Annotated in this window: 129 protein-coding genes and 2 tRNA genes (2 of these 131 running past the window's edge); 69 read left to right on the top strand and 62 right to left on the bottom strand. The window is 64.1% G+C overall.

Annotation, left to right across the window (positions count from 1 at the left end; translation table 11 throughout):
• Nucleotides 1-283: the start of a matrixin family metalloprotease gene (locus NKJ34_RS09150; protein WP_253737987.1), read on the bottom strand. It extends 752 nt beyond the left edge of the window; 283 of the gene's 1035 nt are visible here — the first part of the coding sequence; the start codon lies at nucleotides 281-283; its stop codon lies off the left edge, out of view.
• A gap of 204 nt (nucleotides 284-487) precedes the next feature.
• Here NKJ34_RS09150 and NKJ34_RS09155 point away from each other — a divergent pair, with 204 nt between their 5' ends.
• A complete protein-coding gene (locus NKJ34_RS09155) occupies nucleotides 488-1105 on the top strand; it encodes a tyrosine-type recombinase/integrase (RefSeq protein ID WP_256488676.1) in 618 nt (205 codons plus the stop codon).
• Nucleotides 1106-1297: 192 nt separating this feature from the next.
• Here NKJ34_RS09155 and NKJ34_RS09160 read toward each other — a convergent pair whose 3' ends face one another.
• Nucleotides 1298-1573 carry a hypothetical protein gene (locus NKJ34_RS09160; RefSeq protein ID WP_253737989.1) on the bottom strand — a complete coding sequence of 92 codons (276 nt, stop codon included), beginning with the start codon at nucleotides 1571-1573 and terminating at the stop codon, nucleotides 1298-1300.
• A 322-nt stretch (nucleotides 1574-1895) separates the two neighbouring features.
• Between NKJ34_RS09160 and NKJ34_RS09165 the strand changes: the two genes are divergently transcribed.
• The 7 genes from NKJ34_RS09165 (at nucleotide 1896) to NKJ34_RS09195 (ending at nucleotide 5751) form a co-directional block, all read left to right on the top strand.
• On the top strand, nucleotides 1896-3383 hold the full coding sequence (locus tag NKJ34_RS09165) for a hypothetical protein (RefSeq protein WP_253737990.1): 1488 nt from the start codon (nucleotides 1896-1898) through the stop codon (nucleotides 3381-3383).
• Entirely contained in the window at nucleotides 3383-3826 is a 444-nt protein-coding gene (locus NKJ34_RS09170; protein WP_253737991.1) for a hypothetical protein, read from the top strand. The genes NKJ34_RS09165 and NKJ34_RS09170 overlap by 1 nt, the downstream gene beginning before the upstream one ends.
• A gap of 43 nt (nucleotides 3827-3869) precedes the next feature.
• Nucleotides 3870-4220 (top strand): hypothetical protein, encoded by a 351-nt coding sequence (locus NKJ34_RS09175; RefSeq protein ID WP_253737992.1) that lies wholly within the window; start codon nucleotides 3870-3872, stop codon nucleotides 4218-4220.
• On the top strand, nucleotides 4213-4719 hold the full coding sequence (locus tag NKJ34_RS09180; RefSeq protein ID WP_253737993.1) for a hypothetical protein: 507 nt from the start codon (nucleotides 4213-4215) through the stop codon (nucleotides 4717-4719). The genes NKJ34_RS09175 and NKJ34_RS09180 overlap by 8 nt, the downstream gene beginning before the upstream one ends.
• Nucleotides 4716-5003, top strand: a complete 288-nt coding sequence (locus NKJ34_RS09185) for a hypothetical protein (protein ID WP_253737994.1) — start codon at nucleotides 4716-4718, stop codon at nucleotides 5001-5003. The genes NKJ34_RS09180 and NKJ34_RS09185 overlap by 4 nt, the downstream gene beginning before the upstream one ends.
• Before the next feature lie 100 nt (nucleotides 5004-5103).
• Nucleotides 5104-5490: a hypothetical protein gene (locus NKJ34_RS09190; RefSeq protein ID WP_253737995.1), complete on the top strand. Its 387-nt coding sequence runs from the start codon at nucleotides 5104-5106 to the stop codon at nucleotides 5488-5490.
• Entirely contained in the window at nucleotides 5491-5751 is a 261-nt protein-coding gene (locus NKJ34_RS09195; RefSeq protein ID WP_253737996.1) for a hypothetical protein, read from the top strand.
• A gap of 334 nt (nucleotides 5752-6085) precedes the next feature.
• On the opposite strand, the gene NKJ34_RS09200 is transcribed toward NKJ34_RS09195, so the two are convergent.
• Nucleotides 6086-6400: a hypothetical protein gene (locus NKJ34_RS09200; RefSeq protein WP_253737997.1), complete on the bottom strand. Its 315-nt coding sequence runs from the start codon at nucleotides 6398-6400 to the stop codon at nucleotides 6086-6088.
• A 655-nt stretch (nucleotides 6401-7055) separates the two neighbouring features.
• Between NKJ34_RS09200 and NKJ34_RS09205 the strand changes: the two genes are divergently transcribed.
• From NKJ34_RS09205 to NKJ34_RS09230, 6 genes are all read left to right on the top strand, one after another.
• Nucleotides 7056-8240, top strand: coding sequence for a hypothetical protein (locus NKJ34_RS09205; RefSeq protein ID WP_253737998.1), 1185 nt, complete (start codon nucleotides 7056-7058; stop codon nucleotides 8238-8240).
• A complete protein-coding gene (locus NKJ34_RS09210; RefSeq protein ID WP_253737999.1) occupies nucleotides 8240-8446 on the top strand; it encodes a hypothetical protein in 207 nt (68 codons plus the stop codon). Before NKJ34_RS09205 ends, NKJ34_RS09210 begins: the two co-directional genes overlap by 1 nt.
• Entirely contained in the window at nucleotides 8443-10176 is a 1734-nt protein-coding gene (locus tag NKJ34_RS09215; protein WP_253738000.1) for a hypothetical protein, read from the top strand. The genes NKJ34_RS09210 and NKJ34_RS09215 overlap by 4 nt, the downstream gene beginning before the upstream one ends.
• A complete protein-coding gene (locus NKJ34_RS09220) occupies nucleotides 10169-10957 on the top strand; it encodes a hypothetical protein (RefSeq protein ID WP_253738001.1) in 789 nt (262 codons plus the stop codon). The genes NKJ34_RS09215 and NKJ34_RS09220 overlap by 8 nt, the downstream gene beginning before the upstream one ends.
• Entirely contained in the window at nucleotides 10954-12111 is a 1158-nt protein-coding gene (locus NKJ34_RS09225; RefSeq protein WP_253738002.1) for an ATP-binding protein, read from the top strand. Before NKJ34_RS09220 ends, NKJ34_RS09225 begins: the two co-directional genes overlap by 4 nt.
• A gap of 148 nt (nucleotides 12112-12259) precedes the next feature.
• Complete coding sequence (locus tag NKJ34_RS09230; RefSeq protein ID WP_253738003.1) at nucleotides 12260-12538, top strand: hypothetical protein; 279 nt, start codon at nucleotides 12260-12262, stop codon at nucleotides 12536-12538.
• A 173-nt stretch (nucleotides 12539-12711) separates the two neighbouring features.
• Here NKJ34_RS09230 and NKJ34_RS09235 read toward each other — a convergent pair whose 3' ends face one another.
• The 5 genes from NKJ34_RS09235 to NKJ34_RS09255 form a co-directional block, all read right to left on the bottom strand.
• Nucleotides 12712-13275, bottom strand: a complete 564-nt coding sequence (locus NKJ34_RS09235) for a hypothetical protein (RefSeq protein WP_253738004.1) — start codon at nucleotides 13273-13275, stop codon at nucleotides 12712-12714.
• 183 nt (nucleotides 13276-13458) lie between these two features.
• The gene (locus NKJ34_RS09240) at nucleotides 13459-14532 is read right to left on the bottom strand and encodes a DNA methyltransferase (protein ID WP_253738005.1); all 1074 of its coding nucleotides are present in this window, start codon (nucleotides 14530-14532) and stop codon (nucleotides 13459-13461) included.
• Nucleotides 14533-14583: 51 nt separating this feature from the next.
• Complete coding sequence (locus tag NKJ34_RS09245; protein ID WP_253738006.1) at nucleotides 14584-16848, bottom strand: hypothetical protein; 2265 nt, start codon at nucleotides 16846-16848, stop codon at nucleotides 14584-14586.
• Nucleotides 16849-17063: 215 nt separating this feature from the next.
• Nucleotides 17064-17252: a hypothetical protein gene (locus NKJ34_RS09250; RefSeq protein WP_253738007.1), complete on the bottom strand. Its 189-nt coding sequence runs from the start codon at nucleotides 17250-17252 to the stop codon at nucleotides 17064-17066.
• A 90-nt stretch (nucleotides 17253-17342) separates the two neighbouring features.
• Nucleotides 17343-17654, bottom strand: a complete 312-nt coding sequence (locus NKJ34_RS09255; protein ID WP_253738008.1) for a phage repressor protein — start codon at nucleotides 17652-17654, stop codon at nucleotides 17343-17345.
• Between the two features lie 361 nt (nucleotides 17655-18015).
• On the opposite strand from NKJ34_RS09255, the gene NKJ34_RS09260 reads away from it, so the two are divergent.
• The 6 genes from NKJ34_RS09260 (at nucleotide 18016) to NKJ34_RS09285 (ending at nucleotide 20550) form a co-directional block, all read left to right on the top strand.
• The gene (locus tag NKJ34_RS09260; RefSeq protein WP_425491809.1) at nucleotides 18016-18351 is read left to right on the top strand and encodes a helix-turn-helix transcriptional regulator; all 336 of its coding nucleotides are present in this window, start codon (nucleotides 18016-18018) and stop codon (nucleotides 18349-18351) included.
• Complete coding sequence (locus tag NKJ34_RS09265) at nucleotides 18344-18562, top strand: hypothetical protein (RefSeq protein WP_253738010.1); 219 nt, start codon at nucleotides 18344-18346, stop codon at nucleotides 18560-18562. Before NKJ34_RS09260 ends, NKJ34_RS09265 begins: the two co-directional genes overlap by 8 nt.
• Complete coding sequence (locus NKJ34_RS09270; protein WP_253738011.1) at nucleotides 18559-18798, top strand: DUF7389 domain-containing protein; 240 nt, start codon at nucleotides 18559-18561, stop codon at nucleotides 18796-18798. The genes NKJ34_RS09265 and NKJ34_RS09270 overlap by 4 nt, the downstream gene beginning before the upstream one ends.
• Before the next feature lie 209 nt (nucleotides 18799-19007).
• Nucleotides 19008-19238, top strand: a complete 231-nt coding sequence (locus tag NKJ34_RS09275) for a hypothetical protein (RefSeq protein WP_253738012.1) — start codon at nucleotides 19008-19010, stop codon at nucleotides 19236-19238.
• Nucleotides 19235-19501, top strand: coding sequence for a hypothetical protein (locus NKJ34_RS09280; protein ID WP_253738013.1), 267 nt, complete (start codon nucleotides 19235-19237; stop codon nucleotides 19499-19501). Before NKJ34_RS09275 ends, NKJ34_RS09280 begins: the two co-directional genes overlap by 4 nt.
• Nucleotides 19498-20550: a tyrosine-type recombinase/integrase gene (locus NKJ34_RS09285; protein WP_253738014.1), complete on the top strand. Its 1053-nt coding sequence runs from the start codon at nucleotides 19498-19500 to the stop codon at nucleotides 20548-20550. The genes NKJ34_RS09280 and NKJ34_RS09285 overlap by 4 nt, the downstream gene beginning before the upstream one ends.
• A 454-nt stretch (nucleotides 20551-21004) precedes the next feature.
• Here the strand turns inward: NKJ34_RS09285 and NKJ34_RS09290 are convergent, their stop codons facing one another.
• A complete protein-coding gene (locus NKJ34_RS09290) occupies nucleotides 21005-22483 on the bottom strand; it encodes a DUF7289 family protein (protein WP_253738015.1) in 1479 nt (492 codons plus the stop codon).
• Nucleotides 22484-22733: 250 nt separating this feature from the next.
• Between NKJ34_RS09290 and NKJ34_RS09295 the strand changes: the two genes are divergently transcribed.
• Entirely contained in the window at nucleotides 22734-23003 is a 270-nt protein-coding gene (locus tag NKJ34_RS09295) for an amphi-Trp domain-containing protein (RefSeq protein WP_253738016.1), read from the top strand.
• Nucleotides 23000-23371, top strand: coding sequence for a hypothetical protein (locus NKJ34_RS09300; RefSeq protein ID WP_253738017.1), 372 nt, complete (start codon nucleotides 23000-23002; stop codon nucleotides 23369-23371). The genes NKJ34_RS09295 and NKJ34_RS09300 overlap by 4 nt, the downstream gene beginning before the upstream one ends.
• An 18-nt stretch (nucleotides 23372-23389) precedes the next feature.
• On the opposite strand, the gene NKJ34_RS09305 is transcribed toward NKJ34_RS09300, so the two are convergent.
• Complete coding sequence (locus NKJ34_RS09305; protein ID WP_253738018.1) at nucleotides 23390-25213, bottom strand: S9 family peptidase; 1824 nt, start codon at nucleotides 25211-25213, stop codon at nucleotides 23390-23392.
• An 82-nt stretch (nucleotides 25214-25295) separates the two neighbouring features.
• On the opposite strand from NKJ34_RS09305, the gene NKJ34_RS09310 reads away from it, so the two are divergent.
• Entirely contained in the window at nucleotides 25296-26369 is a 1074-nt protein-coding gene (locus tag NKJ34_RS09310) for a glycosyltransferase family 4 protein (protein WP_253738019.1), read from the top strand.
• A gap of 99 nt (nucleotides 26370-26468) precedes the next feature.
• Here the strand turns inward: NKJ34_RS09310 and tmcA are convergent, their stop codons facing one another.
• Nucleotides 26469-28745, bottom strand: a complete 2277-nt coding sequence (tmcA, locus tag NKJ34_RS09315; RefSeq protein ID WP_253738020.1) for a tRNA(Met) cytidine acetyltransferase TmcA — start codon at nucleotides 28743-28745, stop codon at nucleotides 26469-26471.
• 273 nt (nucleotides 28746-29018) lie between these two features.
• On the opposite strand from tmcA, the gene NKJ34_RS09320 reads away from it, so the two are divergent.
• From NKJ34_RS09320 to NKJ34_RS09335, 4 genes are read left to right on the top strand one after another with little or no spacing between them, the layout of a single operon-like run.
• Nucleotides 29019-29930 (top strand): hypothetical protein, encoded by a 912-nt coding sequence (locus tag NKJ34_RS09320; protein WP_253738021.1) that lies wholly within the window; start codon nucleotides 29019-29021, stop codon nucleotides 29928-29930.
• On the top strand, nucleotides 29927-30274 hold the full coding sequence (locus NKJ34_RS09325) for a hypothetical protein (protein WP_253738022.1): 348 nt from the start codon (nucleotides 29927-29929) through the stop codon (nucleotides 30272-30274). Before NKJ34_RS09320 ends, NKJ34_RS09325 begins: the two co-directional genes overlap by 4 nt.
• Nucleotides 30271-30885, top strand: a complete 615-nt coding sequence (locus NKJ34_RS09330; RefSeq protein ID WP_253738023.1) for a hypothetical protein — start codon at nucleotides 30271-30273, stop codon at nucleotides 30883-30885. Before NKJ34_RS09325 ends, NKJ34_RS09330 begins: the two co-directional genes overlap by 4 nt.
• A gap of 1 nt (nucleotide 30886) precedes the next feature.
• Entirely contained in the window at nucleotides 30887-31666 is a 780-nt protein-coding gene (locus tag NKJ34_RS09335) for a hypothetical protein (protein WP_253738024.1), read from the top strand.
• A gap of 5 nt (nucleotides 31667-31671) precedes the next feature.
• Here NKJ34_RS09335 and NKJ34_RS09340 read toward each other — a convergent pair whose 3' ends face one another.
• Both NKJ34_RS09340 and gvpA read right to left on the bottom strand, forming a co-directional pair.
• Nucleotides 31672-32334 (bottom strand): gas vesicle protein GvpO, encoded by a 663-nt coding sequence (locus NKJ34_RS09340; RefSeq protein WP_253738025.1) that lies wholly within the window; start codon nucleotides 32332-32334, stop codon nucleotides 31672-31674.
• 79 nt (nucleotides 32335-32413) lie between these two features.
• Complete coding sequence (gene gvpA / locus NKJ34_RS09345; RefSeq protein WP_253738026.1) at nucleotides 32414-32698, bottom strand: gas vesicle protein GvpA; 285 nt, start codon at nucleotides 32696-32698, stop codon at nucleotides 32414-32416.
• Between the two features lie 258 nt (nucleotides 32699-32956).
• Here gvpA and NKJ34_RS09350 point away from each other — a divergent pair, with 258 nt between their 5' ends.
• From NKJ34_RS09350 to gvpM, 8 genes are read left to right on the top strand one after another with little or no spacing between them, the layout of a single operon-like run.
• Nucleotides 32957-33586 carry a GvpL/GvpF family gas vesicle protein gene (locus tag NKJ34_RS09350; RefSeq protein ID WP_253738027.1) on the top strand — a complete coding sequence of 210 codons (630 nt, stop codon included), beginning with the start codon at nucleotides 32957-32959 and terminating at the stop codon, nucleotides 33584-33586.
• The gene (gene gvpG / locus NKJ34_RS09355) at nucleotides 33586-33837 is read left to right on the top strand and encodes a gas vesicle protein GvpG (RefSeq protein WP_253738028.1); all 252 of its coding nucleotides are present in this window, start codon (nucleotides 33586-33588) and stop codon (nucleotides 33835-33837) included. The genes NKJ34_RS09350 and gvpG overlap by 1 nt, the downstream gene beginning before the upstream one ends.
• Nucleotides 33834-34334: a gas vesicle protein GvpH gene (gene gvpH / locus NKJ34_RS09360; RefSeq protein WP_253738029.1), complete on the top strand. Its 501-nt coding sequence runs from the start codon at nucleotides 33834-33836 to the stop codon at nucleotides 34332-34334. Before gvpG ends, gvpH begins: the two co-directional genes overlap by 4 nt.
• Complete coding sequence (locus NKJ34_RS09365) at nucleotides 34327-35301, top strand: hypothetical protein (protein ID WP_253738030.1); 975 nt, start codon at nucleotides 34327-34329, stop codon at nucleotides 35299-35301. The genes gvpH and NKJ34_RS09365 overlap by 8 nt, the downstream gene beginning before the upstream one ends.
• Entirely contained in the window at nucleotides 35298-35768 is a 471-nt protein-coding gene (gene gvpJ, locus NKJ34_RS15965; RefSeq protein ID WP_425491801.1) for a gas vesicle protein GvpJ, read from the top strand. Before NKJ34_RS09365 ends, gvpJ begins: the two co-directional genes overlap by 4 nt.
• Nucleotides 35755-36162 carry a gas vesicle protein K gene (locus tag NKJ34_RS09375; RefSeq protein ID WP_253738031.1) on the top strand — a complete coding sequence of 136 codons (408 nt, stop codon included), beginning with the start codon at nucleotides 35755-35757 and terminating at the stop codon, nucleotides 36160-36162. Before gvpJ ends, NKJ34_RS09375 begins: the two co-directional genes overlap by 14 nt.
• On the top strand, nucleotides 36159-36995 hold the full coding sequence (gvpL, locus tag NKJ34_RS09380) for a gas vesicle protein GvpL (RefSeq protein WP_253738032.1): 837 nt from the start codon (nucleotides 36159-36161) through the stop codon (nucleotides 36993-36995). Before NKJ34_RS09375 ends, gvpL begins: the two co-directional genes overlap by 4 nt.
• Nucleotides 36979-37437 carry a gas vesicle protein GvpM gene (gvpM, locus tag NKJ34_RS15970; protein ID WP_425491802.1) on the top strand — a complete coding sequence of 153 codons (459 nt, stop codon included), beginning with the start codon at nucleotides 36979-36981 and terminating at the stop codon, nucleotides 37435-37437. The genes gvpL and gvpM overlap by 17 nt, the downstream gene beginning before the upstream one ends.
• A gap of 78 nt (nucleotides 37438-37515) precedes the next feature.
• Here the strand turns inward: gvpM and NKJ34_RS09390 are convergent.
• The 7 genes from NKJ34_RS09390 to NKJ34_RS09420 all read right to left on the bottom strand — a co-directional run bounded on the left by NKJ34_RS09390 (nucleotide 37516) and on the right by NKJ34_RS09420 (nucleotide 41656).
• A tRNA-Pro gene (locus tag NKJ34_RS09390) sits at nucleotides 37516-37586 on the bottom strand.
• A gap of 86 nt (nucleotides 37587-37672) precedes the next feature.
• On the bottom strand, nucleotides 37673-37975 hold the full coding sequence (locus NKJ34_RS09395) for a lycopene cyclase domain-containing protein (RefSeq protein WP_253738033.1): 303 nt from the start codon (nucleotides 37973-37975) through the stop codon (nucleotides 37673-37675).
• Between the two features lie 224 nt (nucleotides 37976-38199).
• Nucleotides 38200-39051 (bottom strand): UbiA family prenyltransferase, encoded by an 852-nt coding sequence (locus tag NKJ34_RS09400; protein ID WP_253738034.1) that lies wholly within the window; start codon nucleotides 39049-39051, stop codon nucleotides 38200-38202.
• 58 nt (nucleotides 39052-39109) lie between these two features.
• A complete protein-coding gene (locus NKJ34_RS09405) occupies nucleotides 39110-40021 on the bottom strand; it encodes an RNA-guided pseudouridylation complex pseudouridine synthase subunit Cbf5 (protein ID WP_253738035.1) in 912 nt (303 codons plus the stop codon).
• Between the two features lie 12 nt (nucleotides 40022-40033).
• On the bottom strand, nucleotides 40034-40612 hold the full coding sequence (gene cmk / locus NKJ34_RS09410) for a (d)CMP kinase (RefSeq protein ID WP_253738036.1): 579 nt from the start codon (nucleotides 40610-40612) through the stop codon (nucleotides 40034-40036).
• Nucleotides 40613-40707: 95 nt separating this feature from the next.
• Nucleotides 40708-41247, bottom strand: coding sequence for a CBS domain-containing protein (locus NKJ34_RS09415; protein WP_253738037.1), 540 nt, complete (start codon nucleotides 41245-41247; stop codon nucleotides 40708-40710).
• A 49-nt stretch (nucleotides 41248-41296) separates the two neighbouring features.
• Nucleotides 41297-41656: a DUF555 domain-containing protein gene (locus NKJ34_RS09420; protein ID WP_253738038.1), complete on the bottom strand. Its 360-nt coding sequence runs from the start codon at nucleotides 41654-41656 to the stop codon at nucleotides 41297-41299.
• Nucleotides 41657-41942: 286 nt separating this feature from the next.
• On the opposite strand from NKJ34_RS09420, the gene NKJ34_RS09425 reads away from it, so the two are divergent.
• Entirely contained in the window at nucleotides 41943-42113 is a 171-nt protein-coding gene (locus NKJ34_RS09425) for a hypothetical protein (protein ID WP_253738039.1), read from the top strand.
• A gap of 42 nt (nucleotides 42114-42155) precedes the next feature.
• Nucleotides 42156-43118, top strand: coding sequence for an alpha/beta fold hydrolase (locus tag NKJ34_RS09430; protein WP_253738040.1), 963 nt, complete (start codon nucleotides 42156-42158; stop codon nucleotides 43116-43118).
• Here NKJ34_RS09430 and NKJ34_RS09435 read toward each other — a convergent pair whose 3' ends face one another.
• From NKJ34_RS09435 to NKJ34_RS09465, 7 genes are all read right to left on the bottom strand, one after another.
• The gene (locus NKJ34_RS09435; RefSeq protein ID WP_253738041.1) at nucleotides 43119-43511 is read right to left on the bottom strand and encodes a Zn-ribbon domain-containing OB-fold protein; all 393 of its coding nucleotides are present in this window, start codon (nucleotides 43509-43511) and stop codon (nucleotides 43119-43121) included.
• The gene (locus NKJ34_RS09440; protein WP_253738042.1) at nucleotides 43508-44674 is read right to left on the bottom strand and encodes a thiolase domain-containing protein; all 1167 of its coding nucleotides are present in this window, start codon (nucleotides 44672-44674) and stop codon (nucleotides 43508-43510) included. The genes NKJ34_RS09435 and NKJ34_RS09440 overlap by 4 nt, the downstream gene beginning before the upstream one ends.
• 219 nt (nucleotides 44675-44893) lie before the next feature.
• Nucleotides 44894-45661, bottom strand: a complete 768-nt coding sequence (locus NKJ34_RS09445) for a proteasome assembly chaperone family protein (protein ID WP_253738043.1) — start codon at nucleotides 45659-45661, stop codon at nucleotides 44894-44896.
• A gap of 4 nt (nucleotides 45662-45665) precedes the next feature.
• Nucleotides 45666-45848 (bottom strand): RNA-protein complex protein Nop10, encoded by a 183-nt coding sequence (locus NKJ34_RS09450; RefSeq protein WP_253738044.1) that lies wholly within the window; start codon nucleotides 45846-45848, stop codon nucleotides 45666-45668.
• Nucleotides 45849-46649 carry a translation initiation factor IF-2 subunit alpha gene (locus NKJ34_RS09455; RefSeq protein WP_253738045.1) on the bottom strand — a complete coding sequence of 267 codons (801 nt, stop codon included), beginning with the start codon at nucleotides 46647-46649 and terminating at the stop codon, nucleotides 45849-45851.
• Nucleotides 46650-46664: 15 nt separating this feature from the next.
• On the bottom strand, nucleotides 46665-46838 hold the full coding sequence (locus NKJ34_RS09460; protein ID WP_253738046.1) for a 30S ribosomal protein S27e: 174 nt from the start codon (nucleotides 46836-46838) through the stop codon (nucleotides 46665-46667).
• 2 nt (nucleotides 46839-46840) lie between these two features.
• Nucleotides 46841-47125 carry a 50S ribosomal protein L44e gene (locus NKJ34_RS09465; RefSeq protein ID WP_253738047.1) on the bottom strand — a complete coding sequence of 95 codons (285 nt, stop codon included), beginning with the start codon at nucleotides 47123-47125 and terminating at the stop codon, nucleotides 46841-46843.
• A 209-nt stretch (nucleotides 47126-47334) separates the two neighbouring features.
• Here NKJ34_RS09465 and NKJ34_RS09470 point away from each other — a divergent pair, with 209 nt between their 5' ends.
• Nucleotides 47335-47601 carry an HAH_0734 family protein gene (locus NKJ34_RS09470; protein WP_253738048.1) on the top strand — a complete coding sequence of 89 codons (267 nt, stop codon included), beginning with the start codon at nucleotides 47335-47337 and terminating at the stop codon, nucleotides 47599-47601.
• Between the two features lie 49 nt (nucleotides 47602-47650).
• On the opposite strand, the gene NKJ34_RS09475 is transcribed toward NKJ34_RS09470, so the two are convergent.
• Nucleotides 47651-48634 (bottom strand): YeiH family protein, encoded by a 984-nt coding sequence (locus tag NKJ34_RS09475; protein ID WP_253738049.1) that lies wholly within the window; start codon nucleotides 48632-48634, stop codon nucleotides 47651-47653.
• Nucleotides 48635-48909: 275 nt separating this feature from the next.
• Here NKJ34_RS09475 and NKJ34_RS09480 point away from each other — a divergent pair.
• Nucleotides 48910-48984 (top strand) — tRNA-Met (locus NKJ34_RS09480).
• 105 nt (nucleotides 48985-49089) lie between these two features.
• Here NKJ34_RS09480 and NKJ34_RS09485 read toward each other — a convergent pair.
• The 7 genes from NKJ34_RS09485 to NKJ34_RS09515 all read right to left on the bottom strand — a co-directional run bounded on the left by NKJ34_RS09485 (nucleotide 49090) and on the right by NKJ34_RS09515 (nucleotide 55536).
• A complete protein-coding gene (locus NKJ34_RS09485; RefSeq protein WP_253738050.1) occupies nucleotides 49090-49509 on the bottom strand; it encodes a Rieske (2Fe-2S) protein in 420 nt (139 codons plus the stop codon).
• Nucleotides 49510-49581: 72 nt separating this feature from the next.
• On the bottom strand, nucleotides 49582-50748 hold the full coding sequence (locus NKJ34_RS09490; RefSeq protein ID WP_253738125.1) for an inorganic phosphate transporter: 1167 nt from the start codon (nucleotides 50746-50748) through the stop codon (nucleotides 49582-49584).
• 62 nt (nucleotides 50749-50810) lie between these two features.
• Nucleotides 50811-51719, bottom strand: coding sequence for an aminotransferase class IV (locus tag NKJ34_RS09495; protein WP_253738051.1), 909 nt, complete (start codon nucleotides 51717-51719; stop codon nucleotides 50811-50813).
• Nucleotides 51712-52359 (bottom strand): anthranilate synthase component II, encoded by a 648-nt coding sequence (locus NKJ34_RS09500; RefSeq protein WP_303647406.1) that lies wholly within the window; start codon nucleotides 52357-52359, stop codon nucleotides 51712-51714. Before NKJ34_RS09500 ends, NKJ34_RS09495 begins: the two co-directional genes overlap by 8 nt.
• A complete protein-coding gene (locus tag NKJ34_RS09505) occupies nucleotides 52356-53918 on the bottom strand; it encodes an anthranilate synthase component I family protein (RefSeq protein WP_253738052.1) in 1563 nt (520 codons plus the stop codon). The genes NKJ34_RS09500 and NKJ34_RS09505 overlap by 4 nt, the downstream gene beginning before the upstream one ends.
• A gap of 41 nt (nucleotides 53919-53959) precedes the next feature.
• The gene (locus tag NKJ34_RS09510; RefSeq protein ID WP_253738053.1) at nucleotides 53960-54649 is read right to left on the bottom strand and encodes a helix-hairpin-helix domain-containing protein; all 690 of its coding nucleotides are present in this window, start codon (nucleotides 54647-54649) and stop codon (nucleotides 53960-53962) included.
• A gap of 74 nt (nucleotides 54650-54723) precedes the next feature.
• A complete protein-coding gene (locus NKJ34_RS09515) occupies nucleotides 54724-55536 on the bottom strand; it encodes a shikimate dehydrogenase (RefSeq protein WP_253738054.1) in 813 nt (270 codons plus the stop codon).
• 93 nt (nucleotides 55537-55629) lie between these two features.
• Between NKJ34_RS09515 and NKJ34_RS09520 the strand changes: the two genes are divergently transcribed.
• The 4 genes from NKJ34_RS09520 to NKJ34_RS09535 all read left to right on the top strand — a co-directional run bounded on the left by NKJ34_RS09520 (nucleotide 55630) and on the right by NKJ34_RS09535 (nucleotide 58900).
• Nucleotides 55630-57009, top strand: a complete 1380-nt coding sequence (locus NKJ34_RS09520; RefSeq protein ID WP_253738055.1) for a D-aminoacyl-tRNA deacylase — start codon at nucleotides 55630-55632, stop codon at nucleotides 57007-57009.
• A gap of 67 nt (nucleotides 57010-57076) precedes the next feature.
• Complete coding sequence (gene ftsZ / locus NKJ34_RS09525) at nucleotides 57077-58240, top strand: cell division protein FtsZ (protein WP_253738056.1); 1164 nt, start codon at nucleotides 57077-57079, stop codon at nucleotides 58238-58240.
• Nucleotides 58241-58289: 49 nt separating this feature from the next.
• Nucleotides 58290-58463, top strand: coding sequence for a protein translocase SEC61 complex subunit gamma (locus NKJ34_RS09530; RefSeq protein WP_253738057.1), 174 nt, complete (start codon nucleotides 58290-58292; stop codon nucleotides 58461-58463).
• The gene (locus NKJ34_RS09535; RefSeq protein ID WP_253738058.1) at nucleotides 58463-58900 is read left to right on the top strand and encodes a transcription elongation factor Spt5; all 438 of its coding nucleotides are present in this window, start codon (nucleotides 58463-58465) and stop codon (nucleotides 58898-58900) included. The genes NKJ34_RS09530 and NKJ34_RS09535 overlap by 1 nt, the downstream gene beginning before the upstream one ends.
• Nucleotides 58901-59042: 142 nt before the next feature.
• On the opposite strand, the gene NKJ34_RS09540 is transcribed toward NKJ34_RS09535, so the two are convergent.
• Nucleotides 59043-59351 carry a DUF7565 family protein gene (locus NKJ34_RS09540; RefSeq protein WP_253738059.1) on the bottom strand — a complete coding sequence of 103 codons (309 nt, stop codon included), beginning with the start codon at nucleotides 59349-59351 and terminating at the stop codon, nucleotides 59043-59045.
• A 107-nt stretch (nucleotides 59352-59458) separates the two neighbouring features.
• Between NKJ34_RS09540 and NKJ34_RS09545 the strand changes: the two genes are divergently transcribed.
• The gene (locus NKJ34_RS09545; RefSeq protein ID WP_253738060.1) at nucleotides 59459-60244 is read left to right on the top strand and encodes a PHP-associated domain-containing protein; all 786 of its coding nucleotides are present in this window, start codon (nucleotides 59459-59461) and stop codon (nucleotides 60242-60244) included.
• Nucleotides 60245-60288: 44 nt separating this feature from the next.
• Here the strand turns inward: NKJ34_RS09545 and NKJ34_RS09550 are convergent, their stop codons facing one another.
• Nucleotides 60289-61074 carry a DUF7839 domain-containing protein gene (locus NKJ34_RS09550; protein ID WP_253738061.1) on the bottom strand — a complete coding sequence of 262 codons (786 nt, stop codon included), beginning with the start codon at nucleotides 61072-61074 and terminating at the stop codon, nucleotides 60289-60291.
• Between the two features lie 85 nt (nucleotides 61075-61159).
• On the opposite strand from NKJ34_RS09550, the gene NKJ34_RS09555 reads away from it, so the two are divergent.
• Nucleotides 61160-61852 carry a metallophosphoesterase gene (locus tag NKJ34_RS09555; protein ID WP_253738062.1) on the top strand — a complete coding sequence of 231 codons (693 nt, stop codon included), beginning with the start codon at nucleotides 61160-61162 and terminating at the stop codon, nucleotides 61850-61852.
• Nucleotides 61853-61961: 109 nt separating this feature from the next.
• Nucleotides 61962-63002, top strand: coding sequence for an NAD(P)-dependent alcohol dehydrogenase (locus NKJ34_RS09560; RefSeq protein WP_253738063.1), 1041 nt, complete (start codon nucleotides 61962-61964; stop codon nucleotides 63000-63002).
• A gap of 6 nt (nucleotides 63003-63008) precedes the next feature.
• Here NKJ34_RS09560 and NKJ34_RS09565 read toward each other — a convergent pair whose 3' ends face one another.
• Both NKJ34_RS09565 and NKJ34_RS09570 read right to left on the bottom strand, forming a co-directional pair.
• Nucleotides 63009-64280: an FAD-dependent oxidoreductase gene (locus tag NKJ34_RS09565; protein WP_253738064.1), complete on the bottom strand. Its 1272-nt coding sequence runs from the start codon at nucleotides 64278-64280 to the stop codon at nucleotides 63009-63011.
• Between the two features lie 34 nt (nucleotides 64281-64314).
• Nucleotides 64315-65292 (bottom strand): alpha/beta fold hydrolase, encoded by a 978-nt coding sequence (locus tag NKJ34_RS09570; protein ID WP_253738065.1) that lies wholly within the window; start codon nucleotides 65290-65292, stop codon nucleotides 64315-64317.
• 113 nt (nucleotides 65293-65405) lie between these two features.
• Here NKJ34_RS09570 and NKJ34_RS09575 point away from each other — a divergent pair, with 113 nt between their 5' ends.
• The 6 genes from NKJ34_RS09575 to NKJ34_RS09600 all read left to right on the top strand — a co-directional run bounded on the left by NKJ34_RS09575 (nucleotide 65406) and on the right by NKJ34_RS09600 (nucleotide 70371).
• Nucleotides 65406-66599, top strand: a complete 1194-nt coding sequence (locus NKJ34_RS09575) for a threonine synthase (RefSeq protein WP_253738066.1) — start codon at nucleotides 65406-65408, stop codon at nucleotides 66597-66599.
• Between the two features lie 46 nt (nucleotides 66600-66645).
• Nucleotides 66646-67320, top strand: coding sequence for a metal-dependent transcriptional regulator (locus NKJ34_RS09580; protein ID WP_253738067.1), 675 nt, complete (start codon nucleotides 66646-66648; stop codon nucleotides 67318-67320).
• A 91-nt stretch (nucleotides 67321-67411) separates the two neighbouring features.
• Nucleotides 67412-68467, top strand: coding sequence for an NAD(P)-dependent glycerol-1-phosphate dehydrogenase (locus tag NKJ34_RS09585; protein ID WP_253738068.1), 1056 nt, complete (start codon nucleotides 67412-67414; stop codon nucleotides 68465-68467).
• Nucleotides 68468-68521: 54 nt separating this feature from the next.
• Nucleotides 68522-69145, top strand: a complete 624-nt coding sequence (locus tag NKJ34_RS09590) for a DUF420 domain-containing protein (protein WP_253738069.1) — start codon at nucleotides 68522-68524, stop codon at nucleotides 69143-69145.
• A 75-nt stretch (nucleotides 69146-69220) separates the two neighbouring features.
• Entirely contained in the window at nucleotides 69221-69931 is a 711-nt protein-coding gene (locus NKJ34_RS09595) for an NAD(+)/NADH kinase (RefSeq protein WP_253738070.1), read from the top strand.
• A 2-nt stretch (nucleotides 69932-69933) separates the two neighbouring features.
• Nucleotides 69934-70371 carry a DUF7313 family protein gene (locus NKJ34_RS09600; RefSeq protein ID WP_253738071.1) on the top strand — a complete coding sequence of 146 codons (438 nt, stop codon included), beginning with the start codon at nucleotides 69934-69936 and terminating at the stop codon, nucleotides 70369-70371.
• A 1-nt stretch (nucleotide 70372) separates the two neighbouring features.
• Here the strand turns inward: NKJ34_RS09600 and NKJ34_RS09605 are convergent, their stop codons facing one another.
• The 8 genes from NKJ34_RS09605 to NKJ34_RS09640 form a co-directional block, all read right to left on the bottom strand.
• Nucleotides 70373-70870, bottom strand: coding sequence for a hypothetical protein (locus tag NKJ34_RS09605; RefSeq protein WP_253738072.1), 498 nt, complete (start codon nucleotides 70868-70870; stop codon nucleotides 70373-70375).
• A gap of 87 nt (nucleotides 70871-70957) precedes the next feature.
• A complete protein-coding gene (locus NKJ34_RS09610; protein ID WP_253738073.1) occupies nucleotides 70958-71233 on the bottom strand; it encodes a DUF7314 family protein in 276 nt (91 codons plus the stop codon).
• Nucleotides 71234-71237: 4 nt separating this feature from the next.
• Nucleotides 71238-71600 (bottom strand): DUF7315 family membrane protein, encoded by a 363-nt coding sequence (locus tag NKJ34_RS09615; protein WP_253738074.1) that lies wholly within the window; start codon nucleotides 71598-71600, stop codon nucleotides 71238-71240.
• A gap of 44 nt (nucleotides 71601-71644) precedes the next feature.
• Nucleotides 71645-72412 (bottom strand): cytochrome b family protein, encoded by a 768-nt coding sequence (locus NKJ34_RS09620; RefSeq protein WP_253738075.1) that lies wholly within the window; start codon nucleotides 72410-72412, stop codon nucleotides 71645-71647.
• 4 nt (nucleotides 72413-72416) lie between these two features.
• Entirely contained in the window at nucleotides 72417-73211 is a 795-nt protein-coding gene (locus NKJ34_RS09625; RefSeq protein ID WP_253738076.1) for a cytochrome b, read from the bottom strand.
• A gap of 3 nt (nucleotides 73212-73214) precedes the next feature.
• Entirely contained in the window at nucleotides 73215-73604 is a 390-nt protein-coding gene (locus NKJ34_RS09630) for a DUF7318 family protein (protein ID WP_253738077.1), read from the bottom strand.
• Nucleotides 73604-74242: a halocyanin domain-containing protein gene (locus tag NKJ34_RS09635; RefSeq protein ID WP_253738078.1), complete on the bottom strand. Its 639-nt coding sequence runs from the start codon at nucleotides 74240-74242 to the stop codon at nucleotides 73604-73606. Before NKJ34_RS09635 ends, NKJ34_RS09630 begins: the two co-directional genes overlap by 1 nt.
• 64 nt (nucleotides 74243-74306) lie before the next feature.
• Nucleotides 74307-75188 carry a DUF7319 domain-containing protein gene (locus tag NKJ34_RS09640; protein ID WP_253738079.1) on the bottom strand — a complete coding sequence of 294 codons (882 nt, stop codon included), beginning with the start codon at nucleotides 75186-75188 and terminating at the stop codon, nucleotides 74307-74309.
• Nucleotides 75189-75362: 174 nt separating this feature from the next.
• Here NKJ34_RS09640 and dph2 point away from each other — a divergent pair, with 174 nt between their 5' ends.
• A complete protein-coding gene (gene dph2 / locus NKJ34_RS09645; protein WP_253738080.1) occupies nucleotides 75363-76421 on the top strand; it encodes a diphthamide biosynthesis enzyme Dph2 in 1059 nt (352 codons plus the stop codon).
• 72 nt (nucleotides 76422-76493) lie between these two features.
• Nucleotides 76494-76973, top strand: a complete 480-nt coding sequence (locus NKJ34_RS09650; RefSeq protein WP_253738081.1) for a DUF7321 family protein — start codon at nucleotides 76494-76496, stop codon at nucleotides 76971-76973.
• Between the two features lie 50 nt (nucleotides 76974-77023).
• Here the strand turns inward: NKJ34_RS09650 and nth are convergent, their stop codons facing one another.
• On the bottom strand, nucleotides 77024-77710 hold the full coding sequence (nth, locus tag NKJ34_RS09655) for an endonuclease III (protein ID WP_253738082.1): 687 nt from the start codon (nucleotides 77708-77710) through the stop codon (nucleotides 77024-77026).
• A gap of 94 nt (nucleotides 77711-77804) precedes the next feature.
• Between nth and NKJ34_RS09660 the strand changes: the two genes are divergently transcribed.
• Entirely contained in the window at nucleotides 77805-78038 is a 234-nt protein-coding gene (locus NKJ34_RS09660; protein WP_253738083.1) for a DUF2061 domain-containing protein, read from the top strand.
• A 30-nt stretch (nucleotides 78039-78068) separates the two neighbouring features.
• Here the strand turns inward: NKJ34_RS09660 and pan1 are convergent, their stop codons facing one another.
• Nucleotides 78069-79283 carry a proteasome-activating nucleotidase Pan1 gene (gene pan1 / locus NKJ34_RS09665; protein ID WP_253738084.1) on the bottom strand — a complete coding sequence of 405 codons (1215 nt, stop codon included), beginning with the start codon at nucleotides 79281-79283 and terminating at the stop codon, nucleotides 78069-78071.
• A gap of 141 nt (nucleotides 79284-79424) precedes the next feature.
• Between pan1 and NKJ34_RS09670 the strand changes: the two genes are divergently transcribed.
• From NKJ34_RS09670 to rad50, 3 genes are all read left to right on the top strand, one after another.
• The gene (locus NKJ34_RS09670) at nucleotides 79425-79685 is read left to right on the top strand and encodes a helix-turn-helix domain-containing protein (protein ID WP_253738085.1); all 261 of its coding nucleotides are present in this window, start codon (nucleotides 79425-79427) and stop codon (nucleotides 79683-79685) included.
• Nucleotides 79686-79812: 127 nt separating this feature from the next.
• Nucleotides 79813-81066, top strand: a complete 1254-nt coding sequence (mre11, locus tag NKJ34_RS09675; RefSeq protein WP_253738086.1) for a DNA double-strand break repair protein Mre11 — start codon at nucleotides 79813-79815, stop codon at nucleotides 81064-81066.
• A complete protein-coding gene (gene rad50, locus NKJ34_RS09680; RefSeq protein WP_253738087.1) occupies nucleotides 81063-83762 on the top strand; it encodes a DNA double-strand break repair ATPase Rad50 in 2700 nt (899 codons plus the stop codon). Before mre11 ends, rad50 begins: the two co-directional genes overlap by 4 nt.
• Here the strand turns inward: rad50 and NKJ34_RS09685 are convergent.
• Genes NKJ34_RS09685 through NKJ34_RS09695 form a run of 3 tightly spaced genes read right to left on the bottom strand, consistent with a single transcriptional unit; the run spans nucleotide 83759 to nucleotide 84858 of the window.
• Nucleotides 83759-84187, bottom strand: a complete 429-nt coding sequence (locus NKJ34_RS09685; protein WP_253738088.1) for a DUF7346 family protein — start codon at nucleotides 84185-84187, stop codon at nucleotides 83759-83761. The two genes, rad50 and NKJ34_RS09685, sit on opposite strands and share 4 nt — an antisense overlap.
• A 26-nt stretch (nucleotides 84188-84213) precedes the next feature.
• On the bottom strand, nucleotides 84214-84633 hold the full coding sequence (locus NKJ34_RS09690) for a DUF7322 domain-containing protein (protein WP_253738089.1): 420 nt from the start codon (nucleotides 84631-84633) through the stop codon (nucleotides 84214-84216).
• Between the two features lie 51 nt (nucleotides 84634-84684).
• Complete coding sequence (locus NKJ34_RS09695; RefSeq protein ID WP_253738090.1) at nucleotides 84685-84858, bottom strand: DUF7331 family protein; 174 nt, start codon at nucleotides 84856-84858, stop codon at nucleotides 84685-84687.
• A 131-nt stretch (nucleotides 84859-84989) separates the two neighbouring features.
• Between NKJ34_RS09695 and NKJ34_RS09700 the strand changes: the two genes are divergently transcribed.
• The 4 genes from NKJ34_RS09700 (at nucleotide 84990) to sufD (ending at nucleotide 91446) form a co-directional block, all read left to right on the top strand.
• Complete coding sequence (locus tag NKJ34_RS09700) at nucleotides 84990-87710, top strand: DNA-directed DNA polymerase (RefSeq protein ID WP_253738091.1); 2721 nt, start codon at nucleotides 84990-84992, stop codon at nucleotides 87708-87710.
• 134 nt (nucleotides 87711-87844) lie between these two features.
• Complete coding sequence (locus NKJ34_RS09705) at nucleotides 87845-88762, top strand: ABC transporter ATP-binding protein (RefSeq protein WP_253738092.1); 918 nt, start codon at nucleotides 87845-87847, stop codon at nucleotides 88760-88762.
• A gap of 51 nt (nucleotides 88763-88813) precedes the next feature.
• Nucleotides 88814-90241 (top strand): Fe-S cluster assembly protein SufB, encoded by a 1428-nt coding sequence (gene sufB, locus NKJ34_RS09710; protein ID WP_253738093.1) that lies wholly within the window; start codon nucleotides 88814-88816, stop codon nucleotides 90239-90241.
• Nucleotides 90238-91446 carry a Fe-S cluster assembly protein SufD gene (gene sufD / locus NKJ34_RS09715; RefSeq protein WP_253738094.1) on the top strand — a complete coding sequence of 403 codons (1209 nt, stop codon included), beginning with the start codon at nucleotides 90238-90240 and terminating at the stop codon, nucleotides 91444-91446. Before sufB ends, sufD begins: the two co-directional genes overlap by 4 nt.
• A gap of 216 nt (nucleotides 91447-91662) precedes the next feature.
• On the opposite strand, the gene glpK is transcribed toward sufD, so the two are convergent.
• Complete coding sequence (glpK, locus tag NKJ34_RS09720) at nucleotides 91663-93201, bottom strand: glycerol kinase GlpK (RefSeq protein ID WP_253738095.1); 1539 nt, start codon at nucleotides 93199-93201, stop codon at nucleotides 91663-91665.
• A gap of 239 nt (nucleotides 93202-93440) precedes the next feature.
• Here glpK and NKJ34_RS09725 point away from each other — a divergent pair, with 239 nt between their 5' ends.
• The 5 genes from NKJ34_RS09725 to NKJ34_RS09745 all read left to right on the top strand — a co-directional run bounded on the left by NKJ34_RS09725 (nucleotide 93441) and on the right by NKJ34_RS09745 (nucleotide 97878).
• Nucleotides 93441-93761, top strand: coding sequence for a FeoA family protein (locus NKJ34_RS09725; RefSeq protein ID WP_253738096.1), 321 nt, complete (start codon nucleotides 93441-93443; stop codon nucleotides 93759-93761).
• Nucleotides 93761-95551, top strand: coding sequence for a ferrous iron transporter B (locus NKJ34_RS09730; RefSeq protein ID WP_253738097.1), 1791 nt, complete (start codon nucleotides 93761-93763; stop codon nucleotides 95549-95551). The genes NKJ34_RS09725 and NKJ34_RS09730 overlap by 1 nt, the downstream gene beginning before the upstream one ends.
• Nucleotides 95551-95994 (top strand): hypothetical protein, encoded by a 444-nt coding sequence (locus NKJ34_RS09735; protein WP_253738098.1) that lies wholly within the window; start codon nucleotides 95551-95553, stop codon nucleotides 95992-95994. Before NKJ34_RS09730 ends, NKJ34_RS09735 begins: the two co-directional genes overlap by 1 nt.
• Nucleotides 95991-96260 carry a FeoC-like transcriptional regulator gene (locus NKJ34_RS09740; RefSeq protein WP_253738099.1) on the top strand — a complete coding sequence of 90 codons (270 nt, stop codon included), beginning with the start codon at nucleotides 95991-95993 and terminating at the stop codon, nucleotides 96258-96260. The genes NKJ34_RS09735 and NKJ34_RS09740 overlap by 4 nt, the downstream gene beginning before the upstream one ends.
• 82 nt (nucleotides 96261-96342) lie before the next feature.
• The gene (locus NKJ34_RS09745) at nucleotides 96343-97878 is read left to right on the top strand and encodes a TrkH family potassium uptake protein (protein ID WP_253738100.1); all 1536 of its coding nucleotides are present in this window, start codon (nucleotides 96343-96345) and stop codon (nucleotides 97876-97878) included.
• Nucleotides 97879-97922: 44 nt separating this feature from the next.
• Here NKJ34_RS09745 and NKJ34_RS09750 read toward each other — a convergent pair whose 3' ends face one another.
• Both NKJ34_RS09750 and hisS read right to left on the bottom strand, forming a co-directional pair.
• On the bottom strand, nucleotides 97923-99443 hold the full coding sequence (locus NKJ34_RS09750) for a TrkH family potassium uptake protein (protein ID WP_253738101.1): 1521 nt from the start codon (nucleotides 99441-99443) through the stop codon (nucleotides 97923-97925).
• Nucleotides 99444-99502: 59 nt separating this feature from the next.
• Nucleotides 99503-100801 carry a histidine--tRNA ligase gene (gene hisS / locus NKJ34_RS09755; protein ID WP_253738102.1) on the bottom strand — a complete coding sequence of 433 codons (1299 nt, stop codon included), beginning with the start codon at nucleotides 100799-100801 and terminating at the stop codon, nucleotides 99503-99505.
• A 208-nt stretch (nucleotides 100802-101009) separates the two neighbouring features.
• On the opposite strand from hisS, the gene NKJ34_RS09760 reads away from it, so the two are divergent.
• Entirely contained in the window at nucleotides 101010-101450 is a 441-nt protein-coding gene (locus NKJ34_RS09760) for a hypothetical protein (RefSeq protein WP_253738103.1), read from the top strand.
• Here the strand turns inward: NKJ34_RS09760 and NKJ34_RS09765 are convergent.
• The 4 genes from NKJ34_RS09765 to NKJ34_RS09780 form a co-directional block, all read right to left on the bottom strand.
• A complete protein-coding gene (locus tag NKJ34_RS09765) occupies nucleotides 101447-102325 on the bottom strand; it encodes a DMT family transporter (RefSeq protein WP_253738104.1) in 879 nt (292 codons plus the stop codon). The genes NKJ34_RS09760 and NKJ34_RS09765 overlap by 4 nt on opposite strands.
• A gap of 93 nt (nucleotides 102326-102418) precedes the next feature.
• Entirely contained in the window at nucleotides 102419-103015 is a 597-nt protein-coding gene (locus NKJ34_RS09770) for a DUF7411 family protein (RefSeq protein ID WP_253738105.1), read from the bottom strand.
• A gap of 4 nt (nucleotides 103016-103019) precedes the next feature.
• The gene (locus NKJ34_RS09775; protein WP_253738106.1) at nucleotides 103020-103373 is read right to left on the bottom strand and encodes a DNA-binding protein; all 354 of its coding nucleotides are present in this window, start codon (nucleotides 103371-103373) and stop codon (nucleotides 103020-103022) included.
• A 158-nt stretch (nucleotides 103374-103531) separates the two neighbouring features.
• Nucleotides 103532-103987 (bottom strand): 30S ribosomal protein S19e, encoded by a 456-nt coding sequence (locus NKJ34_RS09780; protein WP_253738107.1) that lies wholly within the window; start codon nucleotides 103985-103987, stop codon nucleotides 103532-103534.
• A 153-nt stretch (nucleotides 103988-104140) separates the two neighbouring features.
• Here NKJ34_RS09780 and thiL point away from each other — a divergent pair, with 153 nt between their 5' ends.
• Nucleotides 104141-105010 carry a thiamine-phosphate kinase gene (gene thiL, locus NKJ34_RS09785; RefSeq protein WP_253738108.1) on the top strand — a complete coding sequence of 290 codons (870 nt, stop codon included), beginning with the start codon at nucleotides 104141-104143 and terminating at the stop codon, nucleotides 105008-105010.
• Here the strand turns inward: thiL and NKJ34_RS09790 are convergent, their stop codons facing one another.
• The 3 genes from NKJ34_RS09790 to NKJ34_RS09800 form a co-directional block, all read right to left on the bottom strand.
• On the bottom strand, nucleotides 105011-106156 hold the full coding sequence (locus NKJ34_RS09790; RefSeq protein ID WP_425491810.1) for a site-2 protease family protein: 1146 nt from the start codon (nucleotides 106154-106156) through the stop codon (nucleotides 105011-105013). It lies immediately after the preceding gene.
• 94 nt (nucleotides 106157-106250) lie between these two features.
• The gene (locus NKJ34_RS09795; protein WP_253738110.1) at nucleotides 106251-106526 is read right to left on the bottom strand and encodes a DUF7123 family protein; all 276 of its coding nucleotides are present in this window, start codon (nucleotides 106524-106526) and stop codon (nucleotides 106251-106253) included.
• Between the two features lie 271 nt (nucleotides 106527-106797).
• A protein-coding gene (locus tag NKJ34_RS09800; protein WP_253738111.1) for a molybdopterin synthase crosses the window boundary here: on the bottom strand, nucleotides 106798-107146 show its final stretch. It continues 455 nt past the right edge of the window; 349 of the gene's 804 nt are visible here — the last part of the coding sequence; the start codon falls outside the window, past its right edge — the gene reads right to left on this strand; the stop codon is at nucleotides 106798-106800.

Raw genomic sequence — 107146 nt, forward strand, 5'->3', positions numbered from 1 at the left:
AGACAAACCGGCCGTCCCAGCCTACCGTTTCGAGATCTCGATTCCAACGGGCTAACGATTCTTCAATGAGCGGTTGGTAGTCTCTGTCGTTAGGCTGGTCAACGATGCTGACAGTGATTTTTTGTGTCTCCCAAGGGTTCTGCGGCGGTGGATCGCCCAACACGCCGCCAGTCTGTGGCTCTGTCTCGTCTGGACCAACCGGATCCAACTGAGCACCACCAGCACATCCCGTTAAGAGTAGACAGGCAGCAATAGCGACAGCAGTCAGCCGTTGTCGTTTCACACCTACATATCACTGTGAGAGGTCAAAAAGAATACGTTTAGCCTTTAGCTATCCTCTACGTAGGCGACAGCCGCGAGCGGGGATTGGTTTTTCGTCGCTCAGTTTCGGCAACCATGGAAACGCCATCAAAACATGAATGTTTGACTCTACTAATAGACTCGAACATTCAAGTGGCTGGGTACTGTGTCTCTTTATATACCCACCATGCCACAAACAACGGATTCGACAGAAACGAACATTCACTATCTCAAGCCATCGCAGGTAGAGGCGATGCGTGATGCAGCCTTCCACGGCTCTTACGGCCAGCGAGATGATGCAATCGTGACTATACTTTACGACACTGGCCTTCGACGAGCCGAACTGTCGGCGGTCAACCGCGATATGCTCGATCTCGATGCCGGAGAGCTACGTATCCCAGCTGGGATACAGAAAGACTATCCAAACGACAACACGCCCAGCCCCGTCACGTTTAATCTCGATCCCAGTGGCGAGCTACGTACCGAGCGGGCGCTTCGGTCCTACCTGAGTAACCGTGACGACGATAGTAGTGCCCTGTTTCCGAGCCGCAAGAGCGACCGAATGACTGGCAAGGGTTTGAATGAAGTCGTGAAACGGCTCGCTGCCGAGGCTAAAGTACGACCCTACCGTAGCGACGGCCGCGGCGACGCAGACAATGTGACGGCACACACGCTCCGGCACAGCGTTGCATGGCGGATGCTCCGGGCCGAAGAGGGAAACACAATATACGACGTTCGAAACCGCCTACGCCACTCGACAGTGCTCACGACTGAGCGACGGTACGATCACTTCCAAACAGTATAGAATCTGTTGTGGTTCTGTAGAGAGAACACCATTGGCTCAAAATTTATATCGTTTACCGTGGTATTCTTGCACAGGAGGTGACCGACACATGACGGATCAAGACTTCATCAGAATTGGTATCGGCGGGTTGGTGCTTCTATCCTACGCCGCCCTGTTCTAACTGGCGTTGCCAGCGAATCACAACAGAAAAAATCAATCAGAACTCAGCACGTCACCAGCCAGTGAGTTTTCAGCGGCTTCGGTGATCGTCGGCAGCTCGCCAGTCTCGTCCGGCAGACGCACAACGTAGCACCGGGGACCGAGGTAAGAGAAGTCGACCCGTTGTTCGTCCAACTCGCTAAGGTCGACGTCTCCGAAGTCGCGTTCGATGGCCCACTTCGGCACCGTCACCCGAGCGCTGGTGCCGCTCGTCTGGAGTTCTTGGTTCGCCGCGCGTCGGCCGCTCGATCGGTTCTGTTGTGTCGACATATGATTCGATACCATTGTATCCCACTTAAGACGTTCTCGCGGCACCGTCGAATCCCATTGAATCCCATCGGAGTGGGAGAAGAGTAACAGCGTCGGGCCTGATTTTAGGTAGGTCAGCAGTTGGTCGGCCGCATGCGTGGAACTCGCCGGGGGGCCAGCCTTTGAGGGCAATGGTTCCAGACGACCGCTTCAGCGAAGACTCAGACACGAGCCCCGTCCCGACCGTCAGGATCGGTCGCTACCGCGATCGCGTCGGCGACGATCTCGACCGTCTCGCAGCAACCCCACACTCCATTCCTGACACGTACCCCTACCCTTCATCATGAGAATTAGACAAGTAGCAACGCTGTTCCTCGTCGCCTCGATGGTACTGACCGCGGCGGTCGGACCGGTGGCGGCACAGCAGCAGACGACACAGATCAACCCGGACGCATCGGCAGCACAGAATCCCTACATCAGCGCGGACGTGACGGTCGACGCCTTCGACCGTTCGGCAATGGAGCCGGGACAGTATGAAGACGACAGCGGTGAGATCGCCACACTGCCGGCAGTCGTCGACAAGTCCGACGACGTCGACGATCTCGGCACGGGCGAAGTGAACCCGTATCACTTCGTTGCCTCTGATATCGAGTTCGCCGACGCGGCGGGCTTCCCGAACTCGGAGGGCAACGTCTCGGCAGTCCACAACGAAAGCCGATGGTCGACGGACACGTCGGCATCGGCGGGCTCGATGACGGTCGCTGACTCGTCGACGGCTCCCGGCGTTGAGTCGCTCGAAGTCTCGACATCCAGTCAGTCGAGCGGTGACACGGCAGTGGCGTCGTTCTCCGATGTCTCGATTGACAGTGACGTGGAGAAACGCTACCTCCAGGCCATCGCTGACGTGTCGGCCGACAGCGGTGCGACTGTTGAGATCCGAGCCGTTGATGCTGACGGCGACTACGTGGCGATCCTGAACGGAACGACCGGCGAAGGCGTCGTCGACCAGGAACAGATCGGGAAGCTCTCGGTCAGCGGCTCTGGTGACGGTTCGATGAGTGAGGTGCAGTCGATCGAGGTCGTCATCAGTGACGGCGACGCGACGGTCGACGTTTCGGCGCTGAACGCGGACAAATCCAGCGAGTGGACGCTGGGTGACGAGCGGATCCAAAACCCCGACAACAGCGACGAATTCGACACTGAGACGGTGACGGATCACGACGGCGGCCAGATCCAGATCCACGATATGTCGACGCTCGGACCGGCATTCGAGGATGCGACGATCTCCGATCTGACCATCCCGATGGACTTCCGCGCTGCCGACCTGGAAGCGGATGCAAACGAGGTGAACGTCACGTTCTCCGAAGCTCCGGAATACCCGTCGTTCGACCAGAAGCAAACCGCGCGGTACCGGATCGAACTGCCGGACGCCTATGACCTGAGCTACGCGAACGCCGAACTCCGACAAGAGTCGAACATCCCGAACAGCCGCTACCAGTCAGTGGACATCCTTGAAGGGGCCTCTGACACGAACTTTAGCGACCTGAGCGGCTGGGTCGACGTGCTTGACCAGATCGGCTCCAGCGGCGAGGATGTCGTGCTTGACGACACGATTCAGCCCGGCCAAGAAATCGCCTACAAGAGCGTCACGCTCGTGACTGGCGATGAAGCGAGTGAAGTGCAGAACGTTGCCGAAGGGATCGTTGGCATGACCGGCAGTAGTGGCGGGGTCTTCGGAGCGATCTCCGGATTCTTCGGAACGATCTGGGGCAAGATCACCGGCGCGGCGACAGTCGTGCTCGGCGGCTCGCGACTCTTCGGAGGTGACTAATGAGCGCCTCCGGTTCGGGTCTTCCGAGTGCGTCGAACCTGCTCGATCGAGCCCGCGGCCGGGGACTGACGAGCATCGCCAAACAGGGACTCGGTAGTTGGGTGCTTGCGGTGATCACCGCTGGCGTCACCGGTCTCCAGAGCCTCCTGCAACTGCTGCTCGTTCCGGTCGACCTGATGGTCGAGCTGGCGAATGCATCGGTCGCGGCGTTCTTCCTCGAACCGTTCGGGATCGTCACGTCCGGCGCGTCGACGACCGCCGAGGCTGTCTCGGATTTCGGAATCTTCGGGCTACTCGTCGCTGTCGGTATCGTGCTGGCGACGATCTACATCATCGCCCAGTTCCTCGAACGCGAAGACACGACCGACGTGCCGATACCGGGATTCATCGTCGACCCGCCGCTGCCGGGAATCGGCGTCGAAGAAGAAGAGCAAGAGGACTGACTAATGCGCCGGACCCGCCCCCAAACCGGAGGTGGTCGACCGTATGAGTAGCCTCGGCGATACGCTACGCAACCGGTTTTTGAACGCACAAAACCGAATCGAGTGGGCCGATCTCGCTGGTGCAGTGACCGGAGCGGTGACGCTCCAATGGTTCCGCGGCGGGGCCGGCATTCCGCTCGGCATCGGTCGGGGAATCGGACGTGTCTTCGACGGGATCTCGTCGAGCATCAGTGACGGCGTGTCGCTGTTGTCGACAACACTGGTGAATCAGGCTGATGCAGCGTTCGGGCCGGCGGATTTCGGAGTGTTTTCGCTCCCGGTTTCGCTGGTGCTGATCCTCATGAGCATTGCTATCGTCGTTATCGGATTCCAGCAGGTGGTTTTCGATGAGTGATGACGATAGCACTGGACTGCTATCACTGCTGACAGACGGACAGCTTGAGACGCTGCTGGAGTTCGTCAGCAATCCGGGAAAGTTCATTCGTGGGTTCATTTTCGGGAGCCTGCTGGCGGGCATCGGCGATGTGCTGACTCCGATCTTCGAGGCGATGCAGTTGCTAATACTCGGATCGAAGCCAGCGGAGTTCGGTGCTCCCAACGAGACATGGGGGATCGCTGATGTGCCTGTCGTGATCGGTGGCGTCATTGGGGATACAGCGGGCTCAATGATCCTGTTGGTCTTCGAGGCTTACGCGGCAGTGCTGCGTGCACTGATTCCATCAGTCGGATCTCCACTCGTTGCCCCGCTGGCAGCGTTAGCACTGGTGTTCACTGGCGTCGTGATCTTCCGCGTCATCGGGCCAACAATCCTCACTGCAACGCAGGCGCTGCTCGAAGCGATCCCGGTCGTCGGCGGTCCGCTGGCAACCATCCTGGGAGAACTCAGATCATGAACTGGAAAGGACTCATCAAGAACCCGGTAGCGTGGCTGACCGGTGGTCTCGGCGGCGTGTTTCTATTCGATCCGACGGTGATAACGGCGCTGCTCGCGGCGCTCTGGTCGAGCGCGGGAACGCTGTTCACGGCCGCATCGGTCGCGGCGTTCACCGTGATCCCGCAGGTCGACGCACTGTCGTCGATCGAGGAAACGGCCGTGGCGATCGCGGTTGTGGCTGGCGGGATCTACCTCGCCAAGCTGGGCTACCGGATACTCGACAGCTACACAGACAGACTATGAAACGCAACACACGAAACGAGACAGACTGGCATCGACGTGCAACCGAAGCAGCAGAGAGGGGACCATGATAGACGGGTCTCTCTCGTCTCCCTGGATTCCGGTGGCAGCGTTGATAGCGTTGCTGCTGGTCTACTGGCTGATCGACGAGTTGGGCGAGGCAGAGGACCGCGAAGAACTGGCCGCAGGCGTCGGTCGACGGGCGTCGGGAGCGGTGCAGGCCGGCGCACGGAACACTCGTCGGGCCACGGTCGGACTGGCCGGACTCGGTGCGGCCCTCGGCGTCGAGGCGATGCAGCTGGGCGCTGGGCTCAACGAAGTTCTTGGCGGATTCCCGGTCGTGTTGGGCCACGTGATCTATGGCGGGATATCGCTGCTGGGAATCGGCGGCTACATCCCGTTCGACGCTCAGTTAGCGGGGTTCACGTTCGTGTTCGTGACCGCGATCGCGCTCGTACTGCGAGCGACAAACGACCCGGAGGAGATCTGAATGTCAGAGAAGACACCCCCGACGGTGAAAACGCTCCGACTGTCGAGATCGTGGCCGCAGATCCGACTCGACGAACGGCGCGAGCATCGGGCCGAGTTCCGGGACACGGCCGCGCTCGGACTGCTGTTTGCGCTGATGTCGGTCGGGGCTGGAGCAGCAGCCCCGGCGGCAGTGATGTCGCTGTTCGCGGGCGTGCAAGCGACCCGTTGGTGGGTCTACCGAGACCTCTACGCAACGGACACTCAGGAGGCGGCTGAGTAACTATGACCCGCCGGATCGCGGTCGTGGTGGCGGTCGCTGTGCTGCTGGTCTCGGCCGTTGGTCCGGCAGCGGCAGCCCAGCCCGAGGCTAACGGCACCGTGTCGATAACGGCTACTCCAGCCAGTGACGGCAGCAGCTACGACTATCGGATCAACGACGAGTCATCTGTCTCTAACTTTACTGTTGAGCTGGCTGGAAAGACCAAATCCAGACAGCAAACCGACTCACGCACACTAACCAGTGCGACAGATATCTCGGTCGATGTCGGAGGCACAACGCAGCCCACAAACGCGTCGATCTCTGTCGAAGGGTCCCAACTCAACCAATCTTACAGTCAGAGTCTTAACAGCAATCTCGGATATACGACGACCTTCGACGCTGGAGATATCAATACGGTCGAGTCGGTCAACATGTCCGCATATTCGTCGTCAAACGACGACGGTGGAAGTGCAACGCTCAAAATCAACGGGACCGACATGGGGTCCCACTCGTGGGCATCCGGAGAGGAGTCGTTTAAGACGTTTAACGATGCGACTGTCTCTGATATCGGGGGAGCGATCCATGTCGAGCTGGTTGTCTCGGGAACGCTCTCGACGGCGACCGATGTCGAGCCGGACTTTATTTTCTCGACTCCGGATCCGGACAGCATAACGGTCTCGACCTCTCAATCGACGACTGACCTCGGATCAGGCGGGTCGACAGGTCTTGACCTCGGTCTCGGATCGGAAACAATATCGGTCGACTTTGCACACGGACAGGTCGAATCGTCGATCGTTTGGAATGAGCACTCGGAGACGGTCGACCCGACGATCGATGTTAACGGCAACACAGCCGGATATGATGGGACGCTCGGAGACGGCGAGACGACGAGTCTCAACGTCGACCCGGCGTGGATCGTCGGCGGGCGCAACAACGTCTCGATATCGACAAACTCCCCAACCGATGGACCCGAGTCGGTGGTCGGACTTGATTATCAACACACGGCTTCACGAACTATTAACACGACCGCGACATCAACGCAGTTCGAGAGTTCTTATAACGTCAGTCACACGTACCGAAACGCAACTGAGAACGCAACGGTGTTGCTGCCGTTCAGTTCGGATCGAATCGTTGAGGTCTATAATCTGGAATATCGTATTGATGACGGCTCTTGGACCAAAATAGATGATTCGGACTACCAGTTCGACGGATCGGAGATAACGGCCGATATTTCGGCAGCCTACGGCAGCGAGCTGCCAGAAGACTCGACTGTCGACGTCCGATCAACCGGCCGGAAAATCGAAGTTGAGAACGGTTCGGTAACAGTGACAGAGGCAACCGCCCCCGGCGATGAACTCGACACCCAGCTCCGTGTCGACTCAAAGTCGGATGGGTTCCAGATCAACGTCGGACCGACTGAATCTGGCAGTCGCGTGCATTACGGCCTGTCCGATCAATTCGGCGGCTCCGGCCCCGACGGGTCGGCGGTGATCGAGGCCAACGGCGACCAGCATGTGCAATTCCCGAACGCGCTGGCTGGCGATTCGGTCCGGATGCAACATCTCAAAACGCAGGTGATTCCAAAGTCCGGCGACGTTCGGATTACAGTCCAAGAAGCCGGCAGCGACCCGAAAATAGATGTCTCGCCCGGTCCCGGCGGCGAGGGCGATCCGGTCGACATCAAATACTACCGAACACAGAGCGGCACCGAATATATCCTCGAATCGCTGACGCAGGGGATCGTGCTTGATAGCGACGTAGCCAACTCTCCCGCGATCTTCAGCGACGACGACAGTGCAGAGACGTGGCTGATCAGTCTGGGGTCAGTCACCGACGATGGCTCCACAGAGTCAGACAGCGGTATCATCGGACCCGTGCAGACGAACAGCGGCTTCGAGATTCCGTTCGGCGGCCCACTGCCGGCGCTGGCGGCACTGCTGGGCGTCGGGCTGACGGCAGCCGTCTACTGGAGCGGCCGTGACGGGTTCGGGACACTCCGGCGCGTCGGATCGCGGGCTGGCTCGGCCACACGCTCGTCAATCCCGGTGATCGGCGGCGTGCTGGGTCGACTGGTCAGCGGTCTACTGACGCTGCTGAGTCTCGGCGGGTCCGGGCTCGTGCAACTGGTGCAGTTCCTTCGAGCCCGGCCGACACTCGGCACGCTCGTCAGCGTCGGGCTGGTACTCGCGTCAGTCGTCAGCGGCGTCGTGCCGGTCCCACAAGGAACCACAGTGGCAATCTTCGCGGTGGCGGTCCCGCTGGTGTCGTTCGTCGTGCTCCGGCGGCTCGATGAGTTCTCGCCGCTCGTGTGGGGAGCCACGTCAGCAATCGGGCTGATCGTCTCGCTGGTGTTGCTCGGCGTCGAGTTCGGCGGGCTCATCAACGAACAGACGAGCCTGATCCTTGCCGTTGGTGGTCTCTATATCGCGTATCAGGCCGTGCAGGCGTACCGTGAAGGCAACATCACGCAATTCGTGATCCCCGGTCGACGCGGGGGTGACGGACAGTGATGGGGCCGATTCAGTTCTCGTACAAGTTCGGCCAGACGCTCGGTGTCGGCGCGGCTGGCTGGCTCGGGTCGACCGTTCTCCAAGGACTGGTAACGTCGATACTGGCCGTTCCGGCGCTCACGCAAGCATCCTACCAGTTCGGCCATGTCCTGAGTATCGTCGTCGGCGTCGCCGCGGCCTACCGATACGGAGGGTTCGGCGGATGAGACGTCGACTGCTCGCGGTGCTGGCAGTGCTGGCGCTGCTGACTACGATGCTCGCAGCCGCCCCGGCGGCCGGCCAGTCTGAGGGCTACTCGCTCGACGAGCTGAAGCAGGACGGAACGCACTACGCCGTCGATGGCCAGCGACTCGTCCCGTCCGAAAACCGGATGTACTGGCTGGAGTTTGAGCCACCGAATCAGCCGTGGCAGTCGGTTACGAAGGCAGATAACGGCCCGAAGTTCGGCAGCGGTCAGACACTGCAAACGAACACGATCCATCTGCGAACGATGCTGGCGTCGACGGGAACCGAAACGCGGACCGTCAAAATTGTCTCGTGGCAGAAAGGCAGTAAAACGGTTCGTAACGGCAACACGACGACAAGCCAGCCGGTCGCCGTCAACGTCTCGACGACGACCCAACAGGTGAACTTCGAGCCGATTCAGGGCGTCGCCGAAGTCGATCTCCCGCAACACGACGAGCCGCACCAGATCACGATGTGGGTCGAGGGCGCGTCGGACGAAGCCCGCTGGCGGTTCACCCACGAGTCGGTAGCGACGACACAGCCGATCAACGTCGACGACTACTCGGACTTCGTGATGCTCGCGGGGGCGTTCGTGATCCTCCCGGCGGTCGCCATGCAAGGCTACGGCTCCCGGAAAGTTCGAGACGCGATCGACAGGGCCGCCAAAGGGCCGGGTCACGGGTTCCTGTACTACGCAATCTCGATCACGGTGCTCACTGGCGGGCTGCTGGCGTTCGCGTACACGCAGCTGGCCGAGATCATCGTGGCCGCGCCGATCGTGCTCGGCGGCTACGTGGCGCTCGTGTCGACGGGCTACACGCTGGCGACCCACGAGGGCCAGGCCGAAGAGAAGCTGTTCTGGCAGCCGCACATCGAGAGCGTCGAGTCATTCTCGACGGCGAAGTTCCCCTCGGTCGGCAGCGGCGATGCTGACGACTCACTCGATTTTAGCGAGGACATGCCTTTCGGGACGATGCAGGCCTACAACGTCGTCGACGAGGGGCAACGTGGGCTCTCGGTGATCCGCGACGGCTGGCTGCCGTTCCTCGCTCGGATCAAAGGCGGCCGGGCGAAGATCGAGAACGCCCATGAGCTGACGACGCGGTTCTCGCTGTTCGACAGTGAGTGGGACGAATGTTTCATCGTCGACCCCGAGGCCGACACACTGATCGACTACAAGCCGCCGGGACTCCGCCTGAAGACGCCGGAGTTCGATACGTGGCGGGAGGCGCTCTGGCCGGTCGGGATCGCGGTCGGCGTCATCGGTGGAACGTGGTGGGCTGCCCAGCAGTACGGGGCCGTTGCGTGGGCAACGCTGCTGCTCGCGGCTGCGGTGTACGTGTGGGTGTACGCGGTCGAAGGCACGGACTCATACTGCCGCGTTGAGCCCGCACCTGCGGCCATGCGGCCGGTACTGGCGTCAATGCTCGTGATGAGTGTCGGCAACCGTGACGCCCACCGACTCCAGGACGCCGAAGAGTTCGCGTGGAAGGCGCTGGCCCAGCAGGAGGACGTGAAGGCCGATCACCTTCGCCGCGGCGACCAATCGAACGTTGAGGCCGCCTTCGGATCAGCCGCTGGCGATACTGCTGACGAGGACGATGTCGACAGCGACTCTGTTGAGTCGGCGGATGTCGATCGCCTCGAAAGTGACACCGGCGGCGGCGATATCCGCGACCTCTCGGATCCACGGGAGGATGACGATGAGTGAGCAGTATCGCCGACCGGCTGAAGCCCAGCTCCCGCAGACGCTCCGGGCACTTCGGCAGGATCTGCTCGACGGCTTCGAGAGCCGCAAGGCGGTGTTGCTGTGGCTCCAGGAGTTGGCGATCTCGACACTCGGGCAAGTAGCCACGGCCCGATACGCTGACTTCGCATACGAGTTCCGGCCGGACACGAACTATCACGAGGGCGTCGTGTTGTCTGCCTTCCTGACGCCCGCCGCTCGGAGTCGAAACCTCGCTGATGACGTTGCCAGTCGCGCCCGACAGCAGTGGGCGGCGAACGTGATCGCACCGATCCAAACTCGGACGTTCCGATCGATCAGGAATCAGGCGACCGAATACGTCGGCAGCGATGATGACACCGACGAGCCCGGATACGACCCGGATGAACAGACGATGGCAGTGCGTCCGGCGCTCGAAGAACTCCACGTCCACCAGCAGGAAACACTTCGGCGCGTTCTCGGAACCGGACTCGAAGACCGTGCGGATATCCTCGATTGGGGTGACGACCTGATGCTGGCGACCCGCGGCGAACCGGTCAGTGACGGTCGCGCTCCAGGAGAGTTGATCCGCGATCTCCACAACGACCCCAGCGGCGACCGGATCATGTGTTCGGCCGATCCGGCGTGGCGAATGCACCGTCAGCTGTGGGTCTGCCGGAATCTGCTCCCGGCGTTCAACCGTGCTGTGCAAGACATGACCGACCGCTCGATCGAGGAGCCACAGACCGATACGACACCCGACGACACTGGAGGATCTCACCTATGAGCAAGTCCCAACAGAGTACCGACCCAACGACAGTTGAAGAGTTCCTGAGAAAGCTACCCGACGCGGACTACCGAACGATCCAAGGCGGCGAGGGCCAGCAGTGGACCGACGCCCGTGCGATCCGCGAAGAGTTCGGTGTTGCGCCGTACAACCCCGAGCAGTTCGACGAGCGCGCTGAAGGGCTCGTCCCGGATCTGCTGACCCACAGTTGGGACCCGCCGTCACACATGAAAGCCGGCGGTACTGACCTGCTGGCGACGGGGAAGCCCGGAACCGGGAAGTCGACGCTCGCTATTCATCTGGCCGTTCGGCTGATCGACATCAACAACGAACGGCTGGTCTGGCGCGGGTCGGCCAGCCGCTCGGAGTGGCTACCGCTGGCCCCGTGGGTGACGCTGGTGTTGCCGGAGACAACCGAATACAGCGCTCGGTTCGTCCCGCGTCGACCGACTGACGAGACGATCGACATCCCGAAGATAGAGCAGCTTGAGGGCCGCGTAGTTCGAGAAATCAAACGCTACCGGAACCCACGGCATCTAAACGAAAAGATTCTGGAACCGGGGCAGGTCCACGTCGTCTACCCGGATCCTGAAATGCAAGGGTGTCAGGGGCTGCTCGAAGATGCTGCCGAGAAAAGCTACGATCTCCCACAGGGTAGGGAGACGCTGTTCCATCCGGACGATCCCGATAACCACTGGTGGTTCGCGTGGGTGCTGGCTCGCGTTGAGCACGGCCCGCACAAGTGGACGACGCTGATGCTTGACGAGATCGGCGACATCGCCGAGCAGGCAGCGCGGAAGGATTCGTTCGGCAGCTACCAGAAAGTCCAGCTGCTGCGCGATGCGTGGGTGGATGCGCGGAAAATGGGGCTGACGATCTTCGCCTTCGGTCACTCGGAGAAGGATATCCACTCAATGATCCGGCGAAAAATTCGCTGGCGCGTAGCGATGAACGGATCGGCGAACCCGACAACTGCCAGCGATGTGGTCGGATTCGACTCGGTAAAGATGAACTACGACCACACGTCGAGCTACGATGTCGGCGAGGGCCTGATCTACTCCGAACAGAACTTCGAGAAAAAAATCACGTGGGACGACTACGATATCCCAGTCAGTCACAAGCTGAAACTCGAAACCGTGGGTGATCGTCGATGATCCGAGGGTCCGGGTTCAGAACTCGGTCGACTCGAGCTCGGTTCGGCTGGCTGTCGGACTGGCTACGCGCGCGTATATGGACTGGCGGCCCCCCGGCCCCCCGTGCGCAGGTGCGAACGAGCGAGCGAGCAAACGCAGGTGATCAGCGATGGTGCTGACCGAACTCGTCGAAATGGCGATCGAGGCAGTCGGCGGATTGATCGGAGCCCACGGATTCAAAGCCGGACTGGTGGCGACCTCGCTGGTCGTGCTGTATCACGGCCACTCTATCCTGTCGTTCATCCAGACAGCGATCCAGACGGCGCGGATCGCGTTCTTCGGTGCGGCGGCGGTCGCGCTGCTGCTGATCGTCGGTGTCTCGATGGGCTGGCTGTCAGTCGGCTCGTTGCCGACGCTGCCGCTACCGCTCGTGGGGATATGGGCATGAGTGCGAGCCCGGACGCGGAACTGGTCGCGTGCGTCAGGTGTGCAGCCGCGGCCGCCCATCCGAACGGGAACTACGCTGATCGCTGTCCGAACTGCGGCCGTCGACGGTGACGGCCTGACCTATTCCTCGGAATCTCGAAAATCGAATCTGAGCCGATTTTGAGTGTCTGTGATCTAGTTACTTTCCGAAATATTCTCTTCAGGTCGCTTAAGCGGAAGGTCGCTCTTGTGGACGATTGCGAGCTTCGAGTCGATCCCCTGAGCGGTTTCTATTCGATCTAAAATCTCGCGTGCGGTCTCAAGCTCGGCCGTCTCCTCAAAGTCGTCATCGTCTGCTTCTGCTCGTGCTTCACAGCGCGCGATATAAAACTTGAACCGGGTATCAGTCCCGGTGGTGGTCCAGACAGCATCTTGTGTGCCACTGATTTGCTCTTGCCACAACTCGATAATAGCGCGGATTTCATCGCGGCGGTCTTCAGGAGAAGGTACTGAATGACCTGTACGATCTTCAACGACTTGATCGAATTCCTCTCGGCTAAGTAGCGGTAGCTTGTCCCAACCGTCAGGTGCGTTACGTTCTATTTCTAAGAGCCGATGGATGTCATCAAGTTCGTCTTGGTGAATGACAATTGGACGCCCTGTACCGTACGTATGACGTGGAAATCGCTCTTCGCGTTCCGGCTGGATATCTTCGAGAGAGGGTTCGCTTGACGCGATAAGGTCACTGATCCAACTCATTAAGAAGCACGACGTTCACCGCTCATATCAATCTTCGGAGATACTATAACGAGGTCCTTTTCGATGTACTGTGTTGGAGATGGTCGGCAAAGAGAATATGAGCAAATGAAAGGCGGCTGCTGGACTCGATACGTCACGGTCAGCGCTCAATCGTACCGAACTCTACGGGATATAGATCAATTGCTATTTGTTGGGAGCTGAAACGGTATTATCACGCTCAGGTGGGTCTAAGTCAACTCCGATACCACTCAAACCAAGTTCTGCAGCAACGTCGACGGTCGTTCCACTCCCGCAAAATGGATCAAGGACTCGACCAGGGACAGTTCTCGAATTACAATCACACTCAGACCACCCTGCGGTTGTTTTCACTTGTGAGAAAGTGAATTCTCGGAAATACCCGCCAAGGACTTCCTTCGCCTGAGCAGCTAATTCTTCCGTATTTGAAGCATTCTTTCCGCTTCCATTCTGTACTTCCTTTCCTTTACCAGCATCAGATATTCCTGTTGCACGGACTGCTTCGATATGTTCCTCAGTTAGATCCGAGGCTTCGTAGATGTCCATAGCCCGTTTCGACTGATACCGGTCAGGATTCAATTCAGTCAGAGATTTTTCAAGAATACGTTCTCTTGGCTTGCCACAGTTACTGCATACAGCAGGGGGACAGGCTGCCACCAAACAACGCTCGACGAGTTCCGATGGATAGGGAGCAAGGTGGGTATCATTCTGATCATGAGGAATCTTCCAAACGTCGATAGGATCCTCATAGCGATTCTTGTAACCATATTTATCGAAATAATAGTCTGTGTTAGGGGGTGTCAGATAGAAAATCGTCTCATGACGCCCAGTAAACCGGTTTTGAGCAGAGGTAGGAACACCATTAGGTTTGTGCCAGATAATTTCGTTTCTGACCCTCCAATGACGCTCTCTCGCTTTCTGTACTAGCTTCCATGGAATGCCCATTCTGCTTCGATTTTTGTACTTATCTCCAACATTAAGGAAAATTGATCCAGTATCTCGTAGTACTCGCTCCCACTCATCAAGACATTCCATGAGTGATGAAATATACTCCTCAGGGGTTGACTCTTGACCGATTTGGTCCGCAAGGCCGTAGTCGCGCTTCTGAAAATAAGGAGGAGACGTGATTATTAGATCAACACTGTTATCATCAACAGGGAGGTCTCTCGCGTCGCCCGGTTGGAAATCATGTTTTGGAGGGTCATCTGTCGACGGGTACTGTAGGTCATCAAACCCATCCATGTTAGACATTGTATACTGGGTCGTCTCGTCGAAGATATTTGAGAATTGTGATTAATATGTTATCTGTTTCAATTTGTCATCGGTGATCGTTTGATCAAGGAATGACTGTGCTACTCCCCTCATTGTCGTCTCAACAACTTCAACAGGGTCGATCTCTTCCCACTGTGGGTCATCCTTTGTTTCCTGCTCAATTTCAATATATTGGCCCACAGAGAATAGTATCATACCCAGCTTGTAGGTTTGTTTCACATACGTTTTACCACTTTCTTTGAGGTTGTGCCGCTGGCGGAAATTAACGTATGGAGCACTATCTTCGTTAATATATAGCGTCATGTCGTTCTCTGGTCCGGGGTATAGACGAACAATCGAATGTTCGTCCATATCGTATTCGTCCCAATCCTCTTCTCCAATAAAGTGGGCATCCGGAAGTTCGTATCCTGCAGCACCCTCATTTTGGTCTTTTGGCGTATTCGTTTTTGTTTTTTCGACAGGTTCGGTCACTTCTACGGTGATTGTCTGAGACATGGAACCTGTCCCTTGAGTTGGTGAGACAGTAACCTCCATATTGACTTGATTACCTGGCGAGAAAGCATCTGGAGGGTCAAATCTCAGGCTAAGTACCCCATTCTTGAGTCGCTTCGATTTGACCATTGACGGTAGAGAAACATCTACCGAACCCCGGTCCTTGTCGCGGGTGAGATAATCATTGGTAGCATCAAGCTCGAATCGCTGGAGAGAAGTTTTGTTTTCAGGGATTTGGACCGTGTATTGGTCCTCATTGTCATTGTTCTCCCAAATATCGTAATCCGAACGCGAGCGATATTTTTTAATTATATTGAATTCACTGGGGTAGAAATTCCCCTCATAATCAGCCTCTTCCTCCCCCTGTTTATCGATCGTTGGTGTCTTCTTACCTTCCTTCAGATACCCTTTGAGTGATGGATTCCGCCGGAGGATATCATCGAGAATATCCTCTTCGAGATCCTCTGATTCTTCCTCTATATCTTTAGTCCGACGACGTTCCTCTTCTTCAAGGAGTATTTCGTTTGATTTGAGAAGGTCTTCGAGTTCCGATTTGAGAACTTTCGAAGGATCCTTGTTTTGCAAACGATCCCGAGAGGGTTTGAATAAGTCAACTACGTCTGCATCGTTGATATCAGAAAAGTCGATGACAACCAATGTGTCATTCGAGATACGGCGTAGATTACAACGTCGCTTGAGGAATGTCTGCCCTTGATCTCCGTGGGTTTGACCATTGTATGTGAAGAGAATAGCTTGTTTAGTCTGCTTTGCACCAGTTACGAAAGACTCTGTGACCTTCTCTGACAGACCAATTTCCTTCAACTGGTCCTTATCCTTGAACAAGAAAATGTTGACATTTTTTGTACCAAGCACATCATTATCGAAGGTGTGCTCAATACGGTCGTGATCTTGTAGGTATTGTTTTTTGTCCCATATGCTGGGAAGTAGGCCCTCTGTTTTCGGAGCACCATAAGAGTCCCCGTAACGAGTTTCGTTGAGCCGAATTGGCACAGGAGATTCAACTACATAGCGTTCAAGACGATGTCTAAACCGTTTTGTAATTGTGCTCTTTACTTCGCTCTCATAGTTGAAACATTTTATATACGTTCCCTGTTCTCTGTCTGCGAGTTTCCCAGAAAATTGAGGAGGTCGACCATTTACCGTTAAATATTCATAGCGTGTTTTTTCACGGTTCTGACGAATGATTGACCACGACCACTTACCGGGTTCATCAAAAGCAGACGATGCAATGAATTTGTAGCCTCGCTCACCACAAAATGGCAAAACCCCCGTCGACCCCATCCCGTATTTTCCCTGCAAGAAATCGAATTCTTGTTTGATTTCCCCCGGTGTAAGTACATTTAAGAATGTATGTTCAAAGTCTGATTGTGTCTGTCCACACCCGTTATCATACAATGTGAGAGAGAACGGGCCGTTTTGTTCGCCGTGTGCGGTCACCTCGATCTCATCTTCTTCTTTATCAATGAGATCATTGGCAGCCTCTTCCAATGACGAGTATTCGTCGCCTTCGTACTCGTCACCGAATTTCTCAAAAAACGCACGCAAGATTATAGCATCAATTGAATTGACGACTAACTCAGTAAATGCCGCCATCGCGTCTGCCTGCTGGTTTTCGACAATACTGTAATTGTTTGGCTCCCGCCCTAGCGGTATCCACTCTGCCTCTGGGTGCTCGTCGAGTTCGTGGAGAGTTTCGGCGATCGATTGTTCTGCGTGTTTCTCCTCAATGAATTCTGTCGCCAAATTATGGGGGTCAAGGGCAGGGGTAGACATAGCCCATCATATGTAGAATACACATAATAATATACCGGATGTTCAATGATAGCTGAAACATATAGAAATGGATAATAACAGCTATCTATTCGCCCATTTCGTAAAGAACTGATTTTAAATTGTAAGCTGTGACCACGAGACCTCATGTCGACCGAGAACCGTCAAGAGTGGATAGAAACAACGCATCAGTACCTACGAGCCCGCTACCACCGCGTTCAGGCCCGCGACCGGCGTGGCAGAGTGTCGGCATCGAGATCGCCATCCAAGTAGAGATAGCCGATAGTAGTCAACTCAAATATCGACGCACCCTCGTAGATCGGTGCGATCAACCCGCAGTCGACCAATGCCTCACACCGTTCGAGAATCCGATCTTCGGACGCCGTGAACCGGAAACTACGACTCATTGTCGACGGGGATGCCCAACCACTCTCATCAAGATGCTCGATGATCCGCTCGTCGAGCTGGTGCATCCATGAAGCCGACTTTCGCATCTGTTAGCCCTCCTGTTTCTCAGAGGTTCCCCCAACCGATTCGTTACCGTTCTCATCAACACGAACCCAGTTCTGGGTATCCAGTTTTCCGTCCAGATATGCCTCTCCGTCTTCAGTTATAATGTACACCCCATTTCCCAGATGCTTAACAAGGCCTTCCTCAGCGAGTTTCTTACAACGCTTGTGGACATATTGACGAGAGTAGTGAATTGGGGCATCATTCTTCATTTTTGTAGGAGAACCAGAATCGTGTTCTCGGATGTATTCTAACACCCGATCATCTACAATCGTCATCCAATCTCCAGAGTGGCGCATATCTTCTATGGTTTTCCTTGTTGCCTAAATTATCTGTTTGTTAACATTGGAGACTATAAGATACTCAGAGATTCTCCGTTAACTATAATAGACAGCGGTGAACAAGGTGTACCCACGGGACCGCTGCGAGACACTGTTGGCACTGTGAGATTGGTCGGTGACGCGGTGGGTGCTGGAACACCCGCCGCGTTACGGTTCCGCGGTTTGCCCCATGCAATCCGCGAAAACCACGGGGATGAAACCCCGCACGACAGACGACGTAACGAACGCAAATAACCGCTGTCACTGCGGAGCCGCAGCCGACGGCGTCGACGCGCGAACCCGAACGCCAGTGTGTAGCGAGTGCGCTGGGTTGTCGATCATTGCCGACGGTGGCGTTCAGTGGTACGACCTCAGCGGGTTCCAACTCAATCTTCTCCGCGAGATCGTCGACTCCGAGAAGCCGAGCGGCCAGACCATCAGGCGGAACCTCGAAGCCCGAACAGGCGACCGGATCAATCACGGACGGTTGTACCCGAACCTCGATGAACTGGTCGACCACCAACTCGTCGAGAAGGGCGAGCAGGACCGACGGACGAACTACTACGAAGTAACCGACGCTGGTCGACGGCTGGCCGAGCAGATCGCCGACGACTTCGATCATGCGACGACCCAACCGCTGGCGGCCGCGACCGACGGAGGGTCGACGGATGAGTGACGAAACCAAAGGCGGCCTGACGGTCGACCTCGATGCCGACGACCTCCAGCACCTGATCAGACACGGCCGGTCACAAGTCACGAAGGAGATCGGCCCGATCGAAATCAAAGTTCGCTGTGATCCAAAGGTGATCCACCGGATCGACATGATCGATCCGAGCGGCGACACGTCGACGATCGCCGAAGCCGAATCCGGGGGTGAAGGATCGTGAGCGACGAGAACGCGTTTTCGATCACGACCGAGCTAACCCGCGGAACGTCGACCGACGACCGCGACAAAATCAAGGCGACTGTCGAGGCCGAGGATATGGACGAGTTGGAAGCTCGGCTCGACAAAATCAAACAGCGACTCGAAGGCTGGGCCGCTGAAATGCGGGATATCCAGCCGGATAATCGTGGAAGCGGGCTACACGATGAGCAGACCGGACTCGACGAGGTGGAAGCATGACTCGTCATTACGGCCGGTTTGAACTGGCGCTGATGCAGTGTCGGACAGCCCTCGCGGCCGATCCGATTCTGTGGCGCCACTGGCAGCGACTCAACGACACGGAGGGCTACCTATGAACCGGTGGTGTGGTCGCTGCGGATCGAAGCTCGTCACCGAGACGACACAGGGCGGTATCCCGCATCGCGTCTGCCCGACGTGCGGGGGAAACGATGCCTGAGACGACCGCAGTTGGCACCGCGCCGAACGTCGACATGAGCGCGGTCGACACGACGACGCCGTTCGAGCGCGACGTCGATAGCCACCGCGTGGTGTCGTGCTACTGCTGTCGCTGCGGGGAGACGGCAACGATCCTCGCCGAGCCGGGCCGGACCCACGAGTGGGAACACGCCCGGCGACACCCGACCCACGTCGTCGACTACTGGCGGGAAGACGAGTCATGAGCACCGACCAGCAGGAACTGGCGAGTGGTGTCGACGGGAAGCGGGTCGACTGCTGTCCCAACTGCGGGTCGACTCGGCAACTCTCTCGTCGCGTGCCGTCATCGCCGCTCTCGCCGCACGACGACTCGGCCGACAAGTATCGGTGTGGAGCGTGTCGGTGGACTGGCGACAGCCTCGACGAGCGACCAGCGCAGCAGAGTTCGGGGAACGTCCACGGGACTGCTGAGAAGCTGCTGAAAGCCAACGCGGAGGACTGGCCATGAGCGACGCGCCGGACCTCTCGCCACAGGAGGCAGTCGACCGCTGGCTCGATCGGGCCTCACTCGATCGGGCTGCCCAGACGATCGCGGGCTACCGGGGACAACTCCGGCACTTCGTTCGCTGGGCGAACAGCGAGGGCATCGACTCGGTTGCCCAGCTGGACCCGTGGGACATCGAGACCTTCGAGACCCACCGTCGCGGGAACGATCTCGCGGCGATCACGCTGCGGAACGAACTCGGGACGCTGCGGCAACTGCTCGACTACTGCGCCCGGATCGGCGTGGTCGACGATGAACTGCCGGAGTCGATAGAGTTGCCGAAGGTGTCGGCCGACGACCAGACCGACGAGACGATTCTGGAACCGCATCGTGCCAAATCGTTATTGGATGTCTACCGGAACGGTGACGAGGACTATCCACGCGGCCATGCCTTCCTCGAATTGGCGTGGTACACCGGGGCGCGGATGGGCGGACTGCGAGGCCTCGATCTCGGTGACGTCGACTTCCAGGAGGGATTTGTTCGCTTCCGGCATCGACCGGAGACAGGGACGCCGTTGAAGAACGCCTACGACGGCGAGCGCGTCGTCGGGATCAGCCAGCCAGTCGTTGATGCACTCACCGACTACGTTGCTGAGGACCGTCCCGATGTCACCGACGATCATGGTCGACAACCGCTGTTCGCCACGATGCACGGCCGGATTAGCCTGAACGTGCTACGGACGAGCTGTTACTACGCGACGATCCCGTGTCGGTTTCGATCCTGTCCGCACGGGAAGGACCGCGACAGTTGTGACTGGACGACTCAGGCAGATGCATCGAAGTGTCCGTCATCACGGTCGCCACACCAGATCCGCTCAGGATCGATTACGTGGCAGCTTGACCGCGGCCTGCGGGCCGACGTTGTGGCCGAACGAGTTAACGCGAGCGTCGAGATCATCGAACAGCACTACGATCAAGCATCGGATCTCGCGGCCTATGAGAGACGCCGTGAGAAGCATCTGAGCAAACTCGGATTTCAGACAGAAGATGACAACGAGGAGGAAACAGCATGATCCAAACCGACGAAACCTGCCCAAACCCATACTGCATTTGAAGAACGTCGTTCTTTTTACCCATCTTCGTTCAGTGCCCCAGAGAGGGCTGTAGCCCACATCGACAACACCGCAGTCCACGGTTTTCAGACGAATACGTCCGCGACTGATTATAGAACAGAAACATTCGAAAAACTGTATTACTATTCTCAATGGATTACCTGATGCTATATATAATAAAATTCATACTGTAAATAGGTTTAACTATGTCCTTCCTGTTGTCCTGATTGGATAGTTGTGATCCCGGTGACTACACTCATCGGGATCGCTTCCCTATCCAGTCCCCGCTGGCCCCCACTCCCTCCGCGTTCGGCCGCACTGCGCGGCCATTGGTCTCTCCGGCATCGGCCCCCTCCCCGGAGAGGCCATCCGTTTTGTGATTGAATTCCTCACAGACCACCCGAGCGACCGGTCGTCAGTTCGGGTCGACCCTGACCTCGTTGTGGCTGACGTGAAGGTATTTCAGAAGGTCGGCCGCGCCGGTGAGTTCGACGGTCGTTTCGGCCAGCGATGACTTGTACTCCAGATTGAAGTTCCCCTTCACGTCGAGACTGTTGGCGACGATCGAGCCGACGATGTCGACGGTGCCGCTGGTCTCGATATCGGCGTCGGGGGCGTAGACGATCGCCTCGATCCGGACGGTGCCGCCGCCGCTGGAGTCATCGAGGAATCCATTACCGATGAACAGCCGGTTCCGCGCGGGTTCGGCGTCGACACTGGCCGTTCCCAGATAGCCGTTGCCGTCGGCGTTGAACGAGTCGGCGACGTAGTACTCGACGTGGTGATCGGAGCTATCGGTCACCGTCACGTCGTTGTTCTGGATGTCGAACTCGCCGTCGACGATGATCGTCACGTTCCCACTGCTGGTGTCGATATCGAGGTCATCGGTGAGGACGAGATCACCGTCGATGTAGTAGGTGCCGGCATCGATCGACCCACCGGACGCAGAGAGACTACCGTTGCCGGTGCCGTCGGCTTCGGCGGTTGCGATCCGGTTGTCGATCAGTGGGTCGGCCGACCGGTGGGGGGTGAAGTCCTCGACCGGTTCGTCGATGTCGGCGCTGCCTTTCGCCTCGTAAAACGTCTCGACCGACAGCGCGTTGTCGAAGGTCTCGGTGTCGGGGACGACCAGCCGCGACACGACCGTTCGATTCGAGTGGTAGATCTCGGTCTCGCCCTCGGTGCGCTCGTCGAGGAACGCGTACCAGCCCTGATAGTAGTCGCTTTGGATCTCGATTTCGATCGTTCCCGACTCCAGCGGCGTCGACACCCCGGGGACGGCGTCTTCGGCCACCGTAACGGGCGTGATCCGGCCGTCGGGCCGGCCGCCGATGACACCCTCGCCGGTGACGTTGATGATCGGCAGCGTCAGGGTCGTCCCGCGGTAGTGGTACTCCGGCGGCGAGGTCATCCGGCTTGCGTTGCCCTGTTTCGTCCAGATCCCACCGCCCTGATAGGCGATCTCCCGGTCCTCGCCGACGTAGACGAGCGCCCCCATCGTGGTCCGGTTGTCGTTGAGCAGTTCCCGGTCGCTGCCGGTGGCGTTGTACACCCGTATCGACCCCGCGTCGGGGCGGACCGCCAGCGTCCCCTCCTGCATCGCCCCGAGGCTGAACCGCTGGGAGTCCGCATCGCCCAGCGCGACGAGGCTGATCTTCGAACTCATGTGTGCCATCCCGGTTTCGACGTTGGTCGACTCCGCATCCGAAATCAGATCGCCGACTGCCACCCCACCCAGCGCCAGCGAGGTGCCGATCACCGTCATCGACAACCCGAGAATCAGCACGGTTCCCAACACCTCCGACTGGCTCCGCTCGGCACGCCCGAACCGACGCGATCCGTCGACCCCCGTCGGTCCCTCGGGATGGCTGTCGCCCGACTCGCGGCGTGTCATCGTTGTTCGTAGCCACCCGGCGAGCCCGCGGGGTTCCATATCCGACAATTGGTCCCGTTCCTGATAAACACTCTCACAATCCGATCAGTCGGCCGGTATTCCGGTCGACCGGTCGACGGTGCCGAACGTATCGAGGGATTGATTCGTACGGAGCGGGCTCGGGATCGACGACGCGAGCCTATCGGATACGGTGACAACCACACAAATTGCCAATATTTTGATTGTTTCTGATGCGGTACTCACAGGAGGTATGGCCGAAAAGACACACCACGAAACCACGCTCTCACAGTCGGAAGCCGCGGCGTATCTCCAGACGCTCGGGAACGATCTCGCGGCGGAGTCCGGGTCCTGGCTCGTCCCAGTCGGGAACAAGGAGGTCACGGTGCACCCCGACACCCAGCTTGATCTGGAGGCGACCGTCGACGAACGCTCGCGGCTGCTCGGCGACGATATCACCGAAGTGACCGTTCAGTTACGCTGGACGGACCGCGAGGAGTCGGCGGGAGGCGAGGGGGAATGATCCTACAAGCGACCGCCGCAGGGTCGATCATCGTCCTGCTGGTCAACCTGCTTATCGGAACGGTCGCCATCTACGCCGGTGCGCGGCTCGTCATCGATGCCGACACTGGGGTGGGACGGGCGGCCGTCACGGCGCTGCTGGGCGCGCTTGCGTGGGCGCTGGTGAGCTTTTTCGTCGGCTGGATTCCCCTGCTCGGCCCGCTGCTCACGCTTTTGGCGTGGATCGGGATCATCAACTGGCAGTATCCCGATGGGTGGGGGTCGGCTGCCGGCATCGGGCTGGTCGCGTGGCTGATCTCGGTCGCCGCCCTCGTCGTGCTCAGCAGCGTCGGACTCGTCGGGATCGAGGCCCTCGGCGTGCCGGCCTAACGGCAGGCCGTTGCCCGCCTATGTGACGTGCTCGGCGAGGAACTCGACGATCGCCTGATAGGCCTCAATCCGGTTTCCCAGCTTGGTGATCCCGTGGCCCTCGTCGTCGAAGACGAGTTTCTCGACCGGCACCCCTTGCTCGCGGGCCTCGTCGGCGATCTGTTCGGCCTCGTCGACCGGCACCCGAGGGTCGTTTTCGCCGTGGAGGACGAACAGCGGCGCGTCGATCGCCGCCACCCTGTTGATCGGCGAAATCGACTCCAAAAAGTCCCGGTCCTCGTCGAGCGAGCCGTACTCGGCTTCCCGGAGTTCGCGCCGCCACTCACCGGTGTTTTCGAGGAACGTGACGAAGTTGGCGATGCCGACGATGTCGACGCCCGCCGCCCACAACTCAGGATACTCGGTCAGCGCCGCCAGTACCATGAAGCCGCCGTAAGAGCCACCCATGGCGACGATCCGGTCGGGGTCGACCGCGGGATGATCGTGGAGCCACTCGACGGCCGCTTTCAGATCCCTGACCGAATCCATCCGGTTTTCCACGTCGTCGAGGGCTGCATACGACTTGCCGTAGCCCGACGACCCCCGGACGTTCGGCTCGAAGACGGCATAGCCGTTGGCCAGCAGGTACTGTTTGACGCTGTTGAACGAGGGTCGGCGCTGTGATTCGGGGCCGCCGTGGATGTCGACGATCACGGGCGTCTCGCTCGTGCCGGTATCCGTTTCGGGGAGCGCGAAGAACGCCGGGATCTCCCGGCCGTCGAACGTCGGGTAGTGGACCAACTCGCTTTCGACGAACGTCTCGCGTGTGATCCCGGCGGTCGGCGCGTCGGTCCAGCGTTCGGTTTCGCCCGATCGGATGTCGACGACGTAGACGTTGGCGTTCTCGGTGTCGGCCGTCAGGGTGACCGCAAACCGGTCGCCGTCGGGGCCGAAGCTGACGCCGCCGGAGACGCCCCGCGGCAGGTCCGGATCGGGGAACGGATCGATCCGGTCGGGGGCAACGAGTTCGCCCGCGGTCCATTCCGTGTAGCCGTCGACGTTCCGCCCGTAGACGATCCGCCGGGACTCCTCGTCGACCGCCAGCCCGCCGACGTTCCACTCGTCGCCCGCGTGGTCCCGGCGCTCGGTGTCGACGATGGTGAACTCCCCGGCGTCGACCGCGAGCCGTTCGAGCCGGAGCGTGTCGGTTGCCCGGTCGGTGACGAGATAGACGTGCTCGCCGTCCGGCCCCCAGTTCGGGCTGTTGTACCGCACCCGTCCCTCGTGGGGTGTCAGGTGGTCGACCTCGCCGGACTCGACATCGAGGGTGTAGAGGTCGCCGTCGTACCCCGAGTAGGCCTGATGGACGAGCAGTTGGCTGTCGTCGGGACTCCACCCTGCAAGCGAGAGCCAGCCGTCGCCCTCGTAGACGCGTTCGGCCTCGTCGCCGGCCGCATCGCGGTCTTGGACGTAGACGTCGAAGACGGACTCATCGCGGCGGTTCGAGGCGAAGGCGAACTGCTCGCCGTCGTGGCTCCAGCCGCCCCACCGGTGTTTGGCGTCGGGATGCTGAGTGAGGTCCGTGATCGTCCCGTCGACGAGATCCAGTCGGTGGAACTGGGTCCGTTCGTTGCCGCCGGTGTCCGTGCCGAAGACGACTTCCTGCCGTTCGGGCGAGTAGTCGGCGAAGGTGACTCGCTCCTCGAAGAAGGTGTGCTGGTCGGGCCACGCGCCCGCTGCGGTGAGACTCCAGAGCTGTGGCGTCCCGGTCGTATCGAGGCGGAAGCAGAGCCGGTCGCCCTCGGGGCCGAAACTCGGCCCGTAGGCGCTCCGAACGTTGAGGTAGCGTTCGATCCCGTACATGGGCGTACGTCGCGGGCCGTCGACAAACCGTTTCGGGTTGGATCGCCGGGGTTTTTACTGCCCGCATCCCTCGCTCGGAACGATGCGTGTCGCGTTCGTCTCGCTGTATACGCTCCATACGCGTGACACGTATGTAACCCGCCGGCTGGCCCGGCTCTCCGGCCTGCTGGCCGAGCGCGGCCACGACGTCCACGTGCTTTGCGGGCGGTGGTGGGACGGCTCCCACCCGACCTTCGAGCAGGACGACATCACCTATCGGGCGGTCGACGGCGACTTCTCCTCGAAGCTGTTCGTCTCGAAGCTACCCTTCGCGCTCCGGCGGACCGATCCCGACGTCGTCCACGTCCCCAACAGCCCTGTCGGCCACGCCAGAGCGGCCAAAACCGCCTGTCGGCTCCTTCGAACGCCCGTCGTCGTCGACTGGTGGGCCGACCGCGTCGGCGAATCCGACAGCGACTACCGGAAACTCGCCCGGAGCGCCGACGCGCTCGTCGCGCCCTCCGAGACGGTCAAAACCGTCGTCCGGGGCCACGGCGCACCCGAGGACGCCGTTTCGGTGATCCCGCCGAGCATCGACTTCGAACTCGTCGAGTCGGCGACCCCCGACGACCAGGTCGACTACGTCTACAGCCGCCGACTCGACGCGGACGCCAACGTCGAGACGTTCCTGCTCGCGCTGGCCGAACTCCGCGAGCGGGAGTGGAACGCCGCCGTCATCGGCTCCGGCCCCGCCCTCGACGACGCCAAACGAACCGCGAGGGATCTCCGGATCGAGGATCGGGTCGCCTTCCCCGGCGAACTCCCGGAGGCCGAACGGGTCCCGATCCTCAAGGGAGCCCACGTCTTCGCCCAGACGGCCACTCACGAGCCGTTCGCCACCGAACTGCTGTGGGGGCTGGCCTGCGGCTGTGTCGGTATCGCCGAGTACCAGACCGACTCGGCGGCCCACGAACTTATCGAACGCAAATCTCGACTGCCCGACACCCGAGGGAGCATGGTCTCGTCGCCACAGGAACTGGCCGACGAGATCGTCGACGCCGAGCGGTTGGCACACCGAACGGTCAACGCGAACTACGACCGGTACGACCACGATCCGGTCACCGACTGCTACCTCGACCTCTACGAGGCCGTCGTCGACGACTACGGCTTCTTCTGAGCGCGCCGGCCGGTGCTGTAGTCTCTCACTACCCTCTCGATTCCGATCGGTAGTCGCCGACTACTACCCGGATACTGGTCGGTAGGAAGTTCCTACGGCTCATTCGTAGCGCTCGCGCTCGGCTTCGGCGACCGCGCCGCCGAAGACCGCACAGAACGTTCGGGCAACCGCTCCCATCTCGCGCATACACTGGCTGGTCGACGCATAGTCGAGCGCCTCGGCGACCGACGCCCACGGCTCCCCCTGCAGTACCTTGCGGATCAGGAGGTGAGCCTGTCGCTCGGTCAGTTCGTCGACCGGTCTCGACAGGGCCGCCAGCGAGAGCCTGCGGAACACCCCCGGTGCGGCCTCGTAGGTCCCCGGCCCGTAGCCGACGCCGGCGACGACCTGCCACTCCCGATCGGTGAGGTCGAGGTCGCCGCCCGTCGGCGGTCCGGCGGCCGCGAGGAGTTCACGGACGACGTCCGGGTCGACGTCCGAGAGGACATCACACAGCATGGGGCCGATCCGCTCGCGGAGCCGGGCGGTGTGGCGGTCGACGAGTTCGCGGCCCGCGGCCGAACTGGGCCGGAGCATGAGCGCCGAGTGCTCGCCGCTGCGGTCGTTGGCCGTGATCGAGAGGTGGACCGGCCGGTAGTCGTTGGCCCGCCAGAAGCCGACCAGCCGTGGGGTCGCCCCATAGCCGACGCCGAACCAGTCGACCGCGTCGGCGAACTCCGCATGACACCGCTCCAAGAGGTACGAACCGAGGCCTTTCGAGCGGGCGGCGTGGTGGGTGGCGATCCGCATCACCCGGTAGCCGACCAGTCCGGCGGCGGCCTCGTCCCGGAGTTGGCTGGTCAACACGTCCGGCAGCATGTTGCCGCGGACGCGCTGGCCCTCGTAGATCGACGCCCGGAGGTCGGCGTCCAGTCCTCCCTCGCGGGCGAGGACGGCCACCGAGACGACGTGGCCGGAGACTTCGAGCGCGCACACTTCCAGATTGGGAGCGTCCAGCAGCCGGACTAAATCGGTCGGTTCGGTCCGGTAGTGAGCGACTACTAACAAGCCGAAGACCGACCGGAGGAGCTGTTCGTCGCCCGCGAGCTCGTCTTGGGTGAGTCGGCGGTAGTCGACGCGTTCGGGAGTCGCCCCCGCGACCAGTTGGTCGACCGGCGGGGCGGCATCCAGCAGCAGCGTCCGGAACAACCACGACTCGACGGGGTCGCCGCGGGCGTACCGGATCGGCTCGGCGAGTTCGACGGTCTCGATGCGGTGGTGGCTCTCGGCCAGCCGGTCGCGGAACCGGACGTCGAACCCCCGACCCGTCCCCTCGTAGCCGTGGACGGTCGTACAGAACGCCGCCGCCGGAGCCGCCAGTAGCGATTCGAGGCGGTCGACCGGGATCGCGGCAGCCTCGTCGGCGATGACGACGTCGACCGTCTCTGCGAGCGGCGTTGCTTCCGGCGGAGTGCGGAACCTGATCCGACCGCCTGTCGAGGCGGTGAGCCGCGGGGAGTCGGTGTTCGCGGCCGTCGACAGCACGTCGAGCCGGTCGAGGAGCCGCTCGGCACGGGTGAAGATCGGCGCGGCGTTGTCGAAGGCGGGAGCGGTCACGAGCACGTCGCGGCCCGCGGCCGCAAGCGAGCCAGCAGCCAGCCCCGCCGCGCTGGATTTCCCGCGTCCCCGATCGGCTTCGAGCACGACGGCGTGGTCCGGCTCCGAGAGCGCCGACAGGTGGGCGACGGCGCGGGCTTGGTCGTCGGTCAGGCAGGCCGCGAACGCGGCGGTCGGAAACGGCGTTTCGCGCCGGTCGACCGACCGGCGGCTCGCCCCCTCCGGCCGATCAGCCGGCGGCTGTGTGAGCCCGTCGCGGTCGACGGTGATCGACACCGCGTCGGCGTCGTCGTCGGCTTCGAGTTCGGCGATGGCGACGCCCGGATGGGTCGAGAGCGTCTCGACCAGTCGGTGGCGAAACCGGTTGCCGACCGCCGAGCGGTCGAACGGCGGGACGGCGACCCGGTCGACAAGCGCCTCCAGCCGGGTGGGAATCTCGGCCAGCGGCGGCGTGAGCAAGACGAGCAGGCCGCCGCCGTCGACCGCGCCCGCGACTTGACCGAGCGTGTTCGCCGAAAAGTCCGCGTGGCAGTCGAGGACGACGATCTCGCGAGTGGTGCCGAGGAGATCACCGGCACCGGTCGGCGGCAGTCGGTGAAACCGGAACCCCTCGCGTGTGGTGACGAAACTCACGTCCTCCGGATCGACGGCGGTCGATTCGACGACACTGTAGGCGGCGTCGATACCCGCTTGCCGCGGACCAGCCAACACCAGCAGCCGACGTTCGTTGGCTCGGCAGGCCTCCGCACGAAGGTCGCCGGCGAGTTCGGCGAGAGTCATGCGGGAGGTTTCGATGGCCGACGCAAGGCTCTTTCCCTGTCGACCCTCCCACGCAGTGGCTCTGTACCACCTCCTGTAGCCGATCCGACAGCGTCTCGCCGGTCACGTATTAGTATACTGGTATAAAGCGCGTGTTTGGCGGTGATGGTCTCGAAGGATTGGAGCTATGAGTGGCCCAAACGCCTTTTCGGCTGGGCGTGGCCCAATACAGTAGATTGACAAATGTCTTATACGTACATCAGACGACTGCGCCGCGCAGCACCGACACCCGTTTTGAGCGCTCCGCGTGCTGGGTTCGCCGACACGAGTGGCAGCCGTGCGGACGGTGCGCAGTCGACCGCGGCTGGTGAGGGGACCGTCGACCGTCGACTGCTCACTGATGGCGGCGAGGAGCGTTCCGAATCCGAGGCCGAGGGTAGTGAGGGCGGCGACGAGGAGATGCAACAATCCGAACAGGGAGACGCCGGCGAGGAGCAGTCCGAGGTCGAAGGCGACGAGGGAGGGGGCAGCGATACCGAGATGGCACCCCCCGAACCGAAGGGCGAAGCCGGTGTCGAAGAGGCTGAGGCGGAAGCCACCGAGGAAGAAGAGGCCGAAGAAGCAGCACCCGAGGAGGCGGAAGCCGAACGACCAGCGGCCGAGGAGGAAGCCCCCGAGGAGGCCGAGGAAGGAGAGACAGTCGACGTCCCCCAGAGCGATGTCGAAAGCGTGGGCGCGACGGACGACGAGAGTACGACGGTCCTGTTTCTCGATCTCTACGGGTTGGACCTCGACCTGCTCGGGCTCGAAATCGAACTCCATCAGCTCGTGTTGGACGTGTTTGCGACCGAGGGTGACGGGAACCTGTTGGGGAACCTGCTGTCGGCGGTCGCCGGGCTCACCGACCCCGGTGGGCTGTCGGATCTGTTCCCCGAGGCCTCGGATCTGCTTCCCGAGGGTGGCCTCTCGGGGCTGCTCCCCGGTGGCGGCTCGATCAAGAACGCCCTCGGTCTCGGCGGGGGAGAAGACGACGGGGAGGGAGCGGAGTCCGGCGGATTCGTTTCCTCGGCAGCCAGCAGCCTCCGGGAGTCGGTTCCCAGCGTACCGATCAAACAGCTCCTGATCGAGGTGATCGCCGGGGTCATCAAACAGTTGCTCGAATCACCCGAGAAGGAGGCCGAGGACGCCTCCGGTGAGGGGACATGAGCGAGACCAACGGGCGGATCGACTACCGTCGACTGGTCCGGGATATCGATTACGCCAGCGCCGTCGAGGGCACCCGCTTCGAGCAGTACACCGGCGACACCGAGGGCGGTCTCGGCAGCGTCTTGGGTGGCTGGCTCGGGGCCATCCTCGGCCGGTTCGTCGGCATGGCACTGGGGCAGGTGGCCCAAGAACTGCTGGTCGACGAACTGTTCGGCGGTGAGGAAGACACAGAGCCCGCTGTGGAGGCGGAAGGCGGCGAGACTGGGGCGGGCGAGACAGCCGACGAGGGAGGCGACACGTCGGTCGACAGCGATGCGGACTCCCCGGAGGCGGATGCGGAATGAGCGGGTCCGACACGCTCGAACTGATCGAGGAGAACCTTCCGGAGGGGTTTCGAGACGACCTCCGGGAAAGCGACCTCGGCACGCAGGTCGGTGGGAGCTACGGTGAGCAGGCGGGCCGTCAGCTCGGCCAGCAGATCGGCACGACGGTCGAACGACGGTTTCGATCTAGACTCGATGCTGGCACAACAGTCTGGCGGGCACTCGTCGCTGCGTTTGAGGCCCTTCCGGCGGCGATACTCCACGCGCTACGTGAGAACGCCTCTCCCCGCAGGGCCGTCTCGAACCTCAAATCACAGCTCGAAACCGAAGCGAAATCGCTCGTCAGTAACGCGGAAGCCGAGGCCAGTGGGGCCGCGACGGGGGCCGCCGACGCGTCGACCGAGAGAGCTGACTCGGTGCCCGGACTGCCGGACAACGTCTCGAAGCTTCGTGAGGAGACGATCCGTGACCTGCTGGGGGTGATGTCGTACCGCGAGCTACAGTCGACCGCCAAGGAACTCGGCGTCACAGCCAACCGGAGCCGCGAGGCGATCGTCGAGGACGTCGTCGAGCAGGTCTCGGGCGGTGACGACGCGGAACACAAGGCGGCCGAGGGGGACGCCGAGTCCTGAGATGGGAGCCAACACCCAACAGCAGGTCGACGCACTGCTGGCCGACCTCGCTGCGACGGTCGACCCCGAGCAGCCGACCGGCGACGCTGACCCATCCGACCCGGAGGAAATCGGTGGGATTGCCGACCGGGCCGACGAACTCCTGTCGTCGACCGCGCTCTCGGCCGTTGCGGCTGCGACGGGGCTCGGCGACGGGACCGACCCCTCGTCGTCGGTGCCGAAAGCCATCGCCACGGGCGATCCGAAGGACGTTGCGGCGCTCCGGGCGCTGCTCACGCTGGCGAAGCTGTCGACTGCTGACGACGACCGGGCCGACGAACTCGTCTCGGAACTGGCGTCGCTCGTCGAGACCGCACAGCTTTCCCCGGCCGAGGAGCGGACCAACGACGCTGCGGCTACGGTAGATGCTGAGACAATTGACGCTGCTGAGACAGCCGACGGTACAGCGGCCGACGAGGAGTCATCTCTCCGAGAGCGGCTGCAGTCACAGCTCGACGAGACCCAAGCCCTCTTCGACGGACTGCCAGCAGATGGGCTTACCGAGGGAAGCGACGGGGCCGATTCCGGTACGGAACCGGGCGGTGACGACGCGGAGCCGGGTACCGAGACGGAGGACCAAGCGGTCGACCAGTCGACCCGGTCCCGCGATGGCACGCGGTGGCGGCCCGGCGGCGGACAGCGATCGATCCATTCGACGGTTCCGGGAGCCGGTCGACGGGATATCGGCCGCCGCCCCGGTCGGTTGTCGACGATGCGTGGGTCGACGGTCTCGAACCGGTAGCCGTCTCACTGCTGGCTGGGGCCGGTGTCGCCCCGTCGGTACTTTTCGAGCCGCCGGTAGCCGATGACCTCGCCGCTTTCGTCGAGTTCGATCTCGTACTGGCCGAGGATGTCCTGTGTGTCGGGCACCGATCGGCGCTCGATGATCTCGACGACTGCGCGCCACGAGTCGTCGGTCCGTGAGACCTCGACGATCCCATCGAGACTGCGGCCGATCACGTCGGTCGACAGCTCGATCACCTGATTCCTGACCTCGATGATGCTCGCCGTGTCGCCCTCGCCATCCGGTGAGGACGCCGATTCGCCGTCCGCTCCGGCACGCTCGGCGTCGCGCTTCTCGTCCGGTCGGGGTTCGACACCGACATCGCCTGTCTGTTCGGCGACCGCCTCCTCGTCGGCGTCGGCCTGCGCGGGCTCCGAAGGCGTCGCCTCGTGTTCCTCGCTTTCGTCGTGTGCTCGGGCTTCCTGCGCGTGGGTATCCTCGCCGGTGTCAGTCGACTCGGACGCCGAGTCGGGCTCGGACGTCGGCTCCGACTCGACTTCGCTCGTCTCCTCGGGGTGGTCCCGTTCGGCGGCCTGCTCGGTCTCGGAGCCGCCATCCGTGCGTACGACTCTCCTGTTGGTCGTGTTCGGTTCCTCGGTGTCGTTGCCTCCGGTCTCGTGTACCATGGTGAGTGTCCAAAATATCAAGACAGTGGTCGTCGGTGGCTGGACAGACTGTCTCGGATCCCCTCGATCGGTCGGCGGACTACGTTGCCTCGGGGTACTGTGCCTGCGTCGCGGGCGTCCGGCGGATTTCGAGGTTCTCCAGATCCTCCAGACTCCCCTCCTCGGTCACCTCTTCGATCTTCGATATCTCGGCGGCGTAGTGGAGGAACGTGTCGACCGAGGCCACCACGACCCGCGCCTCGATGGTGAGGATCTCGATCCCGACGACCGAAATCCGCGCCCAGATGTCGATGACGACTCCCTTGTCGAGGATGCGGTCGAGCACGTCCGCCAGACTGTCCGCACCGGGTCGGTCTGATGCCATGCTAGTGGCCTCTCCTGTCAGCTATTTAGGCATCGTGGCCGTAAATACCGAATATTCGGGTTAAATCCATCTATGGCCCGAAAAACACGGATATAGACTATTCAAATGGATCGTCTGTAACTAATTCGTACCATTTCGCCGTCACTATTTAGCACGTCGGCGTGGTACGGTTTCCAATCCGATGAGATACGAATCGCCCACCCCGGAACCCGTGTTGGACTGCCGACTGATCACCCGGGCAGCCGGTCGGACGTCGGGATGAGTTCGAACCGCTACACCTACGGCGTCATCGAGCAGGCACCGCTCGATATCGACGTGACGGGCGTCGACGGCGCGCCGATCGACACCGTCGACTACCGGTCGCTGTCGGCGGTCGTCAGCGAGATCGGAACGATCGAGCCCGAGCGAACCGACGAGAACGCCGCCGCCCACGACGAGGTCCTGCGTGCGGTCCTCCAGTCGGACGGCGGCCGGACGATCATCCCGATGCGGTTCGGAATGGTATTCAAAACCGAGAACGCACTCAAAAACGTCCTCCGCAACGGGCGCGTCGCGTTCCGGCGGTCGCTCAACGATCTCGACGGGATGGTCGAACTGGGGGTCAAACTCGTCGCCAAGGAGGGATCGACCGTCGACCGTCGCGCGGTCGTCGAGGACGTGGCCACACGACTCCGCGCGGTCGCCGACACCGAAGCGGGCAACGATCTCTACAGCGACCGGCTGGTGTTCAACCGGGCGTATCTCGTCGACCGCGCCGATCAGCCCGCCTTCGAGGAGACGGTCGCGGCGATTCGAGACGCCTACGACGACTCGCTGCTCGTCCAGTACAACGGGCCGTGGGCCCCCTACAACTTCGTCGACATCGAGATCGGCGCGGAGGGTCGCTGATGTTCGTCATAGACGACCTGCTGATCAACCCCGTCGTTTCGATCCTCGAAGGGATTCATTCGATGGCGATCAGCGAGCTGTACGACACCACCGAGATCAAAAACGAGATCAAGGAAAACAGACTGCTGTACGAACTCGGCGAGCGGTCGGAAGCCGAGTACGAACGGCGGAACGGGGAACTCGAAGCACAGCTCGAAATCGCGCGTGAAGCACACGAACAGACACGCGGTAAAGTCGAGGTCATGCGATGACAGATACACACCCACCACCTGACGACCGAGATACCGATCAGCCCCGATCAGATGACTCTCACTCCGGAGGGGGCGGTATCTCGGGACTGCTCAGACAGCTTCTGGACACGCTCCAGCGACTCGACGAGTCCGGCCGCTCGGTCGAGCGTGGTCGAGGTCGTCGACGGGCCGGCGAGACGGCGTTCGAATACGAGTACAGTGTCAATATCGGGCTCGGCGGGGATGACACGGCCGACAGCGCCGAGCCGGACCACCCGGTTCGTGTTCAAGAGACACTCGACGGCGCGAGTGTCACAGTCGACCTCCCGGCGGTCGACCCCGAGACGCTCCGGGCCGGTGTGGACGGTCGACGGCTCGTGGTGGCGGCCGACGACGAGCGGCTGGCGCGGGTCACGCTTCCTAAGGCGGACTATACGGTCCGAACTGCCACCTACAACAACGGGGTCTTGGAGATCCGGCTGGCAGGCGGCGATTCGGAGGTGACAGTCGATGACTGACTCCGAGGAGGGGCTGCTCGACGTGGAGGCCGTCGACGATCTCGGCCTCGACGACGTCGACAGCATCGAAGCGCTCGATACGGACGCCCTCCCGAATGCCAGTGAGCTCGATCTCACACAGCTCGGTCCGCTTGCCGAGTTGGCGATCTCGGTACTCGAATCGGTGACGGAGGGCGAGGACGACCCGGCGGCGGGGAAGCTACAGGCCCTCTTGCACCTCGTCTCTCTCATTCAGGGCGTTCTCGAGACGACCGATACCGACGAACTGCTCGCTACGCTCGACCTCGACGAACTCGACGAGGTTGTCGACCTCGACTCGCTGCCCGAGGCGCTCGAATCCGGCGAGATCGGCGATGCGGTCGAACTCGAGAACCTGCGCAAGCTCATCGAGTTCGGTCAGCTCTGGCAGACGGTCGACCTCACCGAACTCGTCGGGTCGAAAGACGAGATCCGCGAGACCGTCGACTCACTCGCCGGCGACGATGGCAACGGCGACAGAGGGCTGCTCGACGGGCTGGAGATGCAAGATCTCACCGGTGGCGGCGACAGCGAGATCGCCGACGGGCTGACCGACCCCGAGATGATGCAGGCAGCGACACAGGCCCAACTCGAACGGGAAATCGAGGGGTTTCGGGAGCGGTTAGTCGAAACCCACGCCCGCCTCGACGAGCTTCGTGACGCGAACGAACGGCGGTTTGCCGGCGCCGACCAGCCGAGTTCGCGGAATCCTACGGCCGTCTCGACGCTGACGACCCACACCGGTCCGCCGAGCGACGCCTCACAGGTCTCGACGGTGCCACGGGGCGTGCGCCACTCGACGGGACCGAGCCGCCGCCGGATCTACGGTCGACGGTTCGACACACTCATAGCAGAAACACAGGCCACCGACGCCGAGGCCGACGAACAACCGGTCGACAACGAGGAACCGAGCGACAACGCGGCTGATGAGAGGGGTGAGGATCGATGAGCGGCGCTGGCCCGATGCGGAAGAAGGACTCACTCGCCGATGTCGTCGAGATGCTGCTGGACAAGGGGATCGTCGTCAACGCCGACATCATCGTCACCATCGGCGAGACCGAACTGCTGGGCATCCATCTCCGGGCGGCGATCGCCTCCTTCGAGACGGCCGCCGAGTACGGCTTGGAGTTCCCAGACGGCACCGACACCGACCGGATCGAGGAGATCACGGGTCGACGGAACAGTCTCGAAACGATCCGGGCGACCAGCGGCGAGCCGGACATCGTCGACGAGTCCGACGAAACGGCGACGTGGACCGTCCGCCCGCCGGTGGTCGTCCGCGAAGACGCCGCCGCAACGCGGCCACCGGACGACGAATCGGACGCGACGGCTGCCGAGGCCACTGATGCGGGCGAATCGTCGTCCGAGGATGACGCCGAGACAGCCACAACGGAGGAATCGGATGGAAGCGATTAATCTCGACGGCGACGAGGCGAGCGACGGACTGTTGGCGCTGGTGATCGCGGTCGTCGAACTCCTGATCGAGGCGCTCGAAGGCGAGGCGATCCGCCGGATGGAGTCGGGGTCGCTGACTGACGAGGAGATCGAGCGACTCGGCAGCCAACTCGCGGCGCTCCACGAGGAGGTCGACCGGCTGAAAGCCGACACCGAACTCGAAGACGACGTCTCACAGCTCCGAACCAGCCTCTCGGATCTCGTCGAGGACGCCATCGAGCGCGTCGACGACGAGCCACACCCCGGATTCGCGTTTCTCGACGACGCGAACACGCCGTCGCCGGAGCACTCCGAGCCGCCGGATCAGCCGGCCCAACCCGACCAATCACCGACCTCGTCGGAGGGCGAGGAATGACCGAAATCGACCAGGGACGGTATCTCTACTGTCTGGTTTATCTCCCGTCGGCGGATTACGTCGCCGACCCCGACTGGTCGACCGAGGGCATCGCGGACGAACCGGTCTCGGTCGTCACCGCCGGAGACGTGGGTGCGGTCGTCCACGCCTGTGATTCGCTGTACGATACCGACGACCCCCAGACGATCCAGCAGTGGCTGTTGAGCCATCAGCGGGTCGTCGACGAGGCGAGCGAGGCCTTCGGGACGCCGATCCCGTTCCAGTTCGATACGATCCTGACCGGCGGCGACGAGGCGCTGGCCGACTGGTTGGAGACCGAGTCCGACCGGCTCGAACCCGAACTCTCGGCACTGGCTGGCCACCGGGAGTATCGCGTGGAGATCACCCATCACGAAGACGCTCGCTCGGAGATCACCGCGGCCGACGAAGCGTTGTCGACGCTCCGCCAGCGGATCGACGACGCCGACTCGGGGACCGCCTATCTGCTCGAACAGCAGTACGAAACGGAGATCACCAAACGGCTCCGCCAGCACCGACGGCAGCAAGCCCGGTCGATTGCGGATCGGATCGCCCCTCACGTCGCAGCGCTCGAATCGCTCGGCACCCGCCGATCGACGGGCGTCGACATCGATACCGGCCGCGAGGACGAGCCCGAACCGATCGCCCGGTTAGCCGTGCTGGCGACCGACGAGGGAGCCGACGCGCTGGGCGAGGAACTCGACTCGGTTGCCGCCGAGCCGGGTGTCGAAGTACGGTTTACCGGGCCGTGGCCGCCGTACACGTTCGCCCCGACAATCGACAGTCAGGGAGGAGGGGATGGAGCCGACCGCTGACTCCGAGGACGTGATCGTCGACCTGCTGGACGTGCTGCTCGAAAAGGGGGTCGTCCTCGAAGCCGACGTCGTCATCGGGGTCGCCGATATTCCGCTGGTGGGGATCAAACTGCGGGCCGCGATCGCGGGGCTGACGACGATGCGTGAGTACGGCATGTTCGAGGAGTGGGACCTCCAGCAGCGCCGTCAGCGACGGTCGCACCAACCCATGCCGGGTGGCTCGATGACCGGTCGACCGAACCCACGGCGACCGCGTGATCCCGAGACGGAGCCGACTGTGGCCAGCGGTCGACCCGCCGAGAGTAGCCGTCCCGACGGGTCGGCCCGCCCGCGCCACCGTGATCGGCCGGCCGAAACCCGTCGACCGGCTGGCCAGTCGGAGGACGCGCCCGTATCCGAAACCGACGGTGAGGCGCGGGCGGAGACGCCCGAAGAGGAGTAGCAGCCGCCGAGCATGCCGGCTCGGCCGGTGGTCGGCAATCGGCGTCGACGGCGGCGGCTCTGCACGTAAAATACGGAGTGGGACTGCCGAGAGTCGAACTCAGGTCCTACGGACCCCATCCGCAGAGGATACCACTACCCCACAGTCCCGCAGTTCGAAGCATGCGAGTGAATCGTTTAAGCCCTTCGTTTCTCCGACCCGCCTCTGTCGTGCGATCTCTCGCCGTGAGACGGGGCTACGCGAACCACTCACACAGCGTCTCGTGGGCCCCGATCACCATCGAGGGCACGACGATCATAAACAGGTGTTCTTCGATGGGGATTTCGGCCACGTCGACGCCCGTCCGGAGGGGGATTTCGAAGACGCCGGCTTCCAGCGTGTACCGGTCCCAGAGGTATCCCAGCGGATACAGCGCGAGGATCGTCCGGGCGGCCCGCCGCTCGGCACCGCTCCGCCGGAGCAGCGCCGCCGCCACCACTCCCCAGCACAGTTCGGTCACGAGGTAGGTGTACCGACCCAACACCGAGATGTCGACCATACCTCGTCACGACAGCACAGCAACAAAAATCCGCCGGCGGTTACTTCCCTTTCGGCCGCTCGGTCCAGAGTTCGGACTCGAAGATCAGCTTCGTCGGCGTGGTCGTTCGGCGCTCGGTGTCCGTGTCGGTCGGCTCGGGTCGTCGGTCGGAGGCCATCTTGTATGTTATTGCCACACATGGATATATAATTCTTTGTGTGGCATGAAAACAGGTATCTCAACTGTCATTCGAGCGGTTGGAGCCACGCTGCGACCACGAGAACGGCCAAAAAGAGGTACGATCCTCGGATCAACAGCATCGTCGCGTGTTTCGCGTCGGCCCGCCGAGCGACCGCCAGCACACCCCCGAAGACCGCCGACGCGCCCGCGGCCATCAGGGGGAAGACGCCGATGACCGCCAGCAGGACGACGGCAGCCATCCCCGCGACCATCAGCAGATGGGCGAATCGCCTCGCCTGCCGGCGGCCGAGGACCACCGCCACGGTCCGCTTGCCGATCGACCGGTCGTAGGCGTAGTCGGTGGCGTCGTCGACCGTCTTGATCCCACAGAGGATCGTCGTGAAGACGACCGCGTAAGCGACGACCGGCACCGTCAGCGTCGACGTCTGCACGTAAAAGCCGCCGAGCAGCGCGATCCCGATCCCTGCGGGGTAGCCCGCGGTCGCGCCGACCGGGTGGAGATCCAACTGCGGGGCATGCAGGTAGCCGATCACCCATCCCGGTAGGGTGAGCAGTGCGGCGACGGGGTCGACCAACACGCCGAGGGTGAGACAACCGCCAAAGAAGGCCGCGGAGGCTCCGGCGAGGCCGACCCGGCAGCCGCGGGCCGACAGCGGATGGTCGTCGTCCTCCTCCCGGAGGTAGAAGTCGACGTAGCCGTCTTTCAGGTGGGCGACGTACAGCGCACAGAACGCCGTCGCCATATGGAGGATCGCAAGCGGGACCGCGAAGTCGACCGCCAGCACGGCCCCGAACGCCGAGGCGGCCACCGGCGGCAGCATGAAGACGGGATGGATCTGGGAGCCGAAGGCTTCGAGGGCCGCAGTCGGCCCCTCACCGTGGCGGGCGAGCGACATGTGACTCCCTGACGACACGTTCCGCAAAGAGTGTTCCCCCGCTGACGGCGATGAAAACTCAGACCAACACGCGTTCGAGGTCGACGACAGTTCCGCTGTCGGCGTCGGGATCGCCGGTCATCGTCCCGAGACAGACCGCACTCCCGTCGGGCGTGTAGCAGGCGACGAGCGCGCCGTCGTCCGCATCGTCGGCGTCGATCACTCCCGGCGCGTACACCGGCGCACCGGTGGCGACCTGCCGGGCCGCCGAGGGGGCGATCTCGACGCGTGGGAGGTGGGTCAGCGCACGCTCGGCGGGCTGGACAATCTCCCGCAGGGATCCCTCGTCGCCCTCGCGGGCGAATTTGAGGGCGTCGACGAACGTCTGGAGGTTCACCAGCGAGGTGTCGTCGAAGGGGTCGGTCGCTGTGCGGCGGAGGTGGCCCATGTGTGCGCCCGTGCCGAGGGCCAACCCGAGGTCGTGACAGAGTTTGCGGACGTAGGTCCCGCTTTCACACTGGATCCGGATGAGGGCTTGGCGCTCGCTTTGATCGAGCAGTTCCAGTTCGTGGATCTCCCGGACGCGGAGCCGTCGGCTCACAGCGCTCTTCCGGGGCGGTTTCTGGTAGAGCGGGGCCTCGAACTCCGCGAGCACCGATTCGAGGTTCGTGGGCGCGGGGCCGTGGAGTTCGAGCACGGCGACGTACTCCTTGCGGCCTTCGAGGAACACCTGCGCCATCCGTGTGGCCTCGCCCAGCAGCATCGGGAGACACCCCGTGACTTTGGGGTCGAGGGTGCCGGCGTGGGCCGCGCGGTCGACGGTCGGCCCCTCGGGAGCCAGATCGGTCGCGGCGTCGGCCGCCAGATCCCGGACCCAGCCGGCGACCTGATGGGCCGAGGGGCCGGCGGGCTTGTCGAGGTTGACGACGCCGAAGGCGAGCAGTTCGGCGGCCGAGCGATCCTCGGGCGGGGCGCGGAGGGGGTCAGTCATCGTCCCGTGTCATTAGAACTCGTAGACGACGTCTTCGACGGGTGCTTTCCCCTCGTCGACGGCGGGATCGTAGGCCTCGACGGCGGTCGCCAAGACGTGCTGCATCGATTCGGGCCCCCACCGGGCCGTGTTGAACGTCAGATCGTATATCGTGAGATCGGCGATCTCGATGTTGTAGTACTCCTCGTACCGAAGTGACTCGCTGTCCTCACGGCGCGAGGTCTCCCGCCGGGCGACGTCGACCGGTTTCCCTTCGCGGTCGGCAATCCGCTCGGCGCGGACCTCTTGGGGGGCGTCGAGCCAGATCTTGATGTCGGCGTGGTCGGCCGCCAGCCACCCTGCAAGACGGGACTCCAGCAACACGTCGTCGCGGTCGACGGCGATATCGCGGAGCCGGCGGTCGAGATCCCGGTCGATCTGGTCGTCCTCCTCGGCCAACTCGTTGAACTCGACGGGCGAGAGCCCACGCTCGGCGGCCAACTCCCGGAAGATGTCGCCGCCGCTGACGTGGTCGAGATCGAACCGATCGGCCAGCGCCGCGGCATTGGTGCTCTTGCCGCTGCCGGGCGGCCCAGAGACGGTAAGTAACATACCCACTCTCTCGGGGTCCGGCTAAAAGAGATTGTCCTTCCGTCCGACTGTGGGCTGGGCTCCCGTCGCATACCGCACGGGAGTCGACGAAGAGATCAGGAGAGCTGGGCGGCGATATCGGCCTCGGTGATGATCCCGACGGTGCTGCCGCCCTCGGTGACCATCACCGCCTTGTAGTGTTCCAGCAGGTTCCGTATCTCGTCGACGGTCGCGTCGGTCGCTACCGTCGGGAACGACTCGCTCATCACCTCGCTGACCGGGTGGTCGCTGACGTCCTCGCCGGCCCGAACCACGTCGCCCTGACTGATCGAGCCGACCGGAATCCCGTTCTGCAACACCGCCAACTGCGAGTAGGCCTCGGCCTCCATCGTCTCGACGGCCTCCCGGACCGAGTCGTCGGGCGCGACGCTGACGACCGACTCGTGCATCAGATCCGCCGCCCGCACTACCTCGCCTTCGGCCTCGTCTAAGGCGTTGACGATCCGCCGGAGCGTCGACAGCCGGGGGTCGACGTCGCCGCCCTCGATCCGGGCGATCAGCGGCTGGGAGACGCCCGCGGCCTCCGCGAGCGAACTCTGGGTCAACCCGAGGGCGGTCCGCCGCTCCCTGAGATCCTGTGGCGTCGGCAGTTCCATACCGGCAATAACTCAGGGTTATTTGAAAAGCTTTCGTCGGGCGCGCGGATTACTCGGCGTCGTCTTCTTCGGTCTCGACGACGTCGATCACCGACAGCGGGACGTCACGGAGCGCGCCGCCGACCTCGCTTTTGGCGATCCGGGAGGCGTGCTCGACGCTGTCGGCGTTGAAGATGTCGATCTCCAACAACAGCCCGACGAGGGCTGTGTCGGCGGCGATAAACGCCGAGTCGAACGGCTCGCCGCAGGCCGGACAGCCGGTGACGCCGACCTCGACGTCGACGTACTCCTTGCCCTCCTGATTGAGCCGCTTGCCCGCCGAACTGACCGCGACCCCGATCGCATCGTCGACGTCCTCGACATCACGAACCAACCACGCCGCCTCCATCGCAACGAGATAGTTACTCATTACCCGACCGACGGGCCGGAGGGTTTCGTGTCTTGTGGTTCAGCCGCGCCGATCGTAGGTGCCGTGGCACCACCCGCCACAAATAGGCGCAAGGCAGCGGCTGGATTCTCATAAGTTATGACAATCTCTCCGATTGGCCACCCTGTTTACCGCCCACGCTACCGTCGACACCCACCCCATTTGGATTCGATCCAACTACAGTTTAATCGCATGACAGCGCCGGGTTCGTCGGTTCCGCCGTCGGAGAAGGTTTATATACTACTACACGAGCAGGAGAGGTACGGATATGATCGAATCGGTTACGCGGCTCACCGTGTTCGCCCTGTACCAGTTTACCGTCCTGCTCGGGATCCTCCTGCTGCCGGTCGCGCTTGCGGCCCGCCGGATCGGAATCACCCTGCCGGTCGACGACCTCATCGAGCGGCTGGATTCGGCCTACGACCGAACGGCTGCCTAACAGTCCACCAATTACTATACTGCTGGTCGCCCTACAAGGGGTATGAAACTCCGGACGCTGTTCGGCTCGGCGATCGCCGGGCTCGGTGGGATCGTCGCGGTCAACCGCCGGCTACGGTCGACGGCCGACCTCCCGCCGGCCCTCGACGGTCGCCAAGAGACCTTCCGATGGCGTGGCCTCGACGTCGCCTACACCGAAGCCGGCGACGCCGAGGCCCCCGATCTCGTCTTGCTCCACGGCATCAACGCCGCCGGTTCCAGCGGCGAGTTCCGCGAGATTTTCGACGCACTGGCCGACGACTACCACGTCATCGCCCCCGATCTCCCCGGCTTCGGCCGGTCGGATCGCCCGCCGCTGTCTTACTCGTCGACCCTCTATACGGAGTTCGTCGACGACTTCCTCGCGGAGTTCGATTCGCCCGCGGTCGTCGCCTCCTCGCTGACCGCCGCCTACACGCTGGGCGCGCTTACCGAGGCGGGGGCCGACCACGCCGTCAGCGACCTCCTCCTCATCTGTCCGACCGCCATCGGTGGCCCCCAGCCGCCGAAGGGGTGGCTCCGGGAGTTGATTCGGGCTCCCGTTGTCGGCGAGGCTTTCTTCAACCTCATCGCCTCGAAACCCTCGATCCGATACTTCAACGCCGACCACGGCTACTACGATCCGACCAACGTGACCGAAGAGTGGCAGGACTACGAGTGGGAGACTGCCCACCAGCCGAACGCCCGGTTCGCCCCGGCGTCGTTCATCAGTGGCTACCTCAACAGCGACGTCGACCTCGCCGACGCCATCCGGAGCCTCGAGGCCCCCACGACGATCCTCTGGGGCCGGGATGCCGACATCACACCGCTGTCGGACGGTCGGGAGTTGGCCGACGAAGCCGACGCGACGCTGGTCGTCTTCGACCGGGCACTCCTCCTCCCGCACGTCGAGTTTCCCGCGGAGTTCCTTGAGGTGGTCAACGACCGGCTCGACGCCGATGCGACCACCGAACGGCCCGCCGACTGATCAGGCCGGCCGGAAGACCACGAGTCGGTCGTCGGTCGTCTCGCGCGTTTCGACAGTGACACCGACCTCGTCGCCGACAGCGACCGATTCGGGGTCGACTCCGCGGACGATCCCGGTAACTGCGACCGGCCCGAAGTCGGCAACTGCACTGACGTAGGGCGTATCGTCGTCGAACTTCGTCGCCCCGACGTGGACGACCGTGTAGGTCTCGATCGAACCGGTCTCCGGGAGTGGCTCCCGTGAGAGGTCGGTCGACCCCGAGTGCGGACAGACCCGCCGCGGCGGCAGCGAGCCGTGACCCTCGGGCGACCGGAGGTAGAACCCCTCACCCGCGTCGATGGCGTCGAGCCACTCGTCGTAGGTCACCGCCTCGTCGCGGATATGGTGTGTCATCGGTCCACCTCCAGTACGTGGACGACCGCACTTGCGACGGTGCCACCCGCATTGTGGGCGACACCGACGGTGGCGTCGTCGACGGCATCGCTGTTGGGGTGATCCCCGCGCAGCAGCCGGGTGATCTCGGCGATCTGACTCCCGCCGGTCGCGCCGACCGGGTGGCCCTTCGCCTTCAATCCACCCGAGAGGTTGATCGGTGTCTCGCCGTCGGCGGTCGTCCGGCCCTCGCGGGCCGCCGCGATCCCCTCACCCGGCTCGAAGAGCCCGAGCCCCTCGATTGCGAGGACTTCGGCGATAGTAAAGCAGTCGTGGACCTCCGCGAAGTCGACGTCGGCGGCGGTGATTCCGGCCTCGTCGTAGGCCTCGGCGGCGGCGATTTCGGTGGCCGGCGTCTGGGCCATCTGCTCGCGATCCTGCAGCGCGAGGTTGTCGCCGCCCTGTCCGCTGCCGGTGATCGAGACGGGAGCCTCGATATCGTTAGTCGCCGCATACTCTTCGGAGACCAACAGCACGGCGCTCGCGCCGTCGGTGATCGGGCAGGCGTCGTAGAGATGCAGTGGCGTAGCGACCGGCGGACTGTCGAGGGCCTTTTCCAGGCTGATTTCAGTCTGGTACTGGGCGAACTCGTTGTCGACGGCGTTGGCGTGGTTCTTGACCGCGATGTGCGCGAGATCCGCCCGATCCCCGCCGAACCGCTCGAAGTACGCTCGTGCCATCAGGGCGTAGGCGCTCGGGAAGGTGACGCCGGCCCGTACCTCGTAGAGTTCGTCGGCCGCGATCGCCAGCGCCGCAGTTACCCGGCCGGTGTCGAGCGTGGTCATCCGCTCCATCCCGCCGGCCAACACGACGTCGGCCTCCCCCGAGCGGATCGTCCGAACCGCCTCCCGAACCGCGACGCCGGCGGAGGCACAGGCCTCCTCGTAGCGCGTGGCCGGACACGAGAGGCCGGCGGCCTCGGCCATCAGCGGGGCTTGGTGGCCCTGTTCCTCGGCGAGTGCGCCCATGAAGTTGCCGTAGTTGAGCTGGTCGACCGCCGCCCGGTCGACGTCGGCGTCCTCGAAGGCCGCCAGTGCGGCCGACGCGAACAACTCACGTCCGGCGCGGTCGCCGTGGGCACCGAAGGGGGTCAGCCCGACGCCGGCTACTCGGACAGATGTCATACCGGCCCGTCGTACCGGACGGTGTAAAACCTTGGCTCAGGCCCGCTCACCGGTCGGCTCGTCTGACAACTCGCCCGACCGGTCGACGAAAGTGCCGGCCCAATTGAGGAAAGTAGATGAATGCTACCGACACGGTAGTTAGCGAATACCCACACGTAGCCTACGATATCACCCACGTAGTCTACAACTACCAACCGGTAGGCGGTGGCTACCCGGCGATCAGCCGATGTAGCGGAGTTCGTCGTCGGGCAGCACCTGCTGTTGCTGTTGGGACTGCATCTCTTGGATCTTGCCGACGACCTCCTCCATCTCTTCGGCGCGGTCCTCCAGGGAGCCGACGTCGACCTCGAAGCCAAGGACCTCCTGTAAGACGTCGAGGACCGCCTTGGCGCTCTTGGGGTCGACGAGGTAGCCGCTGGTCTCGCCCATCAGGCAGGTAGCATCGAGGCCGCGGCGCTCGCCGAGGCCCAGAAGCAGGCCGCTGACGCCGACGATCCCGCCGGCTGGCTCGTCGCTGCGGAACTCGACGTCTGCGGCTTCGAGCGGCGGTTTCAGATCGGCGTCGGTCACCGCTCCCAGCACGGTGTACTCCTCGACGAGTTCGCCGGTGGGGACCCCACCCAGCGCGTAGGCGTGGTCGACGTCGAAGGAGTCGGCGACATCGAGGAACGCCGAGGTCAGCGTGTAGTGGCCAGCGTTGGTCGAAGCCTGATGGTCGCCGGTCAACACCAACAGATCCGCGGCGTCATCCGGCGTCTCGATGGCGTGGAACGCGGCGGCGGTGAGGTCGGTGACGCCCGCGTCGTCGACAGTCACTTGTGGGGGAAACTCGGCGGCGTACACCCGGCGTACGAGTTCGCTGTCGAACTCCTCGACGAGGTGTTCGGCGACGAGTTTGCCGATGTGGCCGACGCCCGGCAGGCCTTCGATGAGTACCGGATCGGAGAGCGAACGCTCCGCAACGTGTTCGATATCGATCTCGTCCATGCCCCTACTCGCGAGCGCGCCGCTTAAGAGCCCGTCGGTACTCCCCGTAGGGATCTTCGGGGCTGAAGGGGGCTGGCGCGCTGTTTTCTGTCGGTCCGCCGCAATCGGGGCAGGTCTCGCCGAGGCTGTAGACCGGCCGGTCGTGTTCCGACGCCCACGCCGCACAGACGCGGATGTCGGATTTCATCTACTCGTCGTCTTCGCGGCGCTCGCGGTGGTAGTCGCCGGCCCCGCCGGCGGATTCGATGGCGGCCGTCGCGCGGTCGGCGCTGGCTTCGAGTTCCTTTTCGGCCGTCTTGTAGTCGGGGGCCCGGACCTTGATCCGGTACTCCGGCGAGCCGACGTAGGACACCGACAGCTCGATCTCCGGTGGGATCTCGCCGTTGCCCTCGGCGGCCTTCAGTGCCTCCTTGACCGCGTCGACGCCGTCGCCGGCCGGACACTCCAGATCGACGTAGCCGGTGACGTTGACGTAGGGCACCGAGACGTTCTCGCGGGCGGTCTCGACGATCGCCTCGATCTCGTCGTCGTCGAGGTCGGTCTCGTCGAGGGCCTCCTCGCCGTGGATCGCCGCCTCCTCGAAGGCGTCGTACAGCGAGTCGTACTCAGCGAGCAGGCCGTTGGCGACCGCGCTGTAGGTCTCGTCGTCGACGTCCTCGCCGAGGGCGAGCAGCATCCAGTTGTCGGCCTTCTGCTCGTTTTTCCACTCCTGGATCGTCTCCTTCCGCTGGTGTTCGTTGACGTCCTTGATCGAGAGATCGATCTGCTCGGAGCCCTCCTTGACGTCGAGGACTTTGGCGACGACCGTCTGTCCCTCGCGGACGTGGTCGCGGACGTTCTTGATCCAGCCGGAGGCGACCTCGCTGATGTGGGCGAGCCCGCGTTTGTTTTCGTACTCTTCGAGGTCGACGAAGACGCCGAAGTCGGTGATCTCGTCGACTTTGCCGACGACGAGGTCACCCGGTTCGGGCCAGCCACTGTATTGCATGGTGTATCGGGTCCGTTATCGCGCTTCGACAGTTTCGACGATCTCGTGGTCGATCTCGGCCATCCCGCCGGTCGGGACCGCGAGGGTGGTACCGCAGACCGCACAGGAGACGGTCGTCGCGGCCTTGCCGAAGACGATCTGTTCGTTCTCGCAGTCGCCACATTTCACGCGGACGTAGGTTCCTGCCATTGTTACTCCTGGAAAGTGAGTCGGCCGGCGCGCCATCCCTCGCGCATGTGGGCCTTGCCGCAGTCGCTGCACCGGTAGGTGAGGTTGGTCTTCTTGGTGGGTTTGTCGCCACCGGGCACCTTCGAGAACTTCCCGCTGTTGCCGATGGTCGAGGTCTGGCGTTTGCGCTGACGGTCTTGGACCTTCTTCATCCCGGTCGAGCGACCGGTGCGGACCTTCTCGACTTCGTGTTCGTGGTGGGCGTCACAGTGCGGACAGTACGTATTCATTCGGCGTGGCATTTCCATAGTGAGATCTACCTTGGCGGTGGTTTGGCACCGGCCGTTAAAACCCGTTTGGTTCGAGCCGCCCGCAGGACCCCGATTTCGTGGGATCTCCTCCCATACACCGACCGCGTCGACGCTCCCGCTTGTCGGTTGGCGAAGCTCCCACCTGTTGTCGGCTGACAAGTGTCGAATGTCGAAGCCGTTAAGCCTCGACCGGTCGAATCGCGAGTATGCAGCAGCTCATCGTCAACGGGGACCCCGGTATCCGTAAGGGCGCGATCATCAACTACGATGGGGAAGAGCAGGTCTGCTTCGGCATCCAGCGACAGGGCGACTGGCACGGCCCCGACGAGGTCCAGCTGTGGTGTACCATCGGCACCGAGGACGAACACGAAACCTACGAAAAACGCGAGTACGTCCCCCACTGGCTGGAGGTCGACACGATCGACGCCGACGCCCTCGACGTCGTCAAGGCCCGCAGCAAACTCTCGGTCTGATCCGGGTTTCAGTCACCGCTGGACGCCCCTTTTACGGTAACACTCCGCGTCAGAACACCGCCGTCAGTACGGCCAGCGACAGGCTACTGCCGATTACCAGCGACAGCAGGACGACGCCGATCGGTCGCAGGCCGGTGTTCCGGAGCTTCCCCAGATGGATCTCGCTCCCGAGGCCGACGAAGGCCACGCTGAACAGCCAGCTGTAGGTGGTGTCGATCGCCGCGAGCTGTGTCGGCGAAAACAGACTGAGGCTCGCAAAGACGGCGAGTGCGAGGAATCCGAATATGAACGTCGGGAACTCCTCCCAGAGCGTCCGCGCCGAGAGTCGACCGTCGGCTTCCGTCCGCGCGTAGGCGGCTGCGTAGGCGACCACGACGACCCCGATCAACGCGTTTCGGGCGAGCTTCGTCAGCGTCGCCCACTGTCCGGCCACCTCCGAGTAACTCACACCCACGGCGACGACCGGTCCCGTCGAGAACATGCTCACACCGGTCCAGATGCCGAAGACGACATCCGAGAGCCCGAGCAGTTCGCCGGCGATCGGGTAGACGACGAGCGTCACCGCATCGAACAGCAGGACCGTCGCCGCCGCATAGGCGATCTGGTCTTCCCGCCCACGAACAGCGCCGCCAACCGCGACGACCGCCGAGACCCCACAGATCCCAGCGCCCGCCGCGAGCAGCGAGCCGAGCTTGTCGTCGAGACCGAACACACGCCGTGAGAGCAACTCGACAACACCGATGGTGAGCCCAGCCACCGCTACCACGACCAGCAGGACAGCGACACCGGCCTCACGAATCGTCCCGAGCGTGAGCGACGCACCCATCAGCACGATGCCGCCGGCGAGCCAGAGGTTGTGTGTCCCGAGACCCGGTTCGTAGCGGTCCGGCACACCGGGGCCGTTTACCAGTACGGCTCCGATCCCGATTGCCACAAGCAGCGAGGGAACGCCGGTGACCCTCGCGATTGCTCGCGAGAGTATCGCGCCACCACAGAGCACCGCAACACCGGGTAATAGTCGTGTGAGCCGCATTACGTCCCCACGGTACGTCCCGACGCCAGTGGTTCGACACCACTGCGTTGTCGGTCACGACAGGAACTCCCCGGGTGTGACCGGTCGACAACAGCACGATACCCCCAGTGATCGGTCGACATCTATCTCGGTGCACACACGGCGGTCGTAACTGGGTATCGGTTCCGCCGTCGACGCGCGAGAACGCGCGTTCGTGGGAGGCTGTGACTCGGTCGAAACTGCCATACTGCGGTTGAATCATAACCCTTAACCGTAGCTGCGGCATTCGATTTGGTAGCGGGATGGGATAGCCAGGAGATTCCGCCGGGCTCATAACCCGGAGATCGGTAGTTCAAATCTACTTCCCGCTACTCTAACAGGTCAGTTTTAGTGGTACTCTGTCTCTTGCGGCAGTTACACGCATATCCGAGACATTCGTCGGGCCGAGTAGAAGCGCATTTTCCGATCACTCGATTTCAGAACTCGTAGTTCGACTTCGAGCCCAGATCGTCCTTCGCGGTCTCGATCTCGCCGGTGCCGACGAACTCGTAGTCGTCGTCGACCAGATACACGTCGCCGTCCTCGACCCCGACCTCGATCTCGTTCAAAAACGCCCCTTCACACGGGCCGAAGGTGCAGCGGCCGCTGTCGGCCTCGAAGTACGCGCCGTGGTTCGTACAGATCACCTCGCCGTCGCGCATCTCCGCGCCCGATCCCTTGTCGAGTTTGATGTGGGTGAAGTGCTGGCAGTAGTTGAGCCAACTGACGACGCCCTCGTCGTCGTGAAGCAAAATCGCCTCCTTCTCCTCGTCGCCGTCGACCGGCCGCACGCGGAACAGGAAGGTCGTCTCCTCGGGCACATCGTCGACCGACACGATCCGGCTCGCGGAATGCATTGTCGGTGACTGTCGACTGTGAGCCTTTAACGATACGTTTTCCAACAGCTGGCCGCCGGCTGCTGTCGATTATTATACCACAACTGGTAAGAGGGTAAAAAAGAGGTACGACAGCCCAAGCGCCACCGTCGGGCCGATGATCCACATCGAGAGGTATTTGGCGATCGCCCGGGGCCGAAACAGCTCCCCGGCGTCCAGCGTCGACTGCTGTTCGCGTTCGCCGATCTCCCGAACTGGCGCGTCGGGTTCGGCAGTCAGCGCTCCGGTGGCGATCTCGGCGTCGACCTCCCCGCGGATCGCCTCGCCGACGGTGATCGGCCGGGTCGCCCGCCCCCAGCCGAGGCCGACGATGGTCATCACCATCCCCATCACGAGGCTGATCGGGATGCCGATCGACGAGAGGAACGTGGTGATCGTCGCCGCGACGAACATGACGATCAGCGCCGCCAACAGCGGGATGTCGCTGAGTTCGGTGCCGACCGACTGCATGGTCCGCCGGGCGATGGTGAAGCCGCCGACCCCGATGGCAACTGTCGCCAGCAGGATGGCGCGGTTCGCATCGAGCGCGCCGCTGCTGACCAGCGGGGCGACCGCGTTCGGGACGTTGCTCGCGCCCGCGCTAAAGGACATATAACACCCGATAGCGAGGACAGCGAGCGTGCTGACCAGCTCGCGGCCGGTCGTGTTCGGCCCGAGCGAGAGTGTCGGGCGTAGGCCGCGTCGACCCACCGAAAGGAGCGGACCGGGAGTCGTACTCACGTCGATCTGAGCGTCGAGGCCCGGATAGAAGTAGCGGCCGATGATCCCGCCGATCCAGAAGCCGATGACAGGGGTGACGAACCACCACGAGACGATCTCGCCCATCGTCGCGTAGTTGAGCGTGTCGGTCGCCAACCCGAGGCCGGCGATCGCACTGACGGTGGTCATTGATGTGGGGATCGGGACGCCGAAGACGTTGGCGATCAGGATGCCGAGGCCGATGAAAAACAGGACGGCGACCCCTGCCGGGAGCGAGATCTCGATGGTGATGATGTCGCCGCTGAGTGTCTCGATGACGTTGCGGCCGACCGTCCAGCCGCCGAGAAAGACGAACCCGACCATCAGCCCGGCGGCGGTCACCTTGCGGAGGACGCCCGCGCCGACCGCCGGCCCCCACGCGATACCGGTAGAGGAGCCACCGATATTGAACCCGACGAACAGCGAGGCGAGCACCCCCGCGGTCAGCACCGTGACGACCATACACTCACGGACGACGACAAGCCGCAAGTAGCTAGCGGTCGTCTCGTGGCCTGTGGGTCGACTCACTCGTAGGAGTCGGCTTCGACCCGCAGGTCGAACAGTCGCGACAGCAGCGTCGTCACCGGTCCGGCAGCCGTCCCGGTCGACCCCTCACTCTCTTCGTCACCGATCGAGAGCCCGTCGACGGTCTCGACGGGCCGAAGCTCCCACGTCGAATTGGTGAGAAACACCTCGTCGGCACTGCGGATCTCTGCGGGCGTGTACTGGCCCTCCTCGACCGGAATCCCCTCCTCGCGGGCGAGTTCGAGCACCACCCTGCGGGTGATTCCCGGGAGGACGGGTCCGTCGAGGCTCGGTGTCCGCAAGGCGTTGTCCCGGACGAAAAACAGGTTGCTCGTCGCGCCCTCGGTGACGTGGCCGTCGGCGTCGACCATCATGGCCTCGTCGGCCCCCGTGACGCGGAGTTCGAGTCGGGCGAGGATGCCGTTGAGGTAGTTGTGGGTCTTCGCGCGGGCGGGGATCGACGCGTCGGGAACGCGCTTGGTTTTGACCGTCTGGAGCGTCGCCGGCCCATCCCAGACCGGCTGGCTCCCCTGCCCACCCCGTGGTAGTTCGCTAACGATGACGACGACCGTGGGGTCGACCTCGGTATCGGGCGTCAGTTTGCCGGGCTGGACACCACGGGTGATCGACAGCCGGACGTAGGCCTCCCGAAGCTCGTTGGCCGCGAGCGTCTCGTCGACGCGCTGCCGAAGGCCACCCGCCGAGAGACCATGATTCAGCCCGAGTACGTCGCAGGTCTCAGCGAGCCGGTCCATGTGGGCATCCCACTCGAAAACCTCGCCACCGTAGGCCCGCATCGTCTCGAAGGCCGCGTCGCCGTACAGAAAGCCGCGATCACGGACGTTGACCGTCGCCTCGTCGGCCGCTACGAGGTCGCCGTCGACATGATATAACAGCTCCTCAGTCATCGTCGACCGCCTCACACAACTGGACGAAGTTTTCGACCATCCGCTTGCCGTCGTCGGTCAGGATGCTTTCGGGGTGGAACTGGACGCCGAACTGCGGTTTCCTGCGGTGGCGAACCCCCATCACGACCGCGCGGTCGTCGGTCGTGTGGGCGGTCTCGACCAGTTCGTCGGGAAGATCGGCGCGGTCGACACACAGCGAGTGGTACCGACCGACCCGAAGGCGCTCCGGGAGGCCCTCGAAGAGTCCCTCGCTGTCGTGGCTGATTTCCGAGGGTTTGCCGTGGACCACATCGGGTGCGTGACCCACGGGCGCACCGAGGGCCGCACACAGTGCCTGATGGCCGAGACAGACCCCGAATATCGGCCGGTCCAGATCGAAGACGTCCATCGAAACACCGGCCGACTGCGGGGTGCCGGGCCCCGGCGAGAGGACGATCCCGTCGGGGTCGAGCGCGCGGATCGCCGCGAGGTCGACCGCGTCGTTACGCCGGACAGCGACCTCGCCGGCGAACTCGCCGACGTACTGGACGAGATTGTAGACGAACGAATCGTAGTTGTCGACCACCAGCATTCGGGGGCCGCCGTCGGCGAGTCTGTCGACGATCCTCTCGATAGCCGACGCCGACTCGGTGGCGGTCATTCGGCGGCCTCCTCGATCGTCAGCCGGCCGGCTTCGAGGGCTTCGTCGATGGCGGTGATCAGCGCCCGCCCCTTGGCCATCGTTTCGTCGAACTCGGCGTCGGGGTCCGAATCGTCGACGATTCCCGCGCCGACGCGGAGCCGATACCGGTCGTCGTGCCGCGTTAGCGTCCGAATAACGATATTGAGTGTCGCTCGGCCGTCGAAGCCGAACACGCCGATGCTGCCGGTGTAGGGGCCGCGCTGGGTCGGCTCCAGTTCGTCGATGATCTCCATCGTCCGCGGCTTGGGCGCGCCGGTGATCGTCCCGCCGGGGAAGACGGCGGCGATGGCGTCGGCCAGCGACCGGTCCGCTCGGAGCCGTCCCTCGACCACCGAGACGAGATGCATCACTTCCGAGTAGCGGTCGACCCGCCGGTACTCGCTTACCCCGACGCTACCGAACTCGCTTACCTTCCCGAGATCGTTCCGTTCGAGGTCGACCAACATCGCGTGTTCGGCCCGTTCCTTGTCGTCGCTGCGGAGTTCGGCCTCGAAGGCGTCGTCGGCCTCGGGGGTACGGCCACGAGGCCGCGTTCCGGCGATGGGCTCGGTCACCAGTCGATCCCCCTCGCGTTCGAGGAGGAGTTCGGGGCTGGCGCTGACGAGGTCGACGCCCGCCCAGCGATCGTCTCCGCGCCCGGAGAACTCCACCAGACCGGCGTACGGCGCGGGGTTGACCCGCCGGAGGGCGTCGTAGGCTTCGACCGGGTGGACGGCCGCCGGGGCGGTCAGACACTGCGAGAGGTTCGTCTGAAACGTGTCGCCGTCGCGGATGTACGCCTGTATTTGTCGGACTCGGTCGGCGAACGCCGCCCGCCCGCACTCGCTTTCGAACGTGGCTTCGGTCGCCTCGACCGGTGGTTCGCCCACCTCGGGATCGCCCTCGACGGCGGCCGTTGCGAGCGATCGCGCCCGGTCGACCGCCCGATCGTAGATCGCATCGAGGGCGGTCTCGTCGGCCAGCGCTTCCGCCGGCAGTTTCGGACAGCAGGTTACGTGGAGCGTCACCGGCTCGTCGTGCGGTTCTCGCCACGCGGCCACGCGGTCGAAGACGCCTACCTGGAGCCGGGGGAGCCCCCGGTCGTCTGCGGCCTCGCCGGGCAGCGTTTCGAGTTCGTGGGCGATGTCGTAGGCCAGCCAACCGAACGTGCCACATGGATAGGGGACCGAACAGGGGCCGCGGTGCAGCCTCTCGTCGGCCAACAGGCCGTCGAGAGCCGCCAGCGACGGGGAGCTACGCCGGTAGTCTCCCGCTCGATCGGGTTCGCGGTCGGCGAGGACCGCCTCGGCCGAGACAGTGAGCCGGTCGACCGGCTCGGTGGCGAAATATCCCCAGCCGGACTGGCCGCCGGTGGTTTCGAGAAAGACGCCGCCCGGGCCGTCGCGCGCACGCCGATAGCACATAAACGGGTCCCGAACCTCGGTGCGGAGCTCGACTGGGACGCGCCCACCCGGCGGCGCGTCGGCCGCCACCGACCGGAAGGTGGCCCGATCGGTGACGAGAGTCGGGGTTGGCATATTCGACCGGAGTCGCCGGCCGGGCCTAACAGTTTCGCGTCCTACTGGTCGTTGGCGCGCTCGATCCAGTCGGCGACACGCTTCGGTGAGACGTCGATCGTCTCGCCGACGGTTTCGGCGTCGGCCGCTGCGAGCGCGTCGACCGATTCGATCCCCGCCTCGCCAAGTCGGTCGGCGTAGGCCGGGCCGATCCCTTTGATCATCTCAACGGGCTCTCCCGTCGGTTCGTCGGCGTCCGATTCGTCGTCTTCGTCACCGTCCTCGCTGTCGGCGGCCGACTCCTCGGCGTCGGCACTACCGGTCGGCGGTCCGGCCGCCTCCCCCGGCTCGGCGGCCCCCTCGGCACCGGCTTCGGCGTCGGTCAGCGACTCCGTGGAGGCGGTCGCGTCGGTGCCGGCGGCAACCGACTCGTCGGCGTCGGTCGACGGTTCGGCCTCGTCGATGACCGCGCCGACATCGCGGTCCTCTCCGTCGTCTTCGTCGGTCGGTGGAGCGGTTGCTTCGCTCGGTTCGGCTGCCTGCTCGGGGTCCTCCGAAGCGTCGGTCATCGACCCGGTGGAGGCGGTCGCGTCGGTGCCGGCAGCGACCGGCTCCTCGTCAGCCGCCGGCTCGGAGGCGGCTTCCGTGTCGGCCTCGCGTTCGACCGTGACGGACGTCTCCGACCGCCGGTCTCCCTCATCGCGGCCACCCCCGATCCCGAGAATCGACTTCAATTTGTTTAGCAGGGCCATTAGGTGTAGCTACATGACGACTGTATTTAAACGTTACAAGCGACCTATCGGCTCCCGTCGACGGTAGTCACAGCCTACTCGGCGTTGAGAGCCGCCCGGAGCGCGTCGTTCATGGCGTCGACCGGCGCATTCCGGCCGGTCCACTGCTCGAATGCCTCGACGCCCTGATACAGCAGCATCCACGCGCCGTCGATCGTCCGTGCGCCGACCTCGCTGGCCGCTCTGAGCAGTCGGGTCTCGATCGGACTGTAGACCGCATCGAGCACCGTGAGATCCTCGTGGAGCAGCTCGGCGGGCACCGGCGTCTCGTCGGACTCCATGCCGACGCTCGTCGTGTTGACGAGCACCGACGCGTCGCCGATCTGGGAGTCGAGGGTTTCGAGGCTCCCGCCGGAGGCACTCGACAGCTCCGAGGCGAGCCCGATCGCCCGGTCGACGGTGCGGTTGGCGATGTGGATCTCCGCACCGGCGTCGGTCAACGCGAACGCGGCGGCGCGTCCTGCTCCGCCGGCCCCGACGACGACTGCCGACCGGCCCTCGAGGTCGACGTCGTGGTGGTCGAACGCCCGTTTGACCCCGGCGGCATCGGTGTTGTAGCCGCGTGGTGGGCCGTCCTCGCGGAAGTCGACGGTGTTGACCGCCCCGATTTCGGCGGCGAGCTCGTCGGCGTCGACGATCGCCGCGACGTCCTCTTTGAACGGGATCGTGACGTTGAGCCCCTCGATCCCCAGCGTCTCGGCCCCGACGAACGCCTGCCGGATCTCGTTGACCGCCGGCTCGAAGGCGACATACGAGGCATCCATCCCGAGTTCGTCGTAGGCCGCCTCGTGCATCGGCGGCGACACCGAGTGGCCGACCGGGTTGCCGACCAGTCCGTACACATCCATACGTGGTTGTTATACGGCCCATTCTTAAATACTCCCAGTCGAATCGCGCCGCCAAACGGTGGCGTTTTGCGGGTCGGCCACCGAGAGCCGGTCGTGATTGGGATCGTCGTCAGCCGGGCCGACCACGCCTCGACACAGATTGGCGAGCAGCTGCTGGGCCGCGCGGGGTGGACGACTCACACCGACGCCGATCGGGTCGACGCCGACGGCGGCGGCGAGTTCCACCGCCACGAGGGGTTCGAACTCCGCTCCTTCGAGGCGATGCACGTCGACCTCGATGCCCCCGAAGCCGCCTTCAGCGATCCCGACGCGCTCGATTTTCTCGTGTTCGTCTCCAAACACGCCGGCGAGACGGGACGACTGTTGACGGCGCATTTCACCGGCAACTTCGGCCCCGCGGAGTACGGCGGCGAGCCGGGGGCGTTCGCCCGCGCCGCCCCGGGCGTCCAGAAGGCCGTCGTCGACGCCCTCGACCGCCACGCTCCCGATGCTTACGACGTCGGCATCGAGTGTACCCACCACGGGCCGACCGCGCCGACGATCCCCTCGCTGTTCGTCGAACTCGGCAGCGACGAGACGGCGTGGAACGACCCCGAGGGAGCACGGGCAGTCGCCGACGCCGTCCTCGAACTCGGCGACGCGACCGCCGACCATCAACCCGTGGAGGGCCCGCCCCGCCACGTGGTCGGCTTCGGCGGCGGCCACTACACCCCGCGCTGTACCCGGATCGTTCGCGACACCGCGTGGGCAGTCGGCCACATCGGTTCGGAGTGGCAACTGGAGGCGATGGGCGATCCCGCAGCCAACCGCGCGGTCGTCGACGCCGCCTTCGCGGCCAGTCGGGCCGAACTGGCGGTGGTCGGCGGCGACCGACCCGACCTCGAAGCGACCATCGAGGATCTCGGCTACCGGGTCGTCTCCGAGACGTGGCTTCGGACCGTCGGTAGTCGACCCCTACCGACCGTGTCGGCCATCGAATCGGCGCTGTCGACGGTCGACGAGGGACTCCGCTTCGGCGAGGTGACTCTCGGCGACGCCGACTGGCTCGCGGTCGAACTCCCCGACGAACTGATCGGGGCCGCAAACGGCGTCGACGCCGACGCCGTCTGGGAGACTATCGCCGAACACACGGTCGCGTTCGAGACTGTCGAGGGTGGGACACTGCCATCGGGGCGGGCGGCGGTGGCGACGGCCGCGGATGTCGGCCGGCTGGTCGACCGGCTGGCGGGGTTGCTCGACTCGAAATACGAGACTATAGAGCGGGTCGACGGCGAGGTCGTCGCCCGACAGACGAGCTTCGACCCCTCGAAAGCGGCGACCCTCGGGGTGCCGGAGGGGCCGAAGTTCGGGAAACTCGCTGCGGGCGAGGCGGTGACAGTCAACGGGAAGACAGTCGAACCCCACGTCGTCGAGAGCCAGCAGGTCGACCGGTTTCCGGTTCCGCGCCCGGTATCTCACGAACCCGACACGTAAGGTCAGACGATTGTCTGACAAATGGGGAAAGATAAATACGCTCGGTCCGCAAGGCACGGTTATACTAATGGACTCTATCGTTGAGGACGCGATCGACGAGGCCGAGGAGCCCGAAGAGGCCTCCGAGGACGTCACCGGCGGAAGCCCCTCCAGCGGCGCGCCACAGTCGGGGATGATGACCGACGACGAACTGCGTGATGTGTTACAGGACCTCCAGACGGACATCACGGTCGTCGGCTGTGGCGGCGGTGGCGGCAACACCGTCAACCGGATGCACGAGGAGGGGATCCACGGCGCGAAACTGGTCGCCGCCAACACCGATGTCCAGCACCTCGTGAACATCGAGGCCGACACCAAGATCCTGATGGGCAAGCAGAAAACCCAGGGACGTGGCGCCGGATCGCTTCCGCAAGTGGGTGAAGAAGCTGCCCTCGAAAGCCAAGAGGAGATCTACGACGCCATCGAGGGCTCGGATATGGTCTTCGTGACGGCGGGTCTCGGCGGTGGCACCGGTACCGGCTCGGCGCCCGTGGTCGCCAAGGCCGCCCGTGATTCGGGCGCGCTTACGATCTCGATCGTCACGACGCCCTTCACCGCCGAGGGCGAGGTCCGCCGGACCAACGCCGAGGCCGGCCTCGAACGCCTGCGCGACGTGAGTGATACGGTCATCGTCGTCCCCAACGACCGGCTGCTGGATGCCGTCGGGAAGATGCCGGTCCGCCAAGCGTTTCAGGTCAGCGACGAGGTGCTGATGCGGTCGGTCAAGGGAATTACCGAGCTCATAACAAAGCCCGGCCTCGTCAACCTCGACTTCGCCGACGTGCGGACCGTCATGGAGAAGGGTGGTGTCGCCATGATCGGTCTCGGCGAGTCCGATTCGGAATCGAAGGCCCAAGACTCGGTCAAAAGCGCGCTCCGGTCGCCCCTGCTCGACGTCGACATCTCGGGGGCGAACTCGGCGCTGGTCAACGTCACCGGTGGCAACGACATGTCCATCGAGGAGGCCGAGGGTGTCGTCGAGGAGATCTACGACCGGATCGACCCCGACGCCCGGATCATCTGGGGGACCTCGATCGACGAGGAACTCGAAGGCAGCATGCGGACGATGATCGTCGTCACCGGCGTCGACTCCCCGCAGATCTACGGCAGCAGCGAGACGACCGCCGCTCCCGAGGGGGCCGCCAGCCCCGAGGCCGTCTCCGAGGGCGACGACATCGACTACGTCGAGTAGCGTTCCGGACCAATAGATAGAAAAAGCCCGCCGCCGAAGCGTCGGCAACATGAACGTCCCGTTCGATCTCAACAGTTACATTCGCGTGCTGAAGTTGGCGAGTACGCCCTCGTGGAACGAGTTCTCACAGGTCTCGAAGATCGCCGGTGCCGGGATCATCCTGATCGGATTCATCGGCTTCGTCATCTTCGCGATCATGAGCTTCCTCCCCGGTGGTGTCTGATGGGTATCTACGCCGTCAAAACCACCGCACGGCAGGAGCAGACCGTCGCTGACATGATCGCCAGCAAGGAGGCCGACGAGATCCACGCCGTCCTCTCGCCGGACTCGCTGACGAGCTACGTGATGGTCGAGGCCGACGGCACCGCCGCCCTCGAACGCCTCTTCGACGAGATCCCACATGCCCGCTCGATCGTCCCCGGCGAATCCGGGATCGCGGAGGTCGAACACTTCCTCTCGCCGACCCCCGACGTCGAGGGGATCGCCGAGGGCGACATCGTCGAACTCATCGCCGGTCCCTTCCAGGGCGAGAAGGCCCGCGTCCAGCGGATCGACGAGGGCAAAGACCAGGTGACCGTCGAACTCTACGAGGCCACCGTCCCGATCCCGGTCACCGTCCGCGGCGACCAGATCCGCGTACTGGACAGCGAGGAACGGTAGTTCCTCAGACCATGCGAACGGGCCTTTGGCCCGTGAGCAGACCCCGAAAGCGGTAACGAACAGGAAGCCAGAACTGCGGCTGGCGGCGATTTTACCTCTCGTTTCGTAAACCAGCGCCGTCAGAAACGAGTCCCGAGATCAGTCAGTCGACCTGTCTCGGCGTGCCGTCGAGTTCGTCGACCACGGCGTTGAGATCGGCCGTCGACTCGACGTCGGCTTGGATCTCCTCGCGGCGGCGGACGGCCGCCGAGTCGGCATCGTAGGCCCGGACGTACTCCGCGCGGGTGTGTTCGTCGAAGACGTGGCGGATCGCGAAGTAGCCGTCCGGGATGAGCGTGCCACAGACCTGACACTCGTGTTTCTCGTGTTCGGTCGTCTGGTGGATGATCAGCGACTCGACGTCCTCGAATCCCCGATCGCAGTCATCGATTCCACAGCGCCAGCCGGGCATACAAGAGGCCTCGTCCCCGGTGGGTATAACGGTTTTCGTGCGTCAGACACGCGGTTGCCGGCGGCCGCTCCGACCGCGACCGGAGGCGAAACGGCATTCTCTAATGGATGGGCTCGCAACCGGTGGTCGTGACCGAGTCGCCTACGACACGCGTCGACATGCACGTCAAAATCCTTACCGACGAGGTGGTCGCGCGTGCCAAACGTCGCGGCGTCGACGTGCTCGTCTACGCACCCCACTTCACGCGTCTGCCGGAGATCCGACAGCAGGCCGACCACTACAGCGACGACGAACTGCTCGTGGTTCCCGCCCGGGAAATCTTCACCGGCGACTGGAACAACCGGCGGCACCTGCTGGCGATCGGCCTCACCGAACCCGTGGCGGATTTCATCACCTTCGAGGCCGCGATGGCCGAATGCGACCGACAGGACGCAGCCGTAGTTGTTCCTCACCCCTCGTTTATGAACGTCAGTCTGACGTGGCCCGAAATCCGGGCCCACGCCGCCCGGATCGACGCCATCGAGACCTACAACGCGAAGCTCCGGGCCTACCAGAACCGCCGCGGCCAGCGGATCGCCGCCGACCTCGATCTACCGACGTTCGGCTCCTCGTATGCCCACCTCGCCGGGACGGTCGGCGAGGCCTGGACGCTGTTCGAGACCGCCGTCGACAGCGAAGCCGCACTGGTCGAGGCGCTCACGTCCGCGGCAGCCCGGCGCGTCCAACACCGCTCGGGCGTCGGCCACCGGCTCCGTAGCGCCGCCGAGTTCGCCCACCTCGCCTACGAAAACAGCTGGGAGAAAGTCGACCGCCTCCTGCTGTCGGGCGACGAGCCGACCCACCCGAGGAACCTCGTCTACGAGGGCCGGTTCGACGACGTCAGCGTCTACTGATCGAACCTCTCCCCGTGGTAGCAACTAGTTACTGACCGGTAGCCTCAGGCTACGGGGTTCGTGACCTCGTAGGAAACGTTCCCGTCCCGGAGTGCGTCGGTCACCCGGCCGATGGTGTCAGTCGAGGCGACGACGGCAACGTTTCGGCCGACGGCGGCGGCCGCGGCGGCGACCTCGCCGGCGGCGACGGTGACCGCCGGCTCGTGGTCGACCGCCCGCAGCGAGACGACGGCCTCGACGCCCGCCGCGACGACGAGGTCAGCGTGTCCACACGTGTCGGCGAGGGCGTCGGTGTCGACCGCGCGGCTCCCCCCTTCGCGAGCCGGCGGGATCTGGACGACCGTCACACTGCCGGCGCTCATATCGATGACACCCTCGAAGGAGGTGATGCTGACGTCGGTTCCTTCGGCGGCGTCGGTCGTCGCCACTCCCGTTGCAGGGCCGGATTCGCCGGGGGTCGCGTGGAGCAGTCCCTCCTGAACGGAGATGGTGACGGCGTCGCCGGCCTCGATGGGAGCGGTTGCGATCGCGGTGTCCTCTTGGACGGTCCCGAGCACGTCGCCGGTGACGTGTTCGGCGTACCGCTGCAGCGAGTTGGCCTGCTGGAACAGCCAGTCGACGCCCTCCTTGGTCACGGAGTACCGCGAGCGGCCCTCCTTGGTCACGAGGCCGTCGTCGACCAACTCACGGATGTACTCGCTGACGGCCTGACTGGTGACGCCGACCGCGTCGGCGATCTCGCCCTGACTCACCGCGGGCTGTCGATCGGCGATCTCGACGAGCACACGGAACCGGGTGGCGGTTCGCTTGTCGGCCAGCGCGTCGCTCATGTCTCCCTGTCCGTCCGGGGACATTAAAAGCCCCGCGGGCACGCGCCGGCGGTGGCGTTTTAGGCGCTGCCTACCGAGCGGTCGTGTGGACGAGTTCGCCTTCCGCGATCGGGCGGTGTATCTCCCCGGGACCGAGACGCTGGTGCTGGCGGATCTCCACCTCGGCCGGGCGGCCGTCTCGAACGTCTCGGCTCCGCTCGACGAACGGGACGACCTGCTGGACCGGCTGGCCCGGCTCCGGGCGACCTTCGAGCCGTCGACGGTCGTGTTCGCAGGCGACATCCTCCACAGTTTTTCGACCGTTCCCTCCGGGGTCGACGAGACCGTCGCCGAACTGTACGACCGGTGTGTCGACGCCGACGTCGACGTGATCGCCATCGAGGGAAACCACGATCGACTCCTCGATACGGTCTGGCCGGCGGGCGTCGACTCGGCAGTAAAACTCAACGACGGCACCGTGATCTGTCACGGCCACACCGAACCCAACCTGCGGGGCAAGCGGTATCTGATCGGCCACGACCATCCGGCGATCACTATCGAGGGCCGCAAGCGGCCCTGTCTCTGTGTCGACCCTGAGGGGTACCGCGGGAACGAACTGCTCGTCCTGCCGGCGTTCACCCGACTCGCCGGCGGCACGGAACTCAACCGCCTACACGGCGACGCTTTCCAGTCGCCGCTCGTGTCGTCGGTCGGCTCGCTGCAGCCGACCGTTTGGGACGCCGACGCCGGGGAAACGTTCCGGTTTCCGCCGCTCGGCGAGTTCCGTCGACTCCTGTGATACCGGGTCACGAGCAGTACCCACCGGACGGTAGCTGACAGCAAACCATTATGTTCGTCCTAATTATAATTAACTATAATGCAATTTGCCTCGAACGATACCATGGATCATGAAAGCAGCCAGACTCCACGAGTACACGGATGACATGTCGAACGGACTATCGATCGACGAGATCGACAGGCCGCAGGTAGAACACAGCGACGACGTCATCGTCGAGGTAGAAGGGGCGGGGTGGTGTCAGACGGACAATCATATCATCGAGGGGATGTGGGAGCAGTACGTTCCCCAACCCCTCCCGATGACACTGGGCCATGAGAACGCCGGCACCGTTGTTGAGGTCGGCGAGGAGGTCCAGCTGGTCTCGGAGGGCGACCAGGTGATCTGCCATCCGGTCCAGACCTGTGGTACCTGCCGGCCCTGCCGGCAGGGCGAGACGATGTACTGTGAAAACGACGCGTTCAACGGCCTCACCACCGATGGGGGGTTCGCCGACGAACTCCACACGAGCGAGCGGTCGGTGATTCCGCTGCCCGACGGCGTCGACCCGGCCGACATCGCGCCCCACGCCGACGCGGGGATCACCGCCTATCACGCCGCGAAGAAGGCTGTCGGCGGGCTCAACCCCGGCGACGCCGCGGTCGTCATCGGGATCGGCGGCCTCGGCCACATCGGCCTGCAGTGTCTCGAATCGATGAGCGCCGCGGACATCGTCGCGGTGGACATCAAAGGGGCCGCCCGTGACCTCGCCGACGAGCTGGGCGCACACTACACTGTCGACCCCGAAAGCGAGGACGTCGCCGACGCCATCGGCGACATCACCGACGGGACCGGCGCAGCCCAAGTGCTCGATTTCGTCGGGGCCGACGAGACGACGGCGCTAGCACCCGATATCTGTGCGGCCGGCGGCGACCACCACATCATCGGCTACGGCGGCCACGTCCACGAACCCGCACAGGCGCTGGTCAACGGCGAGTTCTCCTTCGTCGGCAACATCGTCGGCCGCTACGCCGAACTCCAGGAACTGGTCGCGCTGGTTGAACGCGGCGCCGTCGACCTGCACACCACCCGCTACGACCTCGGAGACATCAATGAGGTCGCCGAAAAACTGGAGCACGGCGAGATCGAAGGCCGCGCGGTAATCACTCCCTAATCGAAGTTAGAAGTCTTCTAACACCGCCTCGGCGGCCTCGCGGCCGCTTTTCATCGCCCCCTGAATCGAGGACCACTCGGTGTACTCGCCGGCGAGGTAGGTCCGCGGGCCGCCGTCCCGAACGTCGGGCAGCGAGTCGTGGATACCCGGCGGCTGGGCGAACTGCGCGAACGGGATGCGATCGGTCGCCAGCGGTTCGAGCCGGTCGAACTCCCGGTCTGGGTACCACGCCTCGAGCGTTTCACGGGTCGTTTCGGCCAGTTCGTCGCTCGGCGTGTCGAAGGGATCGTCGCCGAGGAACGTCGCGTTCAGCAAGCGGCCGCCGCTGTCGGCATACTCGGGGGCGACCTCCGAGATCGGGACGATCGTGTTCGGCGCGGTGTCGCCGACGTTGAGCAGGATCCGCTTGCCCGTATCGAGTGGCGGTCCGTCGGGGAGTCGGTAGTGTTGGGTGACACAGCCGATCCCCTCGGTCGGAATATCCTCGTTGCCAGTGAGACGGGCGGCGACCCGCGGGGGAGTGGCGACGACGACCGCGTCGACCGCTCGCCGGTCGGTGTCGGTGTCGACGACGGCGTGCCGTCGCTTCGGCGTGAGTTCGGTCACTGCCTCGCCGGTCTCGATGGTCGCTCCCGCGGCTGCGGCCCGATCGGCAAGCTGGCGGGTGATCGCACCCATTCCGCCGGCTGGGACGGCGGTCCCGCCCTCGCTGAGCGCCTTGAACGTGTACTCGAAGACCCGTTTGGAGGTGCCCAGCGAGCGGTCGAGGGTGATCCCGCCGTAGAACGGCGCAACGAAGTTCGAGAGATAGCGCTCCGAAAACCCCCACTCCCGGAGCCACGCCCTGATCGAGGCGTCCGGCCGCTCCAGCAGCGTCTCGTAGTCGCGGGTCGAGAGGTCCTGTCGGAGTGCGAGCGTTCGGAGTTTGTCGGTCGTCGTGACCTCGGTGTTGGTGAGACTGTCGATCGTGGCGGTCGGATCCCGGAGCGGATCCGACAGCACCGACCGTCGGCCGGGCCGGGCGATGACTGCCCCCGGCTTGAACGACCGGAGATCGAGCGCTTCGAGGTCGAGCTCCCGGCGCACCGCGGGGTAGCCAGTGAGTAACACTTGAAAGCCGCGGTCGAGCAGACACCCCTGCCGTCGCCGGGACCGCACCCGCCCCCCGACGGTCTCCCGCTGTTCGTACACCGTCACGTCCGCCCCCGCCTCGGCGAGCTGTCGCGCCGCAACGAGGCCGGCAAGCCCGCCTCCCACGACGACAACGGAACGACTCATACCCACCCTTCGACCGGCCGATACAAAGGAACTGCTACTGTTCGCGTTCCACCGCGTCGTCCAGCCACTCGACGATCGGGTCGACCGCGGCCTCGGTGAGCACCGTTTCGAGATGCGTCACCCCGTCGAGGAGTTCCACGTCGGCGACCGGGTGGTCCGAAAACAGCGGCTCGTAGGCGTCGGCGTGGGCGGTTTCGTCGGCCGTCCCGGCAACCGTCAGCGTGGGGCGGTCGACCATCGTCTCGACGCTCTCCTCGGAGGCCATATACGACGCCATCAGCCGGTAGCTGTGCTCGGGGGTCCCGGTCCCGTTCCAGTCGTCGTCCGGAAGGTCGAACTCGACGACCGTCATGTCGCTGTAGGTCTCGAACCCGAAGCCGGTCAACACCCGGAGCATGACGATCCGGTCCATGTAGAACGACGCCCAGCCGCCGAGGGCCTCCCGGGTCGTCGGGGCCCCGAGACCGAGGAACGGGGCCAAAAGCAGGTAGCCGTCGACTAACCTGCCGACCGGCGGGGCGGCAAACCTGACGGCGATCCCCCCACCGGCCCCGTGGCCGCCGAGGACGATCTTCGCGTCGGGAAAAAGCAACTCGACGTTCTGGACCAGGCTTCTGACGTCGTCTTCGTACTGGCCGATGTAGTCGACGTCGCCGCGTCGTTCCGGCTCCGGGCCGTGGCCCCGCAGATCCGGCGTGAAGACGTGTGCGGCCCCGGAGTCGGCGATCGCGGCCGCAAGTGGCTGCAACAGCCGGCTGTCGAACCCAGCAGTGTGAAGCAGGATCACCACCGTGTCGGCGTCGTCGGCGGTGTACTGTCGGTACTTCGGAAACGTCACGCCGTGGGTTCTGTACTTCCGCCGCCGCGGCAGCGTCGTCTCGTTGATCCGATCGAGCCCATCGAAATCCAGCGTTCCCTCCGGGGCATCGCTACCGAGACAGCCCGCAAGCCCGGCAGCCAGCGCCGTGCCGCCCAACTGGAGCGCTTGGCGCCGACTCGTCGACGGGTCCATACCTCGCAGGGGGTTCAGAGCCAGTATAAATTTTGGTGCGATATTATTGCTTGTGGTAATCGCGGCCGGGTGCCGACGGGAAGGGCTTAGTCGGTCCCGTGGCAACGGTCGGTATGGAGCAGACGCCAGCGTTCGCGGGCCTCGGCTGCACTGACTGTGGCTCGGTGGCCCCCTTCGATACCGTCGACGGCTGCCCCGCCTGTGGGGGCCGGCTAGAGCCGACCTACGAGTACGATGCGGTCGACCCCGCCGACCTCTTCGGGGCCACCGCGGCCGGCGTCGGCCACTGGCGGTTCGACGCCCTGCTGCCGTTCCCCCGAACCGCGGCGATCACCGCCGCCGAGGGGTCGACGCCGCTCGTTGCGGCCGACTCGCTGACGGAGGAACTCGGCGTTGGCGAGGTCTACATCAAAGACGAGGGGCGGAACCCGACCGGGACGGTCTACGATCGAGGGATGAGCCTCGCGGTGACCGCAATCGCGGGCCACGACGATCCCGAGGCTCTCGAACCGCTGGCGCTGGCCTCGACCGGCAACAGCGGCCAGTCGGCTGCCGCCTATGCCGGTCGGCTCGGCTTGCGGTCCTACAGTTTCGTTCCCTCACGGACGGCGTTTTCGAACAAGGCGCTGATCAACGTCCACGGCGGGGAGATGCGCGTCGTCGGCGGCCGGTATCCCGACGCCGCACGCGCGGTCGACGACCAGTTAGCCACCGACTACTATTCGCTGCAGGAGTTTGCCACTCCCTACCGCCACGAGGGAGCCAAGACGGTCGCCTTCGAGCTGTACGCCGACCTCGGCGCGCTGCCCGACGTCGTCTTCGTCCCGACGAGCACCGGGGAACTCATTGCGGGAATCGCCACGGGGTTCGAGGAACTCGTCGAGGTCGGTGCAGTCGACGAGACCCCGACAATCGTCGCGGTCCAGCCGACGAGCTGTGGGCCGATCGCGGCCGCGTTCGAGCGCGGCCTCGACGACCCCGAGCCGTGGGCCCATCCCGACACGATCATCGGCGAGTTGGAGGTCACCGACCCGGCCGGTGGGGCCGAAGCCGTCGACGCCCTCCGTCGGCTCGATGGCGAGGCGGTGACCGTCGACGACAGCGATAGCCTCGGATCGGCGACGACGGTCGCCCGCCATGAGATCGTCGAGATGGGGCCGGCCGGCGGTGCGGCCGCCGCGGGCGCCTGGGAGTGGCACGAAGCCGACGCCTTCTCCGGCGACGAGACCGTGGTCCTGCTCAACACCGAGTCGGGGGCCAAAAGCCCGGACGTGCTTCGGAGCCACCTGATGGGCCAAGGGATCTAGTCGCCCGACCCGGTAGCTATTTGCCGCCGACACCGATACTGGGGATATGCTCAGCGACGTGATGGAGGACTACCTGAAGGCGATCTACGTGCTTCAGGTCGAGGGTGCTCCGCCCGTCTCGACCTCCGCGATCGCGGAGTATCTGGACAAGACCCCACCGACGGTCACCAGCATGGTCGGCAAGCTCGAAGACCACGGACTGGTCGACCGCGAGAAGTACAAGGGCGTCGAACTCACTCCCGAAGGCGAGACTGTCGCCCTCGAAGTCATCCGTCACCATCGCCTGCTGGAGACGTTCCTGACCGAGCGGCTCGACTACTCCTGGAGCGAGGTCCACGACGAGGCCGACCGGCTCGAACACCACATCTCCGAGGAGTTCGAGCGCCGGGTTGCTGAAACGCTGGACTACCCGACGGTCGACCCCCACGGCGACCCGATCCCGGATGCGGATCTCGAACCGCTGGCCGAAGACGACTCGGTCGCCCTCAGCGAGTTCGGCGAGGGCGACCGCGTGGTTGTCGCCCGCGTCAGCGACCGCAACGACGAGGAGCTCGCCTACCTCGAAGACGCGGGGATCACCCCCCGAACCGAACTCGAAATCGTCGACGTCGCCCCCTTCGGAATGGTTACCGTCCGCACTCCGGAGGGCGCCGAACAGAGCCTCCCCGAGTCGGTCGCCCGCTCGATCCGGGTCGAACCGCCCCTCGAAGAGACGGCCTAACGATTCCGTCACCGGAGTAGTCACCGACTACCACGGCTTCTCGCGGCCGGAGACACAAACGGTTTCACCGCCGGCTCCCGTTGGGGCGACCATGTTCGAGAAGTCGACGTGGATCAAACTCCCCCGGAACGTCGTCGTCGGCCACGGCGTGGTCGACGAACTCGGGGCGGCGATCACGGACCTCCATCTCACCGGCGAGCCACTGATCATCACGAGCCCGACTCCCAACGAGTTGGCGGGCGACCGAGTTCGGACACAGGTCCCCGACTCGTCGACGATCATCGTCGAGACGGCGAGCTTCGAGTCGATAGAGCGCGTCATCGAGACGGCCCAAGCCGAGGCCGCCGACTACCTCATCGGTCTCGGCGGCGGCAAACCCATCGACATCGCCAAGATGGCCGCCGACGAGCTCGACTGCGGGCTGGTCTCGGTCCCCACCGCGGCTAGCCACGACGGCATCGTCTCCGGTCGCTCCTCGGTTCCCGAGGGCAACACCCGTCACAGCGTCGCCGCCGACCCGCCGCTGGCGGTGGTCGCCGACACCGAAATCATGGCCAAAGCGCCGTGGGAACTGACGAGCGCGGGCTGTGCGGACATCATCTCCAACTACACCGCGGTCCGGGACTGGCGGCTGGCCAAGCGCCTCAAAAACGTCGAGTACTCCGAGTACGCCGGTGCGCTCTCGGAGATGACCGCCGAAATGTTGGTCGACAACGCCGACTCGATCCGGCCCAATCTCGAAGAGTCGGCGTGGATCGTGGTCAAGGCGCTGGTTTCCTCGGGGGTGGCGATGTCGATCGCCGGCTCCTCGCGGCCGGCCTCCGGCGCCGAACACCTGTTTTCCCACCAGCTCGACCGGATCGCCCCCGGCGAAGCCCTCCATGGCCATCAGGTCGGCGTCGGCTCGATCCTCACCGAGTACCTCCATTCCGGCCACAACGGTCGCTGGCGGGCGATCCGCGATGCCCTCCGGAGCATCGACGCCCCGACGACGGCCGCGGAGCTCGGTATCAGCGACGACGACGTCCTCGAAGCGCTGACGACCGCCCACGAGATCCGCGACCGGTATACGATCCTCGGCAACGGCGTCAGCCTCGATGCCGCCTACGAGACCGCGACCGTCACCGGCGTCATCGACGGCGACTGACTCCTCGCCGCAGGAAATCCGAAGACCGATAGGCGGGCGGTTCCAACCCGCTGTATGGATACTCCGTTGGTCGACGGGCCGGTCCGGGCCCACCCGAAAGCCGTCACGGCGCTGCTGTCGGTGGTCGGCTACGCCGCGGTCGTCGGGGCCTTTGTCGTCCCCTCGGTGCAGGCGCTGTTCCCACGGCTGAGCCTCGCGCAGGTCAACCTGCTGGCCGACGCCATCGCGGTCGTCAACTCGACGGCCGTCGTGCTGCTGTCGCTCGGCTGGTACTGGATCCGCAACGACGAGGTGAAGAAACACGCCCGCGCGATGATCGCCTCCTTCGCCCTCATCCTGCTGTTCCTCTCGTTGTACCTCCCAAAGGTCGCCGGCGGCGGCACCAAGGAGTTCGTCCTCGAATCGTCCTACGCGTGGGTCCCGCTGTGGGAGTGGGTCTACCCCGCCTACCTACTGATGTTGGCGATCCACATCCTGCTGTCGATCCTCTCGGTCCCGCTGGTGTTGTACGCGATCGTCCTCGGGGTGACCCACACTCCCGAGGAGCTCCGGACCGAGACGCCACACCGGCGGGTCGGCCGACTCGCAGCGAGCGCGTGGATCCTCTCGTTGTTCCTCGGCGTCGTTACCTACCTCCTGTTGAACCACCTCTACGCCTGGGAGTTTATCGCGGCCTAATGTGTCGACCCGACGGGAATTTGTACCGGCCGTCCGATAGACGTAGGCAGTTCCTACTCGGAGAATCGTCCTGAAATGACTCTCTCGATCGCGCTTGCCGGTGTCGACGACCACCTCGCCGCGGCGATCGACGCCGCCGACGGGCTCGCCGTCGACCCCGATCGGGCCGACCTCCTCGTCACGGTCGGCGAGGATCCGCTGACCGACTGTGCGGCTCGCGGCGAGTCGCGGCCGATCCTGCCGGCGGGCCTCGACGCCGACTGGAGCCCCGACCCCGAGGCGGTGCCGGAGTTGGTGGCCGGCGAGACCGTCGACGCGCTGCCGACCGTCGAGGCCACGCCGCTGGCCGTCTCGGTCGGCGACACCGCCGCGAGTGCCGCCTTCGACGTGACGCTGGTGACGAGCGAGCCGGCGAGGATCTCGGAGTACACGGTGTCGGTCGACGGCCGGACCCATGCCACGTTCCGGGCCGACGGCGTCGTCGTCGCCACGCCGTTGGGCAGCGGCGGCTACGCACGGGCCGCCGGCGGCCCGCAACTGGCCTTCGGGACCGGCCTCGCGGTCGTCCCCATCGCCCCGTTTGCGACGATCGCCGACGCGTGGGTGCTCCAGCCCCCGCTGTCGATCCGCGTCGAGCGCGACGACGCGGTCGACGTCTTCGCCGACACCGACCGGCTGGCCGCCGCCGGGGTCGGGTTCACCGCCGACATCGAACCCGCGCCGGCGCTGTCGCTGGTCGACTGTCGCAATTGGAAAAACTCTAATGAGTCGTTGCCCCACTCGTAGATATGGACCCACTGCAGTTTCTCGTTCCACTGGGCTGGATCGAGACCATCGGACCGATCATGCCAATCGCTATCTTGGTGCTCGTCGTAGCGAACATCGGGGCCCGGATCCTCGAAAACCGCCGGCAATCCTGGCAGGCCGACAACGACGAGCAGCTGACTCGCCACCCGCTCAACACGGTTACGACGATGGGCATCGTCACCCTCGGACTGCTGTTCGTCGTCTACCGGCCGATCAGCGGGATGATCATGATGATCCCGATCTTCGGGCTGTTCGTCGCCGACGTTTTCGAGTACGAGAGCCGACAGGTCGAGGCCGACAACGACCTCGAATTCGAGTGGCCAAAGGCAACGCTGCTGGCGGCGGGGCTGACGCTCTTCTACGCGATGTACTACGCGTTCCAGCCGATCTACTCGCCGTATCTCGACCTGATTTTCTAGGTTAGCCGCCGAAGTACCAGAGTTCGTACACCGACCGCAGCAGGCTCGCGGCGAGGATCCCACCCCCAACAGCCAACAGGCCGCTCACGACGTCGACGCCCGCCGTCGACGGGATGGGCCCGTTGGCGAGCTTCGACACCAGCCGCCAGACGACCACCAGCCCGCCGACCGCGACGGCGGCCTCGATGGCCCGGAGCAGCGTGTAGCCGGCCCGGTCGACCACCTGTCGACGGATGGTGGTCTCGGCACGGAACGCCCGGTAACTGCTGTGGAGGGTTTCGAGGACGACCACGCCGGCCAGCGCCGCCCCGACCAGCGGGACGACGACCAGCGGGAGGATCGCCCCCTCGGCGATCGACGACAGGTCGACCCCGCCGGGGCCGACGACGCCGAGAAAGCCGGCGACGCCGCCCAACAGACCGAGGCAGATCCCGATGAGCTTGCTCGCCTGCAGCGGACAGTCGGCGAGCGAACGACGCAGCTCTCGCGGGTGTGTCATACCCCTCGTTGGGTCGAGACGGCTATTATCGTCCGGAAACCTAAAAGGGCGATTGTAGTCTTCCGACGGTTCGACGGGCCGGGCCGGTTAGCTCGACTCGCGTCGCTCTTCGAGCGCGGCGGCGGCCTCGCGACCGGCCGGGATCAGCAGCCAGAACGTCAGTGCCCCGAGGATCGCCGTCCACAGGAAGATGTCGATGAGGAATATCGAGATCGCATCGAACACGTTCCCCGGCTCCGGCGGTGGGGCGATCAGTTGGTTCGTCATGAAGAAGGATGGCGTCTGGTACCAGCCAGCCAACACCATCCAGACGAGCCCTGCTCCGGTCAGGATTCCGAACCCCTTGATGAACTCATCAGCCATTGTTCTAGGCTTCGTCGGCGTCCTCTTGACTGTTTCCCATTCCCGCGGTCCGGAACCGACTGCTCAGGATGAAGACGCCCGACCCGAGGGCCATCAGGCTCAGGCCGACCACCCCGAGGAGCCCGGTCAGGATCCCCTGATCGGGGCTGATCCCGCTCGTCTCGATCGCCAGCACGATCAGGCTCCGAAGCACGCTTACCTGTAAGGTGGCCGCATCGAGCAGGATGAAGCCGGCCAAGATGCTGGTCGCCGCGATCAGTGTCGAAAACACCGTGATCGTCTTGTAGAGCCGCAAGGGGACGACGACGTCACGCCCCCGGCCCGGCGAGGCGTCGGTCGACTCGCCTGCGGCGTCGGAATCGCTCATACGGATAGAAGGGACCGCACCGATTAATAGCCGGCGTTTGCCGCTTATTTCGGCGGGCGCAGCATGTAGTACCGGCGGTTGAGCCCGTACATGTAGCCTTCACGCATCGTCTTGAGGACGGCGTAGGTGATGATCCCCGCGACGACCGGGAAGACGAACACGATGTTGAGCTGCAGTGGCAGCGGCAGCGGGATCAGGTTCTGGACCGCCAGCGCCGCGATCGTGATCGAGAACACCGCGCCCCCGACACCGATCGACGCCCAGAACGGCTGTTCGACCGGCCTGCGGGCACTCCCCTTGTTGAGGTAAGGTAGCAGCGCGACCGCGCCGACGACGACGACGTTCGCGAGGACGCCGTACAGCTGGTCGGACAGCAGCTTGCCGCCGTCGAGGACGGCCAGCCCGGGGTTCAGCGGGTTCAGCTTGAGCAGCCCGAACGACCAGTAGAGATACCAGTCGGGCAGGATGATCTCGGGGGTGGAACTCGGATCCGCCGGCGCTTCGAGGCTCGGCGGCAGCGCCGCCGCGATCAGGACGATCATCCCGACGAAGAACATCGAGATCGAGAGGTTCCGGATGATCTCGTGTGGCCATGTCGGGAAGCCCAGCACGTCGCGTTCGACGTAGTCGGACTCGTTGCGGAGGTCTTGGTCCTCGCGACGGGAGCGCTCGAAGTACTCGTAGGTCAGCCGGGAGAGTCCGGCCTTCCGTTCCTTCCGTTCGCTCCAGGTCGGGACCTCGTCGTCCGGCGCGACGATCCCGGTTTCCCCGCCGTCGGTACGAGCGTCGTCAGTTGTCTCGTTTTCGCTCATTGTCTTAGTGTGGCTCCGCGATGCCCTGCACCCAGACGATGCCGATGTGGAGCGCGATCAGCGCCGTCACCACGAACGGCAGGACGAACACGTGCAGGATGTACATTCGTATCAGCGTTGCCTGTCCGAGTGTGAAGCCACCGAACAGCAGTTGGGCGGCCCACTCCCCGACGATCGGGGTCGCAAGCGCCATCTCGACGCCGATCTGGCCGGCCCAGAACGCCAGCTGGTTCCACGGCAGCAGGTAGCCGGTGTAGCCGAAGACCATCGAGAGGCTGATCAGGATGATGCCGAGCAGCCAGTTCAGCTCACGCGGTTCCTTGTAGGAGCCGGTGAAGTACACCCGGAGCATGTGGAGGAACACTGCGGCCATCATGATCTGGGCGGCCCACCGGTGGATGCTCCGCAGGGCGAAGCCGAACTGGAGTTCGGTCATGATCATCTCGATGGAGTTGTACGCCGCCGAGGGGTCGCCTGCGGCCGTCGGCGCGTAGTAGAACCCCAACAGCGCCCCCGACACCGCGGCGACGATGTACGCCAGCGTCGAGAAGAAGCCCAGCGAGTACAGGGGGTACCAGTACCAGAACTTGTTGTCCAGATCGTACTGTTCGGTGTGGCTCTTCGGCATCTGGAGGTTGACCTTGTAGTAGGCGTCCTCCAGCAACTCGAGGTAGTCGACGATACGGAGTCGACGATCGAGGAACACCAACGTCGTCAGAAAGACCGACTCGATCGGAGTCAGGTCCTTCGTTTTAAGCCACCCGTAGTGGTCGAAGTCGTCTTTTTTCTCTAAACTCATTGGTTATCGTTTGTAGTATGGGTAGATCGCTCGTTTGACCGTGTCCCACGCCTGCTCGCCGCCCAGTTGGACACCGTCGACCTGATCGCTTTCGAGGTAGAGGTCCTCCCACTTCCGGCGGCGCTTCTTGACGATCATCACGTCCGGCAGGAACTCCTTACGATACAGTGCGAGGATGAACGCCAGATCGATGAAGATCAGCCCCAACAGTGCACCGACGAACATGTTGCCGAACTCGGTGCCGGCCCAGCCGGCGACCAGCGAGTACACGAAGAAGAACACGAGGACGACCTCGATCAGCGTCAACATGACGATCCCGATGGCCGCCGCCGTCGACTCTCTTGCCGGTTCGTAGCGGTGGATATCGCCGTAGGTACTCCCGGACGACGACATCAGGCACCACCCTGCCCTGTGTTCGGCGATTCGCCGTACTTTAGCACGTAGAAGGCGAACACGAGGCTCACCGCGATGCCGAGGAAGCTGACGATGCCGACGTAGTGTTTCTGGATCGGGACGCCCGCCTCGTGGGCCAGATCCTCGGGCCAACCGCCAGCCCCACCGCCGACCTCGACGGTCGGGACGTCCTCGCCGACCCCGACCGCCCCGAGCATGCCCAGCGAGGCGTGTGGTTCACACTGGTAGTTGGTGATCCCCGCGTGCTCTTCGGTGAACTCGAACTCGTAGGTGGCTCCCGCCTCGGCCTGCAGTTCGCTTTCGAGGCTCGCCGGGCCGTCGGAGGTCACGACGTTGTGGTCGCCACCCTCGCCGGTCCACTCCCAGATCACGGTCGTTCCCGGGTCGATCCAGATACCTGCCGGGGAGAACGCAAGGTTGCCACCGTTACCGCTGGCACCGACTTCTACGGTGACCTCGGATTCGCCTCGGAGGTCCTCAATACCGCCATCGACGCCTTCGAGTTCAGCAAAATCCGGCTGAACCGTCTGGGCTGCGGCCGTGCCGCTTCCGGCGGCAACAGCCGTCGTGGCGGCGGCAGAGCCTCCCGCTGTTCGGATGAAATCCCGCCGTTTCATACGGCACTAAATCAGCACGCGTCGGGCTTAAACCCACCGACTATCGCCGACGAGATACGGCGGGCTACGCCCCCTCAGTCTCGCGATCTCGGCTGTCTCGCTCGTCGTCGGTGTCGACTGCTGGCGCGTCGGTCCGACCGGGGACCTCCGGCCGGTCGAATCCCTCGGTTTCGACCGCTCGCAATCGGTTGCGGTACTGCTCGGCTCGGAACCGGTCGGAGAGCCGCGCGTTGGCAACCAGCGAGAACAACAGCACACCCACGATCAGAAACAGCCCGCCGATCACCGGCGCGACCAGTCCGATGTCGGTCACCAGCCACGCCACGAGCAGCCCAACCCCGCCCAGCAGTTGCATGCCGGCGATAAGCTGGATCATCAGGTTGCCGAGTTCGCCGGTCTGTTCGGGCACCGACTCCGGAGCGGGGAGTTCGTACCCCGCCGGCGGCTCGCCGACCTCGTATTCCTCCATCGAACACATCGCCACCACGGGCTCGACGTCCCGCCGGATGCCGCCTTCCCCCTCGACGGTGCCGTCCGGCGAGACGGTCGCATACCCCTCGTCGGAGTACACCAGCAGGCGGTTGCCCCCTTCGGTGGACTCCCGTTCGATCACGCCGAAGATATCCCGGCTGGCGATCCGGGCTTTGAGATCCGCCTCGACGCGGTCGACGAGTTCGGGGCCGGTGATCCACGTCTCGGGGTCGAACGCCGCCTCCCACTCTTCGGCGCTCATCCGGGCCATATCCGCCGGGCCGAAGTCCTCGAAGTCGTACTCGGCATCGACCTGCTCGCGGAGCGCCTCGAGGTCATCGGCCGCGGTGGCCGCACCGTCAGCCGCCCCCTCGCCCGACTCCGCATCGCCGGTCGCCTCGGCCTCGGCGGTGCGTTCGGCCTCGGCGTCGGTCGCGGCGTGGTCGACCGCCCGGTCGTCCGATGAGTCGCTCATTGCCCGAACGTTACGCCGGAAGCCATGTTAGCCTAGCGGTTTTTCCCGTCCGGAGCCGCCGTCGCCGCCACACGACGATCGGTTGCCACCGCCCGGTCGACGACACGGGTTCCAGTGTCGCTGTCGCCCCGCCGAAACGTCGTGGTTTTACGTCTCGGTTCGAAACGGGAAGTAATGAGCCACGACGCCACCGACGACGGGTATTCGGAGGGCGACCTCCGGAACACGGGGATGAACCTCCGGCACGACCGCGAGTGGGATTACGAACTCGAACGCATCGTCGAGGAGATCGAGGAACGGGACGCCGAGAAGGTCGGCCTCCAGTTCCCCGAGGGTCTCAAACGCCGCGGCCCGGCGGTCGCCGATGATCTCCGGGAGGTCGTCGACCGCGACATCACGATCATGCTGTCGGGCCAACCCTGCTACGGGGCCTGCGACCTCGATACGTTCCTGATGCGGCGGACCGATGTCTTCGTCCACTTCGGTCACTCGCCGATGAAGGAGTCGGACAAGATCATCTACGTCCCGCTGTTCTCGAACGTCGACCCCTTCCCGATCCTCGAAGAGTCCCTCGACGAACTCGAAGACCCCGACGACGACCCCGCCGTGGGGCTGGTGACGACCGCCCAGCACATGAACCGCTTCGGCGAGATGGTCGACTGGCTCGAAGACAGAGGGTATGAAGTCCACACACGGCGGGGGGACGACCGACTCACCTACGAGGGACAGGTCCTCGGCTGCAACTACGCCTCGGCGGACATCGACGCCGAGCAAGTCCTCTATGTCGGGGGCGGCAAGTTCCACCCGATGGGGCTGGCGATGGAACACCAAGAGAAGAACGTCGTCATCGCCGATCCGGTCAACAACGTCGTGACGATTGCGGACCCCGAGAAGTTCCTCAAACAGCGGTACGCCACGGTCCACAAGGCGATGGACGCCGAGAAGTGGGGCGTCATCTTCTGTACCAAGATCGGGCAGGGTCGCTGGGAGGTCGCCGAGGAGATCCTCGACAACAACGAGAACGCCTACCTCATTACGATGGACGAGGTCACCCCCGACCGACTCCTCAACTTCGATATGGACGCCTTCGTCAATACGGGCTGTCCGCGGATCACGACCGACGACGGCCCGCGGTTCAACAAGCCGATGCTCACCCCCGGCGAGTACGAGATCGCCGTCGGCAACAAGCCGCTCGAAGACTTGGAGTTCGACACCTTCCACGGCACGTGGTGAGCCACCCGGTCGGCGGCCGTGACTGACGGCTAAATGCGGATGTTTTAGACCGTCGACGGCCAACGGTCGGTAATGGTCGAAGACGTGACGATCGCGACGCTGACGGCCCTGTCGGTGACTGCGAGCTTTCCCTTCTTCCTTTACGGCGCGTGGATCATGATCGACGCCGAGACGGTGACCTGGGACGTGCTCACTCACCACCTCAAATTCATCGCCGTCGGGCTGACCCTGACGACGGTACCGATGGTCACGTGGATGATGCCGCGGCTGTTCGACCAGCTTGGCGGCCTCTCGGCGCTGCATGCGTTCCTCGGCTTGCAGGCCTACGCACTGTTGGTCGTCGGGTTGACCGGCATCGTCCGCATCTTTCAGGCCAAGCGGAACGCCGACCTCTATGCGAACCCGGATCAGGACATCGACCTCAACGATCTCCACGAGAACATGAGCGCCTGGCGCGCACGCCTCCGGATGGGCGTCTTCGGTTACACGCTGTTTTGGATCGCCGCCTGGCTGGTCGGCATCTATCGCTACGTGCTCCGATACCTTTTATAACCAGACCGGTGCCGAGTGTTCAGTAGTCGGCGACTACCTATTAGGGTCGGTCAGTCCCACGGCTCGCCCGAGGCGAGGTCGACCTCGTTGTCGACCTTCGAGGACGGACAGATGTCTTCGAGCAGGCACTCCGAACAGTCGGGGTTGATCGCCGTACAGGTCTCCCGGCCGTGGGTGATCATGAGATGGGTGTACCACTGCCAGTCCTCTTCGGGGACGATTGGCATGAGGTCCTGTTCGATGGCTTCCGGTCGTTTTTCCTCGGTGATGCCCAGTCGGCGGGAAATGCGCTGGACGTGGGTGTCGACGACGATCCCCTCGACGATCTCGTGGCCATGTTGGAGGACGACGTTGGCCGTTTTGCGGCCGACGCCCATCAGGTCCGTGAGGTCGTCCATCGAATCCGGGACCTCGCCGTCGTGTTCCTCGATGATGTCTGTACAGGCCGAGCGGATGTATTTCGCCTTGTTGTTGTAGTAGGTAATCGAGGAGATGTCCTCGGCGAGTTCCTCCTGATCGGCCGCCGCGTACTCCTCGGCTCCATCGTACTTGTCGAACAACTCAGCGGTGACTTTGTTCACGCGCTCGTCGGTACACTGGGCCGACAGCATCACCGCGATCAGGAGTTCCAACCGGCTCGAAAAGTTCAGCGAGATCGTCGTATCGGGGTAGGCGTCGTGGAGTCGGTCGATGACTTCGAGCGTTTGGTCGTGTCGACTGTCGAGTCGCGTGCCCATACTGTCCTGTTGACGGGTAGCCTGTTGAGTGGTTCGGAGTCGACATGCCGGTCGGTCGGACAGTACTTATCAGAGACGACTCCGTAGCCGGGGCATGCAGGTATTTTCGCGGTCGGCGATACAGGCGCGGAAGCGGGCGCTCGTGAAAACGGTTTGTTACCGGTTGGTGATGGTGCTGATCACCGTCGTCGTCGCATGGGTTTTCGTCGGCAATGTTGCCAGCGCGCTCAATATCGGGATCGCAGCGAACCTCGTCAAAACAGTGACCTACTACGCCTACGAGCGACTGTGGGATCACATCACGTGGGGCGTCTCACAGCCGAATTGACAACGCCGGACGAACCGTGCCTCCCGGTCGTCAGGCGAAGGCAAGCGAACTTCCGACGTCCTCGTCGCCGTCGACCTGGATCTTCTCCCAGGCGTCGACGAAGTCCTGACGGTAGACCTCGGTGCGGTCGTCGCGGATCGCGAACATCCCGGCCTCCGTACAGACGGCCTTGATATCCGCGCCGGAGGCGTCGGTCGCCAGCTCGGCGAGTTCGGCGAAGTCGACGTCGTCGGAGACGTTCATGTTCCGGGTGTGGATCTGGTAGATGATTTCCCGGCCGTCGGCTTCGGGTTTCGGCACCTCGATGAGGCGGTCGAACCGCCCCGGCCGCAGGATGGCGGGATCGAGCATATCGAAACGGTTGGTCGCCGCAATGAGTCGAATATCACCGCGTTCGTCGAAGCCGTCCATCTCGGAGAGCAACTGCATCATCGTCCGCTGGACCTCGGCGTCGCCCGACGTTTTCGAGTCGGTGCGCTTCGAGGCGATGGCGTCGATCTCGTCGATGAAGATGACGGCGGGCTCGTTCTCGCGGGCGACCTCGAAGAGGTCCCGGACGAGTTTCGCGCCCTCGCCGATGAACTTGTGGACCAACTCGGAGCCGGCCATCTTGATGAACGACGCGTTGGTCTGGTTGGCAACTGCCTTGGCGAGCATCGTCTTGCCGGTCCCCGGCGGGCCGTACAGTAGCACGCCCGACGGCGGATTGATGCCGACCTCAGTGAACATCTCCGGACGGTCCAGCGGCATCTCGACGGTCTCTCGGACCTCCTGGAGCTGGTCTTCGAGGCCGCCGATGTCCTCGTAGGTCACGTCGGGGCTGTGGTCGACCTGCATCACGCGGGCGCGCACGTCAGTCTCGTTGTCGAGTCGTTTGACGATCGACAGCGAGTTGTTGACCGCCACGCGGGCGTCGGGTTCGAGCTCCTCGCGCATCTCGGGGGTGACCTCGGTCAGGGCCTCCTGATTGTTGCCGTGCTGTTTGATAATGACGCCCTCGTCGGAGAGTTCCTGGACGGTGGCGACGAACAGCGGTGACTGTTTGAGCTTCTTGTTCTCGTGAGTCAGCCGCTCTAACTTCTGTTTGTACTTGTTGTTCTCCGCGTTGGCGTCCAACAGCTTGTCCCGCATCTCCTCGTTTTGGGACTCGATGACGCCAAGCCGTTCCTGCAGCGCCTCGATCTTGTCTTGGCGGGACGCCGTCTCCTCGTAGGGTAGTTCGACGTCGTCCACGGTGTCAGTCATCGACGGTACTAAGACGGTGAGTACCAAGAGGTTTCGGGTCGGCGTCCCCTCACGGTCGGCCGTCGTCACCGCAGCATGCTCTAAGGTAATACGAATTTATAGTAAGTATTATCATACAGCATTCCAGAGTAATCGACATCTATGAGCGCGCCAGAGACCGTATCGGCCGACGACACTGCGGACCGGTGGGCCGACGTCCGTGACCTGCCGCCGAGCGCGAAGCTCGTCGCCAAGGTACTGGAGTACAACGACACGCTCACCCAGAGCGAACTCGCCGAGGAGACGCTGTTGCCGCCCCGGACGGTCCGGTACGCGCTGAGTCGGCTCGAAGACGCCGGCGTCGTCGACTCCCGGTTTTCCTTCTCCGACGCCCGCAAACGACTCTACAGCCTCGATATTTAGCGTAGTAGCCGGTCACTACGAGCCGGTAGTCGTCGATTACGCGCCGCTCTGTGGGTGAGGTTCACGAGGCCAACCGACGGCTCGGGCCGCGGAACCGATATACCGGACGAGCAACAACCCGTTCCCAATGACACGGGTGATACACACCGGCGACACCCACATCGGCTACCAGCAGTACCACTCTGCCGAGCGCCGACAGGACTTTCTGGACGCCTTCGAGCAGGTGGTCGACGACGCCATCGCAACCGACGTCGCTGCACTCGTCCACGCCGGGGACCTGTTCCACGACCGCCGGCCCGAACTCCCCGATCTGTTGGGGACGCTCACCGCGCTCCGCCGGCTCGCGGCCGCCGAGATCCCGTTTCTCGCGGTCGTCGGCAACCACGAGTCGACCCGCGGCGGCCAGTGGCTCGATCTCTTCGAGCGGATGGATCTCGCAACTCGGCTCGGTGCCGAACCGGTGGTGGTCGGCTCGACGGCTCTCTACGGGCTCGACCACGTGCCGGTCTCCCGGCGCGAGGATCTCGACTACGAGTTCGCCCCACCGGGCGAGGCGGTCGACCACCGCGTGCTGGTGAGCCACGGTCTCTTTACGCCCTTTGCCCACGCCAACTGGGAGACCGAGACCGTCCTCACGGAATCGAGCGTCGACTTCGATGCGGTCCTGCTGGGCGACAACCACGAGGCCGGCATCGAGCAGGTCGGCGACACGTGGGTCACCTACTGTGGGTCGACCGAGCGTGCGAGCGCGAGCGAGCGCGATGCCCGTGGCTACAACGTCATCGAATTCGAGGCCGAACCCGGACCGGCGGGCATCGACATCCGCCAGCGCTCGGTAGAGACCCGGCCGTTCGTCTTCGTGAGCGTCGACCTCGCGGCGGGCGAAGGATCGAGCCGCGTCCGCGAACGCGTCCGCCAACACGACCTCGACGACGCGGTCGTCAGCGTCGAGATCACCGGCGACGGCGAGCCGGTCACCCCCGCGAACATCGAGGCGTTCGCCCAGGATCGCGGGGCACTGGTCGCCCGCGTCACCGACCGCCGGGAGATCGATACCGAGACCGAACTCTCGGTGAGTTTCGCCGATCCCGACGCGGCGGTCGACGAGAAGATCCGCGAGCTGGAGCTCTCCGAGGCCGCTCTCGACATTGACGAGACGGTCCGGGCCAGCAAGCTCGCCGACAGCAACGTCCGCGAGCAGGTCAGACAGCTCGTCGAGGACGACGTGGCTGCCGGTTCCGACGACACGAAACGTAATTCGGCGACTACCGACTCGGCGGCGGACGGTAGTGAGGACCTACCGACCTCGGAGACTACGACCGACGAGCCGACGGCTGACGCCGATGCCGACGGGCAACTCTCCTTGGAGGACCTCCAATGATCTTCAGCCGGCTTCGGCTCTCGAACTTCAAACCCTACGGCGACGTTGACGTCCGATTTCGCGACGGCGTCACCGTCATCCACGGCCTCAACGGTAGCGGCAAGTCCTCGCTGTTGGAAGCCTGTTTCTTCGCCCTCTACGGCTCGAAAGCCCTCTCGGGAACGCTCGACGACGTGATCCGGAACGGCGAGGACGACGCCGAGATCGAACTCCGGTTTACCCACGACGGCGTCGACTACCGGATCGAGCGCCACCTTCGGCGGAGCGGCGACCGGGTCTCGACGAGCAAATGCGTCCTCGAAGGCGACGACGGCAGCGGCGAGTCGGTCTCGCGGGACGGCGCGCGTGCAGTCCGGAACTTCGTTAGTGACTTGCTACGGATGGACGCCGAAGCGTTCGTCAACTGCGCCTACGTCCGGCAGGGCGAGGTGAACAAGCTGATCAACGCCACCCCACAGCAGCGACAGGACATGATCGACGACCTGCTCCAGTTGGGGATGTTGGAGACCTACCGCGACCGGGCCGGCGAGGCCCGACTCGGCGTCGACGACGTGTTGAAGGACGCCCGCGGCTCGCTCACGCAAGTCGAGTCCCAGATCGACGACAAGGAGTCCCAGAACCTCCACGAGCGGCTCAACGGCCTCGAAACCGACCTTGCCGACGTCAAGAGCGATATCGACCACTACGAAGACCAGCAGGCCGAAGCCGAGTCGACGCTCGAGGACGCCGAGTCGACGCTCGCGGAGTACCGCGACCGGCAGGCCGAGATCGACGACCTCGAAGCCGAAATCGAGGAGCTCGAAACCGAGATCAGCGAGACGGCCGCCAAACGGGACGAACTCGGCGACGAACAACGAGCCGCACGGGATCGACGCGAAGAACTCGAAGGCGACCTCGACGACCGACTCGCGGCGACCGAACTCGACGAGGCGTCGGCCGACGCGATCGCCGAGCGGCAGTCGACGCTGGCCGACGAGCAGGAGGCCCTCGGCGAGGCGATCGCCGACCGCCGTGTGAAAGCCACCGGGTTCGAGAACCAGGCGGACAACCTCGAAACGACCGCCGACGAACTGGAGACCGCAGCCGAGGAGGCCGAGGCGGCCGCCGAGGAGGCCGAAACAGCCGCCGAGGAAGCCGAAGCAGCCGCCGAGGAGGCCGAAGCAAAGCGTGCGGAACTCGCCGACGAGCAGTCGAAGGTCCGCGCGCAGTTCGACAACGCCCCGATCGCGGTCGGCGAGGCAGCGGGCTACCGCGAGGAACTCCAGGAGCGCCGCCAAGCGATCGGCGAACAGGTAGCCGAGACCGAGGCCACCCTCGACAGCCTCCAAGCGTCGGTTACGGAGGCCGAAGACCTGCTGGCCGAGGGGAACTGCCCGACCTGTGGGCAGCCGGTCGACGATGCGCCCCACGTCACCGATATCGACGACCAGCGCGACCGGATCTCGGAACTCGAATCGGAACTCGCGGAGTTGCGAGACCAGCGCAAGGCAGTCGAGGACGACATCGAGACCGCGACCGAACTCGTCGAGGCCGAATCGACGCTCTCGGAGCTCGAATCCGAGCGCGAACGACTCGCCGATCGGATCGAAACCCGCCGCGAGACGGCCACCGAGAAGCGCGAGACGGCCACGGCTAAACGCGAGGACGCTGCCGACAAGCGGGCCGAAGCCGCCGACCGCCGCGAGGCAGCCGAGCGGAAACGCGAAGAGGCAGTCGACACCCGCGAGGAGATCGAGAACCGGACCGATCGCCGCGCCGAGATCACCGCGGCCATCGAGCGGCTCGAGGCGATCGACGAGCTACGCGGCGAGATCGACGACTGCGTCTCGCGGATCGACCGTCTCGCCGAGCGGCGCGAATCGCTGGCCGAGCGCAACGAGGAGCGCCGCCGCTGGCTGGCCGACAAGCGCGACCAGCGGGACGAGCTTCGGGACGCCTTCGACGAGTCGACCGTCGAGGAGGCCCGCCAGCGAAAGGCCAACGCCGAGGACTACATCGAGCGCGTCACCGCGGAACTCGATTCGCTCCGGGAGCGGCGCGACGAACTCCAGAACGCCATCGGCGGGATCAAGAACGCCCTCGACGACCTCGAAACGCTCCGCGAGCAGCGCGAGGCACTCGCCGCCCGCGTCGACGAACTCGAAGCCCTCCACGAGGAAACCGAGTCGCTGGAGGCGATGTACGGCGACCTCCGGACCGAACTCCGGCGGCGGAACGTCGAGACCCTCGAACGGATGCTCAACGAGACGTTCGAACTCGTCTACGGCAACGACGCCTACTCGCATATCAAACTCGACGGCCAGTACGAACTCACCGTCTACCAGAAGGACGACCAGCCGCTCGAACCTGATCAGCTGTCGGGCGGCGAGCGGGCGCTGTTCAACCTCAGCCTCCGGTGTGCGATCTACCGGCTGCTGGCCGAGGGGATCGAAGGGGCAGCGCCGACGCCCCCACTCATTCTGGACGAACCGACGGTGTTCCTCGATTCGGGTCACGTCGGCCGGCTGGTCGACCTCGTCGAGGAGATGCGGGGCTTCGGCGTCCGGCAGATCCTCATCGTCAGCCACGACGACGAACTCGTCGGCGCGGCCGACGACCTGCTGACGGTCGAAAAGAACCCGACGACGAACGAGTCGACGGTGACCCATACCGACGCGGCCGATCTGGCCGTCCTCGGGCAGGTAGGCGACGACTAACTATCCGTCCGAAGCTGACCGACCGCCGTCGTTGCGAGATCGGTCGCATCGTAGCCACGCCGTCCGTCGGCGGTCGACTCCTTGATGAGTCCGGCCGCCCGGAACTCGGTGAGCAGCCCGTGGAGGTCGCTTTCACAGAGGTCGTAGCTGTCGAGTAGCTCCAGCACCGAGCAGGGCCCCCGGTCGACCAACTCGACAAGCAGGCCCAGCGACTGGTCGTCGTGGGTCGCCGTCAGCAGCCGCCGCACCGGGGCGTCGATCGCGCCTGCCGCCGTGACGAGCGGCGACTCGCCGTCGACTGCCTTGAGTTCCTCGTTGTCGATGTACTGCTCGGTTCCCGTTTCGGGGTCGTAGACGAGACTGGTGTCGCTCGACTGTTTGCGAAGGAGATAGCGGGTGCCGTCTGTGTCGGATACGGTTCGCATTCGGTCGACGGAGGGGATCGATGGTGTTAGCGGTTGTGTCCCGTCTCGGCCACCACCTCGTCGGTCGGCTCCGCATCGTCGCCGGTCGTCGACCGACTGCGGCTGTACGACCGGTAGTGTTGGGCCAGTCGAACCAGCGCTAGGGAGCCAATAACGACGAGCCCCCCACCAATCCGCAGCCAGCCGCGGGCGACGATCAGCAGCGCGCCGGCGCTGACAAGCAGGAGGCCGACGTCGGCGAGGAGGACACAGACGGTGAAGGTGTTGAGGAGTTCGGAGTCGACGTCCCCGAGGTCGGCGGCGAGCGCGTCGGGGTCTATCTCGTCGTCGGTTGGCTCCGAGAACTCGGAGAACAGTCCTGACTCCTCGGGGTCGCCGAACGGCGCTTCGGGGTCGGCCCACGGACCGGGTGGCTCCGTGTCGTCGTCAGTCGTGTCGCCGGACACACTCGGTTGAGGGCTGGGAGTCGCAAAAGGATTCGTGTTCGTTCGACCGGCTCAGGCGCGGTCCCGCAGGGTCACTGTCTGGCTCGCTTCGACCCACGCAAGCGGGTTTTCCGCGTCGTAGAACACCACGCCACCGTCGACCTCGTAGGACTCGACGGTTGCGATCTCTGCCGGTTCGGACCTCTCGGTACGATCCCACCGTCTGTCGTCTGCGTGGGTTGCCATAGTTAGTACGTGGTAACGTTTGACACAGTAAATACCTTGTCGTTACGCCAATCGTTACCGCTCAGCGTGCCGACCGTCGCGCAGGGTGGCGAAAGCCCGGTCTTTTTATCCGAACGACCCAACCAGTGGCTATGACACAGGCGGATCTCTCGACGTTTGCTGCCGCCGAGGGCGACGACGACTCGGAGGCGGCGGCCGCGGCCGTCGTCGCGGGCAACGGCGGCGGGCGGATCAGCGAGGTGGTCGACATCGACGCGGCGAAGTTCCCCGACTCGACGGGGACGGTCGAGCTGATGGTCACACAGGTCGACTACACCATCGAAGGCCGCGGCAGCGACGAACACCCCGTGATCCACGTCTTCGGACGCCGCGAGGACGGCAGCCACGAACACGTCCGGGTGCTCGGATTCGAGCCCTACTTTTACGTGCCGACCGACTCGCTGGACGCGCCGCCCGAAAACGAGTACGACGTTATCGTCGACAGCCGCGAGACCGACGCCGACGGCGAGCCCTTCGAGAGTATCCGTGGCGAAAAGCTCACGCAGGTCATCGGCCGCACGCCGCGGGACGTCGGCCAGATCCGCGACGAGTTCGACCACTACGAGGCCGACATCCTGTTCCCGAACCGGTTCCTGATCGACAAGGGAATCAACAGTGGGATCGAGGTCTCCGAGCGTCGACTTGAGGACGACTCGATTCAGGTCCCGCACAACGAGGTCGTTCCCGCGGACGTCGACGGCGACCTCCGGGTGAACATCTTCGATATCGAGGTCGACGACCGCCGGGGGTTCCCCGAGGACGGCGAGGAAGAGATCGTCTGTCTCACCAGCTACGACTCCTTCGACGAGGAGTACATCGCGTGGCTCTACGAGGCTCCCGAGGGTGACGGCGAAGCCCCCGACGCACTGCCCGACTACGATCCGTATCGGGAGGGGATGAGCGTCGACGTCCGGAGCTTCGAGACCGAAGCCGCGATGCTGGATGCTTTTGTTAGTTATATTGAGGCTACCGATCCGGACGTGCTCACCGGCTGGAACTTCGAGGATTTCGACGCGCCGTACTTCCTCGACCGGATGGAAGTGGTCGACAAGGAGACTGATCTGGATCTCTCGATAGATCGGCTCTCCCGTGTGAACGAGGTCTGGCGCTCGGGCTGGGGTGGCCCCGATATCAAGGGCCGAGTCGTCTTCGACCTGCTGTACGGCTACAAGCGCACCCAGTTTACCGAACTCGACTCCTACCGGCTCGATGCCGTCGGCGAGACGGAACTCGACGTGGGAAAGGAACGGTATTCGGGCGACATCGGCGATCTCTGGGAAAACGACCCCACACGGCTTCTCGAATACAACCTTCGGGACGTGGAACTCTGTGTCGAGATCGACCGCAAGCAAAACCTGATCGCCTTCTGGGACGAGGTGCGCAAGTTCGTCGGCTGCAAGCTCGAAGACGCACCGACGCCCGGCGACGCGGTCGACCAGTACGTCCTCCACAAGGCCTACGGGAAGTTCGCGCTTCCAACGAAGGGGAAACAGGACGCCGAGGAGTTCGAAGGCGGGGCCGTCTTCGACCCGATTACCGGCGTCAAGGAGAACGTCACCGTACTCGACCTCAAGAGCCTGTATCCGATGTGTATGGTGACGATCAACGCCGGCCCCGAGACGAAGGTCGACGAGGACTTCGAGGGCGAAACCTACCGCGCACCCAACGGGAGCCGGTTCCGCAAGGAGCCCGACGGGATCATGCGGGAGATGGTCGACGAGTTGTTGACCGAGCGGGAGAACAAGAAAGAACTCCGGAATCAGCACGACCCGGAGAGCTCAGAGTACGCTATTTTCGACCGCCAACAGGCCGCAGTAAAGGTGATTATGAACTCACTCTACGGCGTAACGGGGTGGGATCGGTTCCGGCTCTACGATAAGGAAGGGGCGGCAGCGGTCACCGCCACCGGACGAGAAGTCATCGACTTCACTGCGACAGCAGCCAACGAACTCGATTACGAGATCGCATACGGGGATACCGACTCGGTGATGCTCGAACTCGGCAAGGAGGTCCCGAAACAGGATGCCATCGATCAATCCTTCGAGATCGAGGAGTACATCAACGGCCGCTACGACGACTTCGCCAGCGAGGAACTCAACGCCGAGGCCCACCGGTTCCAGATCGAGTTCGAGAAGCTCTACCGGCGCTTCTTCCAAGCAGGGACGAAAAAGCGGTACGCGGGCCACATCATCTGGAAGGAGGGCAAGGACGTCGACGACATCGACATCACTGGTTTCGAGTACAAACGCTCGGATATCGCGCCGATTACCAAACAGGTTCAGAAGGACGTCATCGAGACGATCGTCACTGGCGACGACGTCGACGACGACATCGAGGAAGTTCGGGCGTACCTCACGACGGTTATCGAGGAGTTCCGCAACGGCGAGCGGAGCGTCGACGAGATCGGCATCCCCGGCGGGATCGGCAAACGACTGGACGCCTACGAGACACCCACGGCACAGGTCCGCGGCGCACAGTACGCCAACCTCATGCTGGGCACCAACTTCGACCGCGGCTCGAAGCCCAAGCGGCTCTATCTCGAAAACGTCCACCCCTCGTTCTTCCGGCGGATGGAAGACGAGGAGGGGCTCGATCCGCAACGCGATCCCCTCTATGGGGAGTTCAAACGCGACCCCGACGTGATCTGCTTCGAGTACGCCGACCAGATCCCCGAGGAGTTCGAGGTCGACCTCGACAAGATGCTCGACAAGACGCTCAAGGGACCGATCTCGCGGGTGATCGAGGCGCTGGGAATGTCGTGGGAGGAGATCAAGACCGGCCAGACCCAGACCGGTCTCGAACAGTACTGGTAGCTGCGGTGTCAGGAACCGGGGTGTCTTTTTGATTTAGAAATTTTTCTTTCCCCATCGGCAGATTTGAAGGGGGGATTCCGTAACCATTATGGGCGTAACCCCCGACGTACATCATACGAGGCGACGAATCACCAATGGCAACACTCGCAATCAACAATCTACACGCAGCAGTCGCAGAAGAGGACGGAGAGACCATCCTTCGGGGCGTCGACCTCGAAGTCAACTCCGGAGAGATCCACGCCCTGATGGGCCCCAACGGCTCGGGGAAGTCCACCACGGCCAAAGTCATCGCGGGCCACCCGGCCTACGAGGTAACCGAGGGCGAAATCCTCCTCGAACTCGACGAGGCGGACGTCGCAGACATCGACGTCGAGGTCGACGACGAGGACCTGACGTGGGATCTGCTCGATCTCGAACCCAACGAGCGCGCGGCGCTCGGCATCTTCCTCGGCTTCCAGTATCCGGCCGAGATCGAGGGCGTCACCATGACGAGCTTCCTCCGACAGGCGCTCAACGCCAAGGCCGAGGAACGCGAGGAACTGTTCGAGGACGAAGACGAGGCCGAAGCCGACGACGACGAGGACGACGGCTACGACACCTCGCCGATGGAAGGCCCCGCTGACGACGGCGAGATCGGCGTCGCCGAGTTCCAGCAGATCCTCAGCGAGAAGATGGAGCTGCTCGATATGGACGAGAAGTTCATGACCCGCTATCTCAACGCCGGCTTCTCCGGCGGCGAGAAGAAACAGAACGAGGTCCTCCAGGCCGCACTGCTCGAACCCGCCATCGCCGTACTCGACGAGATCGACTCCGGACTCGACATCGACCGTCTGCAGGACGTCTCCGACGGCATCAATGCCCTCCGCGACGAGCAGGGGACCGGCATCCTCCAGATCACCCACTACCAGCGCATCCTCGACTACGTCGAACCCGACCACGTTCACGTCATGCTCGACGGTAAGATCGCCAAAAGCGGCGGCGCCGAGCTGGCCGAGAAGCTCGAAGACAAGGGCTACGACTGGGTCCGTGAGGACGTCTACGAGACGGCGTGACTACTCAAGCTTACACACAACACTATAAGCAACCAAAACCAAACACAATACATGAGCTCAAACGAAGAACTCCAAGAAACAAACACTGAAGCCCGGTTCGAATTCAAGAAGGAGGAAGCTTCCGCCTTCAAAAGCGAGAAGGGCCTCACCGAGGAGACGATTCGCGTCATCTCCGAGGACAAGGACGAACCCGAGTGGATGCTCCAGCGCCGCCTCCGTGCGCTCGAGCACTTCCAGAACATGCCGATGCCGACCGACTGGCCCGAGATCCCGGACCTCTCGGAGGTCGACGTAGACGAGATCGTTCCGTATATCCGACCTGACATCGACGTCCGCGGCGGCGTCGACGACTGGACGGACCTGCCGGACGATATCAAGGACACCTTCGACAAGCTCGGCATCCCGGAAGCCGAGAAGAACGCGTTGTCGGGCGTCGGCGCGCAGTACGAGTCGGAGATCGTCTACCAGAACATGCAGGAACAGTGGGAGGAAAAGGGCGTCATCTTCTGTGACATGGACAAGGCCGTCCAGGAACACGAAGAGATCGTCAAGGAGTACTTCATGACCAAGTGTGTCCCGCCGAGCGACAACAAGTTCGCCGCGCTCCACGGGGCGATCTGGTCGGGCGGTTCGTTCGTCTACATCCCCGAAGACACCACCGTCGAGATGCCGATTCAGGCCTACTTCCGGATGAACTCCGAGGGGATGGGCCAGTTCGAGCACACCCTCATCGTCGCCGAGGAGGGCTCGGAGGTCCACTACATCGAGGGCTGTTCCGCGCCGAAATACTCGGCGTTCAACCTCCACTCGGGAGGCGTCGAGGTCTTCGTCGGCGAGGACGCTCACGTCCAGTACTCGACGGTCCAGAACTGGTCGAAGAACACCTACAACCTCAACACCAAGCGCGCCATCGTTGAGAAGAACGGCCGCATGGAATGGATTTCGGGCTCGATGGGCTCGAAGGCCACGATGCTGTACCCCGCCTCGATCCTCAAGGGTCGCGGCGCGTCGGACAACCACATCACCATCGCCTTCGCGGGCGAGGGCCAGAACATCGACACCGGCGCGAAGGTCTACCACAACGCCCCCGAGACGAAGTCGACCATCGAGTCGAAATCGATCTCGAAGGACGGCGGTCGGACCAACTACCGCGGGCTGGTCCACATCGCCGACGGCGCGGAGAACTCCTCGACGGCCGTCGAGTGTGACGCGCTGATGTTCGACAACGAGTCGACCTCCGATACAATGCCGTACATGGAGATCAACGAGTCGAAAGTCGACGTCGCCCACGAGGCGACCGTCGGCAAGATCGGCGACGAGGACATCTTCTACCTCCAGAGCCGCGGCTTGGACGATGACGACGCCAAGCAGATGATCGTCTCGGGCTTCATCGAGCCGATCACGGAGGAACTGCCGATCGAGTACGCGGTCGAACTCAACCGCCTCGTCGAGCTTGAGATGGAGGGCTCGCTCGGATGAGCGTGCAGGTTCCAGCCAGCCTCTCGGCGGAGACCGTCGAAGAGATTTCCGAGGCCCGCGACGAGCCCGAGTGGCTCCTCGAACGCCGCCTGTCGGCGCTCGAAGCCCTCGACGAACTCGAACTCCCCGACGTCATCCAGACGCCCGGCCGGCGCTGGACCGACCTCGAATCCCTCGATTTCGAGAACCTGGTCGACCCCCTCGACCAGTCCGACGCGACCGAGCGCGTCGAAGCCGAGGGCGCGGAAGTGCTCTCGTTCGTCGAGGCCCTCGAAGACCACGAGGAACTCCTCGAGGAGCACTTCGGCTCGATCGTCGACCCTGAGGAGAACTACCTGACCGCGCTGTCGGCGGCGCTGTTCACCACAGGGACGGTCGTCTACGTCCCCGAGGGCGTCGACGCCGAGGACATCGAGATCCGCGCGGAGATGAACTCCCGATCACTGTTCAGCCAGACGCTCGTCGTCACCGAGGAGTCGGCCTCCGCGACGATTCTGGAGTCCATCGAGTCCGGCGAGGACGTCGAGGGCGACCGCTACTTCAGCAACATCGTCGAAGTCGTCGCTGGCGAGAACAGCTACGTCCAGTTCGGCTCGTTGCAGAACCTCGACGAGGAGACCTACCACGTCACTCTCAAGCGCGCGGTGACCGACACCTACGCCACCGCCAACTGGATCGAGGGCAACATCGGCTCGCGGCTGACCCGTTCGGACGTCGAGACCGAACTCGACGGCGACAGCTCCGAGACGAAGATCGTCGGCGCGTTCTTCGGTCACGACGACCAACACATCGACGTCAACGCCCGTGTCTGGCACCGTGCCGAACACACGACGGCCGATCTCGTCACCCGTGGCGTGCTCGACGACGTGGCTCGATCGGTGTACGAGGGCGTCCAGGACGTCGGCGAGGGCGCGTGGAACACGAGTTCCTACCAGCGTGAGAACACGCTGATGCTCTCCGATGAGTCGGAGGCCGACGCCTCGCCCAAACTGATCATCAAGAACCACGACACCGAGGCCAGCCACTCGGCGACTGTCGGGCAAGTCGACCAAGAGGACCTCCTGTATATGACTTCCCGGTCGATCGATCCCAACACGGCCCGGAACATGCTCGTCGAGGGCTTCTTCGTGCCGGTGCTCGAAGAGATCGACGTCGAGGCGTTCCGCGAGGACCTCTCGGACCTCATCATCGCTCGCCTCGACTAACGCGACGTTCTGCTGTTTCTCGTTTTATATTTCGTCCGTCACTGGCCAGTGGTGATCGCGTACAACAACCGTCGACGATTCGTGTCGACGCTGTAGTCGGCGGCTCGACACCGCGGCTGACGACTTGACGCCGTGGTCGACGACCTGACGCTGCGGTCGTCGACTGGCCGGCGGCGGCGACACCTCGCTACGAGCCGGATTGGACGGCTTGGCCGACTACTCGTCGCTGGACTGGGCCCAGTCGAGCGACCGGTCGACGGCGTCGTGCCAGCGGTCGAACTCGGCTTCGTAGTCGGCGTCGGGATCGACCTCGAACTCGCGGTCGACCTGCCAGTTGTCCCGGAGTTCGTCGACCGTCTCCCAGTAGCCGACCGCGAGGCCGGCGGCGTAGGCCGAACCGAGCGCCGTGGTCTCGTCGACGACCGGGCGGACGATGTCGGTGCCGACGATGTCGGCCTGTAGTTGGCAGAGGAAGTTGTTCTTGACCGCGCCACCGTCGACACGGAGGTCGCTGAGTTCGATCCCCGAGTCCTCGACCATCGCCTCGGCGACGTCCTTGGTCTGGAAGGCGATCGCTTCCAATGTCGCCCGGACGATGTGCTCGCGTCGGGTGCCGCGGGTCATCCCGACGATGGTGCCGCGGGCCCGCTGGTCCCAGTGGGGCGCGCCGAGACCGGTGAAGGCGGGGACGAAGTAGACGCCATCGGTGGAGTCGACGCTGCGGGCGACGGCCTCGGACTCCATGGCGTCGTCGATCAGCGTCATATCTTCGAGCCACTCGACGGCCGCACCGGTGATGAAGATCGCCCCTTCGAGGGCGTACTGGACGGGCTCGCCGGATCGCTGGAAGCCGACGGTCGTCAGCAGGCCGTGGTCGGAGGGAACGGCCTCGTTGCCGGTGTTCATCAGCATGAACGAGCCGGTGCCGTAGGTGTTTTTGGCGTCGCCGGAGTCGAAACAGGTCTGGCCGAACAGCGCGGCCTGCTGGTCGCCGAGCGCGCCGGCGACGGGGACCTCCGCGCCGAGGAACCCTTCGGCGTCGGTCGACCCGTAGGTCGCGTCGTCCGAGGAGGGCCGGACCTCGGGCAGGGTCGCCGCGGGAACGTTGAACTCCGCGAGCAGTTCGTCGTCCCAATCCATCTCGTGGATGTTGAACAGCATCGTCCGGGAGGCGTTCGAGACGTCGGTGATGTGGTTGCCGGTGAGGTTGTAGATCACCCACGTGTCGATCGTCCCGAAGAGGATGTCGCCGTCTTGGGCTCGCTCGCGGACGTCCTGCGGCCGGGCGCGCTGGAGTTTGATCGGGTCGGTGTTGTCCAGCAGCCACTCGGCCTTCGTCGCCGAGAAGTAGGCATCGGGTTCGAGGCCGGTCTTCTCTTGGACCATCTCGGCGTTCCCCTCCTCTTCGAGGGTCTCGATCCGGTCGGTCGTCCGCCGGTCCTGCCAGACGATGGCGTTGGCGATCGGATCGCCGGATTCGGCGTCCCACAGCAGGGTGGTCTCCCGCTGGTTGGTGACGCCGATCGCCTCCAGTTGCTCGGCGTCGACCCCGCCCTCGTCGAGGGCCGTGTGGATGACGGACTTCGTGTTCTCCCAGATCTCGACGGGGTCGTGTTCGACCCAACCGGGTTCCGGGTAGATCTGCTCGTGTTTCTCGTAGGCGCTCGCCACGACGTTACCACCATGGTCGAAGACCATGAACCGCGTTCCTGTGGTCCCTTGATCGATGGACCCGACGTAGGTTTCAGTTGCCATTGTTGATCGTCACACTGTGGGGGCCCCGACCGACCGGCGGGGGCTCCGACCGGTCGACCGCGACCCGATCCACGATTAGTACTCATTGATTCATACAATAAATATTATCATCGTACTAACATTTTTAATAAAGTATCGAGACAGTCTGTCGAGTTGCTCTATCAGATTTTGGTAACAGGCGGCATTCTTAGGTGAAGCTACTACCCAAATTTAGGTAATCCGAAGTTAGGTGACCCTAAATGGATGAGACACGAGCGACCCACGCGGGCGAGTCGGCCGGCGAATCCAGCGCCGACGGGCAGGGCTGTCCCAAGCGGCGGCAGTGCCAACGCGGGCGAGCCTGCAAGCGGCTCGTCGACCTCGAGTGTGGCGAGACGGGACGGATCGAGTGTGTCGACTGCGAGCGGCGGACCCTGGAGTCGATGGGCGTCCGACCGGGCAAGCGGATCGAAGTCTGTACGAAACACCCCTTCGACGGGCCGGTCGTCGTCTCTGTCGGTCGGTCGACCGTCTCACTGAGTCGCTCTCACGCCCGCCAACTGGACGTCGTCACCGACTGATGGCTCAGTCGCCGACCGTCCTGTTGATGGGACACCCGAACGTCGGCAAGAGCGCACTGTTCAACAGACTCGCCGGCGCGAGCATCTCCGAATCCAACTACGCGGGGACGACCGTCGAGTACACCGAGAGCCAACTGGCTCTCGACGACGGGACCGTCCCCGTCGTCGACGTGCCGGGGACGTTTTCGCTGGAGCCGACGGATCGCGCGGAGGCCGTCGCCGTCGAGTTCCTCGAAGACGCGTCGGACCCGATCGTCGTCTGTGTCGTCGACGCGACCCGGATCGAACGCGGGCTGAACCTCGTACTCGAACTGCTCGACCGCGGCCACCGGGCGGTGGTCGCGCTCAACATGTGGGACGAGGCCCGCCAGCAGGGTGTCGACGTCGACGTCGAGGCACTGAGTGACCTGCTGGGGGTGCCGGTCGTCCCGACGGTCGCCACCGAGGGCGTCGGCGTCGACGACCTCCGATCGACGCTCGACCGGGCCCGCCCGTCCTCGCTGTCGGGGATCATCGACCGGCTGCCGCCGGGGGTCGACGGCGACCTCGAGGGCTCGGTCGAGGGCGACGATCCCGCCGCACGCTGGGAGCTGGTCGACGCCGTCGTTGAGTCGGCGGTCACCTACCGGGAGACCGCCCCCTCGCTGGCCGACCACCTCGGCCGGTTGACCGTCGCCCCCAAGACGGGCCTCCCGTTTGCCGTCGCCGTCCTCTACGGTATGTGGGCGTTTTTCACCGCGGTTGCGGGCTTCTTTACCGACGGCTACTTCGTCCCGCTGTTCGACGACCACTGGCTGCCGTGGATCCAGTCGGTGTTCCCCGGCGAGGGCGGGTGGCTCTACTTCCTGCTCGTGGGGGATCCGGCGGCGACAAACAGCTTCGAGGCCTTCGGCGTGCTCACGAGCGGACTGTTCGTCGCCGTCGGCGTCGTCCTGCCGGCGATCCTCGCGCTGTATCTCGTCCTCGCGCTGCTGGAGGATTCGGGATACATGGCGCGACTGGCGGTGCTGCTGGACGCCGCCTTCCACCGGATCGGCCTCCACGGCTACGCGATCGTTCCGATGGTGCTGTCGTTCGGCTGTAACGTCCCCGGCGTCGCCGCCACGCGAACCCTCGAAACCGACAAACAGCGCTTTCTGACGATGACGCTGCTGTCGGTGTTCATCCCCTGTGGGGCCCAGTTGGGGGTCATGCTCTCGCTCATCCCGCAGTACACGGGCTACATCCTGCTGTACCTGCTGGCGGGCTTCTTCGTCTTCGGGGCGATCATAAACCGGCTCGTGCCGGGGTCGTCCCCGGAGGTCGCCGTCGACATCCCGCCGCTGCGCCGGCCGCGGCCCTCCAACGTGTCGACCAAACTCTCCCTGCGGATCCGCGGCTTCATGACCTCGGCGGTCCCGTTCGTGTTGGCGGGGGTCGGGGTGGTCAACTTGCTGTATCTCGGCGGGGTCGTCGACTGGCTGGCGACCGTCCTCGGGCCGGTGTTGTCCGGCTGGTTCGGCGTTCCATCCGAGACGGTGCCGGCGCTGATCGCGGGGTTCATGCGGAAGGATCTCGCGATCGCCCAACTGAGCGCCATCCCGATGACGCCCTTCCAGACGGTGATGTCGGTCGTGATGGTGAGCATCTACTTCCCGTGTGTGGCGACGTTCGCCATGCTGATCAAGGAGGGCCGCACCGGGGGTGGCGTCCTCCGGGTGGTCGGCGGCGCGCTCGCCACGCTCGTGGCCGCGCTGTTCCTCTGGGGCGGGCTGCTCAGACTCGGCGGAACCCTTCTGGGGGTGGCCTGATGCGCTTCGACGACGCCTACTTCGGGCTGCTCGGCGTGGCGGTCGGCCTCGCTGGCCTGCTCGCGGTCGCCCGCGGGGTCGGCCTCGCGATTCCCGACCCACAGTCGACGCTCGCGGTGGTTTCGGTCTCCGGCACGTTCCTATTGTGGCGCGGGATCGTTCTGCTGTCGGCGGGGGTGTTCTACTTTCAGGGCGCGACCGAGGGGCTCGCCAATCCCGCGATGCAGGCCCGTGTGTTCATGGCGAGTGTGATGGTCTGGATCGTCGCCGGCGCCGACCTGCTCGGGCGGCTGCTCGGCGCGGTCCCCGGCGACTCGGAGGTGTGGGTCGCCGGCAGCGGCGAGGTCCTCGCCGCGATGGGGCCGCCGTACTCGCCAGCGGTGCTCGCGGCCCCCTTCGCGCTCGCCGCGCTGGCCTACCGCTCGCGGGAGGGATCGCCGTGAGCACCTACCGCCGCGTACTCGCTCGACTGGCCGCCGGGGATCCACCCGCACGGATCGCCGTCGAGCTCGACCGGCGCGAGGACGCCGTCCGCGGGATGATCGACACGATGTGTCGGCGGGGCCACCTCATGGAGGTCGACTGCGCCGAGGGCGCGTGTGGCTCCTGCCCGATGGCCGACGCCTGCGGTCCGATGGACAGCCCCGTCCAGTACGTCGTCTCGGCCGAGGGCCGGGCGCTCATCGAAGCCCCGACCGTCGACCGGTAGCCGCGGTGTCGTCCCCCGCCGGCTTTCGATGCGTTGATACGTGGTCTGGCTGTTACGGTCGACAATTGATGGTGGGGCGTCGATGAAGTGGCGGCTCGACTGGTATGCAACGCTCAGCCTCGTTGGAACCGTAATCAAGTATCTGGCGCTGACGATGCTGGTCCCGCTTGCGGTCGCCGTCGTCTACGGGGAGGACATCTGGGTCTTCGTCGTCTCGCTGGCGATCGCGCTGACGGTCGGCGTCGGGCTCGAACAGCTTGACGATGATCCGGATCTCCGGCCGCCGGAGGCGCTGTTGCTCGTCTCGCTGTCGTGGCTCGCGGTTGCGGTCGTCGGCGCGATCCCCTACGTGCTTGCTGGCTACGGGACGGAGTCGACGCTTCGCCTCCCGGTGAACGCGCTGTTCGAGTCGATGAGCGGCTTTACGACGACCGGGGCGACCGTCCTCGGGAGCATTAGCGTCGAAAGCCACTCGCATGCGATCATGCTGTGGCGGCAGCTCTCCCAGTGGCTCGGCGGGATGGGGATCATCGTGCTGATGATCGCCATTCTGCCGGAGTTGGCGGTCAACGGCGCGCAGTTGATGCAGTCGGAGGCTCCCGGCCCCGAACTCCAGAAGCTCACGCCGAAGATCGCCGAAACCGCCCGCGTGCTCTGGATCATCTACTTCGGCTTTACCACCGCACTGATCGTCATCCTCTTCGGACTTCACCTAGTCGGGCTGGCCCCCGAAATGAATCTCTATAACTCGATCGCCCACGGCTTTTCGACGCTGCCGACCGGTGGCTTCTCTCCGCAGGCCGACAGCATCGCCGCCTTCAGCGCGGTCGTCCAGTGGGTCATTATTCCGTTCATGGTGGTCGCCGGCGTTAACTTCGCGCTGTTCTGGCACGTGCTGCAAGGGGAGTTCCGCACGCTGGTCGACAACACCGAGTTCCGCACCTATGCCGGCGCGATCGCCGTCTTGATCGCCGTCCTCACCGCGGTGTTGGCCCGAGGAGCCGCCCCGCCGCTGGCACTCGGCGGCGTCACCGAAGGGCTTACCGAGAATACGGTCAGGCAGGCGGCCTTCCAGATCGCCTCGCTGCTGAACTCGACGGGCTTTGCGACCGCCGACTTCGCCCAGTGGGACCACCACGCCCAGATGCTGCTCCTGTTCACGATGTTCATCGGCGGTTCGGCAGGGTCGACCGGCGGCGGGATCAAGGTCGTCCGGTGGCTGGTTGTCATCAAGACGATCCGACGGGAACTGTACACCACGGTTCATCCCGACGCCGTCCAGCCGGTTCGGCTCGGCGGGAGCGTGGTCGACGAGGATGCCATCCGCGGCATCATGGTGTTTACGCTGCTGTATTTCATCCTGTTCGGCGTTTCGGCGGTGTTCCTGGAACTCGATTCCGCGCGGATCGGCTACGAGGTCTCGACGCTCGAAGCCTTCAGCGCCTCGCTGGCGACGATCGGCAACATCGGGCCGGGGTTCGGCTCGGTCGGCCCCTACGGGAGCTACCTCCAGTTTTCGGACGTTTCGAAACTGTTGATGGTGTTTCTGATGTGGATCGGTCGACTCGAAATCGTCCCGGTGTTGGCGCTGTTCGTCGGGCGCATCCAGGACCGGTAGCTCCACTCGGCCTCCGACGACGGTCAGGACTGCCCCGACGACAGTCAGGACTGCCAAAACGAGCGTGTAAACAGCACGAGCACGGGAATGATCTCGATACGACCGATCCACATGATGACGACCATGGCGGCCTTGGTCGACATCGAGAACACGTCGTAGGTACCGTACGGTCCGGCGGGACCGAACGCCGGGCCGATGTTGAGGAACGTCGAGGCGGCCGCGCCCAGCGCGTCGAACTCGTCGAAGCCGCCGATGTTGTAAAGCCCGGTCCGCGCGCCGTCGACCACGATCAACACCGTCACGAAAAAGACGCCGACGACCGCAATGAGGGTGTACGAGTAGATGTTCCGGATCGTCTGCTCGTCGACCGTCTTTCCGCTCAGTCGAACCGGGCGGATCGCCTCGGGGTGAATCACCGTAAACAGATCCCGGCGGAACGACTTGAAGACGACCAGCCACCGTAGGGACTTGATCGAACAGGTCGTCGAGCCGGCCATTCCACCGAGGAACATACACATCAACAGCAGGTGTTTGGCGAACGGCGACCAGAGATCGAAGTTCGCGTTGGCGTAGCCTGTCGTCGTAATGATCGAGACGACGTTGAACACCGACTGCCGGAACGTATCGGAAACGCCGGTTCCAGTGGGGTTGTCTTTCAGAGAGAGGATCGTGACGACCAGTCCCGAAAAGACGACGATGGTGCCGAGATAGAACCGGAACTCCTCGCTGTTACGGAGTCGGGCGACATTCCCTTTTAAGACGAAATACATTAGCACGAAACTAGTCGACCCGAGGAACATCACGACGATGAGTACCCAGTGGACGACCGGCGCGAAGGCCTCGATACTCAGCGGCTCGGTCGAAAAGCCGGCGGTCGACACGCTCGTAAAGGCGTGGGCGACCGCGTTGTACAGGGTCATGTTCGGCGCGAGGCCGACCAGATACAGCCCGTAGAGGATTGCGATCGTCCCGACCGTCAGGCCAGCGTACAGTTTGCCGATGAGGCGGGCGGTGTCCTCGATGTGTGGGGTGAGTTTGTCGACGTTGTCGTACTGGGTTTCGGTCTCCATGAGCTGTGCGCCACCGACTGAGAGCCGTGAGAGGATCGCAGTCGCCAGAATGAGGATTCCGAGGCCGCCGAGCCACTGGATGAGCTGTCGCCACATCATGATCGATCGGGCGTGGATGTCGAACGCCCGGAGGACGGTCGCACCGGTGGTCGTGATCCCGCTCATCGACTCGAAGGCGGCGTTGATCGGGTGAGCGATGGTCCCGCGCCCCGCGACGACGAACGGGACCGCACTCACTAGGGCGACCAACAGCCACGTCAACGCGACCATGAGCAGCGCCTCTCTCGGGCCAAGTCGCTCCTCGCCGTCGAGCCGCTTGAGCCGTTCGAGCAGCCCGCCGACGACGAGGGCAACACCAATGGTTACGAAAAACGGCGCGACCGGCTCGGCATAGTAGAGGGCGACAAGGAGGGGAAAACACAGCGGCGCGGCCAACCATTTGACGATCGTGCCGGTCAGACTGAGACTGTACCGCCACGACACTCGGACGTTCATTGGAGTTAGTATTCGAATACTGTCCGCACCACTACCTAAAGTCGACTGTTAGGAATCACCTACTCCCAATCCTCGTATGTCGGTCGATCGAGGTCACCGGGGAACTCGTCGACCGGGGCTGTCGTCTGGTCGCCCGTTGCCATATCCTTGAGCGTCACCTCGCCGTTTTCGAGGTCGCGCTCGCCGACGATGACGACCGTCTCGGCGTTGATCGAATCCGCATAGTTCATCTGCGCGCCGAAGCTCCGGTCCGAGATATCGCTCTCGACGACGTGACCGCGGGCACGGAGTTCGCGGGCGACTTCGGCGGCGACTGCACGCGTGTCGCCGACTGACAACACGTAGTAGTCCGTCGTGGGAGCCTCCTCTGGCCAGACACCCGCTCGCTCACAGAGCAACTGGAGGGTGGCGTGGCCGGGGGCAACGCCCACGGCGGGGGTGGGTTGGCCGCCGAAGCTCTCGATGAGATCGTCGTAGCGGCCGCCGCCGAACACCGACCGGGAGACCTCGCCGGTCGAGTCGAAACACTCGAAGACGACGCCGGTGTAGTAGTCCAGCCCACGGGCGGTCTCCAGCGATACCTCACAGAACTCTCGTGCGCCGAAGTCCTCGGCGGCATCGAGGACCGCCTGCAGGTTCGCCACCGCGTCGGCGACCCGGTCGGTTTCGGCGAACTCGACTAGCTCGTCGAGCTCGTCGGTCGACAGCAGGTCGTCGAACCGCTCGGCTTGGTGGTAGGCGAGGCCTGCGTCGGTAAGGAGTGCATAATACTCCTCGTCATCGATCTTAGCCGACTTGTCGACCGCCCGGATCGCCGCTTCGGTGTCGACCTCGGCGTCGAACGCTTCGAGGAGCCCCCCCAGAATATCGCGGTGGGAGACGCGGAACTCGAAATCCTCGCCCGTCAATCCGAGGTCGGTCAGCGCGTCGGCGGCAAACGCGAGGATCTCGGCGTCGGCTTCGGGCTCCGAGGAGCCGAAGATGTCGACGTTGGTCTGGTAGAACTCCCGGAACCGGCCCTGTTGGACCTGTTCGTAGCGCCAGAAGGGTCGCGTCGAGCGCCATTTAATCGGCTTCGATAGCGCCTGACTTTTGGCGACGACCATCCGGGCGACCGTCGGCGTCAGTTCGGGCGTCAGCGTCACCTCGCGGCCGCCCTGATCGGTGAAGTTGTACAGTTGGTCGACGATCTCCTCGCCGGATTTGTCGGTGTACAGCTCGGTCGCCTCCAGCGTCGGCGTCCCGATCTCGCGGAAGCCGTAGCGGGCCGCGGCCGTCTCGACGGTGTCGATGACCTCCCGGCGGGCGGTCATCTCGTCGGGGTAGAAGTCACGGAACCCTTTGAGTCGGTCGTACATAGCGAGGGGTTGGGCAACCCCGCGCTTGAAACCTGTCTTTCGTGGCTCGGCCCTGCCCGTCGCCCGGCTGCTTTCCGCCGGTAATGATCTCTTACCGACGAGTAATGGGTTTCAAACGACCGCGCAGCCGGTCTATAACGATACCCGATCCGGGCTGACAGTCCGGTATGTCGTACTGTCGTCCAACCGGCCGCCCGACCAGGTCTCCATGATCGATCGGCTCGGCAGCCGTCTCCGATCGCTGGTACGCCGTCTCCTGTGGCGTTCGACTTCGTCGTCGCTCGATTCGGTCGAGACTGTCCCGACGATCTGCGATGTCGTCGACCGCCACGAGGTCGGCCGCCGGCTCCCCGAGGGCTGGCGCATCGAGCGTGATATCGTCCAGTTCCGCGGCGAATCCCTCGCCGAAGTCCTCCGGCTGATCGACCGTCGGGACGGGTTTCGGATCACGCTCAAACCGGTCGAGATGCTGGAGCCGACCGGCCCGGTCGAACTCTACACGCTGGCCTCGCCGGTCGACGCCCGACAGCGTCGAAAGACTGCCGATTCGCTGGCCGCGGCGCTCGACAGCGCCGTCGAGATCGCCGCCGCCCGTCGGCACCACCGGTCCGACGCCCGGTCGGCGTGGCGGCCGCCGGTCGACCGTTAGAGAGCGATCATCGTCACGCCAGCGACGGCGAGCACCGCGGCCGCGATGCGAACGCGGAAGTACCGTTCGCCGAGGACGATCCCGCCGAGAACGACCGCGACGATCGCTTGGGCGTTGATGATCGGCGAGGCGATGCTCGCCGGCACCAACGAAAACGCCAGCGTCGTGACGTACTCGCCGCTGGCGACGAACCCGCCGGCGACGGCCAGTTTCGCCACGTCTTCCCCAACTGGCGGTCGCGCCGACCGGAGGACCGACGGCAGCAACACCACCATCACCCCGCCGAACAGCAACGGTACCCACAGCGAGGTCGGGATCGCCAGTTCTTGAAGCCCGACCCGTTTGCCCACGTCACTGACCGCAAACAGCATCGCACTCCCTAACGCGAGCTGTGCGGCCCGCGAGCTCGCCGCTCGGCGGAGCGGTTCGAGCAGCGAACCGCCCTGAAAGTTGGCGATGTAGACGGCGGCCGTAGCGACGACCACACCTGCGACCTGTAGCGGCGTCAGAAACTGCCCGAGGAACACCACCTCGATCGGGAGCACGAACACCGGGACCACCTTGTTAATCGGCGCGACGTACGACACGTCGCCGATCGCCAACGCCCGCAGAAAGGCGACGTTCGCCCCCGCGATCGTCACGGCTGTCAGCGCGAGGATCGCCGTGTCGTCGACTCCGAAGTCGCCGAGGGCTGCGATCGTTTCCCCGTAGCCGACCGACATGCCCAACAGCGGCAGATACCACCCCAGCGCGAACCCGTTGACCAGCACCGTCAGCGTCGCGGCCGAATACCCCCGAAACGCCCGTTTGAGATAGAAGATGTAGGTCCCCCAGATCACGGCCGCGACGACTGCGTAGCCGATCCCTACCTCCATTATGAAAAATCATTACGACAGCAGTGATTAATCGTTCGGTCGACCAGTCACTGAGCGCTTCTGTGTCGCCGGCCACCGGCTGGTAGGGAGTGGCTACTCGCCACGACGGCCGTGGACGTAGGTCTGTTCGTGGTCGGGAAAGACCGCCTCAACGGCCGACGGCTCGTGGCGGTCGGCCAGCAGCACCCTGAGTTCGTCCTCGTAGTCGGCCTTCCGGACGCTTTCGCTGGGTCCGACTTCGATCTCGAAGGCCGACTCGACCAACCGGTCGACCGCGTGGCGGCCGAACCCCGAGAGCGGAGCGATGTAGTCGACGCCGTGGCGGTCTTCGATGCTCTGGGCGCTGGCGCGGGAGACGTTGGGGACCCGATCGTCCCGTCGGGTGCCGTCGGCGATGGCGTCGAACTCCCCGCCGGCGACCGTTTCGAGGGCGTGGTCGTGGGCCTGCTGGATCCCGTTGCGTGGGTAGCCATCGGCGGCCATCCGGTCGACGGCCGCCTCCGCGACCGATCGGTCGAGGTCGACGGTTTCGAAGGGGTAGCCCAGTGCGTCGGCAGCGCGTGCGGCGTGCTGCCAGTCGTCGGTGATTCCGAACGTGGCGGTCACGAGTGTTAGATCGTAGAACTCGTCGAGGAGCAGCGCTGCAAGCGAGGAGTCCTTGCCGCCGCTGTACAGTAACGCGAGCTCCATCCGGTTACCGCCGTCGGATGTCGAACGATTTGGAGTCGGGCTGGAGCTCCTTGAGCAGCGACTTCATCTGGTCTTCGTCGATGCGGTCCTGAATCCGGCCGCTGCGGGCGAGGGCGATGATCTGCTGTTCGACCTGGCTGGCGAACTCCGGCTTCGACATCTGGACGGCGTTGAGCCGCTGGCGGGCCCCATCGGTGAGGTGTTGTTTCAGCATCGCCTCCTTCTGGGCTTCGGCCTGCTGTTGGGCCGCTTCTTGGGCTTCTTGGTCGCCTTGACCCTGCCCTTGGCGCTGCTCGAGCTCCTTGCGTTTCTGTTCGCGAAGCTCTTCGAGTCGGTCGTCTCCGGGGCTATCGCTCATACCTATCTGTCGTGTTGCGGTCCAAAAAACGGTTTCGGAGCGGTCGACGCTGCCGCTGTGGCGCCCCCGCTTCGGCCCCCGCCTTGTCATTGTCGACGGTTCCGAACCGTGGCGCTGCCGCTGCTGAGCTGTCGTGGATCGAAAACGAATACCGGGTCTTAGGCGTAGCGTTCGAGTTCCGGCCGGTCGAGGGATTCGAAGACGTCCTGAGCGACCTCGTCGAGGAGGGCATCGCCGTCGGCGGTGGTGCGGCGACCCTCGCCCTGTGCGGTCTGAACGAGGTCTTCGTCCTCGAGTTGGCTGAGGATCTCGCGGATGATCTTCTTCGAGCCCGAGACGTGGTTGGCGGGTGCGACCGCATACCGGTTCGAGCCGTCTTTGGTGCCGCCGTACTCGGTGGCGAGCCGTTCGACACCGATGGGACCGTTGATCGCGACCTTGCGGAAGAGGCTCGCTGCGCGGGTCTCCCAGAAGTCCTCCTGCTGTGGCGGGAGCTCTCGGTCCTGTCCGGTTTTGGTGTACTCGACCCAGTCGGGCGCATCGAGGCGGTCGGCGAGCCGGTCGGCGAGTTCGTCGATGAACTCCTCGGCCGGGACGTCGTAGAGAGTTACCATAAGGCCACGTTCCGTTTTTGAGTGTTTAAACCCATCGTATTGCCGACGCAGGACGTATGCGGGTGTGTAGCGTCCCACCGGCCGACGGTGTCGACGCGGGAACCCAATACACATCCTTTTATCGACACGGCCGCAAGCCGTCGACGGATTTCGATGGACGAACGCGAGGCCCTCGAGTTGCTCGGGGCGGCGCTACCGGCGGCCGGCGACGACGCCGCCGTCGTCGACTCGACGGCGATCACCACCGACATGCTCCACGAGTCGACCGATTTTCCGCCCGGCACGACGCGCTACACCGCGGGCTGGCGGTCGGTCGCCGCCTCGCTGTCGGATCTCGCCGCTATGGGCGCCGCGCCGACCGCCGCGGTCGCCGCCTACGCCGACACGGCCTTCGTCGACCACGAGCTTGAGGCCTTCCTCGAAGGTGCACGCGATGTCTGTGCGGCGGTCGGGGCCGACTACGTCGGCGGCGACCTCGATACTCACTGTGAGTTCACCGTGACCACGACCGCGATCGGCGAGGCCCCCGACCCCGTCTATCGGTCGGGCGCGACCCCCGGCGATCGGCTCTGTGTCACCGGCACGCTGGGGCGGAGCGCCGCCGCCCTCCGGCTGTTCGACCGCGGCGAATCCGACCGGGCTAACGAGCTGTTCCGGTTTTCGCCCCGGATCGACGCCGGCCGGCGACTCGCCGGCGTCGCCACCGCGATGATGGACTCAAGCGACGGGCTCGCCCGGTCGCTCCACCAGCTCGCCGAGGCCAGCGACTGCGGCTTCACGGTCGACCGCGAGGCGGTCCCGATCGACACATCCGTCGACGCGGTGGTCGACGACTCGGTCGACCGCTGGGAAGCCGGTGTGCACTTCGGCGAGGACTTCGAACTGGTCTGTACGCTTCCGGAACACGAACTCGATGCGGTCGCAGCCGACGTGGAGACGCCGCTGACGCCCATCGGCCGCGTTACCGACGAGGGCGTTCGTGTCGACGGCGAGCCGCTGGCCGACCGCGGCTACACCCACTGACTACTGCACTTGGATCGGAACCAGCATGAAACACAGCAGGCCGACCCCGAACGTCAGCAGACCGACCAGCAGTCGCGGAAGGCCGATCGACCGCTCGTCGTCGGGGTCGGCGGGGCCGTTGGCCGCGATCACTAGCGCGAAGACGCCCCAGAACGCCCAGAGGCCGACCGACTCGTTGAGCGACAGCCCCCGGATGTAGTGGAGGTAGCCGGCCACGCCGAACAGCACCGCCGGCACCAGTGCGGCGATCGTCTCCTGCCGCGGGCCGACCATCGCCCGGACCATGTGGCCGCCGTCGAGTTGGCCGACCGGCAGCAGGTTCAACACGGTGAAAAACATCCCGACCCAGCCGCCGATGACGACCGGATGGGGGTTGTACCCCGGCCCGTAGCTGGCCGGCTCGCTGATTAGGGAGGCGATACCTTCCAGTAGGAGGGGATTATTAAAGACGATCGAGTCGACCGACTGGCTCGATTCGACCATCGCCGCCGGGACCTCGATCGGCTCCAGCGAGAGGCCGATCGCCGTAACGACGACCGTGGCGACGAGTCCGGCGATCGGACCCCCGGCCCCAATGTCGAACAGCACCGTCCGGCTCGGCATCCGATCCCGGATTCGGATCACCGCTCCCATCGTGCCGAACACGGCAGGAAACGGGATCAGGTAGGGCAGCGATACGTCGACGCCGTGGTACCGGCCCATCGCGTAGTGGCCGAGTTCGTGGGTCAAAAGCACCCCGAGAACGGCGGCGGTAAACGGCCACGCCTGAAGGATCGACAGCGGGTTGGCGACGATCTCCTCGAGCGGGACGAAATACCAGACGTAGCTTCCGACGAACAGCGTCGACAGTATCGTCGCCGCCAGCAGGACGACGTTGATCCACGGGATCCCATTCGAGCCGGACTCGTCGTCGAGTGGGACCGCGACCAGCGCCGTATCGGAGCTGTCGGCGGCGGTAGCGAACGACAGCTCGTAGCCCGCCTCCCGAAACGCCGGCCGAAGCTCCGCGAGGAGTCGCCGCTCGGGGATCAGTGGCTCGCCGTAGTAGACGACACGCCCCGCCTCGATCCGGACGTCGGTGAGATTGTACCACGTCTCGAGGGCCTCCGGCCGCGGGACGGTGGCTTCCGACTCTGCCATCGGCATCTCTACGTGGCCGATACTCATAAACACCCGTCGTGACTGTTTCCGGCCCGATCCATTCGGGGCGGTGGATCGCGGCCGGCTATCGATTCGGGACTCAGGCCGTTTTGACCGGCTGGACCAGCCACGTCGTCGCCCCGGTGTAGGACCACGGCTCGATCGAGAGTTCGGTCGCCGACTCCTGGAGTCGGACGATCAGCGCGCCGATTTCTTTCGGCGACAGCTCTACGTCCTCGGCGATGAACTTGCTTTTGAAGTAGCGGTCGCCCGCGGCGACCTGCTCGCGGAGGTACTGCCGGAGGTACTCAGCCTTCGGGTTCTCGTCGGCTGACGACTCGGGCGTGGCGTCCGTGGAAGGTGTGGTTGCGCTCATGGATCCTCGGTTCCCGCTTGTTCGCCATGGCTGTTATATAAGCCAGACCGTTGGTCGGATTTCGGCTCGATTCACGCTTTCGGTGGGTTTGAATTGTCCTGAACGGTACGCTTCACGACTGGCTCAGTCCGCTCTAAACCTTTTATCGTTCCCTGTGATCCTATATTTCACCACTGAAGTGTGAGTCGTATTGGGGATAATACCGCCGCTGTGGCGGGTGAATTTGGCGATGATCGGCGGCATCAGCGGCGGTCGACGCGGTTGCGCGCGGCTACCGTTCGTGGAGCCAAAAGTCGCCGTCGGTCGTCGACTCCTTTTTGAAGATCGGCACCTCGTCTTTCAGCCGGTCGATCCCGTCTTCGACCGCCCGGAACGCCTGTCGGCGGTGACCCGCCAGCACGACGACGAACACGATGTCCTCGCCGTCGTCGATCGGGCCCACTCGGTGATGAAACAGCACCTCGAACACCCCCTCCCGCGCGGTTAAGTCCTGCCTAATGGCGTCGAGTCGCTGCTCGGCGACCCCCTCGTACTTCTCGAAGGTGAGCCGTTCGGTCCGGGCGTCCGCTGGGTCGTCTTTGGCCCGCACTCGCCCGGTGAACGTCGCGATCGCGCCCGCG

The organism is Halohasta salina (genome assembly GCF_024178165.1).
In the GTDB taxonomy this organism is placed as follows: domain Archaea; phylum Halobacteriota; class Halobacteria; order Halobacteriales; family Haloferacaceae; genus Halohasta; species Halohasta salina.

Coding starts and splice junctions, on each gene's coding strand:
- NKJ34_RS09365 (WP_253738030.1), top strand. CDS start 34,327: ATGACTGACTCCGAGGAGGGGCTGCTCGACGTGGAGGCCGTCGACGAT.
- NKJ34_RS09220 (WP_253738001.1), top strand. CDS start 10,169: ATGAGTGAGCAGTATCGCCGACCGGCTGAAGCCCAGCTCCCGCAGACG.
- hisS (WP_253738102.1), bottom strand. CDS start 100,801: ATGTACGACCGACTCAAAGGGTTCCGTGACTTCTACCCCGACGAGATG.
- NKJ34_RS09610 (WP_253738073.1), bottom strand. CDS start 71,233: ATGGCTGATGAGTTCATCAAGGGGTTCGGAATCCTGACCGGAGCAGGG.
- nth (WP_253738082.1), bottom strand. CDS start 77,710: ATGGGCACGCGACTCGACAGTCGACACGACCAAACGCTCGAAGTCATC.
- NKJ34_RS09475 (WP_253738049.1), bottom strand. CDS start 48,634: ATGCGGCTCACACGACTATTACCCGGTGTTGCGGTGCTCTGTGGTGGC.
- NKJ34_RS09505 (WP_253738052.1), bottom strand. CDS start 53,918: ATGCCAACCCCGACTCTCGTCACCGATCGGGCCACCTTCCGGTCGGTG.
- gvpG (WP_253738028.1), top strand. CDS start 33,586: ATGTTCGTCATAGACGACCTGCTGATCAACCCCGTCGTTTCGATCCTC.
- NKJ34_RS09470 (WP_253738048.1), top strand. CDS start 47,335: ATGCAGCAGCTCATCGTCAACGGGGACCCCGGTATCCGTAAGGGCGCG.
- NKJ34_RS09695 (WP_253738090.1), bottom strand. CDS start 84,858: ATGGCAACCCACGCAGACGACAGACGGTGGGATCGTACCGAGAGGTCC.
- NKJ34_RS09440 (WP_253738042.1), bottom strand. CDS start 44,674: ATGACATCTGTCCGAGTAGCCGGCGTCGGGCTGACCCCCTTCGGTGCC.
- NKJ34_RS09350 (WP_253738027.1), top strand. CDS start 32,957: ATGAGTTCGAACCGCTACACCTACGGCGTCATCGAGCAGGCACCGCTC.
- NKJ34_RS09580 (WP_253738067.1), top strand. CDS start 66,646: ATGCTCAGCGACGTGATGGAGGACTACCTGAAGGCGATCTACGTGCTT.
- NKJ34_RS09175 (WP_253737992.1), top strand. CDS start 3,870: ATGAGTAGCCTCGGCGATACGCTACGCAACCGGTTTTTGAACGCACAA.
- NKJ34_RS09425 (WP_253738039.1), top strand. CDS start 41,943: ATGATCGAATCGGTTACGCGGCTCACCGTGTTCGCCCTGTACCAGTTT.
- NKJ34_RS09650 (WP_253738081.1), top strand. CDS start 76,494: ATGGTCGAAGACGTGACGATCGCGACGCTGACGGCCCTGTCGGTGACT.
- NKJ34_RS09725 (WP_253738096.1), top strand. CDS start 93,441: ATGGATGAGACACGAGCGACCCACGCGGGCGAGTCGGCCGGCGAATCC.
- rad50 (WP_253738087.1), top strand. CDS start 81,063: ATGATCTTCAGCCGGCTTCGGCTCTCGAACTTCAAACCCTACGGCGAC.
- NKJ34_RS09415 (WP_253738037.1), bottom strand. CDS start 41,247: ATGGAACTGCCGACGCCACAGGATCTCAGGGAGCGGCGGACCGCCCTC.
- NKJ34_RS09510 (WP_253738053.1), bottom strand. CDS start 54,649: ATGGCCCTGCTAAACAAATTGAAGTCGATTCTCGGGATCGGGGGTGGC.
- dph2 (WP_253738080.1), top strand. CDS start 75,363: ATGAGCCACGACGCCACCGACGACGGGTATTCGGAGGGCGACCTCCGG.
- NKJ34_RS09455 (WP_253738045.1), bottom strand. CDS start 46,649: ATGCAATACAGTGGCTGGCCCGAACCGGGTGACCTCGTCGTCGGCAAA.
- NKJ34_RS09635 (WP_253738078.1), bottom strand. CDS start 74,242: ATGAAACGGCGGGATTTCATCCGAACAGCGGGAGGCTCTGCCGCCGCC.
- NKJ34_RS09295 (WP_253738016.1), top strand. CDS start 22,734: ATGGCCGAAAAGACACACCACGAAACCACGCTCTCACAGTCGGAAGCC.
- NKJ34_RS09660 (WP_253738083.1), top strand. CDS start 77,805: ATGCAGGTATTTTCGCGGTCGGCGATACAGGCGCGGAAGCGGGCGCTC.
- NKJ34_RS09340 (WP_253738025.1), bottom strand. CDS start 32,334: ATGGTACACGAGACCGGAGGCAACGACACCGAGGAACCGAACACGACC.
- tmcA (WP_253738020.1), bottom strand. CDS start 28,745: ATGACTCTCGCCGAACTCGCCGGCGACCTTCGTGCGGAGGCCTGCCGA.
- NKJ34_RS09435 (WP_253738041.1), bottom strand. CDS start 43,511: ATGACACACCATATCCGCGACGAGGCGGTGACCTACGACGAGTGGCTC.
- ftsZ (WP_253738056.1), top strand. CDS start 57,077: ATGGACTCTATCGTTGAGGACGCGATCGACGAGGCCGAGGAGCCCGAA.
- NKJ34_RS09335 (WP_253738024.1), top strand. CDS start 30,887: ATGGGAGCCAACACCCAACAGCAGGTCGACGCACTGCTGGCCGACCTC.
- NKJ34_RS09575 (WP_253738066.1), top strand. CDS start 65,406: ATGGAGCAGACGCCAGCGTTCGCGGGCCTCGGCTGCACTGACTGTGGC.
- NKJ34_RS09490 (WP_253738125.1), bottom strand. CDS start 50,748: ATGGTCGTCACGGTGCTGACCGCGGGGGTGCTCGCCTCGCTGTTCGTC.
- NKJ34_RS09170 (WP_253737991.1), top strand. CDS start 3,383: ATGAGCGCCTCCGGTTCGGGTCTTCCGAGTGCGTCGAACCTGCTCGAT.
- NKJ34_RS09515 (WP_253738054.1), bottom strand. CDS start 55,536: ATGGATGTGTACGGACTGGTCGGCAACCCGGTCGGCCACTCGGTGTCG.
- NKJ34_RS09640 (WP_253738079.1), bottom strand. CDS start 75,188: ATGAGCGACTCATCGGACGACCGGGCGGTCGACCACGCCGCGACCGAC.
- NKJ34_RS09565 (WP_253738064.1), bottom strand. CDS start 64,280: ATGAGTCGTTCCGTTGTCGTCGTGGGAGGCGGGCTTGCCGGCCTCGTT.
- NKJ34_RS09535 (WP_253738058.1), top strand. CDS start 58,463: ATGGGTATCTACGCCGTCAAAACCACCGCACGGCAGGAGCAGACCGTC.
- NKJ34_RS09620 (WP_253738075.1), bottom strand. CDS start 72,412: ATGAGCGAAAACGAGACAACTGACGACGCTCGTACCGACGGCGGGGAA.
- gvpH (WP_253738029.1), top strand. CDS start 33,834: ATGACAGATACACACCCACCACCTGACGACCGAGATACCGATCAGCCC.
- NKJ34_RS09460 (WP_253738046.1), bottom strand. CDS start 46,838: ATGGCAGGAACCTACGTCCGCGTGAAATGTGGCGACTGCGAGAACGAA.
- NKJ34_RS09600 (WP_253738071.1), top strand. CDS start 69,934: ATGGACCCACTGCAGTTTCTCGTTCCACTGGGCTGGATCGAGACCATC.
- NKJ34_RS09280 (WP_253738013.1), top strand. CDS start 19,235: ATGAGCACCGACCAGCAGGAACTGGCGAGTGGTGTCGACGGGAAGCGG.
- NKJ34_RS09420 (WP_253738038.1), bottom strand. CDS start 41,656: ATGAGTAACTATCTCGTTGCGATGGAGGCGGCGTGGTTGGTTCGTGAT.
- NKJ34_RS09305 (WP_253738018.1), bottom strand. CDS start 25,213: ATGTACGGGATCGAACGCTACCTCAACGTTCGGAGCGCCTACGGGCCG.
- NKJ34_RS09400 (WP_253738034.1), bottom strand. CDS start 39,051: ATGTCGCTCGCCCGCCACGGTGAGGGGCCGACTGCGGCCCTCGAAGCC.
- NKJ34_RS09195 (WP_253737996.1), top strand. CDS start 5,491: ATGTCAGAGAAGACACCCCCGACGGTGAAAACGCTCCGACTGTCGAGA.
- NKJ34_RS09180 (WP_253737993.1), top strand. CDS start 4,213: ATGAGTGATGACGATAGCACTGGACTGCTATCACTGCTGACAGACGGA.
- thiL (WP_253738108.1), top strand. CDS start 104,141: ATGGACGAACGCGAGGCCCTCGAGTTGCTCGGGGCGGCGCTACCGGCG.
- NKJ34_RS09590 (WP_253738069.1), top strand. CDS start 68,522: ATGGATACTCCGTTGGTCGACGGGCCGGTCCGGGCCCACCCGAAAGCC.
- NKJ34_RS09255 (WP_253738008.1), bottom strand. CDS start 17,654: ATGCGCCACTCTGGAGATTGGATGACGATTGTAGATGATCGGGTGTTA.
- NKJ34_RS09735 (WP_253738098.1), top strand. CDS start 95,551: ATGCGCTTCGACGACGCCTACTTCGGGCTGCTCGGCGTGGCGGTCGGC.
- NKJ34_RS09530 (WP_253738057.1), top strand. CDS start 58,290: ATGAACGTCCCGTTCGATCTCAACAGTTACATTCGCGTGCTGAAGTTG.
- NKJ34_RS09465 (WP_253738047.1), bottom strand. CDS start 47,125: ATGGAAATGCCACGCCGAATGAATACGTACTGTCCGCACTGTGACGCC.
- NKJ34_RS09560 (WP_253738063.1), top strand. CDS start 61,962: ATGAAAGCAGCCAGACTCCACGAGTACACGGATGACATGTCGAACGGA.
- NKJ34_RS09750 (WP_253738101.1), bottom strand. CDS start 99,443: ATGAACGTCCGAGTGTCGTGGCGGTACAGTCTCAGTCTGACCGGCACG.
- gvpJ (WP_425491801.1), top strand. CDS start 35,298: ATGAGCGGCGCTGGCCCGATGCGGAAGAAGGACTCACTCGCCGATGTC.
- NKJ34_RS09430 (WP_253738040.1), top strand. CDS start 42,156: ATGAAACTCCGGACGCTGTTCGGCTCGGCGATCGCCGGGCTCGGTGGG.
- NKJ34_RS09485 (WP_253738050.1), bottom strand. CDS start 49,509: ATGCATTCCGCGAGCCGGATCGTGTCGGTCGACGATGTGCCCGAGGAG.
- NKJ34_RS09495 (WP_253738051.1), bottom strand. CDS start 51,719: ATGACTGAGGAGCTGTTATATCATGTCGACGGCGACCTCGTAGCGGCC.
- NKJ34_RS09215 (WP_253738000.1), top strand. CDS start 8,443: ATGAGACGTCGACTGCTCGCGGTGCTGGCAGTGCTGGCGCTGCTGACT.
- NKJ34_RS09330 (WP_253738023.1), top strand. CDS start 30,271: ATGAGCGGGTCCGACACGCTCGAACTGATCGAGGAGAACCTTCCGGAG.
- NKJ34_RS09240 (WP_253738005.1), bottom strand. CDS start 14,532: ATGGATGGGTTTGATGACCTACAGTACCCGTCGACAGATGACCCTCCA.
- NKJ34_RS09395 (WP_253738033.1), bottom strand. CDS start 37,975: ATGGTCGACATCTCGGTGTTGGGTCGGTACACCTACCTCGTGACCGAA.
- mre11 (WP_253738086.1), top strand. CDS start 79,813: ATGACACGGGTGATACACACCGGCGACACCCACATCGGCTACCAGCAG.
- NKJ34_RS09450 (WP_253738044.1), bottom strand. CDS start 45,848: ATGAAATCCGACATCCGCGTCTGTGCGGCGTGGGCGTCGGAACACGAC.
- NKJ34_RS09500 (WP_303647406.1), bottom strand. CDS start 52,359: ATGACCGCCACCGAGTCGGCGTCGGCTATCGAGAGGATCGTCGACAGA.
- NKJ34_RS09770 (WP_253738105.1), bottom strand. CDS start 103,015: ATGGAGCTCGCGTTACTGTACAGCGGCGGCAAGGACTCCTCGCTTGCA.
- NKJ34_RS09570 (WP_253738065.1), bottom strand. CDS start 65,292: ATGGACCCGTCGACGAGTCGGCGCCAAGCGCTCCAGTTGGGCGGCACG.
- sufD (WP_253738094.1), top strand. CDS start 90,238: ATGAGCGTGCAGGTTCCAGCCAGCCTCTCGGCGGAGACCGTCGAAGAG.
- NKJ34_RS09760 (WP_253738103.1), top strand. CDS start 101,010: ATGATCGATCGGCTCGGCAGCCGTCTCCGATCGCTGGTACGCCGTCTC.
- gvpL (WP_253738032.1), top strand. CDS start 36,159: ATGACCGAAATCGACCAGGGACGGTATCTCTACTGTCTGGTTTATCTC.
- glpK (WP_253738095.1), bottom strand. CDS start 93,201: ATGGCAACTGAAACCTACGTCGGGTCCATCGATCAAGGGACCACAGGA.
- NKJ34_RS09285 (WP_253738014.1), top strand. CDS start 19,498: ATGAGCGACGCGCCGGACCTCTCGCCACAGGAGGCAGTCGACCGCTGG.
- NKJ34_RS09290 (WP_253738015.1), bottom strand. CDS start 22,483: ATGACACGCCGCGAGTCGGGCGACAGCCATCCCGAGGGACCGACGGGG.
- NKJ34_RS09225 (WP_253738002.1), top strand. CDS start 10,954: ATGAGCAAGTCCCAACAGAGTACCGACCCAACGACAGTTGAAGAGTTC.
- NKJ34_RS09780 (WP_253738107.1), bottom strand. CDS start 103,987: ATGGTAACTCTCTACGACGTCCCGGCCGAGGAGTTCATCGACGAACTC.
- NKJ34_RS09685 (WP_253738088.1), bottom strand. CDS start 84,187: ATGCGAACCGTATCCGACACAGACGGCACCCGCTATCTCCTTCGCAAA.
- gvpM (WP_425491802.1), top strand. CDS start 36,979: ATGGAGCCGACCGCTGACTCCGAGGACGTGATCGTCGACCTGCTGGAC.
- NKJ34_RS09375 (WP_253738031.1), top strand. CDS start 35,755: ATGGAAGCGATTAATCTCGACGGCGACGAGGCGAGCGACGGACTGTTG.
- NKJ34_RS09155 (WP_256488676.1), top strand. CDS start 488: ATGCCACAAACAACGGATTCGACAGAAACGAACATTCACTATCTCAAG.
- NKJ34_RS09250 (WP_253738007.1), bottom strand. CDS start 17,252: ATGAGTCGTAGTTTCCGGTTCACGGCGTCCGAAGATCGGATTCTCGAA.
- NKJ34_RS09300 (WP_253738017.1), top strand. CDS start 23,000: ATGATCCTACAAGCGACCGCCGCAGGGTCGATCATCGTCCTGCTGGTC.
- NKJ34_RS09265 (WP_253738010.1), top strand. CDS start 18,344: ATGAGTGACGAAACCAAAGGCGGCCTGACGGTCGACCTCGATGCCGAC.
- NKJ34_RS09730 (WP_253738097.1), top strand. CDS start 93,761: ATGGCTCAGTCGCCGACCGTCCTGTTGATGGGACACCCGAACGTCGGC.
- NKJ34_RS09705 (WP_253738092.1), top strand. CDS start 87,845: ATGGCAACACTCGCAATCAACAATCTACACGCAGCAGTCGCAGAAGAG.
- NKJ34_RS09775 (WP_253738106.1), bottom strand. CDS start 103,373: ATGAGCGATAGCCCCGGAGACGACCGACTCGAAGAGCTTCGCGAACAG.
- NKJ34_RS09630 (WP_253738077.1), bottom strand. CDS start 73,604: ATGTCGTCGTCCGGGAGTACCTACGGCGATATCCACCGCTACGAACCG.
- NKJ34_RS09585 (WP_253738068.1), top strand. CDS start 67,412: ATGTTCGAGAAGTCGACGTGGATCAAACTCCCCCGGAACGTCGTCGTC.
- gvpA (WP_253738026.1), bottom strand. CDS start 32,698: ATGGCATCAGACCGACCCGGTGCGGACAGTCTGGCGGACGTGCTCGAC.
- NKJ34_RS09595 (WP_253738070.1), top strand. CDS start 69,221: ATGACTCTCTCGATCGCGCTTGCCGGTGTCGACGACCACCTCGCCGCG.
- sufB (WP_253738093.1), top strand. CDS start 88,814: ATGAGCTCAAACGAAGAACTCCAAGAAACAAACACTGAAGCCCGGTTC.
- NKJ34_RS09700 (WP_253738091.1), top strand. CDS start 84,990: ATGACACAGGCGGATCTCTCGACGTTTGCTGCCGCCGAGGGCGACGAC.
- NKJ34_RS09550 (WP_253738061.1), bottom strand. CDS start 61,074: ATGAGCGACGCGCTGGCCGACAAGCGAACCGCCACCCGGTTCCGTGTG.
- NKJ34_RS09605 (WP_253738072.1), bottom strand. CDS start 70,870: ATGACACACCCGCGAGAGCTGCGTCGTTCGCTCGCCGACTGTCCGCTG.
- NKJ34_RS09405 (WP_253738035.1), bottom strand. CDS start 40,021: ATGACTGACCCCCTCCGCGCCCCGCCCGAGGATCGCTCGGCCGCCGAA.
- NKJ34_RS09540 (WP_253738059.1), bottom strand. CDS start 59,351: ATGCCCGGCTGGCGCTGTGGAATCGATGACTGCGATCGGGGATTCGAG.
- cmk (WP_253738036.1), bottom strand. CDS start 40,612: ATGTTACTTACCGTCTCTGGGCCGCCCGGCAGCGGCAAGAGCACCAAT.
- NKJ34_RS09200 (WP_253737997.1), bottom strand. CDS start 6,400: ATGCTGTCCGGATCCGGAGTCGAGAAAATAAAGTCCGGCTCGACATCG.
- NKJ34_RS09745 (WP_253738100.1), top strand. CDS start 96,343: ATGAAGTGGCGGCTCGACTGGTATGCAACGCTCAGCCTCGTTGGAACC.
- pan1 (WP_253738084.1), bottom strand. CDS start 79,283: ATGACTGACACCGTGGACGACGTCGAACTACCCTACGAGGAGACGGCG.
- NKJ34_RS09185 (WP_253737994.1), top strand. CDS start 4,716: ATGAACTGGAAAGGACTCATCAAGAACCCGGTAGCGTGGCTGACCGGT.
- NKJ34_RS09545 (WP_253738060.1), top strand. CDS start 59,459: ATGGGCTCGCAACCGGTGGTCGTGACCGAGTCGCCTACGACACGCGTC.
- NKJ34_RS09275 (WP_253738012.1), top strand. CDS start 19,008: ATGCCTGAGACGACCGCAGTTGGCACCGCGCCGAACGTCGACATGAGC.
- NKJ34_RS09445 (WP_253738043.1), bottom strand. CDS start 45,661: ATGGACGAGATCGATATCGAACACGTTGCGGAGCGTTCGCTCTCCGAT.
- NKJ34_RS09625 (WP_253738076.1), bottom strand. CDS start 73,211: ATGAGTTTAGAGAAAAAAGACGACTTCGACCACTACGGGTGGCTTAAA.
- NKJ34_RS09795 (WP_253738110.1), bottom strand. CDS start 106,526: ATGAGCGCAACCACACCTTCCACGGACGCCACGCCCGAGTCGTCAGCC.
- NKJ34_RS09765 (WP_253738104.1), bottom strand. CDS start 102,325: ATGGAGGTAGGGATCGGCTACGCAGTCGTCGCGGCCGTGATCTGGGGG.
- NKJ34_RS09790 (WP_425491810.1), bottom strand. CDS start 106,156: ATGCCGATGGCAGAGTCGGAAGCCACCGTCCCGCGGCCGGAGGCCCTC.
- NKJ34_RS09245 (WP_253738006.1), bottom strand. CDS start 16,848: ATGTCTACCCCTGCCCTTGACCCCCATAATTTGGCGACAGAATTCATT.
- NKJ34_RS09230 (WP_253738003.1), top strand. CDS start 12,260: ATGGTGCTGACCGAACTCGTCGAAATGGCGATCGAGGCAGTCGGCGGA.
- NKJ34_RS09310 (WP_253738019.1), top strand. CDS start 25,296: ATGCGTGTCGCGTTCGTCTCGCTGTATACGCTCCATACGCGTGACACG.
- NKJ34_RS09615 (WP_253738074.1), bottom strand. CDS start 71,600: ATGAGCGATTCCGACGCCGCAGGCGAGTCGACCGACGCCTCGCCGGGC.
- NKJ34_RS09670 (WP_253738085.1), top strand. CDS start 79,425: ATGAGCGCGCCAGAGACCGTATCGGCCGACGACACTGCGGACCGGTGG.
- NKJ34_RS09165 (WP_253737990.1), top strand. CDS start 1,896: ATGAGAATTAGACAAGTAGCAACGCTGTTCCTCGTCGCCTCGATGGTA.
- NKJ34_RS09235 (WP_253738004.1), bottom strand. CDS start 13,275: ATGAGTTGGATCAGTGACCTTATCGCGTCAAGCGAACCCTCTCTCGAA.
- NKJ34_RS09325 (WP_253738022.1), top strand. CDS start 29,927: ATGAGCGAGACCAACGGGCGGATCGACTACCGTCGACTGGTCCGGGAT.
- NKJ34_RS09160 (WP_253737989.1), bottom strand. CDS start 1,573: ATGTCGACACAACAGAACCGATCGAGCGGCCGACGCGCGGCGAACCAA.
- NKJ34_RS09210 (WP_253737999.1), top strand. CDS start 8,240: ATGGGGCCGATTCAGTTCTCGTACAAGTTCGGCCAGACGCTCGGTGTC.